General features: G+C 66.9%; 109 protein-coding genes, 1 tRNA gene and 3 rRNA genes (2 of these 113 running past the window's edge). 26 read left to right on the top strand and 87 right to left on the bottom strand.

Annotated elements, in window-relative coordinates; genetic code table 11:
- Positions 1–907, bottom strand: partial view of an HAD-IB family hydrolase gene (locus YM304_RS10645; protein WP_015441688.1) — the 5' portion only. The gene continues 524 nt to the left of window position 1, outside the view; 907 of the gene's 1,431 nt are visible here — the first part of the coding sequence; it begins with the start codon at positions 905–907; its stop codon lies off the left edge, out of view.
- Between the two features lie 510 nt (positions 908–1,417).
- Between YM304_RS10645 and YM304_RS10640 the strand changes: the two genes are divergently transcribed.
- Both YM304_RS10640 and YM304_RS10635 read left to right on the top strand, forming a co-directional pair.
- Positions 1,418–2,353 (top strand): LysR family transcriptional regulator, encoded by a 936-nt coding sequence (locus YM304_RS10640; protein WP_015441687.1) that lies wholly within the window; start codon positions 1,418–1,420, stop codon positions 2,351–2,353.
- A 63-nt stretch (positions 2,354–2,416) separates the two neighbouring features.
- Positions 2,417–3,799, top strand: coding sequence for an acyl-CoA carboxylase subunit beta (locus YM304_RS10635; protein WP_015441686.1), 1,383 nt, complete (start codon positions 2,417–2,419; stop codon positions 3,797–3,799).
- Positions 3,800–3,859: 60 nt separating this feature from the next.
- On the opposite strand, the gene YM304_RS22405 is transcribed toward YM304_RS10635, so the two are convergent.
- Positions 3,860–4,963, bottom strand: a complete 1,104-nt coding sequence (locus YM304_RS22405) for a hypothetical protein (RefSeq protein WP_015441685.1) — start codon at positions 4,961–4,963, stop codon at positions 3,860–3,862.
- A gap of 213 nt (positions 4,964–5,176) precedes the next feature.
- Between YM304_RS22405 and YM304_RS10625 the strand changes: the two genes are divergently transcribed.
- Both YM304_RS10625 and YM304_RS25050 read left to right on the top strand, forming a co-directional pair.
- Entirely contained in the window at positions 5,177–6,442 is a 1,266-nt protein-coding gene (locus tag YM304_RS10625; RefSeq protein ID WP_015441684.1) for a citrate synthase, read from the top strand.
- Positions 6,443–6,504: 62 nt separating this feature from the next.
- Entirely contained in the window at positions 6,505–7,218 is a 714-nt protein-coding gene (locus YM304_RS25050) for an LPXTG cell wall anchor domain-containing protein (RefSeq protein ID WP_041298190.1), read from the top strand.
- A 105-nt stretch (positions 7,219–7,323) separates the two neighbouring features.
- Here YM304_RS25050 and YM304_RS10615 read toward each other — a convergent pair whose 3' ends face one another.
- On the bottom strand, positions 7,324–9,546 hold the full coding sequence (locus YM304_RS10615) for an NADP-dependent isocitrate dehydrogenase (protein WP_015441682.1): 2,223 nt from the start codon (positions 9,544–9,546) through the stop codon (positions 7,324–7,326).
- Between the two features lie 158 nt (positions 9,547–9,704).
- Here YM304_RS10615 and YM304_RS10610 point away from each other — a divergent pair, with 158 nt between their 5' ends.
- The 3 genes from YM304_RS10610 to YM304_RS10600 all read left to right on the top strand — a co-directional run bounded on the left by YM304_RS10610 (position 9,705) and on the right by YM304_RS10600 (position 13,499).
- Positions 9,705–10,811, top strand: a complete 1,107-nt coding sequence (locus YM304_RS10610; protein ID WP_015441681.1) for an acyl-CoA dehydrogenase family protein — start codon at positions 9,705–9,707, stop codon at positions 10,809–10,811.
- Between the two features lie 61 nt (positions 10,812–10,872).
- On the top strand, positions 10,873–12,588 hold the full coding sequence (locus YM304_RS10605) for a hypothetical protein (protein WP_015441680.1): 1,716 nt from the start codon (positions 10,873–10,875) through the stop codon (positions 12,586–12,588).
- A 32-nt stretch (positions 12,589–12,620) separates the two neighbouring features.
- Complete coding sequence (locus tag YM304_RS10600) at positions 12,621–13,499, top strand: alpha/beta hydrolase (RefSeq protein WP_015441679.1); 879 nt, start codon at positions 12,621–12,623, stop codon at positions 13,497–13,499.
- 3 nt (positions 13,500–13,502) lie between these two features.
- Here the strand turns inward: YM304_RS10600 and YM304_RS10595 are convergent, their stop codons facing one another.
- From YM304_RS10595 to YM304_RS10555, 9 genes are all read right to left on the bottom strand, one after another.
- A complete protein-coding gene (locus YM304_RS10595) occupies positions 13,503–14,219 on the bottom strand; it encodes an anti-sigma factor (RefSeq protein WP_015441678.1) in 717 nt (238 codons plus the stop codon).
- Between the two features lie 78 nt (positions 14,220–14,297).
- Positions 14,298–14,903 carry an RNA polymerase sigma factor gene (locus YM304_RS10590; RefSeq protein WP_041299545.1) on the bottom strand — a complete coding sequence of 202 codons (606 nt, stop codon included), beginning with the start codon at positions 14,901–14,903 and terminating at the stop codon, positions 14,298–14,300.
- Positions 14,904–14,996: 93 nt separating this feature from the next.
- Positions 14,997–15,070: transfer RNA gene (locus YM304_RS10585), tRNA-Val, on the bottom strand.
- 62 nt (positions 15,071–15,132) lie between these two features.
- Entirely contained in the window at positions 15,133–16,212 is a 1,080-nt protein-coding gene (gene hemW, locus YM304_RS10580) for a radical SAM family heme chaperone HemW (protein WP_015441676.1), read from the bottom strand.
- Positions 16,213–16,259: 47 nt separating this feature from the next.
- Positions 16,260–16,763 carry a transcriptional regulator gene (locus YM304_RS10575; protein ID WP_015441675.1) on the bottom strand — a complete coding sequence of 168 codons (504 nt, stop codon included), beginning with the start codon at positions 16,761–16,763 and terminating at the stop codon, positions 16,260–16,262.
- A 118-nt stretch (positions 16,764–16,881) separates the two neighbouring features.
- Positions 16,882–17,580: an RsmE family RNA methyltransferase gene (locus tag YM304_RS10570; protein ID WP_015441674.1), complete on the bottom strand. Its 699-nt coding sequence runs from the start codon at positions 17,578–17,580 to the stop codon at positions 16,882–16,884.
- Between the two features lie 15 nt (positions 17,581–17,595).
- Positions 17,596–18,735, bottom strand: a complete 1,140-nt coding sequence (gene dnaJ / locus YM304_RS10565; RefSeq protein ID WP_015441673.1) for a molecular chaperone DnaJ — start codon at positions 18,733–18,735, stop codon at positions 17,596–17,598.
- Positions 18,736–18,925: 190 nt separating this feature from the next.
- Positions 18,926–19,930 carry a heat-inducible transcriptional repressor HrcA gene (gene hrcA / locus YM304_RS10560; RefSeq protein WP_015441672.1) on the bottom strand — a complete coding sequence of 335 codons (1,005 nt, stop codon included), beginning with the start codon at positions 19,928–19,930 and terminating at the stop codon, positions 18,926–18,928.
- A gap of 69 nt (positions 19,931–19,999) precedes the next feature.
- Complete coding sequence (locus YM304_RS10555; RefSeq protein ID WP_015441671.1) at positions 20,000–21,349, bottom strand: cryptochrome/photolyase family protein; 1,350 nt, start codon at positions 21,347–21,349, stop codon at positions 20,000–20,002.
- 208 nt (positions 21,350–21,557) lie between these two features.
- On the opposite strand from YM304_RS10555, the gene YM304_RS10550 reads away from it, so the two are divergent.
- Entirely contained in the window at positions 21,558–22,142 is a 585-nt protein-coding gene (locus tag YM304_RS10550; RefSeq protein WP_015441670.1) for an adenylate/guanylate cyclase domain-containing protein, read from the top strand.
- A gap of 14 nt (positions 22,143–22,156) precedes the next feature.
- Here YM304_RS10550 and YM304_RS10545 read toward each other — a convergent pair whose 3' ends face one another.
- Complete coding sequence (locus YM304_RS10545; RefSeq protein ID WP_070105349.1) at positions 22,157–23,173, bottom strand: hypothetical protein; 1,017 nt, start codon at positions 23,171–23,173, stop codon at positions 22,157–22,159.
- Positions 23,174–23,230: 57 nt separating this feature from the next.
- Between YM304_RS10545 and YM304_RS22400 the strand changes: the two genes are divergently transcribed.
- Entirely contained in the window at positions 23,231–24,019 is a 789-nt protein-coding gene (locus tag YM304_RS22400) for a GNAT family N-acetyltransferase (RefSeq protein WP_015441668.1), read from the top strand.
- Between the two features lie 37 nt (positions 24,020–24,056).
- Here YM304_RS22400 and lepA read toward each other — a convergent pair whose 3' ends face one another.
- A complete protein-coding gene (gene lepA, locus YM304_RS10535) occupies positions 24,057–25,841 on the bottom strand; it encodes a translation elongation factor 4 (RefSeq protein WP_015441667.1) in 1,785 nt (594 codons plus the stop codon).
- Positions 25,842–26,163: 322 nt separating this feature from the next.
- On the opposite strand from lepA, the gene rpsT reads away from it, so the two are divergent.
- Positions 26,164–26,409 carry a 30S ribosomal protein S20 gene (rpsT, locus tag YM304_RS10530; RefSeq protein ID WP_015441665.1) on the top strand — a complete coding sequence of 82 codons (246 nt, stop codon included), beginning with the start codon at positions 26,164–26,166 and terminating at the stop codon, positions 26,407–26,409.
- 102 nt (positions 26,410–26,511) lie between these two features.
- Here the strand turns inward: rpsT and holA are convergent, their stop codons facing one another.
- Both holA and YM304_RS10520 read right to left on the bottom strand, forming a co-directional pair.
- Positions 26,512–27,471, bottom strand: a complete 960-nt coding sequence (gene holA, locus YM304_RS10525; protein ID WP_015441664.1) for a DNA polymerase III subunit delta — start codon at positions 27,469–27,471, stop codon at positions 26,512–26,514.
- Between the two features lie 4 nt (positions 27,472–27,475).
- On the bottom strand, positions 27,476–28,990 hold the full coding sequence (locus YM304_RS10520; RefSeq protein ID WP_162142057.1) for a ComEC/Rec2 family competence protein: 1,515 nt from the start codon (positions 28,988–28,990) through the stop codon (positions 27,476–27,478).
- 55 nt (positions 28,991–29,045) lie between these two features.
- Here YM304_RS10520 and YM304_RS10515 point away from each other — a divergent pair, with 55 nt between their 5' ends.
- A complete protein-coding gene (locus YM304_RS10515) occupies positions 29,046–29,399 on the top strand; it encodes a hypothetical protein (RefSeq protein ID WP_154723403.1) in 354 nt (117 codons plus the stop codon).
- A 48-nt stretch (positions 29,400–29,447) separates the two neighbouring features.
- On the opposite strand, the gene YM304_RS22395 is transcribed toward YM304_RS10515, so the two are convergent.
- Together YM304_RS22395 and YM304_RS10505 are read right to left on the bottom strand one after the other, a co-directional pair.
- Positions 29,448–30,146: a helix-hairpin-helix domain-containing protein gene (locus tag YM304_RS22395; RefSeq protein ID WP_015441661.1), complete on the bottom strand. Its 699-nt coding sequence runs from the start codon at positions 30,144–30,146 to the stop codon at positions 29,448–29,450.
- Positions 30,147–30,285: 139 nt separating this feature from the next.
- Positions 30,286–30,993: a tetratricopeptide repeat protein gene (locus YM304_RS10505; protein WP_015441660.1), complete on the bottom strand. Its 708-nt coding sequence runs from the start codon at positions 30,991–30,993 to the stop codon at positions 30,286–30,288.
- Positions 30,994–31,036: 43 nt separating this feature from the next.
- Between YM304_RS10505 and YM304_RS10500 the strand changes: the two genes are divergently transcribed.
- Positions 31,037–32,005 (top strand): proteasome assembly chaperone family protein, encoded by a 969-nt coding sequence (locus tag YM304_RS10500; RefSeq protein ID WP_015441659.1) that lies wholly within the window; start codon positions 31,037–31,039, stop codon positions 32,003–32,005.
- Positions 32,006–32,116: 111 nt separating this feature from the next.
- Positions 32,117–33,136 (top strand): LLM class F420-dependent oxidoreductase, encoded by a 1,020-nt coding sequence (locus tag YM304_RS10495; protein WP_015441658.1) that lies wholly within the window; start codon positions 32,117–32,119, stop codon positions 33,134–33,136.
- Between the two features lie 464 nt (positions 33,137–33,600).
- On the opposite strand, the gene YM304_RS10490 is transcribed toward YM304_RS10495, so the two are convergent.
- The 5 genes from YM304_RS10490 to YM304_RS10470 all read right to left on the bottom strand — a co-directional run bounded on the left by YM304_RS10490 (position 33,601) and on the right by YM304_RS10470 (position 37,632).
- Positions 33,601–34,437, bottom strand: coding sequence for a PhzF family phenazine biosynthesis protein (locus YM304_RS10490; protein WP_015441657.1), 837 nt, complete (start codon positions 34,435–34,437; stop codon positions 33,601–33,603).
- 68 nt (positions 34,438–34,505) lie between these two features.
- A complete protein-coding gene (locus YM304_RS10485) occupies positions 34,506–34,961 on the bottom strand; it encodes a Fur family transcriptional regulator (protein WP_015441656.1) in 456 nt (151 codons plus the stop codon).
- A 21-nt stretch (positions 34,962–34,982) separates the two neighbouring features.
- Positions 34,983–35,831 carry a metal ABC transporter permease gene (locus tag YM304_RS10480; protein ID WP_015441655.1) on the bottom strand — a complete coding sequence of 283 codons (849 nt, stop codon included), beginning with the start codon at positions 35,829–35,831 and terminating at the stop codon, positions 34,983–34,985.
- The gene (locus YM304_RS10475; protein WP_015441654.1) at positions 35,828–36,613 is read right to left on the bottom strand and encodes a metal ABC transporter ATP-binding protein; all 786 of its coding nucleotides are present in this window, start codon (positions 36,611–36,613) and stop codon (positions 35,828–35,830) included. The genes YM304_RS10480 and YM304_RS10475 overlap by 4 nt, the downstream gene beginning before the upstream one ends.
- The gene (locus YM304_RS10470) at positions 36,610–37,632 is read right to left on the bottom strand and encodes a metal ABC transporter substrate-binding protein (RefSeq protein ID WP_015441653.1); all 1,023 of its coding nucleotides are present in this window, start codon (positions 37,630–37,632) and stop codon (positions 36,610–36,612) included. The genes YM304_RS10475 and YM304_RS10470 overlap by 4 nt, the downstream gene beginning before the upstream one ends.
- 199 nt (positions 37,633–37,831) lie before the next feature.
- On the opposite strand from YM304_RS10470, the gene YM304_RS10465 reads away from it, so the two are divergent.
- Positions 37,832–39,604 (top strand): hypothetical protein, encoded by a 1,773-nt coding sequence (locus YM304_RS10465; RefSeq protein WP_154723402.1) that lies wholly within the window; start codon positions 37,832–37,834, stop codon positions 39,602–39,604.
- Between the two features lie 155 nt (positions 39,605–39,759).
- On the opposite strand, the gene rrf is transcribed toward YM304_RS10465, so the two are convergent.
- From rrf to tyrS, 4 genes are all read right to left on the bottom strand, one after another.
- Positions 39,760–39,876, bottom strand: a 5S ribosomal RNA gene (gene rrf, locus YM304_RS10460).
- 95 nt (positions 39,877–39,971) lie between these two features.
- Positions 39,972–43,036 (bottom strand): 23S ribosomal RNA (locus YM304_RS10455).
- Positions 43,037–43,438: 402 nt separating this feature from the next.
- A 16S ribosomal RNA gene (locus YM304_RS10450) occupies positions 43,439–44,959 on the bottom strand.
- The 16S, 23S and 5S rRNA genes sit together here, the layout of an rRNA operon.
- A gap of 425 nt (positions 44,960–45,384) precedes the next feature.
- Positions 45,385–46,677 (bottom strand): tyrosine--tRNA ligase, encoded by a 1,293-nt coding sequence (gene tyrS, locus YM304_RS10445; protein ID WP_051071395.1) that lies wholly within the window; start codon positions 46,675–46,677, stop codon positions 45,385–45,387.
- Between the two features lie 17 nt (positions 46,678–46,694).
- Here tyrS and YM304_RS10440 point away from each other — a divergent pair, with 17 nt between their 5' ends.
- Together YM304_RS10440 and YM304_RS10435 are read left to right on the top strand one after the other, a co-directional pair.
- Positions 46,695–47,777, top strand: coding sequence for a DUF2332 domain-containing protein (locus YM304_RS10440; protein ID WP_051071394.1), 1,083 nt, complete (start codon positions 46,695–46,697; stop codon positions 47,775–47,777).
- Between the two features lie 83 nt (positions 47,778–47,860).
- Positions 47,861–49,660 (top strand): flavin-containing monooxygenase, encoded by a 1,800-nt coding sequence (locus YM304_RS10435; protein ID WP_015441649.1) that lies wholly within the window; start codon positions 47,861–47,863, stop codon positions 49,658–49,660.
- A 20-nt stretch (positions 49,661–49,680) separates the two neighbouring features.
- Here YM304_RS10435 and YM304_RS10430 read toward each other — a convergent pair whose 3' ends face one another.
- The 10 genes from YM304_RS10430 to YM304_RS10385 form a co-directional block, all read right to left on the bottom strand.
- Entirely contained in the window at positions 49,681–50,589 is a 909-nt protein-coding gene (locus YM304_RS10430; RefSeq protein ID WP_015441648.1) for an SDR family NAD(P)-dependent oxidoreductase, read from the bottom strand.
- 54 nt (positions 50,590–50,643) lie between these two features.
- The gene (locus YM304_RS10425; protein WP_015441647.1) at positions 50,644–51,459 is read right to left on the bottom strand and encodes a hypothetical protein; all 816 of its coding nucleotides are present in this window, start codon (positions 51,457–51,459) and stop codon (positions 50,644–50,646) included.
- Positions 51,456–52,028 carry a DNA-3-methyladenine glycosylase gene (locus YM304_RS10420; protein ID WP_015441646.1) on the bottom strand — a complete coding sequence of 191 codons (573 nt, stop codon included), beginning with the start codon at positions 52,026–52,028 and terminating at the stop codon, positions 51,456–51,458. The genes YM304_RS10425 and YM304_RS10420 overlap by 4 nt, the downstream gene beginning before the upstream one ends.
- 7 nt (positions 52,029–52,035) lie before the next feature.
- Positions 52,036–53,487 carry an argininosuccinate lyase gene (argH, locus tag YM304_RS10415; RefSeq protein WP_015441645.1) on the bottom strand — a complete coding sequence of 484 codons (1,452 nt, stop codon included), beginning with the start codon at positions 53,485–53,487 and terminating at the stop codon, positions 52,036–52,038.
- Positions 53,488–53,548: 61 nt separating this feature from the next.
- Positions 53,549–54,013 (bottom strand): arginine repressor, encoded by a 465-nt coding sequence (gene argR / locus YM304_RS10410; RefSeq protein WP_015441644.1) that lies wholly within the window; start codon positions 54,011–54,013, stop codon positions 53,549–53,551.
- Positions 54,010–54,942, bottom strand: coding sequence for an ornithine carbamoyltransferase (locus YM304_RS10405; protein WP_015441643.1), 933 nt, complete (start codon positions 54,940–54,942; stop codon positions 54,010–54,012). Before YM304_RS10405 ends, argR begins: the two co-directional genes overlap by 4 nt.
- On the bottom strand, positions 54,939–56,162 hold the full coding sequence (locus YM304_RS10400; protein ID WP_015441642.1) for an aspartate aminotransferase family protein: 1,224 nt from the start codon (positions 56,160–56,162) through the stop codon (positions 54,939–54,941). Before YM304_RS10400 ends, YM304_RS10405 begins: the two co-directional genes overlap by 4 nt.
- A gap of 42 nt (positions 56,163–56,204) precedes the next feature.
- Entirely contained in the window at positions 56,205–57,152 is a 948-nt protein-coding gene (gene argB, locus YM304_RS10395; protein ID WP_015441641.1) for an acetylglutamate kinase, read from the bottom strand.
- Entirely contained in the window at positions 57,149–58,177 is a 1,029-nt protein-coding gene (gene argC / locus YM304_RS10390; protein ID WP_015441640.1) for an N-acetyl-gamma-glutamyl-phosphate reductase, read from the bottom strand. The genes argB and argC overlap by 4 nt, the downstream gene beginning before the upstream one ends.
- An 89-nt stretch (positions 58,178–58,266) precedes the next feature.
- Positions 58,267–58,923: a DUF4230 domain-containing protein gene (locus YM304_RS10385; RefSeq protein ID WP_015441639.1), complete on the bottom strand. Its 657-nt coding sequence runs from the start codon at positions 58,921–58,923 to the stop codon at positions 58,267–58,269.
- 193 nt (positions 58,924–59,116) lie between these two features.
- Between YM304_RS10385 and YM304_RS10380 the strand changes: the two genes are divergently transcribed.
- Positions 59,117–59,686, top strand: a complete 570-nt coding sequence (locus YM304_RS10380) for a YqgE/AlgH family protein (protein ID WP_015441638.1) — start codon at positions 59,117–59,119, stop codon at positions 59,684–59,686.
- Here YM304_RS10380 and YM304_RS10375 read toward each other — a convergent pair.
- The 12 genes from YM304_RS10375 to infC all read right to left on the bottom strand — a co-directional run bounded on the left by YM304_RS10375 (position 59,673) and on the right by infC (position 69,719).
- Entirely contained in the window at positions 59,673–60,503 is an 831-nt protein-coding gene (locus YM304_RS10375; RefSeq protein WP_015441637.1) for a hypothetical protein, read from the bottom strand. The genes YM304_RS10380 and YM304_RS10375 overlap by 14 nt on opposite strands.
- On the bottom strand, positions 60,500–61,156 hold the full coding sequence (locus YM304_RS10370) for a potassium channel family protein (RefSeq protein WP_015441636.1): 657 nt from the start codon (positions 61,154–61,156) through the stop codon (positions 60,500–60,502). The genes YM304_RS10375 and YM304_RS10370 overlap by 4 nt, the downstream gene beginning before the upstream one ends.
- Positions 61,156–62,544 (bottom strand): TrkH family potassium uptake protein, encoded by a 1,389-nt coding sequence (locus YM304_RS10365; RefSeq protein ID WP_015441635.1) that lies wholly within the window; start codon positions 62,542–62,544, stop codon positions 61,156–61,158. Before YM304_RS10365 ends, YM304_RS10370 begins: the two co-directional genes overlap by 1 nt.
- Complete coding sequence (locus tag YM304_RS10360; RefSeq protein WP_015441634.1) at positions 62,541–62,939, bottom strand: ACT domain-containing protein; 399 nt, start codon at positions 62,937–62,939, stop codon at positions 62,541–62,543. The genes YM304_RS10365 and YM304_RS10360 overlap by 4 nt, the downstream gene beginning before the upstream one ends.
- Positions 62,940–62,946: 7 nt before the next feature.
- The gene (pheT, locus tag YM304_RS10355) at positions 62,947–65,316 is read right to left on the bottom strand and encodes a phenylalanine--tRNA ligase subunit beta (protein WP_015441633.1); all 2,370 of its coding nucleotides are present in this window, start codon (positions 65,314–65,316) and stop codon (positions 62,947–62,949) included.
- Between the two features lie 50 nt (positions 65,317–65,366).
- Positions 65,367–66,392: a phenylalanine--tRNA ligase subunit alpha gene (gene pheS, locus YM304_RS10350; RefSeq protein ID WP_015441632.1), complete on the bottom strand. Its 1,026-nt coding sequence runs from the start codon at positions 66,390–66,392 to the stop codon at positions 65,367–65,369.
- Positions 66,393–66,594: 202 nt separating this feature from the next.
- Positions 66,595–66,933 (bottom strand): glyoxalase superfamily protein, encoded by a 339-nt coding sequence (locus tag YM304_RS10345; protein ID WP_015441631.1) that lies wholly within the window; start codon positions 66,931–66,933, stop codon positions 66,595–66,597.
- Positions 66,934–66,935: 2 nt separating this feature from the next.
- Positions 66,936–67,427, bottom strand: coding sequence for a YbaK/EbsC family protein (locus YM304_RS10340; RefSeq protein ID WP_015441630.1), 492 nt, complete (start codon positions 67,425–67,427; stop codon positions 66,936–66,938).
- 64 nt (positions 67,428–67,491) lie between these two features.
- Positions 67,492–68,250, bottom strand: a complete 759-nt coding sequence (locus tag YM304_RS10335) for a TrmH family RNA methyltransferase (protein WP_162142056.1) — start codon at positions 68,248–68,250, stop codon at positions 67,492–67,494.
- 181 nt (positions 68,251–68,431) lie between these two features.
- On the bottom strand, positions 68,432–68,785 hold the full coding sequence (rplT, locus tag YM304_RS10330; protein ID WP_015441628.1) for a 50S ribosomal protein L20: 354 nt from the start codon (positions 68,783–68,785) through the stop codon (positions 68,432–68,434).
- 37 nt (positions 68,786–68,822) lie between these two features.
- The gene (rpmI, locus tag YM304_RS10325; RefSeq protein WP_015441627.1) at positions 68,823–69,020 is read right to left on the bottom strand and encodes a 50S ribosomal protein L35; all 198 of its coding nucleotides are present in this window, start codon (positions 69,018–69,020) and stop codon (positions 68,823–68,825) included.
- Between the two features lie 57 nt (positions 69,021–69,077).
- Positions 69,078–69,719 carry a translation initiation factor IF-3 gene (gene infC, locus YM304_RS10320; protein ID WP_015441626.1) on the bottom strand — a complete coding sequence of 214 codons (642 nt, stop codon included), beginning with the start codon at positions 69,717–69,719 and terminating at the stop codon, positions 69,078–69,080.
- Between the two features lie 436 nt (positions 69,720–70,155).
- On the opposite strand from infC, the gene YM304_RS22390 reads away from it, so the two are divergent.
- Positions 70,156–71,154 carry a class I SAM-dependent methyltransferase gene (locus YM304_RS22390; protein WP_162142055.1) on the top strand — a complete coding sequence of 333 codons (999 nt, stop codon included), beginning with the start codon at positions 70,156–70,158 and terminating at the stop codon, positions 71,152–71,154.
- Positions 71,155–71,247: 93 nt separating this feature from the next.
- Positions 71,248–71,667: a hypothetical protein gene (locus YM304_RS10310; protein ID WP_015441624.1), complete on the top strand. Its 420-nt coding sequence runs from the start codon at positions 71,248–71,250 to the stop codon at positions 71,665–71,667.
- A 44-nt stretch (positions 71,668–71,711) separates the two neighbouring features.
- Here the strand turns inward: YM304_RS10310 and YM304_RS10305 are convergent, their stop codons facing one another.
- From YM304_RS10305 to def, 7 genes are all read right to left on the bottom strand, one after another.
- Positions 71,712–72,056 carry an MGMT family protein gene (locus YM304_RS10305; RefSeq protein ID WP_015441623.1) on the bottom strand — a complete coding sequence of 115 codons (345 nt, stop codon included), beginning with the start codon at positions 72,054–72,056 and terminating at the stop codon, positions 71,712–71,714.
- The gene (locus tag YM304_RS10300) at positions 72,053–72,271 is read right to left on the bottom strand and encodes a S1 domain-containing protein (protein WP_015441622.1); all 219 of its coding nucleotides are present in this window, start codon (positions 72,269–72,271) and stop codon (positions 72,053–72,055) included. Before YM304_RS10300 ends, YM304_RS10305 begins: the two co-directional genes overlap by 4 nt.
- The gene (hisG, locus tag YM304_RS10295) at positions 72,268–73,140 is read right to left on the bottom strand and encodes an ATP phosphoribosyltransferase (protein ID WP_015441621.1); all 873 of its coding nucleotides are present in this window, start codon (positions 73,138–73,140) and stop codon (positions 72,268–72,270) included. The genes YM304_RS10300 and hisG overlap by 4 nt, the downstream gene beginning before the upstream one ends.
- 120 nt (positions 73,141–73,260) lie before the next feature.
- Positions 73,261–73,743, bottom strand: coding sequence for a MogA/MoaB family molybdenum cofactor biosynthesis protein (locus YM304_RS10290; RefSeq protein ID WP_015441620.1), 483 nt, complete (start codon positions 73,741–73,743; stop codon positions 73,261–73,263).
- Positions 73,740–75,002, bottom strand: coding sequence for a transcription antitermination factor NusB (locus YM304_RS10285; protein ID WP_015441619.1), 1,263 nt, complete (start codon positions 75,000–75,002; stop codon positions 73,740–73,742). The genes YM304_RS10290 and YM304_RS10285 overlap by 4 nt, the downstream gene beginning before the upstream one ends.
- A complete protein-coding gene (locus YM304_RS10280) occupies positions 74,999–75,832 on the bottom strand; it encodes a methionyl-tRNA formyltransferase (RefSeq protein ID WP_015441618.1) in 834 nt (277 codons plus the stop codon). The genes YM304_RS10285 and YM304_RS10280 overlap by 4 nt, the downstream gene beginning before the upstream one ends.
- A 10-nt stretch (positions 75,833–75,842) precedes the next feature.
- Positions 75,843–76,388: a peptide deformylase gene (gene def, locus YM304_RS10275; protein ID WP_015441617.1), complete on the bottom strand. Its 546-nt coding sequence runs from the start codon at positions 76,386–76,388 to the stop codon at positions 75,843–75,845.
- Between def and YM304_RS10270 the strand changes: the two genes are divergently transcribed.
- Positions 76,378–77,064: a class I SAM-dependent methyltransferase gene (locus YM304_RS10270; protein ID WP_197536955.1), complete on the top strand. Its 687-nt coding sequence runs from the start codon at positions 76,378–76,380 to the stop codon at positions 77,062–77,064. The genes def and YM304_RS10270 overlap by 11 nt on opposite strands.
- 43 nt (positions 77,065–77,107) lie before the next feature.
- Here the strand turns inward: YM304_RS10270 and YM304_RS10265 are convergent, their stop codons facing one another.
- From YM304_RS10265 to pyrR, 13 genes are all read right to left on the bottom strand, one after another.
- Entirely contained in the window at positions 77,108–79,072 is a 1,965-nt protein-coding gene (locus YM304_RS10265) for a HelD family protein (protein WP_015441615.1), read from the bottom strand.
- Positions 79,073–79,142: 70 nt separating this feature from the next.
- Positions 79,143–80,894, bottom strand: coding sequence for a primosomal protein N' family DNA-binding protein (locus tag YM304_RS10260; RefSeq protein ID WP_015441614.1), 1,752 nt, complete (start codon positions 80,892–80,894; stop codon positions 79,143–79,145).
- 33 nt (positions 80,895–80,927) lie between these two features.
- Positions 80,928–82,118 (bottom strand): methionine adenosyltransferase, encoded by a 1,191-nt coding sequence (metK, locus tag YM304_RS10255; protein ID WP_015441613.1) that lies wholly within the window; start codon positions 82,116–82,118, stop codon positions 80,928–80,930.
- Between the two features lie 40 nt (positions 82,119–82,158).
- Positions 82,159–83,361: a bifunctional phosphopantothenoylcysteine decarboxylase/phosphopantothenate--cysteine ligase CoaBC gene (coaBC, locus tag YM304_RS10250; protein ID WP_015441612.1), complete on the bottom strand. Its 1,203-nt coding sequence runs from the start codon at positions 83,359–83,361 to the stop codon at positions 82,159–82,161.
- A 40-nt stretch (positions 83,362–83,401) separates the two neighbouring features.
- Positions 83,402–83,734 (bottom strand): DNA-directed RNA polymerase subunit omega, encoded by a 333-nt coding sequence (gene rpoZ, locus YM304_RS10245; protein WP_015441611.1) that lies wholly within the window; start codon positions 83,732–83,734, stop codon positions 83,402–83,404.
- 72 nt (positions 83,735–83,806) lie between these two features.
- Positions 83,807–84,331, bottom strand: coding sequence for a guanylate kinase (locus YM304_RS10240; RefSeq protein WP_197536953.1), 525 nt, complete (start codon positions 84,329–84,331; stop codon positions 83,807–83,809).
- A gap of 44 nt (positions 84,332–84,375) precedes the next feature.
- Positions 84,376–84,684 (bottom strand): integration host factor, actinobacterial type, encoded by a 309-nt coding sequence (gene mihF / locus YM304_RS10235; RefSeq protein WP_015441609.1) that lies wholly within the window; start codon positions 84,682–84,684, stop codon positions 84,376–84,378.
- 4 nt (positions 84,685–84,688) lie between these two features.
- Positions 84,689–85,600 carry a dihydroorotate dehydrogenase gene (locus tag YM304_RS10230; protein WP_015441608.1) on the bottom strand — a complete coding sequence of 304 codons (912 nt, stop codon included), beginning with the start codon at positions 85,598–85,600 and terminating at the stop codon, positions 84,689–84,691.
- A gap of 25 nt (positions 85,601–85,625) precedes the next feature.
- Positions 85,626–88,958 (bottom strand): carbamoyl-phosphate synthase large subunit, encoded by a 3,333-nt coding sequence (gene carB / locus YM304_RS10225; RefSeq protein WP_015441607.1) that lies wholly within the window; start codon positions 88,956–88,958, stop codon positions 85,626–85,628.
- Between the two features lies 1 nt (position 88,959).
- Complete coding sequence (gene carA, locus YM304_RS10220; protein WP_015441606.1) at positions 88,960–90,087, bottom strand: glutamine-hydrolyzing carbamoyl-phosphate synthase small subunit; 1,128 nt, start codon at positions 90,085–90,087, stop codon at positions 88,960–88,962.
- A gap of 76 nt (positions 90,088–90,163) precedes the next feature.
- Positions 90,164–91,459: a dihydroorotase gene (locus tag YM304_RS10215; protein WP_015441605.1), complete on the bottom strand. Its 1,296-nt coding sequence runs from the start codon at positions 91,457–91,459 to the stop codon at positions 90,164–90,166.
- The gene (locus YM304_RS10210) at positions 91,456–92,418 is read right to left on the bottom strand and encodes an aspartate carbamoyltransferase catalytic subunit (protein WP_015441604.1); all 963 of its coding nucleotides are present in this window, start codon (positions 92,416–92,418) and stop codon (positions 91,456–91,458) included. The genes YM304_RS10215 and YM304_RS10210 overlap by 4 nt, the downstream gene beginning before the upstream one ends.
- 49 nt (positions 92,419–92,467) lie before the next feature.
- Positions 92,468–92,923 (bottom strand): bifunctional pyr operon transcriptional regulator/uracil phosphoribosyltransferase PyrR, encoded by a 456-nt coding sequence (pyrR, locus tag YM304_RS10205; protein ID WP_231897642.1) that lies wholly within the window; start codon positions 92,921–92,923, stop codon positions 92,468–92,470.
- Between the two features lie 183 nt (positions 92,924–93,106).
- On the opposite strand from pyrR, the gene YM304_RS10200 reads away from it, so the two are divergent.
- The gene (locus tag YM304_RS10200) at positions 93,107–94,819 is read left to right on the top strand and encodes an N-acyl-D-amino-acid deacylase family protein (protein ID WP_015441602.1); all 1,713 of its coding nucleotides are present in this window, start codon (positions 93,107–93,109) and stop codon (positions 94,817–94,819) included.
- Between the two features lie 37 nt (positions 94,820–94,856).
- Here the strand turns inward: YM304_RS10200 and YM304_RS10195 are convergent, their stop codons facing one another.
- The 8 genes from YM304_RS10195 to YM304_RS10160 form a co-directional block, all read right to left on the bottom strand.
- Complete coding sequence (locus YM304_RS10195; RefSeq protein WP_015441601.1) at positions 94,857–96,560, bottom strand: DUF2079 domain-containing protein; 1,704 nt, start codon at positions 96,558–96,560, stop codon at positions 94,857–94,859.
- A 101-nt stretch (positions 96,561–96,661) separates the two neighbouring features.
- Positions 96,662–97,069: a transcription antitermination factor NusB gene (gene nusB / locus YM304_RS10190; protein ID WP_015441600.1), complete on the bottom strand. Its 408-nt coding sequence runs from the start codon at positions 97,067–97,069 to the stop codon at positions 96,662–96,664.
- 54 nt (positions 97,070–97,123) lie between these two features.
- A complete protein-coding gene (gene efp, locus YM304_RS10185; RefSeq protein WP_015441599.1) occupies positions 97,124–97,687 on the bottom strand; it encodes an elongation factor P in 564 nt (187 codons plus the stop codon).
- A gap of 19 nt (positions 97,688–97,706) precedes the next feature.
- Positions 97,707–98,813 (bottom strand): M24 family metallopeptidase, encoded by a 1,107-nt coding sequence (locus YM304_RS10180; RefSeq protein WP_015441598.1) that lies wholly within the window; start codon positions 98,811–98,813, stop codon positions 97,707–97,709.
- The gene (locus YM304_RS10175) at positions 98,810–99,838 is read right to left on the bottom strand and encodes a 3-dehydroquinate synthase family protein (RefSeq protein WP_041299508.1); all 1,029 of its coding nucleotides are present in this window, start codon (positions 99,836–99,838) and stop codon (positions 98,810–98,812) included. The genes YM304_RS10180 and YM304_RS10175 overlap by 4 nt, the downstream gene beginning before the upstream one ends.
- Positions 99,835–100,365 carry a shikimate kinase gene (locus YM304_RS10170; RefSeq protein ID WP_015441596.1) on the bottom strand — a complete coding sequence of 177 codons (531 nt, stop codon included), beginning with the start codon at positions 100,363–100,365 and terminating at the stop codon, positions 99,835–99,837. Before YM304_RS10170 ends, YM304_RS10175 begins: the two co-directional genes overlap by 4 nt.
- A gap of 10 nt (positions 100,366–100,375) precedes the next feature.
- Positions 100,376–101,539: a chorismate synthase gene (aroC, locus tag YM304_RS10165; RefSeq protein WP_015441595.1), complete on the bottom strand. Its 1,164-nt coding sequence runs from the start codon at positions 101,537–101,539 to the stop codon at positions 100,376–100,378.
- Between the two features lie 77 nt (positions 101,540–101,616).
- Positions 101,617–102,561: a LysR substrate-binding domain-containing protein gene (locus YM304_RS10160; RefSeq protein ID WP_015441594.1), complete on the bottom strand. Its 945-nt coding sequence runs from the start codon at positions 102,559–102,561 to the stop codon at positions 101,617–101,619.
- A gap of 141 nt (positions 102,562–102,702) precedes the next feature.
- On the opposite strand from YM304_RS10160, the gene YM304_RS24715 reads away from it, so the two are divergent.
- On the top strand, positions 102,703–102,858 hold the full coding sequence (locus tag YM304_RS24715) for a hypothetical protein (RefSeq protein ID WP_154723398.1): 156 nt from the start codon (positions 102,703–102,705) through the stop codon (positions 102,856–102,858).
- A gap of 34 nt (positions 102,859–102,892) precedes the next feature.
- On the opposite strand, the gene aroE is transcribed toward YM304_RS24715, so the two are convergent.
- From aroE to alaS, 4 genes are read right to left on the bottom strand one after another with little or no spacing between them, the layout of a single operon-like run.
- Entirely contained in the window at positions 102,893–103,750 is an 858-nt protein-coding gene (aroE, locus tag YM304_RS10155; RefSeq protein ID WP_015441593.1) for a shikimate dehydrogenase, read from the bottom strand.
- Positions 103,747–105,000, bottom strand: coding sequence for an endolytic transglycosylase MltG (gene mltG, locus YM304_RS22385; protein ID WP_015441592.1), 1,254 nt, complete (start codon positions 104,998–105,000; stop codon positions 103,747–103,749). The genes aroE and mltG overlap by 4 nt, the downstream gene beginning before the upstream one ends.
- Positions 104,997–105,482, bottom strand: coding sequence for a Holliday junction resolvase RuvX (gene ruvX, locus YM304_RS10145; RefSeq protein WP_015441591.1), 486 nt, complete (start codon positions 105,480–105,482; stop codon positions 104,997–104,999). The genes mltG and ruvX overlap by 4 nt, the downstream gene beginning before the upstream one ends.
- Before the next feature lie 3 nt (positions 105,483–105,485).
- Positions 105,486–108,158, bottom strand: coding sequence for an alanine--tRNA ligase (gene alaS, locus YM304_RS10140; protein ID WP_197536952.1), 2,673 nt, complete (start codon positions 108,156–108,158; stop codon positions 105,486–105,488).
- Positions 108,159–108,213: 55 nt separating this feature from the next.
- On the opposite strand from alaS, the gene YM304_RS10135 reads away from it, so the two are divergent.
- The gene (locus YM304_RS10135; protein ID WP_015441589.1) at positions 108,214–109,011 is read left to right on the top strand and encodes a hypothetical protein; all 798 of its coding nucleotides are present in this window, start codon (positions 108,214–108,216) and stop codon (positions 109,009–109,011) included.
- Positions 109,012–109,427: 416 nt separating this feature from the next.
- On the opposite strand, the gene YM304_RS10130 is transcribed toward YM304_RS10135, so the two are convergent.
- Positions 109,428–109,628 (bottom strand): hypothetical protein, encoded by a 201-nt coding sequence (locus YM304_RS10130; protein ID WP_015441588.1) that lies wholly within the window; start codon positions 109,626–109,628, stop codon positions 109,428–109,430.
- 242 nt (positions 109,629–109,870) lie between these two features.
- Here YM304_RS10130 and YM304_RS10125 point away from each other — a divergent pair, with 242 nt between their 5' ends.
- Positions 109,871–110,653: a ParA family protein gene (locus tag YM304_RS10125; RefSeq protein WP_015441587.1), complete on the top strand. Its 783-nt coding sequence runs from the start codon at positions 109,871–109,873 to the stop codon at positions 110,651–110,653.
- Positions 110,654–110,698: 45 nt separating this feature from the next.
- Here YM304_RS10125 and YM304_RS10120 read toward each other — a convergent pair whose 3' ends face one another.
- Genes YM304_RS10120 through YM304_RS10105 form a run of 4 tightly spaced genes read right to left on the bottom strand, consistent with a single transcriptional unit; the run spans position 110,699 to position 113,259 of the window.
- On the bottom strand, positions 110,699–111,880 hold the full coding sequence (locus tag YM304_RS10120) for a ribonuclease D (RefSeq protein WP_015441586.1): 1,182 nt from the start codon (positions 111,878–111,880) through the stop codon (positions 110,699–110,701).
- Positions 111,873–112,187, bottom strand: coding sequence for a rhodanese-like domain-containing protein (locus tag YM304_RS10115; protein ID WP_197536951.1), 315 nt, complete (start codon positions 112,185–112,187; stop codon positions 111,873–111,875). The genes YM304_RS10120 and YM304_RS10115 overlap by 8 nt, the downstream gene beginning before the upstream one ends.
- A 53-nt stretch (positions 112,188–112,240) precedes the next feature.
- The gene (gene mobA / locus YM304_RS22380) at positions 112,241–112,804 is read right to left on the bottom strand and encodes a molybdenum cofactor guanylyltransferase (protein WP_269448374.1); all 564 of its coding nucleotides are present in this window, start codon (positions 112,802–112,804) and stop codon (positions 112,241–112,243) included.
- 23 nt (positions 112,805–112,827) lie between these two features.
- The gene (locus YM304_RS10105; protein WP_015441583.1) at positions 112,828–113,259 is read right to left on the bottom strand and encodes a DUF3151 family protein; all 432 of its coding nucleotides are present in this window, start codon (positions 113,257–113,259) and stop codon (positions 112,828–112,830) included.
- 241 nt (positions 113,260–113,500) lie between these two features.
- Here YM304_RS10105 and YM304_RS10100 point away from each other — a divergent pair, with 241 nt between their 5' ends.
- Both YM304_RS10100 and YM304_RS10095 read left to right on the top strand, forming a co-directional pair.
- Complete coding sequence (locus YM304_RS10100) at positions 113,501–113,821, top strand: hypothetical protein (protein ID WP_154723397.1); 321 nt, start codon at positions 113,501–113,503, stop codon at positions 113,819–113,821.
- Positions 113,818–115,017 (top strand): MFS transporter, encoded by a 1,200-nt coding sequence (locus YM304_RS10095; protein WP_015441581.1) that lies wholly within the window; start codon positions 113,818–113,820, stop codon positions 115,015–115,017. The genes YM304_RS10100 and YM304_RS10095 overlap by 4 nt, the downstream gene beginning before the upstream one ends.
- Here the strand turns inward: YM304_RS10095 and pyk are convergent.
- Positions 115,004–115,343: the end of a pyruvate kinase gene (pyk, locus tag YM304_RS10090; protein ID WP_015441580.1), read on the bottom strand. Its footprint extends 1,121 nt past the window's final position; 340 of the gene's 1,461 nt are visible here — the last part of the coding sequence; the start codon falls outside the window, past its right edge; its stop codon occupies positions 115,004–115,006. The two genes, YM304_RS10095 and pyk, sit on opposite strands and share 14 nt — an antisense overlap.

Here is a 115,343-nt window from a genome sequence, read left to right as displayed (position 1 = left end):
CGAACACTTCCTTCTTGCCGAGGAACCGCGCCGGTCGACCGCTCTTGGCGATCACGAGCGACATCGCAGCGACGTCGAAGTAGCTCCGGTGGTTGGCCACGAGGATGGCCGGCCCGGTGGCGGGGATGCGATCGACGTGCGCGAACTCGAATCGCGCGTACGGGTAGGCGGCAGGCTTGGCGAAGCGCATGGCGAGCTCTTGCACTTCGAGGCCGACGACGGGGATCTTGACGACGCCGGGCGACACGTCGAGGCTGAGCGTGGGCCATCGGCGAGCTGCTGCCATGAGCACCATGCGGGGGTCGGGATTGACCACGACGGGGTTGCCGACCGCGTCGAGCATCGGGGCGTCGTAGTAGCTGTCGGAGTATGCCCAGCTCTCGTCGAGTGCCACGTCGTGGGCGTCGGCCCAGGCGCGGATGCCGTCGAGTTTCCCGGCCGACCAGACGAATGGCCCGTCGAGCGTTCCGTCGTAGTTGCCGTCGCCGTCGGTGGAGTACCGGGTGGCGACGACGTCGTCGAGGCCGAGGGCGTCGGCGAACGGCTTGACCATGTCGTACGGCGTGGTGGTGGCCAGCACGATCGGCCGCCCGGCGTCGCGGTGCGACCGAAAAGCCTGCTCGGCGAATGGCTGCACGAGCGCGAGCAGCTCGGGGACGGCCGACTCCGCCGCCTCGTGCACGACGCGTTGGGAGCGGCCCTTGGCGAGGTTGACCGCCTGGCGAGCGAGTGCCATCGACGGCAGCGTCTCGCCGATCGTGTTGAACAGCCCGAACAGCAGCTTCTCGCCGGGGAACGGCCCCGAGGACAGGCCGGCCCGATGCATGACCCGGGAGAACACCTCGCCCGACGCCCCCGCCAACAACGTCCGATCCAGATCAAAGAAAGCAGCACCCCGAGTAGTCACCAGGCCAACCTAGACGAGCCACCCACGTCCCAGACAGACCCCGATTCCCTTGACCAGGTCCGAGAGAAACCACCGAGACCCGCAGCAGCAGCCCGTTCCGCCGACGTCACGTCGAGCGCAGCGAGCCCAAGCGACAGGGAGCGAAGCGACCGACTCGGAGCGCCCCAGACATGACGTCGGAACAGAGATCACCCGCGCGACACCCGAGTGATGCCGGACCTCGCGCCATCATCGACCCGCGGGAGCGACAGGGAGCGAAGCGACCGACTCGGAGCGTCCCACACGTGACGAAAACGGGAAAGGCCCCGATCCGAAGATCAGGGCCTCTCGACCTGAGGACATCCTCCGATGGGGGATCGGAATGTGGATGCCTCTCGAGTGCAACATGGGGGGTGTTGTCACTGCGATATGTGGAGTTAGTGATCGGAATCACAAGCTCATGGACAAGTATGCACTGCCCGAAGGCATCTGACAAGCAGAACTTGAAGATACTTGCTATCGTTTTTAGAGATGGATGTCCGCCAGTTGTCTGCGATCGTCGCAATCGCCGATCACGGTACGTTCTCGGCGGCTGCCCGAGCCCTCTACACCGTGCAGTCCAACGTCTCGGCGCACGTGTCGAGGCTCGAGAAGGAACTGGGCGTGAGCCTCGTCGACCGAGTGCACGGCGGCCTCACCGAAGACGGCGCCAGAGTCGTCGAACGAGCCCGCCGGGTCCTCAACGAAATCGACGACATCGCCGCCGACATGACCAGTCGGCACGCCAACGTGTCGGGTCAGGCCCGTGTCGGCGTCATCGGCACCACCGCCCGTTGGCTGATGCCGGCGCTGCTCAATCAGTTGTCGCACGACCACCCGAACGTCCGCACGATCGTCCAGGAGGGCTCCACCTCGTCGCTGGTGCCGAACGTGGTGTCGGGCGAGCTCAACGCGGCGATCGTGCACCTCCCGATCGACGATCCCGAGCTCGTGGTCGAGCCGCTCTTCGCCGAAGATCTCATCCTGCTCGTCGCCGACACGCATCTACTCGCCGACCGCGACACCGTCGAGATCACCGAACTCGACGACATGTCGCTCCTGCTGCCCCCGACGGGCTCCGCGCTGCGTCGCGTGCTCGAACGATCGGCCGCAGCGAACCGCATCCATCTGCGTCCGCAGGCCGAGATCGACGGCGCCCGCCTGATGGCATCGCTGGCGATCGACGGATTCGGCGCGGCGATCGTCCCCGCAACGGCGATCCCGACCTGGCTGACCGGATCGTTCCGCCGCATCAACGTGCCTGGCTTGCCCCGACGCGTCGTCGCCTCGGTGCGTCGCCGTCGTCCGAGCGCCAGCGCGCCGACGCTCGCAACGCTCAACACGCTCCGCTCGGTGATCGAAGCCGAAGGCGAGCTCCAGCCCGGCGTCCACCTCGAGACGGCCGCTCCCCTGTCGACGAGAGCCTGACCCGACGCGCTTCGGCGCCGGGCACGCTGGCGCGTGGCCGAACAGGCACTACGGTTGCCGTCGATGTCCCTCGTCGAACCGCAAGAAGCATTCGGACTCAACCGATTCGTCCCGAGTCGGGCGCAGAGCGAAGTCCGCTCCCTCGAGAGCGACTCCGATCTCGGCGAGCGAACCGTGATCTGGGTCGAGTTCGAAGACAACGATGATTCCAACATCTCGATGTCGTCGGGCACCTCGACGCAACTCGAGCGCGGTATCCGAGCGGCGCTCGATCAGCGGGTGCCGTTGGTCGTCGTCATGGCGTCGAGCGGCGCCGACATCGTCGAAGGCGTTCCGGCGCTGCACGGCTGGGGTCGCGTCGCCGCGGCGTTGACCGCCTGTTCCGGCATCATCCCGACGATCATGGTCGTCGACGGACCGGCGGTGTCGGGCTCGGCGCTCCTGCTCGGCATCGCCGACTTCACGATCATGACCGAGCGCAGCGCGGCGTTCGTGCAGGGCCCGACGATGGTCGAACAGTTCACCGGCGTCGCCATCACCAGCGACGAACTCGGCGGCGCCTCGAACCACGCCCGCTACACCGGCGTCGCCACGTCGGTCGTGCCCGACCGCGAAGCGGCCATCGCCGCGGCCGAAGAACTGCTCACGTACCTGCCGAACAACGTCGACGAGGAACCCCCTCGCTGGCCGCTGTTCGACCCGGCCGATCGGCCGTGCCCCGAAGCCGGAGCGCAGATCCCCGAGTCGTCCACCGGCAGCTACGACGTCCGCAAGGTCGCCGCCGAGATCGTCGACGAGGATTCCCTGCTCGAGCTGCGTGATCGCTGGGCGGCCAACGTCGTCACCGCGTTCGCGACCATCGACGGTCGACCGGTCGGCATCGTCGCCAACCAACCGATGTCGCTCGCCGGCACACTCGACATCCCGGCGTCGCAGAAGTCGGCTCGTTTCGTCGCGTTCTGCGATGCGTTCAACCTGCCGATCATCACGCTGGTCGACACGCCGGGCTTCTACCCCGGCAAAGACCTCGAGTGGCGCGGCATGATTCGCCACGGTGCGCAGTTGGTGTACGCCTACGCCCGAGCGACCGTGCCGCGTATCTGCATCATCCTGCGCAAGAGCTACGGCGGTGCGTACATCGTCATGGACTCCAAGACGATGGGTAACGACCTGTGTCTTGCTTGGCCGTGGGCGGAGATCGCGGTCATGGGCGCCGGGCAAGCGGCGGCCATCCTGGCTCGACGGGCGACCCCCGAGGAGAAGGCGGCGTTCGAGGCCGACTACACCGAGCGCCTGCTCAACCCCTATGTCGCTGCCGAGCGGGGTTTCATCGACGCGGTGATCGACCCTGCCGAGACCCGGGCGTCGATCGCATCGGCGCTCGACATCCTGGCCGACAAGCGCGAGCAGCTCGTCGAACGCAAGCACGGCAACAGCCCGTTCTGACGCTCGCCCAGCGCCATCGCCGGGGCCGGCGCCGCGCTGGTCAGTGAGCCGACGATCGGTTCAGACGCCGCAACCGCCGCCGCCGATCTCCGACAGCACGCCGTCGGAGAACTCCCAGATCGTGATGCCCGCCGACTCCCAGAACTGGTTGCGAGTCGCGACTTCCATGACGCCGTCGCCGTTCAGGTCGGCCACCGCGGCGATCGTGAACCGCCCCACCGTCGGGAAGTCGACGGGGTCGCCGAGCACGTACTCGACGACCAGGCGATCGGTGACCGAGCCGTCGGCCGATGGCGTGCGCAGGTAGATGGCCGAGAAGTCGTTCTCGGCCCCGAAGTTGGTCTCGGTGAGGTATTCGTAGGTGACGAGCACTTCCTCCACACCGTTGCCGTCGAGATCGGCTCGCACCACCTGGCTCACCAGACCCGCAGCGGCGGTGGGAGCGTCGACCAGACCGGCACCGACGGCCTGGTACTCGGGGTTCTCGACGCCGACCTGGGTGACCGGGCGAGGTTGCAACGGCCAGTCGGCCGTGACGGCGAGCGCGTCGTAGCCGAGGCTCACGGGCGTGTCGGGAATGGTGGTGCCGAGGTCGATCAACGGGCCCGTCTCGTCACCGACGCAGTAGTAGTCGTCGGCGCCGAGCGCCAGGCCGGTGAGCACCTGGCCAGGCCCGTCGGGCAGGTCGAGGCTGGTCGCGGCGACCGACGAGATCGTGGGGGCCGGCACCGGGATGATCGAGCCGTCTTCGGCGTAGCCGGCCGGGTTCCACGCCGAGCCGTCCCACCAGCCGAGCGGCGCCCACGGAATCCCGTCGGTGCCACCGCCGTAGACCACCGCCGTCTCGGAGGTGGGGGCAACGCTGACAGGCGGCGCTGGAGCGGCCGTGGTGTCGGGCGCCGGCACGTCGGTGGCCGGAGGGAGCGATTCGGTGACCGGCGCGGTGGTGACCGGCGGCTCGGACACCGGAACGGCGGAGTCGGTCGTCGGCACGTCGTCGGTCGTCGGCGCCGTGTCGACCACCGTGGTGTCGCTCGCCGGCAACGTGGTGTCGGACGGCTCGGTCAGGTCGACTCCCGGCGTGGTGCCGTCGTTGCTCGTCGTGCTCGAACCGCAACCGGCGGCGAGCAGCGCGATGGTCAGGATCGGTGCGGTCCTCTTCATCTCCTCACCCTGCCACGATCCGGGCGTCAACGCCGGTCAATTCCACCAGATCCGGGGTGTGACCAGCCCGAATCCTGCCGGGGCAACGTTGATCACTCAATGTTGATCGTCTCACTGGGGTCGCAACGGTGCCGAGCCGTTAACGTGGCGCCCGTCGAGAGATGGATCCTCTCGCCAAACACGTCCATATCAGGAGCCACGAGAGGAAGCCACGTGCCCGAAACGATCACGATCACCGACGACCGCACCGGAAAGACCGTCACGGTCCCCATCGAAGGTGGAGTGTTCCCGTCGTCCGCACTACGCGAACTCGACCCCAATCTCTACATGTTCGACCCGGCGTACCTGTCGACCGCCGCCACCAAGTCCGAGATCACGTATCTCGACGGCGCCAACGGCATCCTGCGCTACCGCGGCTACCCGATCGAGCAGCTCGCCGAGAAGTCGACCTACCTCGAAGTCGCCTACCTCCTCATCTTCGGGGAGCTCCCCACGACCGAGCAGCTCGCCAACTGGCGCCACGACGTCACGAACCACACGTTCATCCACGAGAACATGCGCAAGCGGTTCGTCGACGGTTTCCACTACGACGCTCACCCGATGGGCATGTTCACCTCCGCCCTCGCAGCCCTCGGCACGTTCTACGACGACGCCAAGCTCATCGAAGACCCCGAGGCCCGCAACCACCAGATCCTGCGCCTGATCGCCAAGAGCCCGACCATCGCGGCCATGTGCTACCGCTTCTCGGTCGGCCTGCCGTTCAACGTGCCCGAGAACGAACTGTCGTACCCGGCCAACTTCCTCAACATGATGTGGAAGGTGGGCGACTACGAAGTCGACCCGAAGCTCGAGCGGGCGATGGACATCTTGTTCATCCTCCACGCCGATCACGAGCAGAACTGTGGCACCACGGCGATGCGCGTCATCGGTTCGAGCCACGCCGACCCGTACTCGTCGGCGGCCGGCGCTGCCGCAGCGCTCTACGGCCCCCGTCACGGCGGTGCCAACGAGGCCGTCATCCACATGCTCAACGACATCGGCTCGATCGACAACGTTCCGGCGTTCGTCGAGTCGGTCAAGCGCGGCGAAGGCCGCCTCATGGGCTTCGGTCACCGGGTCTACAAGAACTACGACCCCCGGGCGAAGATCATCAAGGAAGCCGCCTACGACGTGTTCGAGACCACGGGCAAGAGCCCGCTGCTCGACATCGCGCTCAAGCTCGAAGAAGTGGCCCTCGAAGACCCGTACTTCGTCGACCGCAAGCTGTACCCGAACGTCGACTTCTACTCGGGTCTGATCTACCAGGCGCTCAACTTCCCGGTCGAAATGTTCACCGTGCTGTTCGCCATCCCGCGCATGTCGGGTTGGTTGGCGCACTGGCAGGAACTGCTCGAGCAGGATCAGAAGATCAGCCGTCCGCGCCAGTGGTACGCCGGCGCCGACACGCGCGACTACGTCGACATCGAATCGCGGGGCTGACCCGCCCGGGCGGCGACGCCCGATCTGAGTGAGTCTTGAGTCGCATCGTGGACCATGTCCCGATGCGACTCAACTCAGCAGTGAACATCCGCTCCCCTCGCCCGTTCGCGGCGACAGTCGCCGCGGCGGCACTGATCGCGCTCGGGGCGGGCTCCACGGCCTCCGCCCAGAGCGACGAGGCCGTCATCGTCGTCGACGTGATGGTGGTGAACGACGACGGCGGCACGCTCGACGGCACCACGGTCACGTTCGAGCACCCCGCTCTCGGCGGTGGCACCACGGGTGGCAGCGACGGCGACGTCGACAACAAGTGCCTCACGACCGACGGCGGCACGTGCTACATCAACGCCATTCCGACCGGGCCGGGCGAGCTCACGTCACCTGCGGTCGACGGCTACACGACCACCATCACCTGCACGTCGGACGACGGCTCGTCGACGACCGATGGCGCCACCTGGAACACCGTGCCGTTCGGCGAGATCTTCTGTGTCGTGATGCTCGACGACGACGCGCCGACGGCACCGTCGACCACGCTGGCGCCGACGACCACGGTGGCCCCCACGACGACCGTCCCGCCGACGACCGCGGCACCCACCACGGCAGCACCGACCACGGCGGCGCCCACCACGGCGGCGCCCACCACGGCAGCACCGACGACGATGGCACCGGTGATGGAGTTGCCCGAGACCGGTGGTGCCGACAGTACGACGCTCGCGCTGGCGGCCATTGCCCTGCTGACCGTGGGCGTCGGGTCGATGCGGATCGCCCGCCGCTGATTCCGGTCGTCACGTCCCGACCGCCGCGTCCGTGACGCGGCAGCAGGTCCCGCCAGGGGTCGACCGCACCGCGTGGGTGCGGTCGACCAGCGGCGGGCGACACGCTCAGAGCGTGTCGAGAACTCGGTTGAGCGTGGCGCTCGGGCGCATGACGGCGTCGGCCTTGACGTCGTCGGGCTGGTAGTAGCCGCCGATGTCGGCCGGTTGACCCTGCACGCCGAGGAGTTCGGCGTTGATGGTGTCTTCGTTGTCGGTGAGCGCCGCGGCCAGCGGGGCGAAGCGGGCGGCCACGTCGGGGTTCTCGCTCTGCGAGGCGAGCGCCTGTGCCCAGTAGAGCGCGATGTAGAAGTGGCTGCCCCGGTTGTCGATCTGACCCAGCCGGCGGGCCGGCGACTTGCCGTTCTCGAGCAGTTGTCCGGTGGCGACGTCGAGTGCGTCGCCCAGCATCTTGGCCGCCTCGTTGCCGGTCACCTCGGCGAGGTGCTCGAACGACACGGCGATGGCGAGGAACTCACCGAGCGAATCCCAACGCAGGTAGTTCTCCTTGACGAGCTGTTGCACGTGCTTCGGAGCAGAGCCTCCGGCGCCGGTCTCGAAGAGGCCACCACCGTTGAGCAGCGGTACGACCGAGAGCATCTTGGCCGAGGTGCCGAGTTCGAGGATCGGGAACAGGTCGGTGTTGTAGTCGCGCAGCACGTTGCCGGTGACCGAGATGGTGTCGTCGCCGCGGCGGATGCGTTCGAGGGAGAACTTGGTCGCCTCGGTCGGCGCCATGATCTCGATCTGCAGACCGTCGGTGTCGTGATCGGCGAGGTAGGTGTTGACCTTCTCGATGAGCTGGGCGTCGTGCGCACGACCGGCGTCGAGCCAGAACACGGCCGGGCTGCCGGTTGCACGGGCTCGGCTCACGGCGAGGCGGACCCAGTCGCGAATCGGCTCGTCTTTGGTCTGGCAGGCGCGGAAGATGTCGCCGGCATCGACGCTGTGCGACATGAGCACGTCACCGTCGCCCGAGACGACGCGCATGGTGCCGGCTGACGGGGCCTCGAAGGTCTTGTCGTGGCTGCCGTACTCTTCGGCCTTCTGCGCCATGAGCCCGACGTTGGGCACGCTGCCCATGGTGGTCGGGTCGAAGGCGCCGTTGGCGATGCAGTCGTCGATCGTCGCCTGGTAGACACCGGCGTACGACGAGTCGGGGATGACGGCCTTGGCGTCCTGGCGCTCGCCGTCCTTGTTCCACATCTTTCCGGAGTCACGGATCATCGCCGGCATCGAGGCGTCGATGATCACGTCGGACGGAACGTGGAGGTTGGTGATGCCGTTGTCGGAGTCGACCATGGCGAGGTCGGGGCCGGCGGCCGATGCGGCGTCGAACGCCGCCTCGATCTCGGCACGCTGGTCGGCCGGCACCGAGTCGAGCGCCGACAGCACACCGCCGAGGCCGTTGCGCGGGTTGGCGCCGGCAGCTTCGAGCACGTCGCCGTACTTCTCGAAGACGTCGGCGTAGAAGACTTCGACGGCGTGCCCGAAGATGATCGGGTCGGACACCTTCATCATGGTCGCCTTCATGTGGAGCGAGAAGAGCACGCCGCTGGCCTTGGCCCCGGCGACCTGGTCGGCGAGGAAGGAACGAAGCGCTGCCACGCTCATGACCGTCGAGTCGACGACCTCACCGGCGAGCACCGGGAAGTCGGGCTTGAGCACCGTGACCGCACCGTCGGCGTCGACGTGTTCGATGCGCACGGTTCCGGCGTCACCGATGGTGACCGACTGCTCGTTGGAGGCGAAGTCGTCGCCGCTCATCGTGGCGACGTGGGTCTTGGAGTCGGACGACCAGGCCCCCATCGAATGCGGGTTCTTGCGGGCGTATTCCTTGACGGCCTTGGGCGCACGACGGTCGGAGTTGCCCTGACGCAGCACCGGGTTGACCGCCGAGCCCAGCGCGACCGAGTACTTGGCGCGAATGGCCCGCTCGTCGTCGGTCTCGGGATCGTCGGGGAAGTCGGGGAGGTCGTAGCCGAGCCCCTGGAGTTCGGCGATGGCTGCCTTGAGCTGCGGGATCGAGGCCGAGATGTTGGGCAGCTTGATGATGTTGGCGCCCGGCGTGAGTGCGATCTCCCCCAGCTCGGTCAGCGCGTCGGGGGTCTGCTGCTCGGGCGTCAGACGCTCGGGGAACTGGGCCAGCACTCGGGCTGCCAGCGAGATGTCGCGGGTCTCGACCTCGACGCCTGCGGCGCCGGCGAAGGCCTTCACGATCGGCAGGAGCGAGTAGGTCGCCATCGCGGGCGCTTCGTCGGTGATGGTGTAGATGATCGTCGATTCGGTCATGTCGTCACTTTCGCAGGATTCTGAGGGGGTCGAGCTCGGCCGGACCGGACACTCACTTGTCTTCAACTTGTCTACCACCATAGCGGGTGAGGACACCCGGCGACCAGCGAATCGCTCGATCTGCATCAGATCGAGCGGCCCGCCTACGCTGCACTGCAATGGACTTCTCCTGGACCCCCGAGCAGCAAGCCCTCCGAGCCCAGGCCGCGCAGGTCTCCGCCGACGCCGTGGCCAGATACGGGCGTCACAACGACTCGTGGATCAACGGTTTCTCGAAGGACTTCGCGCTCGAGATGGGCTCGCTCGGCTGGATCGGCATGACCTGGCCCACCGAGTACGGCGGTGGCGGGCGCCCACCGATCGATCGCCTCATCGTGGGCGAAGAACTCATCGCTGCCGGCGCACCGATCGCCGCCATGTGGTTCGCCGACCGCCAGATGGGTCCGACGCTCATCAAGTTCGGCACACCCGACCAGCAGGCCGAGTTCCTTCCCGGGATCCTGTCGGGTGAGACCACCTGGTGCATCGGCATGTCGGAGCCGAACTCCGGCTCCGACCTGGCGTCGCTCGTCACGAGCGCCGAGCGCGACGGCGACGACTTCGTCATCAACGGCCAGAAGATCTGGACCAGCTTCGGTGCCGAGGCCGACTACTGCTATCTCATCTGCCGCACCGACACGACGGGCAAGCCACATCAGGGCATCAGCGAGATCATCATCCCGATGGACACGCCGGGCATCGAGGTCCGGCCGATCACCGACATGACCACGAACCGCCACTTCTGCGAGGTGTTCTTCACCGACGTGCGCGTGCCTGCGGTGAACCTGGTCGGCGTCGAAGGCAACGCGTTCAAGCAGACGATGGCGCAACTCGAACACGAACGCGGTGGTATCGACCGACTCGTGTCGAACCAGGCGCTGTACGCGATGGCCAAGGCCCGCGCCGACACGTCCGACCCACGTGTTCGCCAGACGATCGCCCGTCTCGAGACCAACTACACGCTCGGCCGCATCCTCGTCACGCGCGAGACCCTGCGCCAGGCCCCGGCCGGGTTCTCGGCGGCCACGAAGTGCTTCTGCACCGAGCACGAGATCGCCGTCGCGGAGTTCGTGGCGAGCACGCTGGGCGCCGAAGCAACGCTGTGGGACGACGTGTCGCGAGGCCTCGTCTACGCCCCCGGCTACACGATCATGGGCGGCACGTCGAACATCATGCGCAACATCCTCGGCGAACGCGTGCTCGGACTCCCCCGCGAGCCTCGCTGACCCGCGAATTAGGTGATTCCACCGATGCGACGATGCGGTCGTTCGGTGCACGTTGGGAGGCATGCCTGCTCTCCCGTTCCCCCGCCGTCGCTCGTCGCCTCCGAAGCGCCACCTCGGCCTCGTCCTCGCGCTGATCGCCGGCGGCGCGATCGTCGGGCTCACGACCGAGCAGTTCGCCGGCGCCGACGTCACCACCGGTGACCGGCCGGTGTTCGTGCCGATCGACCCGTGCCGGCTCGCGGACACCAGGCCGGCGCCCAACAACGTCGGCCCTCGCGACACCCCGATCGGCACGGCGGAGACCGTGACCTTCACCGCGCACGGCACGAACGGGGACTGCACGGTTCCGGCCGATGCGGTGGGGTTGTCGCTCAACGTCACCGCACTCGGTGCCACCGAGCAGACCTTCCTCACCATCTGGCCGTCGGGCACGCGTCCGCTCGCAGCAAGCCTCAACCCCTCCCCCGGCGAACCGCCCACGCCCAACGCGGTCAACGCTCCGTTGTCGGGCACGGGCACGTTCGAGGTCTACAACGACCGTGGGTCGGTGCACGTCGTCGTCGACGTGAACGGCTACTACGCACACCACGATCACGACGATCGCTACTACACCCGATCGCAGGTCGACTCGTTGCTCTCGTCGGCGCCCACGACGACCGACGACGCTCAGCCGCATCCCGCACTCGTCCACGGTCGCCCGATCCGATCCGATGCGCTGATCGACTCCTCGGGCAACGCCAGCCTCTTCACCGAACTCGAGGTCGACCCGAGAGGCCGGCCGATCGTCGCCTGGATCGACCAGACCGCCGGTGCCGCCATGGTCAGCCGCTGCGCCGAGCCATCGTGCTCGACTGTGGCGACGACGGCGGCCACGCAGGCGAACAGCGCGACCCAACTCATCGACATGGAGCTCGACAGCGCTGGCGACCCGGTGCTGCTCACCAGCGGGCCGGGGAACATCGTCAGCGTGCACACGTGCGTGAGTTTCTGCGTCGGCGGCAGCACCACCGACTTCGCAGGGGCCGCACGCAGCGGTGGTCTCGTGATGACCCGCGACGACCTGCCGATCCTGGTCTACGAGAACGACACGTCCGACGAGATCGAGATCACCTCGTGTCTCGACCCGCAGTGCATCTCCAGTACGACCAGTGCGCTCGCCCCCACCGGCAATCTCGCTGACGTCGACGTGATGATGGGTCCCGACGGTTTCCCGATCGTCGCGTACTCGAACGATTCCGAAGGCGACGTCGTCGTGATCGCCTGTCGGACCGTCGACTGCGTCGGCTCGCCGGCGCCGGTGAGCACCGTCGTCGACAGCGCCGGATTCGTCGGTAATGGCCTCTCGATGACCATGGACGCCGACGGCAACCCGGCGATCGCCTATCGGGACCGTACGAACAAGGTGACGAAGGTCGCCAGGTGCAACAACCCGACGTGCTCGGGCCCCGACCCGGCGAGCCTCTCGACGTTGCCGTCCGGCGACGAAGGCCTGGCGATGGACATCGCCATCGCCTCGGCGACCGGCCTGCCGATCGTCGCGAGCTGGATCCCGACGGGAGTCGCACCGTCGCGCCTCCAGGCCGAGATCTGCCTCGACCTCACCTGCTCGAGCAGCGACACGTGGACGCTTGCCGACCCTGGCGGGGTGACGTCGCGCCCATCGCTCGCCATCAGCGCCTTCGGGGTCCCGATGGCAGCATGGATCGACCCCGTCGACGATCACGTCGTCCTGTCGTATCTCGGCGGAGCGTCCTCGACACCGAACGGTTGGGACTGAGCAGCGGTCGCCGGGTCGCTACAGTTCCGACCGTGGCGAGACGACCCGAGTTCACGTCGTTCGGAGGGGCCGACGGTCCGCTCGGCGCGCTCCGATGGGAGGGCATCACCGGAGCGCCGACCGTCGTGGCACTCCACGGCATCACCGGCAACGCGTGGGACTTCGATCCGCTCGTACACCGGCTCGGCGGTGCCGCTCACCTCGTGGCACTCGATCTGCGTGGGCGAGGCCGCAGCTACGACCACCCCGGCCCGTTCGGCGTTCGTGAGCACGCCGCCGACCTGATCGCCGTGATCGGCCAGATCGGCGGGCCCGTCGTGGTGGTCGCCCACTCCATGGGGTGCTACGTCGCGCTGCTGGCCGCCCGACGCGCTCCCGAACTGATCGCCGAGCTGATTCTCGTCGACGGCGGTCCGGCGCTCCCGGTTCCCGACGGCGTCGACCTCGACGACGTCGTCGAGAACACCCTCGGCCCGGCGATCAAGCGTCTCAAGCACGTCTGGCCCGACCGAGTGTCGTACAACACCATGTGGGCGCAGCATCCGGCGTTCCGCGGCCGCCTGTCGATCGATCTCGAGCGGAACCTCCTCGCCGATCTGATCGAGGTCGACGGTGGATTCCGCGCCGCGGTCAACCCGGCTGCGGTTCGCATCGACGGGCGCGAGTTGCTCGCCGACCGAGAAGTGCGCTCGCTGCTCGCCGAGCGGCACGAGCCGGCCGTGATCGTGCGAGCCGCTCACGGCCTCGACGGCGCTCCACCGCCGCTGATCAGCCGCTCCCTCGCCGAGCGGTACCCACAGCACCGTTGGGTCGAGGCCCCGGACGACAACCACTACACGGTGCTCCTCGGATCGACGGGAGCCGAATTGGTCGCCGGGCTCGTCCGCGAGGCGCTCACGGCGACCCGCTGAACGTCACCCCTCGGGGAAATCGAACTTCAGCACGACCCGGCCCGACGACGCCTGCTCAGGGCTGTCGGCGGCGACGGCCTCTTCGAGCGTGATCGTCATGCCGACCACCGCATCGAGTTCGATCCCGGCCCACAGCGTCACACCGTCGCCTTCGTGGAAGGTGCCGATCGGTACGAGGCGTCCGTCGTCGAGGCGAAGCCATCCTTCGTAGAACTCGCCGTTGGCGCGTCGCGGCAACGACGGTGCATCGACGACGATCTCGAGACCCGAGTCGAACGACGTCACCTCGACCGTGCCGCCGACGTCGGGGAGTAGCCCGGTCGGCACGAAGTCGCCGGCGACGTCTTCGGGTTGCGGGTTGCCGCTGAGTGCGCTCAGCGCGACGATGCCCCCGAACACCAGCAGCATGGCCGCGGCCGCCCCCAGCAGCGCGGGCCTCACCTGGGCGAACCGCGACGACCTGACCACCGAACCGGATGAGCCCTCCGACACCGTCGGGCCGGTCGGCATCGGGTCGACGTGGGCCTCGGACGAGACCGCGGCAACGATGCGATCGCCGAGATCTGCGCTCGGCACCTCCCACATGGCCGGATCTGCGAGCAGGTCGGCGACGTCGCCACCGACCTCGTCGCCGAACAGCGACCCGACGCGTCCCGCCTCGTCGGCGTACGGATCGATGTCGATCTCGGGAGGATCGGAGGGCGCGGATCGGTCAGTCATGGCAGCGTTCACTCATCTGTACGTCGTCGGGGCCGAATCGGTTCGCGGTGGGGCTGAACGTGTGCGCGGTCGACGTGGTCACGATGCGCCTCCTGCCGACTCGGTGCTCTCGCCGTCGCCGCGCAGGTAGGCGAGCCGTGTCGAGAGCCGACGGTGCGCTCGGAACGAACGCGACTTGACGGTGCCGACGGCGACACCGAGTCGTTCGGCGATCTCGGTGTGCGTGTACCCCTCGACGTGCTGCAGTCTCACCACGTCACGCTCGTCGGGGTCGAGGTGTTCGATCGCTCGCCGCACGACCCAGGTCGTCTCGATCTGGGCCGCATCGGGCGGGAGGGAGATCAACGCAGCGTCTCCGGCGTCGGCCTGTTCGAGCGAACCCGCCGGCCGACGACGCTCACGACGTTGGATGTCGATGGCGGTGCGCCGGGCGATGGTCGCCAACCACGGGGCGAAGTCTCGACCGGCTTCGAAGCGGTCGCTGTTGCGCCACGCCTGCAAGAACGTCTGCTGCGTCGCTTCGTCGGCATGACCACGATCGCCGAGGATCCGCAGGGCGACCGTGAACACGAGCCCACCGAATCGGTCGTAGAGCTCGCGCACGGCGGTCTCGTCGCCCGACCGCAGTGCGAGCGCCAGTTCGGTGTCGGCTTCCACGGCACCTGCAGGTCGAAATTCCTCCACGAGCCCGCCAGCGTAGGCGGCACAGTCGCTCGGCGCGACCACCCTCGAAAAAGATGAAACCCCGCTCGGTCAACGACCGGAGCGGGGATTCGGTGGGCACAGAGGGATTCGAACCCCCGACCCCTTGCGTGTCATGCAAGTACTCTAACCAACTGAGCTATGCGCCCTCAGCGAGACGCAACGCTACCAGCTCGACGTCGCTGCCCAACACGCCGAGCAGCTTTCCCGCTCAAGTCAGCCGCATCGAGATCTCGTTCGCCATCAGACGCCCCGATCGGGTCAGCACGACCCGGTGCGGATCGTCGTCGTGCGGGCGAAGATGGCCGTCGAGGACGGCCAGGGTCTCCGGCGAGAAGCTGTCGGCGGGAATCCCGTCTCGCGTCCGCAGGAGCAGCTGGAGACCTTCGAACCGGCGGGTGTCGGCGTCGAGCGTCTCCGACGAGGCCTCGACGTCTCCCCCCGCTGCGACCAGGTCGATGTAGCGGTCGGGGGTGCGGACGTTCCACCAGCGACGGCCGGAGCGGTGCGAATGCGCGGCGCAACCGAACCCGCGGTAGTCCTGTTGCCGCCAGTAGAGGAAGTTGTGGCGCGACTCGTGGCCCGGACGGGCCCAGTTCGACACCTCGTAGTTCGCAAGACCGGCAGCGACGAGCGCATCGTCGACGAGCTCGTACTTGTCGGCCTGATCGTCGTCGTCGGGATGACGATCGGGATCGGACGCGAGCGGGGTCCCCGCCTCGACGGTCAGCCCGTAGGCGGAGACGTGAGGCGGTCGCAGCGCCAGCGCGGCGCTGACCGTGTCTCGCCAGTCGTCGACCGTCTCACCGCTGGCCCCGTAGATGATGTCGAGGTTGAACGACGGCATGCCGACCTCGTTGATCGCTGCCACCGACCGCTCGACGTTGGCGATGTCGTGCGTGCGCCCGAGCGCCGACAGCACGTGCGCCGACATCGACTGCACGCCGAGGCTCACACGGTTGACACCGCCCGCTCGGTAGTCGGCCAGCAGGTCGACGGTGACGTCGTCGGGGTTGCACTCGACGGTGACTTCGGCCCCGGGCTGCACAGGGATCGAACGAATCACGTCGGCGAGTGCCGCCGACGGAGCGAGCGTGGGGGTGCCGCCGCCGACGAACACGGTGCTCGCCGGTGCCATACCGGCGGCCACGGCTCGACCGATGTCGGTCGTCAGGGCGTCGAGATAGGCGTCGACGAGGTGTTCGCGGTCGGTCCAGGTCGCGAACGCGCAGTAATCACATTTCGATGCGCAGAACGGGATGTGGACGTAGACCCCGAAGTCGAGCGACATGCGGGCAACCTACCGAGGGTCGGGAGCGACCGCTCGGCCGCCGGCGCTCAGATGAAGAGGAGGTCGAGCGCGGCGAGTCGATCGCCGACCTGATCGACCGGCACGTCGAGCATCGCCGCGATGGCGCGCGTGTCGTCGCCGCGAACCGTGATGACCCGGCCGTTGAAGTCTTGGCGCTGGACTTGGATCAGCCGGAGGTACCGGGCGAGCATCTCGAACGGTGAGCCGCTCAGCTGCATCAGCTTCGACACGTCGATCGCGAGCTTCTTGTTGATCGGAGATTCGATGGCCGCAGCTTCCGACCCGGTGATCTCACGCGGCAACAGCTGCTCGATCGGCACGTTGTAGAACTCCGCGAGACGATCGAGGCGGGGCACGGAGAGTGCGCGCTCGCCACGTTCGTAGGCTCCGAGCACCGATGCTTTGAACTCCTGCGCGGACTGGGCTTCGACCTCCTGCAGCGAGAAGCGCTTCTGCTTGCGAATCACACGCAAGCGCTCCCCGACCTGCCGGCTGTACGCCGAGGGGGCATCGTCGTCGAAAGTCACCATGGAAGTCTCCGCCTGAAGTCGTGGTTGGATTGCATCGCTCGTTGCATGCACAAACGAAAAGGGTAGTGCATGGTGACTCTAGGTAGGCGTATGGTCGGTTCGCGGCCCCTCCGACCACTTATTGTGACAAAATTGTCGCCGAAATCGCCGCTGTCTCAGTCCGTAGGATGCCCGTTCCGAGCGAGATCTCGTCCGACGCCGCCGCCAACTCGTCGGCCGACCATCCGCCTTCGGGGCCGATCGCGATCGTCGAGTCCGCCGCGGTGAGTGGTCGGCCACCCGGCTCCGCGACGACCGCATCGGGAAGGATGTCGACCGCGTCGACCGGTCCGTCGACCGCCACCCGCCAGACGCGACGACTCTGCCGCAGCGCCTCGTCGGCGATGCGCTGCAGCCGGTCGAGTTGTTTCGCCGCGCGCGCCGGCTTCCAGCGGACCACCGAGCGTTCGGCGTGGAGCAGGACGATGCGATCAGCACCGAGTTCGGTGCACTTCTGCACCAACCAGTCGACTCGATCGCCCTTCGGGATCGCCGTGGCGATCGTGAGCCGACGCTGGCCACGTTCGACCTGATGCCGTTCCGATGCCGGTTCGAGCAGCACCGAACCGTGGTCGACGACTGCGGTGTACTCGCGCCATCCGCCGACGCCATCGGTCGCCGTGACCGACTCGCCCGACGTCAGACGGAGCACTCGGACGAGATGGTGCTCGACGTCGGGTTCGAGAACGAGGCCACCGGTGTCGAGGTCGGCCGGATCGGCGACGAGCACATGCGTCGACGACCGGCGCAGTTCGTCAGGGAGCTCGGTCGCCGGCATCGGCCACGTGCTCGATCAGGAGAACGCCGACTTGATGCGGGAGAAGATGCCCTCTTTGCCGTTGCCGACTTCTTCTCCCCGACCGGCGGCGTACTGCGTGAGCAGGTCGACTTCCTCGTCGGACAGTTTGGTCGGGACGTCGACGCGTACGCGGGCGATCAGATCGCCGCGGCCTCGTCCCTGCAGCCGGTGGACGCCCCGCTGCCGCAGCACGAACTCGCGACCGGGTTGCGTGCCGGCCGGCACGACGAGGTCTTCGGTGCCGTCGAGGGTCTCGAGTTTGAGCGACGTGCCGAGCGACGCCTGCGCGATCGAGATGGGAACCTCGGTGATGAGGTCGTCGCCTTCCCGCACGTAGTTCTCGTCGGGCCGAACCCGCAGATGCACGTACAGGTCTCCGGCACGTCCGCCGCGAGGACCGGACGCACCCCGCCCGGTGAGGCGCAGCGTGGAGCCGGTGTCGACACCGGCCGGCACGTCGACCTGATACGAGGTGTCGGACGTGACACGGCCTTCGCCTCGACACGTGTCGCACGGCGTGGCGATCGTCTGGCCGAGTCCACCGCATCGGGTGCAGGGCGTGGCGGTGACCATCTGGCCGAGCAGGCTCTGGCGAACGCGCTGGACCTGACCCTGGCCGTTGCACTCGCTGCAGGTGACCGGCTTGGTGCCGCCGCCTGCGCCGGTTGCCTCGCACGCGTCGCACGGCACCGGGAGCTTGAGTTCGACGGTGATCTCGTCACCGAACACCGCTTGGGCGAAGTCGATGTCGGCGATGACCTCGACGTCTTGCCCGCGCGGCGGACCTGCCGGCCCGCGCTGGCGACCTCCGCCGCCCCCGAACGGGCTGCCCTGACCGCCGAAGAACGCGTCGAAGATGTCGCCGATGCCGCCACCGAAGAGGTCGTCGGCCGATCCGCCGCCGCCGCCCGCACCGCCGACGCCGGCTTCACCGAACTGGTCGTAGCGGGCTCGTTGACCGTCGTCGGAGAGCACCTGGTACGCACGCGACAGTTCTTTGAATTGCTCGGCCTTGGCGTCGTCGCCGGGGTTCGCGTCGGGATGGAGCTCGCGGGCGCGTTTGCGGTAGGCCTTCTTGATCTCGTCAGCAGATGCCGAACGAGACACACCGAGTAGATCGTAGAAATCAGCCATGACGGGTCACAGGATGCCGTGATTCTTCCCGATTTCGACCATCGCCGTCACACCGGACGCCACGGATCTTCGCGCGGCCACCTCAACACGGGTGAGCCGATCGGGCTCAAGTCCCACAGCCTGCCCACCGTGCAGCCCACAGCTGCCGACCGACGGGTGGGTGGGACCGGCAGGCCAGGCCGGCGCCGGGTCAGCCTTCTTCGATGCGGTGACCGAGTTCGCTGCTCACGACGTCGACGGTCGCGAGCGCTTGCGGATAGTTCATCCGCGTCGGCCCCAGCACACCCACCGAGCCGAGGTGTTCGCCGTCGACCACGACCGGCGACACGACCACCGAGCACGCCGACAGCGGTTCGACGCCGTGCTCGACTCCGATGGCCACCGACATGCCACGGTTGACGATGTCGGACACGAGCGACACCACGACGAACTGTTGCTCGAGCGTGTGCAGCACCGAGCGCACCACGTCGACGGCGTCGAACGCCTTGGCGACCTCGGAGACGCCACCGGTGTACACGTGGTCGGTCGCTGCGACCGTCTGGATCTGTGCGAGCGCTGCGGCCGAGAGCCGGTCGACCTCGGGGTCACCGCTCGAGGCCAGCTCGCTGATCTCGCCGAGCAGCGTGCCGTCGAGCTGCGACGACAGGTGTGCGCTCACCGCGTTCTGCCGCGCTTCGTCGTCGCCGGGTTCGAGTTCGAGGCTGACGTTCTCGACCGACCCGTTGGCGAACACGACCACGACGGTGGCCAGCGACTCCGACAATCCGACCAACGTGACGCGCCGCACTGCGACGGCTTCGGCGCGAGGTCCGACCACCACCGCGGCGCTGTGTGTCAGTTCGGCCAGCAGGTTCGAGGTCTGGTGCAGCATCTCTTCGATGCGCCCGTGCGCCGCGGAGAAGAACTCGCCGACCTGCTTCTGCACGGGTTCGGCGAGTCGGCCCGGCTTCGTGAGGTTGTCGACGAAGTAGCGGTATCCCCGATCGGTGGGGATGCGCCCGGCCGACGTGTGGGGCTGCACGAGGTAGCCCTCGGCTTCGAGCACGGCGAGTTCGCTGCGCACGGTCGCCGACGACACGTTGACGACTTCGGAGCGGACGATGCTGCCCGAGCCGACCGGCTGCGCGGTGGCGATGTACTCCTGCACCACGGCAGCGAGAATGGCCGTCTTGCGATCGTCGAGCATGGTCTTCATGAGGATAGTGATCGTTGCGACCGCGGCGACCACGGGCCGGTCAGATGTCGACCGGGCCGACCGACGGCGTCACTTCCCGGTCGCTACCGCGAGCCGGCGAAGCGCTTCCTCTCGCTCGGCTTTGTGATCGAGCATGGGCTCGGTCGGCTCCGGTACCCATCGCTCGACGTAGCTGCCGTCGCGGTCGTAGCGCTCCCGTTGGGTGGTGGGGTTGAACACTCGGAAGTACGGCGCCGCATCGGTGCCGGTGCCGGCGGCCCACTGCCAACCGTGATTGTTCGACGCGAGATCGCCGTCGACGAGATGCTGCATGAACCAGCGTGCACCCCACTGCCACGGCAGGTGGAGGTCTTTGACCAGGAAGCTCGCGACGATCATGCGGACGCGGTTGTGCATCCATCCGGTCGCCGAGAGTTGCCGCATGCCGGCGTCGACGATGCCGAATCCCGTCTCGCCCCGGCTCCACAGGTCGAACTTCGCGCGGGCCGACGCGTCGGTGTCGACCTCGATCGAGTCGAGCTTCGGGTTGAGGTTGTTCCACGCCGACTCGGGTCGCTGGAACAGGACGTCGCTGTAGAAGTCGCGCCAGGCCAGTTCGCTGGAGAACACCGTGTGTCCACGGCTGCCCTCGCCCGAGGCGTCGAGATCGGCGAGCAACGTGCGCGGGTGGATGGTGCCCCACTTCAGGTCGGGCGACAGTTGGCTCGTTCCCGTCAGCGCAGGGCGATCGCGTAGCTCGTCGTACGCGTCGACCCGGGATCGGTCGGTGCCGTCGGCGGCTCCGCCGGGTTGCACGAACCGCTGCCATCGGTCGAGCGCTGCCCGCTCCCCCGCTGCCGGGAGTTCGATCCCGGGATCCGGCCGATCGAACATGGGCTCGCTGTCGACGCCCGTCGACCCCGACCAGCGCAAGTCGTCCGGCATCGCGAACGGTCGCTCCCACCCGGTGCGACGCCACACCTTCGAGAACGGGGTGAACACCGCGTACGGCGTGCCGTCGTCCTTGAGGACGTTGCCGGGCGGCACGGCGTAGGGCGAGCCGACGCCGCGCAGCGTTCGCCCCGAGCCGTCGAGCGCTTCGGCCACCACCGCATCACGCTCGCGCCCATAGGGCGAGTAGTCACGGCTGACGAACACCGCCGATGCATCGAGTTCTTCGGCGAGCGCGGGAATCACTGCGGTCGGGTCGCCGTGACGCAACACGAGCCCGGTTCCGGCGATCGAGCGGATCGACTCGTCGAGCGCGGTCAACACGTCGTGGAGGTAGGCGAGGCGGACATCGCCGGACGCCTCGAACGTCGGGTCGATCACGAACACCGGGACCACCTCGGCGCCGTCGGCTCCGGCGGCCAGCAGCGCGGGGTTGTCGGCGAGTCGGAGATCTCGACGGAACCACATGATCGTTCGCTTGCCGGCCATCGCGTCGTTGTATCCGCTGGCCGTACGCCGTGCCTCACTCAGCTGGCAAACAGGTCGTCCGGCACCGCACGTCCGTCCCCCATCCCGGCCCCCGTCGTCGGGGGAATGCCCCGATTCGCGGAGCCGGCGGCGTCCGTACGTTGATGTCTGTACCCGCCGCCGGGACGACAAGCCGACCCGAACACCCGCCGAGAAAGGAGGACCCGAGATGAGCGCTATCGCCACCACTGCCACCGCCACAACCGCCGCCGCCACACTCGAGTCCACCTCCGGCACCGGGGCTCCACGGCCACTGCGCACCCAGGATCGAGTGGTCGTGTTCAACGATCTGGTCGACTCCACCCCGCTGCTCGTCGAACTCGGCGACGAAGCGTTCGCCGATCTCCTCGACGTGCTCGATGTCGAGCGCCTTCGACTCGTCACGCTGCACGGTGGCCGTCTGGTGAATCTCGCCGGCGACGGGGCGCTCATGGCCTTCGACACGACCGACGACGCCGTGGCCTTCGCCATCGACTTCAACGAGACCTGCAAGCTGCTCGGCATCCGGTCTCGGACGGGCATTCACCGAGGCGACGTGATGGTGCGCTCGAACGGCGACCTCGCCGGACTCGCCGTCAACACGGCCGCACGTATCGAATCCGCTGCACCGGCCGGCGGCATCGTGGCCTCGGCGTCGGCAGTTGCCACGACGAGTGCACCGTTCGAACCGATGGGCCCCGCCCGGCTCAAAGGCATCGACGGGACGACCGAACTCTTCTCGCTCGTCGCCGACGACCTCGCCCTCGCTGCGTGACGCCGAACCCGGCTCTACTCGTAGTGCTCGATCACGCCGCCGCCGCTGCGCATCTCGTCGATCGCCGTCCGCACGTCGTCGATCGCGAACTCCAACTGCGTCGCCACCGATTCCACGTCGCCGTCGAAACCGGCCGAGGCGACGATCGCATCGAGTCGATCTCGTGATCGCCACGCGACCGCTCTGGCCCACTCGCTGTACAGCGTCTGCGGGTCGTCGACCCCGATGAGATCGCGGTTGCGGCTCTGCGCATCGAGCGACGCGTCGGCCGACACGAACGCGTTGACCATCGTGATGCGCTCCGCCAACTCGGTCAGTGGCCCACCTCGGTGGACGACCATGTCGCCGTGCAGCGCGATCACCGATCCCGGGCCCGGGCCCGGGAACTCCGGAGCCACGATGCGCTCCGCAGGCGGCGTCTCGCCACGCGCTCGCATCGCTGCCGCCTCGGCTTTCGTGCCGAGGAAGTACTCGAACCGACCGCCGGGCGTGACCGCCGGGTCGGTCACCATCATCACGTAGTCGAGCGGAATCGTGTCGTGGTGCCACTTGTCGACCGCGGCCTCGATGCGGCTCGGCTCGTAGTTGATGTGGCCGAGGTGCACCGGCATCGGGTGCGGAGCGATCGAGGTGCCGTAGATGTCGGCGAAGTGTTGCGTCACCTCCGGACTGATGCAGAGGTCGCGGAGCCACTTCGACCGATAGCAACCACCTCGGACCGTGCGCTCGATCCGGTCACCCGCCGGCCGGCAGAACGCCCGCAGACGCCGAGCGACCGCCAGCATCACCTCCGCGCCCTCGTCGCTCAACACACGAAACGGACTCGACGCCGCGATGGTCGTCGCCTTGCCGGCGATGTCGTCGGGGCCGTAGCCGAGATCGGCCAACGTGGTGATCTCAGCGGGTTGCTCCAACCGCAGGTGACGCTCGGGATCGAAGACGGGTTCGTCGTCGAACCAGGCGTACCCCGGCGGCAGTTCGCTCGGAAACGGCACGGCGACCTGCGCCGTCGGCTTCGTGGTGGCGCTCATCACCCACGACACTACGTTCGCCGGGCGATGACCGGCCAGGTGTGTCAGGGTTGACCCGTGACCAGGGCTGACGACGACGGCGACATCGCGCTGCTCGCTCGGTCCGAAGCGCTGCAGCTTCGACGAGTCGCGGCGCAACTCGCGGCGAACGGATCCGCCGACCCGGCGATCGCCGACATCGACGCCGGCGTTCTGATCGCACTCGGGCCAGAGCGCTTCGTAAACCGATTGTTCGCCGCTCGCAGCCATCTCAGCAGCGACGACGTCGATCGTGTGGTCGCGTTCTTCGAGGCGTCGTCGGTACCCCCGTCGGTGCAGATCGCCAATCCGACCGAGGCCACCGTCCAGCGGCTCCGACATGCCGGATTCGGCCTCGACTGGGAGCGAGCGCTGTGCACGACTCGGCCGGCGCCCGTCTCCGCAGCGTCGCCGTTCGAGTTCGAGCGCGTCGACGAGTCGAGTCTCGACACCTGGCTCGACGTGCTCGCTCGGGGCAACGAGATCACCCAGGCCGAATCGAGGGCGATCAGCGACGACTTCGCACGAGCAGCGCATTCGGCCAACGACTCGGCGGAGTGGCTCGCACTCTCCGGCGACACGCCTGTCGGCTGCGGATCGCTGCTCTCGGTCGACGGAGTCGCCTGGCTCGGCGGTGCAGCGACGCTCCCCGACTGGCGAGGACGCGGCGTGCAGTCAGCGCTGCTCGCCCATCGGCTCGACCGAGCAGCGGCGCAGGGTTTCGAACTCGTTGCGGCCACCGCCGTCGCAGCGAGCGGTTCGGCTCGCAACCTCGTGCGCTGCGGCTTCGACATCGTCGCGATTCAACACGTCTACACACGACGCTGACGCGCCGACCGCGGACCGGGCCCGACGACTCCGTGAATCAGTCGTCGAGTTTGAGGGCGCTGATGAAGACGTCGCCGGGCACTTCGACCCGACCGATCGACTTCATCTTCTTCTTGCCCTCTTTCTGCTTCTCGAGCAGCTTGCGCTTACGCGTGATGTCGCCGCCGTAGCACTTGGCCGTGACGTCCTTGCGCTTCGCCTTGACCGTTTCACGGGCGATGATCTTGCCGCCGATGGCCGCCTGGATCGGCACGTCGAACATCTGACGCGGGATGAGCTCCTTGAGCTTCTCGCACATGCGGTTGCCGTAGGCGTACGCCTTGTCCTTGTGGACGATCGTCGAGAACGCGTCGGCCGGAATCGCGTTGAGCAGCAGGTCGACCTTGACCAGGTTGGATCGGCGATAACCGGCGAGCTCGTAGTCGAGGCTCGCGTAGCCCTTCGTGCGCGACTTCATCTGGTCGAAGAAGTCGACCACCACCTCGGCGAGCGGCACCTCGTAGACCAACTCCACACGCTCGGGCGAGAGGTAGTCCATCTTCTTCATCTCGCCACGACGTGTCTGGCACAGGTCCATCAGCGGCCCGGTGTAATCGGTCGGCGTGATGATCGACAGCTTGAAGTACGGCTCCTCGACGTGGTCGATCTTCTGCGCCTCGGGCAGATCGGCCGGGTTGTCGACCTTGATCGTCTCGCCCGCGGTCGTGGTGACGAGGTACTCGACGCTCGGCGCAGTGGCGATCAGCGCCAGACCGAACTCGCGCTCGAGACGCTCCTTCACGATCTCCATGTGCAGCAACCCGAGGAAACCACAGCGGAACCCGAAGCCCAGCGCGCCTGACGACTCGGGCGTGTAGGTGATGGAGGCGTCGTTGAGCTTGAGTTTGCCGAGCGCATCACGCAGGTTCTCGAAGTCGTCGCCGTCGATCGGGAACAACCCCGAGAACACCATCGGCAACGGCTCGCGATAGCCGGGCAGCGGCTCGGTCGACCCGTGCTGCGCGGTGGTGACGGTTTCGCCCGACTTGGCGTCACCGACGTCTTTGATGCCCGCGATGAGGTAGCCGACCTCGCCCGGCCCCATCTCGGCGAGCGGCGTCATCACCGGCTGGCGAGCGCCGATCTCGAGCGCTTCGTGCTGAGCCGCAGCGTTGATGAACTCGAGCTTCTCGTTGGCACGGAGCTTGCCGTTCATGATGCGGATGCTCGACACCACACCGCGATACTGGTCGAACTGCGAGTCGAAGATCAGCCCTTGCAGCGGCGCGTCGGCGTCGCCGGTCGGTGCGGGGATGCGTTCGATGATCGCATCGAGCAGCTCGGGCACGCCCAGGCCGGTCTTGGCCGACATCGGCAGGATCTCCTCACGCGGAATGCCGAGGACCTGCTCGATCTCTCCGGCGTATCGATCGACGTCGGCCGCCGGCAGGTCGATCTTGTTGAGCACCGCCACGATCTCGAGATCGTTCTCGAGCGCCAGGTAGCAGTTGGCGAGCGTCTGGGCTTCGATGCCTTGCGCAGCATCGACGACGAGCACGACGCCCTCGCACGCGGCGAGCGAGCGGCTCACCTCGTAGCCGAAGTCGACGTGACCCGGCGTGTCGATGAGGTGGAAGGTGTGATCTTTCCACGGCACGCGCACGTTCTGCGCCTTGATGGTGATGCCGCGCTCGCGCTCGAGGTCCATCGAGTCGAGGTACTGCGCCTTCATGTCACGGGTCTGGACGGCGCCGGTGATCTCGAGAATGCGATCGGACAGCGTCGACTTCCCGTGATCGATGTGCGCAATGATCGAGAAGTTGCGGATCCGGTCGAGCTGCATAGGCGGTGTCAGTATGCCGTGATGTCGACCGTTGGCATGCACCACACCGGCGACACCACCCGTGATGTCGGCCGTTGGCATGCACCACACCCCCGACACCACACATCACCGGCACGTCGACCGTTGGCATGCACCACACCCCCGACACCACACATCACCGGCACGTCGACCGTTGGCACGCACCACACCCCCGACACCACACTTCACCTCGTAGTTGTGGGCCGACGTGGTGGTTGGACGCTTTGCACCCGTCCGGTAGAGTTTCACGGCTGTTCGAGCCATCTGCTCGCAACGATTCGACGAAAGAGCTTGTAGAAGAACCATGGCAAACATCAAGAGCCAGAAAAAGCGCATCCGCACCAACGCCAAGTCGCAGGAGCGCAACAAGATGGTGCGCGCCGAGATGCGTACCCGCGTCAAGGCTGCGCTGGCCGACGGCGACGCAACGGGCGAGGCCGCTCGTGCCGCCATCAAGCGCATCGACTCGGCTGCCGCCAAGGGCGTCATCCACAAGAACACGGCCGCTCGCAAGAAGAGCCGCCTGATGAAGCAGCTTCACGCCAGCTGAGCCTGCCGAATCCCGACTCGAGCGCCGCATTCGTGCGGCGCTTTTGTCGTTTTCAGACGCCGCTGCCGATCGGACCGGTCGACTCGACGGGCCGGCGGCCGGTCAGCGAAGTTTGCTGAGGCGGGCGACCAGGACTTCCATCACCAGTTCCGCGTCGAGGTCTTTGGCGCCGCGCAGGTCGAGGTCGGCCTGCGCGAGCAACTCGATGGCTCGCTTGGTGCTGGCACCGCCGAGCTTGCGGTAGTTCTGCATCGCCTTCTTGGCCGGGAACGGCGACTTGATGCCCGTTGCCGCCATCGCATCCTGCTCGGTCCGAGCGTTGGCACCGTCGAGCTTCGCGATGGAGCTGTAGTGGCTGTGCAGCGTCGACATGATCTGCAGCGGGTGGCGCTTGCCCCCGTGGATCATCCGACCGAGCAGCAACAGCGCCTTGGCCGTCTGCCCGCTGCTGATCGCATCGGTGAAGTCCCAGGGTGGCACGCCACCGGCCTCGCCGAGGAACGGTTCGATGTCGTCGAGCGACAGCTTCCCGCCGTCGCCGAAGGCACCCCGGAGCGTCCCGAGCACACCGTCGAGCCGCGCCGGTTCTTCCCCGAGCCAGTCGACGAGACGAGCCACCGCCTGCGGTTCGATCTGCAGACCGGCGTCGCTGATCTGCTCACGGATCCAGGTCTGCCGGTCGCCCGCCTTCTTCGGCGGCGCCGTGGCGATGATGGTTCCGGATGCCTTGACCGCATCGGTGATCTTCTTCGACATGCGGCCGTCGCCGCCTTCGGCGAGGATGAGGTCGGACGTGTCGAGCGGGTTCGCGAGGTAGGCGAGGAGCGCGGGCAGGTCGTCGGCGTTGAAGCGACTGACGCTGCGGCCCACCACGACGCGCTTGTCGGTCAGGAACGGCGGGGTCTGCGCCGAGTCGACCACCACACGGAGTTCGTAGTCGTCGCCGTCGAACTCGTCGACCATCATCGACCGATCGCCGTCTCCGACCAGCTCGTTGACCAGGTTGGCCACTGCGGTCCGGACGAGCGATTCGTCGTCTCCGGTCACGAGGTAGTTCGCCATGCGCTCAAGAGTCTGCCGCGGAATCGGCGCATCGGCCCAACGCGTCTCGCCGCGAGGCGACGTACAGCAACACGCCGACCGCCACGGCCACGAGTATCCAACCCACGATCTGCCCGCTGGGACCCGGTTCGATGCGCGCTCCGACGGAGGCGACGGTGTCGACCCAGCGAGTGCCGAGCCGCGCCGGGAACATCAGCACCGGCGCGAGCGGCGGACACCAGCCCGCGATCAACCCGGCCGGCATGCCGTAGAGCATCACCGCGCCCGCCACCGGCACGGCGAGCAGATTGGCCGGGATGCTCACGAGCGGCAGACGGCCGAACACCAGCACGCTCGGAACGACCACCCCCAACTGCGCGCCGAGGGTGACCCCGATCGGGAGCGCGAACAGCCTGGTCGGGTCGAGCGACTCGATGCGTCGGGCGATCCACGGGCCGGCGCTGCTCACCCCGAGCGTGGCGCCCACCGACAACCAGAATCCGATCGACCACACCAGCAGCGGATCGATCAGCACCAGGCCGATCACGGCGACCGCGAGGATGCGGACCGGGGCGCGCTCGCGCCCGAGCACGAACGCCGTCGCCGACAGACCAGCCATCACGCCGGCACGAACGATCGATGGTTCGAAACGCGTGAGCGCGACGAACCACGCGATCAACCCCACCGTCGCCGCCCATCGTGCCCACGGTCGGAGGCGGCGCAGCAACGGCCCGCTCGCCGCGAGAACGAACGACACGTTCTGCCCCGACACGGCCGTGAGATGCGAGAGGCCACTCGCCCGGAACCGTTCGATCATCGCTCGCGGTTGCTCTCGATCGTCGCCGACGACCAGACCGCGGAACAGCGGACCATCGGCACCCGGGAGCGCATCACCCGCGCGTTCGATCGCCTCGCGGACGCGGTTGGAGGCCCGGGCCACCGCTCCCCCGGCCCAGACGTCGCTCGCCCAGTCGAGTCGGAGCTCACCGACGACGTGTTGCCATGCGACCCGACCGCTGCGTTCGGCATCGAGCGCCACGCGGCGTCCCGAGACACGAACCCACTCTCCGCCCCGCCACTCCCCGATCCGCAGTTGCTGCGCCCGGCCGCGAGACCACAGCTCGAAACGTTCGCCGTCGACCTCGACGATCACCCGAGTGCTCGACGGATACGGCTGCGGGTCGTCGACGAGACGTACCCAGCCCTCGAACGGCCCGAGCCGATCTGGTGCGAGCCCGAGCCACGACCGTTCGCTCCGCAGCGCACCGAACACCGCGAGCACGACCGCCAGCGCGATCAACGCTCGACGTCGACACAGCACCCCCACCACCAGCCCGACGGCGGCCGCGACCACGACGTCTCGAGTCCAGACCCCGACCACCGTCGACGACGCGATGACCACCATGTGGCGCGTGGCGACGTGGAGGTGCCCACGTTCGGCAGCGTCGATCGCGTAGCGTGTGCCACGCGTGTCGATGCCTGCCCCCACCTCCGAACGTGTGTCGCCGTCGAGCGCGACCAATGCCGAATACAGGCTCATCGACGGACCCAGGTGGTACCGCTCGCGGATCCGCATGTGGGGTCCGTGGCTGGGCGTGGTGATTCCTGGAGTGGTGGGTGCGATCGGTTACTTCGCCCTGCAACTCTCGGATGCATCGTGGAGCGGACCGGTCGGCCTGATCGGCGGCTACTTCGGGGCCCCCACGCTGCTCGCCGTCGGTGCGCCGTTCGGTGACCGGAGCATCTATCCCCTCGCCATCGCCGCAGCCGGCGTGATGTGGCTGCTGATCGGTGTGCTGGCGTCACGACGGGCCACCCGCAATCCGGTGGCGACGTGGGCCGACTACTGGCGGCACTACTTCTGGATGCTCGGCGGCATCTGGCTCGGGGTCGCCGTCGGCCTCGTCGTGGCCACCGTGAAGATCGGCAGCGGCATCGTCGACTGGTGACCCGGCCGACGCCGTCGTGACCGATCTCGCGGCCACCGCCATGACCGGTCACGTCACCACCTGATCGGCGAACCCGGCGAGCTTGGCCGGCCCGATCCCCGGTACCCGTTCGAGGTCGTCGACCGACACGAACGGTCCGTTGCGCTCGCGTTCGGTGATGATCGCCGCCGCCGTCGCCGGACCGACCCCGGGCAGCGTCTCGAGTTGCGCTGCCGTGGCTCGGTTGACATCGATCGGGCCCACCGCCGCCTCCTCACCCGAGAGCGCCTCGGCGCCCACCGATACCGCGACCGGTGGCACCTCGCCAGGCTCGGGCACGTAGATCTGCGTCCCGTCGATCACCACAGCAGCGAGGTTGAGCGCGCCGAGATCGGCCTCGGGCGACGCGCCGCCCGCTGCCGCGATCGCCGCCTCGACTCGACTCCCGGCGTCGAGTTCGTAGACACCCGGACGTTCGACCGCTCCTGCGACGTGGACGACCACCGCCACCGGGGACGTCGACTCGGCCACTGCTACCTCGGCGGTCGGCGGCGGAAGGGTGTCGGCCACCGAACGGGCACTGGTGGCCGCGGGAAGCGAGGATTCGGTCGGCGGCGTGGGCGTTCGTACCAGCCACCAGCCGCCCGCGCACACGATCAGCGTGGCGATCGCCGACGTGACCAGCCGGGCCACGCCGAACCAGTTCAGCCAATCACGGGCTCGCTCGACGAGCGACGGCGCCGCAATCGGTCGTGGAACATCCTCCACGTGAGTTCTCCATCACACGAGCGGGCAGTCGCCCACGCCAGGTCAGGAGGGAGTCGGTGGCGACAACGTACCCAGAATCAGCCGCACGACAACTCGCTCGCGCACGCGCCGCCGAGCCGGCCGACCGATCAGCGACCGATCAGTAGAGACGGAGTGTGAGCTGGCGGCGGTAATCGGCAGTGCGCGGGTCCTCGGGACCCATCAGCTCGAGGATGTCGACGAACTTCTGGCGAGCCTCGTCGTCGGTCTTCACCGAGTCGAGCAGCGCCGTCAGCGTTGCATCGTGGTCGTCGTCGGGCACCTCGCCGATACGAGCCGACGCTGCCACGTGGCGCGTCCGTTCCGACTCGGGGATACGGCTCAGCAGTTCGAGTGCCTCGTCGTTCTGGCCGTTGGCCACGAGCAGTTCGCCGAGGGCCACGATCACGTCTTCGTTCGCAGGCTCCATCGACAATGCCAGACGCAGGCTGCCCTCGTCGCCGGCGGCCAGCAGCTCACTCACGGCGACCTCCTCCTGCGACGGCAGCAGCTTGTCGACGAACTCCTGCACGGCACTCTCGGGGTAGGCGCCCATGAACCCGTCGACCACGGCGCCGTTCTTCATCGCGTACACGGCGGGGATCGACTGCACCTTGAACGCCTGGTTGAGCGCCGGGTTGGCGTCGACGTCGATCTTGGCGAGCACGACCTTGCCGTCGGTGGCGTCGATCACCTTCTCGAGGATCGGACCGAGCGTCTTGCACGGCCCACACCACTCAGCCCAGAGGTCGACCACGACGGGCACCTCGTTCGACTTCTCGAGCACATCGGTTTCGAAGGTTGCGTCGGTCACGTCGATTGCGGTCATGGAATCAACGCTACCTCCGCCTCATCGGTACCCTCAGAACCTGATGACTGGTTCTGACGACGCGAATCACAGCGACGAGCCGACCTTCGACGGCGGCTCCCCCCAGCGCGGCGACGAGACCGACCGCGACCTCGGCATCGAACGCCTCGTGTCCGAACCCATGCTCCACGAACCGGTGCTCGTCGTCATGTTGCAAGGCTGGATCGACGCCGCCGGATCCGCCGCCGTCGCTGCCGACGCGCTCGGCACCGCCTGCGACGTGTCGCCGATCATCCGCTTCGACGACGACATGTACGTCGACTTCCGCGCCCGCCGCCCCATCATGGAACTGCGCGACGGCATCAACACCGACCTCACCTGGTCGTCGATCGAACTCCGGGCCGGTCGCTCCGAGAGCGGCCGCGACGTCCTCCTCCTCACCGGCCCCGAACCCGACATGGCCTGGCGGCGGTTCAGTCGCGCGATGTCGGCGCTCGCCACCGAGTTCGGCGTCACCCAGATGGTCTCCTTCGGGTCGTATCCCTTCGCCGCACCGCACACCCGCAGCCCGCGGCTCTCCGTGTCGTCACCGTCGACCGAGGTGCTCGCCAAGGTCAGCTTCGCCCGCAGCTCCGTCGACGTGCCCGCCGGGATGGCAGCCATGCTCGAACATGCCATGCATGCCGAGAAGATCCCGGCGCTCGGCATCTGGGTCCAGGTCCCGCACTACATCTCGGCGATGGAGTACCCCGCCGCGTCGGTCGCGCTGCTCGAGGGATTCGCCGAGGTCACGGGCATCGAGATCGACGACACCGATCTCCGCAACGATGTCGCTGACCAGCGCAAACGTCTCGATCGAATGGTCGGTGACAACCCCGAACACGAGAGCATGCTCACTCAACTCGAGCAGATCTTCGACACCGCCGTCGAACAGGAACGCGAGGCGGCAGCCAACGGCGACACCGATCTCGAACCGGTGTCGGGCGACGAACTCGCCGCCGAGATCCAAGCCTTCCTCCGCGACCAGAAGTAGCTCCACCCAACCCGAGTCATCCGGTGTCAGACACCATTTGACGCAGACGATTCGGTGCGGCGGTGGCGTCGGAGTGGGAGCTGCTTGCAGTCACCAACTATCGTTCCGGCGATGAAGGTTGACGGCAACATCGGTCTGGATCTCAACAAGGTGGCGGAGTCCGCACAGGAGGTCGAAGCCGCCGGCTACACCGGCGCCTGGACCGCCGAGACGGCGCACGACCCGTTCCTCCCACTCCTGCTCGCCGCCGAGCACACCACCACGCTCGAACTCGGCACGTCGATCGCCGTGGCCTTCGCCCGCTCGCCGATGACGCTCGCCAACACCGCCTGGGACCTGCAGGCCTACTCCAAGGGTCGCTTCAACCTCGGGCTCGGCAGCCAGATCAAGCCGCACATCGAGAAGCGCTTCTCGATGGAATGGTCGAAGCCCGCTGCTCGCATGCGCGAGTTCGTCCTCGCCATGCGCGCCATCTGGAACACCTGGGAGACCGGCGAGAAGCTCGACTTCCGCGGCGAGTTCTACAAGCACACGCTGATGACCCCGTTCTTCACGCCCGACAAGAACGAACTCGAAGGCTTCGGCCCGCCCAAGGTGTTCCTGGCCGGCGTCGGCCCCCTGATGACCGAAGTCGCCGGCGAAGTCTGCGACGGCTTTCTCTGCCACGGCTTCACCACCGAGAAGTTCCTGCGCGAAGTCACCATCCCCGCCCTCGCTCGCGGCCGCGAGAAGGCCGGCAAGACCATGGAGGGCTTCGAGATCATGGGCCCGTCATTCGTCGTCACCGGCACCACCGACGAAGAGATGGAGAAGGCGGCCGCCGGCACTCGCCAGCAGATCGCGTTCTACGGCTCGACGCCCGCCTACAAGGGCGTGCTCGAACTCCACGGCTGGGGCGGCCTGCAGGAAGAACTCAACGCCCTGTCCAAGCAAGGCGAATGGGTCAAGATGGGCACGCTCATCGACGACGAGATCCTCAACACGTTCGCCGTGGTCGGCGAACCCGAGCAGATCGCACCCGAACTGTCGCGACGCTACGGCGACGTCATCCAGCGGATCAGCTTCTACGCCCCCTACGCCAGCGATCCCGAGCGCTGGGGTGCGGTCATGTCCGCCCTCCAATCCGCCTGAGGCTGGCCGGATCGCCCGATACCTGCGTTCCGCAGGCTCCTCATTGCCCAGGGGCAATCACGTCGCTGCGCGCCTTGGTCTCGAACGATCCGCCTGCGCCTCAGCAAGCTGACTCCGGAATCACTGACCGCAGACCCTCGCGACGGATCCACGTCGCTGCGCGCCTTGCCGACGACGAACCATGATCCCGTGTCAGCAAGCTGACTACCGGAATCACTGACCGCCAAGCTCTCGCGGCGGATCCACGTCGCTGCGCGCCTTGGTCTCGAACGATCCGCCTTCGCCTCAGCAAGCTGACTCCGGAATCACTGACCGCAGACCCTCGCGGCGGATCCACGTTGCTGCGCGCCTTGGATCCGCCGGCGCCTCGGCAAGCTGACTCCGGAATCACTGACCGCAAGCACCCGCGGCGGGCCCACGTCGCTGCGCGCCGCGAGCGGTGTTTCCCTCGGGCCCGGCACGAGTCAGATGGTGATGGTGCCTTGGATCTTGATTATGGACTGGCCGCCGATCCAGATGTCGCCGTCGTGTTCGACATGGATGCGGCCGCGGCGACCGATGGCCGTGCCTTGTGCAGCAACGTACGGCGCCTCGATGCGGCCCGACCCGATCAGCCACTGTGCGGCCGACGCATTGAGGCTGCCGGTGACCGGGTCTTCGCGAACGCTGCCCGACGCGTCGGCGAACAGGCCTCGAACCTCCAGGGCACATTCGGCGCCCGCCGGGTGCGGGCCGATCAGCCCCACGTCGAATCCGGGGACCGTCGTCGCCGGAAGCTGCACGGCGAGCACGTCAACGGCTGAACCGAGCAAGATGCCCATCCAGCCGGGGCCGTTGTCGATCCATGCGGCATCGACGACGTCAGCTTCGGTGAGACCGAGTTGGTCGAGACGCTCGGCGAGCAGATCGGCATCGATCGGACCGGTTCGGGTCATCGGCGGCGCGGCGAATGCGAGCGAGCCGTCGTCGGTGCGGATCGGCACCAGCCCGGCGCCGCACTCCTGCACGATTCGGCCCGACCTCTTCGGGACGCCACCGGCGGCGAGCCAGGCAGCGCACGTACCGAGCGTCGGGTGCCCGGCGAACGGCAACTCCCGGCCCGGGCAGAAGATCCGAACTCGGTAGTCGGCCTCGTCGTGTTCGGGAGGAAGCAGGAACGTCGCCTCCGACAGATTCGTCCACGCCGTGATGCGCAGCATCTCGTCGGTCGTGATGCCGTCAGCGTCGTGGATCACCGCCAACGGGTTGCCCGAGAACCCGTCGGACGCGAAGACATCCACCTGGCTGAAGCCGTGCTGCATCCGATCGTTCTACACCACCGAACTCGCCGCGAACTGAGCGGTTTCTCCGCTCCCCGTTGGTTCCGCGGTCACGCGGCGCATGCCGCGCAGACCCCCTCCAGCGCGAAGTGCCCCGGCTCGAGCACGAACCCGTTGGCCTTCGCCGTCGACGCGATGAGCGTGTCGACCGCTTCGGGCGGCACCGGTTCGATCGCACCGCAGTCACGACACACCGCAACCACCCCGTCATCACCGGCGAGCCGGAACAGCGCAGGGCCGTGTCCGGCGTGAACGTGCGTGGCGATGCCGACTTCGGTCAGCACGTTCACGGTGCGGTAGACGGTGGCTTCGTGGATTCCGGGTTGATGCGCTTGGGCTCGCTCGGCGAGCATCGGAGCGTCGACCGTGCCTCCTGATTCGAGCAGCGCTCGCAGCACGGCCACGCGTGGTTGGGTCACCCGGCAGCCATGTGCTCGCAGGGCGTCCTCGGCCTGCTCGGGTGTCCACGCAGTTGCATCGAACCCCTTCGGTTCCTCCGGCTTCATACTTCGAAACTAGTTGGGACCTCAGTGAACGTGGGCGACGGACCCGGCCCGAGCGCGGAACCGGCCGCCGCCCACGAAGGCCAGCAGGAAGAACGCGGTCCCGACGAGCACGATCGTCGAGCCCGACGGCAGATCGTGGTGATAGCTCAAGTTCATGCCGGCGAAGCCGCTGAATGCGCCGATCGCCGTGGCGAGAGCAAGCATCCTCGGAAAGCTGTCGGTGAGCATCCGAGCCACCACCGCCGGCACCACGAGCGTTGCCGCGATGAGCGTCACGCCCATCACCGCCATGGTGGCCAGCACCGTGGCGGCGAGCACCACCATCAACAACACGTCGATCAGCGTCGTGTTGACCCCGGTCGCCTTCGCCACCTCCTCGTCGAAGGTCGTGAACAGCAGCGGCCGGTAAGCGAATCCTACGAAGGCGAGGGTGACGAGACAGACGGCGGCGACCAGCCAGACGTCGCTCGACTCGACGCCGAGGATGTTGCCGAACAGCAGCGCGTCGGCATTGCGCCCAGGCGAGCCGTACCGCTCGACGAGCGCGATCCCGAGCGCGAACGATGCGGTGGTGACCACGCCGATCGCCGCGTCGGACCCGATCGGGCGGCGCCGAACGATGCCACCGATGGCGAGCGCTGTCACCACGCCCCACACACCTGCGCCGAGGAAGAGGTTCACCCCGATCAGTCCGGCGACGGCGTACCCGCCGAAGATGGCGTGCGACAGGCCGTGGCCGATGTAGCTCATGTTGCGGAGCACGACGTAACACCCGACGAGCCCGCACAGCGCCCCGGCGAGCGTTGCGACGTACACGCCGTTGCGGAAGAACTCGTACCCGTACGGCGCGGTGAGGTCGGTCCAGTTCATCGGCCGGCGGCGGATCGGAACGGAAGCACACTCGCCTCGGGGCCGGTCTCGACCACCACCCGCATGCCTCCGTGCTCGAGCACCTGCATCGGCGACCCGTAGGTGCGTTCGAGCACGTCGGGCGTCAGCACCGAGTCGGGGTCACCGGCGCCGATGACCGACTTGTTCAGGCACACGATGATCGGCAGGTGCGTCGCTATGCCATTGAGGTCGTGGGTGGACAGCACGATCGTGAAGCCGTCGGCGTTGAGGTCACGAAGCAGGTGGAGCACCTCGTGGCGCGTCGTCACGTCGAGACCTGACGTGGGCTCGTCGAGGAACAGCACCTTCGCCCCGGAGAAGACGGCCCGGGCGATGAACACGCGCTGCTGTTGCCCACCCGACAGGTCGCGTATGTGGCGATCGCCGAGACCGTGCAGACCCAGTCGGTCGAGCACGGCGGCGATCTCTCCCCGCTCGGCCTTCGTGATCCACGGTGTACGCAGGCCGCGAGCGCGGGCCATGCCGATGCACTCCGACACGGTCACCGGGAAGTTCCAGTCGATCCGCTCGACCTGGGGAACGAGCCCGACGTGCACGTCGGGTCGACGGGTCACGGTGCCGCTGGTCGGCTCCAGATCACCAAGCAACGCCTTGAGCAGCGTCGACTTCCCCGATCCCGACGGGCCGACGATGCCGATCAGGTCGCCCGGCGCGATCGTGACGCTCACGTCGTCGAGCACGACGCCGGCGCCATACGAGACGGTCAGTCCGTCGGCGGTGATCAGGGGCGTGTCGGTCACTGGGGATAGGTCGCTTCGTCGGGTGCGACATCACGCACCTCGAAGGTGGCGAGGTCGGTGGCGTCGCCGCCCAGCGCTTCAGTCATGGTGACGAAGTTGAACTTCATCAGGCCGAGCCACGAGTGGTCGACCTCGCCAGGGGCGCCCGGCAGGTCGTCGTCACGCAGGTCGTCGATGTAGCTGGCACCCGTCTCGTTGGCGACCTGCTCGAGCACGGCCGACGGGAACACCTCGGATCCGAAGATGGCGGGCACCGACTCCGCTTCGATCTGCTCGATCAACGCAACGACTTCCGACGGGGTGGGCTCGCCGAAGTCGGAGGGCTGAATCGCTCCGACGACCGTCCAGCCGTAGGTGTCGGCGAAGTAGGCGTAGGCGTCGTGATACGTGACGAGCTTGCGATTGCCGACCGGGACGGTGTCGAGCGCTGCCGTCACCGCCTCGTCGAACTCGTCGACGAGTGCGGCGAACGCCTCGTAGTTCTCGTCGTAGTGGTCGGATCCCGACGGGTCGACGTCGGTCATCGTGTCTCGGATGATGTCCGCGTAGACCTTGACGAGCGTCGGGTCGGTCCAGAGGTGCGGGTTGGGCTTTCCTTCGCTCTCGGGAAAGGAGAAGTCGTAGCGGTACTCGTCCGGCTCGATGGTGAGATCGCCCAACTCGACGAGAGGGACGTCGTCGCCCCGTGCCGCGAGTGCCAGACGCTTCGTCGGCTCCTCGAGTTGCAGGCCGTTGATGAAGATGGCGTCGCCCTCGCTCAGCACCTCGGCGGCCGATGGCGATGGTTCGAAGGTGTGGGAGTTCGTCCCCTCGGGCACGAGCCCCACGATGTCGGCGCGGTCGCCGATGATGTTCGCAGCGATCGACGTGATCGGGGCGACGGTGGTGACCACCGTGAGCCGGTCCGATTCGTCGGCGTCGCTCGCCGATTCCGACGAGCCACATGCCGCCATCAACAGCGTCACGCTCGACAAGATCGCAACGATTCGGACACGGGACGTGAGGTTGCTCGCGAACACGCCACGACTCTATCTGCGAATAACTCGCAAGTAGTTGGCGCGCAGCACGCTGCACCAGCCACGACGGTCCACTACTGTCCTCGCCGTGGGCCGTTCCCGTGAGCTCTTTCGTCGGGTTCGAGAGCGACTGCGACCGTCCCCACCAGCCAAACCTGCACCCGACGCACCGCCATCAGCGCCGAGCGAGCAGGTGCAACTCGTGGAGTTGCTGGTGTATCGAGCGAGCGCGGGCTCGGTGTCGCTACTCTCGAGCAGCCCGACCGAGCCAGCCGCCTCCCTCGTGTCCGCCGTACCGCCGGGGGTCGACCCGGTCCGACACGCGCGCTCGGCGTGCGAGGCATCGCTCGGCACCCCGTCCTTTCTCCACTCGACCTCCTGGCGCTACGAGCATGGAGCGACGTACTTGACCTTCGCTGCCGTTCTCGATGGCGAGCCGACTGCTCAGCTGTACCCCAGCGTCGTCGACGCGTACTCGCCGGGAGGGAGCAGCGTCGCCGACGTGTCGTCGCACGCAGTTCGACACCTCGCACACCTCAACAAGTCCGGCGAGTTTCTGCTCGAGCCGGAGTGGACCGCCGCACTCAGGGCCCATGATCCGATTCTCGCCGGCGAAGTCGAACACGGCTTCTCTGCCCGGGTCGTCGCACGGGTCACCTGCGTCTATGCGTCCAGCGGCGAGTCGTCAGCGGCCTGGACGGCAGCGAAGCTGCACTCCCCGCACGCAGAGGACTTTCCGCCCGTGGAGGTCCTCCGCGAGGTCGACGCTCCGACCGCGACGTTCTCTCGCCTGTCTGCCGACTACGTCAGACACGACCATCGCGTCGCCGACTACGACGTGGAACGCGCCGTCATCACCGAGGTCGCGTTCAACCATCTCCCGCCGTGCACGGCGGTGACGCTCGAGATCGGGGCCGACAGCCCCGACGGAATCATCCAGGCGGCGAAGGACCTGTACGACCCGGAGACCACCATCCTGTTCGACGGACGAGAACTCGATCAGGATCTTCCTCCCGCTCGCGGGTTCACCGGTAATCATCGTGGCATCGTCGTGCACGTGTTGGAGGGCGTCCCCTCCATGCGGCGAGGAGCCGTACGATCGACCATCCAGCAACTCCTCGCCAAGGAACTCGCTGTCGACTATGCGCCGATCGGCGGATCAGCGATCGCCCCGGACGACTTGAACTCGCCGGAAGGTGCGGAGATCGTCACGTGGGCCGAATCGACCGTGGTCTGGCGCCTACCGCCCCGTCTACACGGTTGGGTGGATGGCTTGATCCGGAACACGGCGCTCGTGGTCTCCCTTCGCCAACTCTGCGACAACGTGTCGAGCGAGATCAGACGTGAGCAGGTCGACAGCGACGAGGAGCGCGCCGCCCAGATCCTCAACCTGAGCACGCTGCGCTCGCGGTTCAGTCGTGCGACCGCAGGTGATGTGGACGGACACCTGGTCCGGGCCGGAATCCAGCAGCGTCAGCACGTCCTCGCGGTGCTCGATCACTCCGGTTCGGCGCTCGCGCGAGATCGCACCGAGAAGATGCTGAACCAACACCTCGAGACGCTGCAGGTCGAACACACCGTCAGCGCTCAGGCCGGCTCACGCGATCTCGTCAACGTGGTGCGCGTCTTCGCAGTCGTCACCGTGCTCCTCAGTGCGCTCTCGGTGGGACAGGCTGCGTCCGAACCCGCTGCAGCCGGCACGTTCGGCACCGCCGTCGCCGCGGCCATGGCGGTGCTGTCGATCTCTGTGGCGCTCGCGGCGGGCATGGCGTTCACGTCGACCCGAACCCCGCCGGCTCGACACCGGCTGCTCCTGGCCGTCGGCCTGCTCTTGCTCACATCAGCGGTCGCCCTCTTCATCATTCGTGGACACGACTCACTGCGGGCGCTCGGCGCGATCACCCCGATCGGTCTGTGCGTCGCCGGCGTCGGAGCCATCCTCGTCGCGTGGAGTACACGGCTCGGCCGACACTGACGTCTTCCTGACGAGGAGAGACGACATCGTCGCGCCTCACGACGGGGCGCTGGCCGGTCAGCCGGCCTGTGGGCTCGAGCGACCAGGACGATTGGGGGGTGAAAACGTGGAGAGCCCCAACACACGGTGTCGTGTGTTGGGGCTCTCACTGCGTAATCGGGCGGCGTCCTACTCTCCCAGGGGGTCTACCCCCAAGTACCATCGGCGCTGACAGGCTTAACTTCCGTGTTCGGGATGGGAACGGGTGTGACCCTGTCGCTATGGCCACCCAAATCAATTGTCAAATCCGGTCACGCCCCACCGTTGGGGGCAGAAACCAGAACTTCAGGGGACTCCTGAAGGACTCCAGAGCAAGCACGAGCGGTTTAAAACTAAGCCCTCGGCCGATTAGTACCGGTCGGCTGAACGTGTTACCACGCTTACACCTCCGGCCTATCAACGTGATGGTCTCGTCACGGGCCTTACTACGTTTACCGTATGGGAACACTCATCTTCACCCGGGTTTCCCACTTAGATGCTTTCAGCGGTTATCCCTTCCGTAGGTGGCAAATCTGCAATGCCTCTGGCGAGACAACAGACACACTAGAGCTACGTCCGTCCCGGTCCTCTCGTACTAAGGACAGCCGGTGTCAATGTTCCTTCGGTTGCGGAGGATAGGGACCGAACTGTCTCACGACGTTCTGAACCCAGCTCGCGTACCGCTTTAATGGGCGAACAGCCCAACCCTTGGGACCTGCTTCAGCCCCAGGATGCGATGAGCCGACATCGAGGTGCCAAACCTTTCCGTCGATATGGACTCTTGGGAAAGATTAGCCTGTTATCCCCGGAGTACCTTTTATCCGTTGAGCGACCACACTTCCACACGTGATGGCCGGGTCACTATGCCCTACTTTCGTACCTGCTCGACTTGTAGGTCTCGCAGTCAAGCTCCCTTGTGCCATTGCACTCGACGACTGATTGCCAACCAGTCTGAGGGAACCTTTGGGCGCCTCCGTTACTCTTTAGGAGGCGACCGCCCCAGTCAAACTACCCGCCTGGAACTGTCCCTGATCCCGATAAGGGACCGAGGTTAGAGATCCAACATACACAGGGTGGTATTTCAACAATGACTCCACACTAGCTAGCGCTAATGCTTCCAAGTCTCCCACCTATCCTACACAATGCAGGTCAAATCTCAATACCAAGTTATAGTAAAGGTTCACGGGGTCTTTCCGTCCTTCCGCAACTAACGAGCATCTTTACTCGTACTTCAATTTCGCCGGGTCTGTGGTTGAGACAGTGGGGAAGTCGTTACGCCATTCGTGCAGGTCGGAACTTACCCGACAAGGAATTTCGCTACCTTAGGACCGTTATAGTTACGGCCGCCATTCACTTGGGCTTAGGTTCACAGCTTCGCTCCAAAGAGCTAACCGTTCCCCGTGACCTTCAAGCATTGGGCAGGCGTCACAGGGTATACATCGCCTTACGGCTTCGCACCCTGCTGTGTTTTTGGTAAACAGTCGCTACCCCCTGGTCTGTGCCACCCTCTCCAGCTCGAGACGTAAAGTCCGTCACCAAAAAGGGTCCTCCTTCTTCCGAAGTTACGGAGGCAATTTGCCGAGTTCCTTAACCACAGTTCTCCCGCTCGCCTTAGTATTCTCTACCCGCCCACCTGTGTCGGTATGGGGTACGGGCACCGTGACAGCTCACTGCTGGGCTTTTCTTGGCAGCATGGAATCAGTGACTTCGCGGTATGTCGCTCGGCATCGCGTCTCAGAGTATGTGAACCGAACTCTCATAAGGTTCCTCCTACACGCTTACCCCAGGATAACCATCACCTGGGCTCACTTATCCTCCTGCGTCCCCCGTCAGCTATCCGCCAGCAGCTCAGTAAGTTCGCTCACCAAAAAGGTGAACAGCCCCAACGTTGCCACTCTTGGACCTGGCGCGGTCACGGTGGTACTGGAATATCAACCAGTTGTGCATCGACTACGCCTCTCGGCCTCGCCTTAGCTCCCGACTCACCCTGGGGGGATTAGCCTTCCCCAGGAACCCTTGGGCTTTCGGCGGAGGGGTTTCTCACCCCTCTCTCGCTACTCATGCCTGCATTCTCACTCGATACCGCTCCACGTACCCTCACGGATCCGCTTCTCAGCCGCATCGACGCTCCTCTACCGCTCCCAACAAAGTTGGAAGCCCATAGCTTCGGCTCTGTACTTGAGCCCCGTTACATTGTCCGCGCAGGATCACTCGACCAGTGAGCTATTACGCACTCTTTCAAGGATGGCTGCTTCTAAGCCAACCTCCTGGCTGTCTATGCAATCCCACATCGTTTTCCACTTAGTACAGAATTAGGGGCCTTAGCTGATGATCTGGGCTGTTTCCCTTTCGACCAACGAAGCTCATCCCCCGTGGTCTCACTGCTGCGCTCTGGAGTATCGGCATTCGGAGTTTGACTGGATTCGGTAAGCTTGTGGGCCCCCTAGTCCAATCAGTGCTCTACCTCCGACACTGAACACGCAACGCTGCACCTAAATGCATTTCGAGGAGAACCAGCTATTGCCAAGTTTGATTAGCCTTTCACCCCTATCCACAGCTCATCCCCGCAATTTTTAACTTACGTGGGTTCGGTCCTCCACGGGGTCTTACCCCCGCTTCAACCTGGCCATGGATAGATCACTTGGCTTCGGGTCTACAGCATGCGACTCCACGCCCTATTCAGACTCGCTTTCGCTCCGGCTTCCCATCTCTGGTTAACCTTGCCACACACCGTAACTCGCAGGCTCATTCTTCAAAAGGCACGCCATCGCGGCCACACCAAAGTGTGACGACGCTCTGACTGTTTGTAAACCAACGGTTTCAGGTACTATTTCACTCCCCTCCCGGGGTACTTTTCACCTTTCCCTCACGGTACTGGTTCACTATCGGTCACCAAGGAATACTTAGACTTATGGGGTGGTCCCCACAGATTCACGCCGGCTTTCACGGTTCCGGCGTTACTTGGGATGACAGGCGGATAGTACATACATTTCGGATACGGGACTGTTACCCACTACGGTCGAACCTTTCCTGATTCGTTCTCCTATGCAGCACTTGTAATCCGTGACAGTTCTGAAGCACTGTCTCCTGGTCCCACGACCCCGCACCTGCAACGCCTTCAGGCTTGACACAGGCACGGTTTAGTCTCAACCCATTTCGCTCGCCGCTACTCAGGGTGTCGCGGTTGCTTTCCTTTCCTCGGGGTACTGAGATGTTTCAATTCCCCCGGTTCCCTCCAACCGCCCTATGTGTTCAGGCGGCGGTACCACTCCATAACGAGTGGTGGGTTTCCCCATTCGGACATCTGCGCATCACAGGCTAGTCGACGCCTCCACGCAGCTTTTCGCAGTCACTCACGTCCTTCATCGGTTCTTGGTGCCAAGGCATCCACCGTTGGCTCTTTGTAGCTTAGAAATAAACTAACTCGGACACACGGGCGAACCCGCGTGCATTCGATATTTGATTACGCATGAGGCGAACCTCACACGTAAAGATGCTCGTGCTTGCTCTGCAGTTCTCAAGGAGCCATAAACCGACCACCACCCCAACCAAACGGAAGAAGCAGAAACCAACCCGCACTCACACCACCCAACAAAAAGGGGCAACGGAGTTCGAGGGCCGGCAGGCCGTCTACGAGAAGGAACGAATCCTTCAAAACGGAAGAGAAGACGGTACCCGACACATCACATCACAACAGGAGGGACCGAATCCCTCAACCATCGATCAGATGACATGACAGATGCACCAATGCACCAACAGGTGTGTGTCGTACTGGGTAGAACAAATGTCTACCTTCAGCAGACAGGCACTCCTTAGAAAGGAGGTGATCCAGCCGCACCTTCCGGTACGGCTACCTTGTTACGACTTCACCCCAATCACCGACCCCACCTTCGACGGCTCCCTCCCAAAAGGGTTGGGCCACCGGCTTCGGGTGTTGCCGACTTTCGTGGTGTGACGGGCGGTGTGTACAAGGCCCGGGAACGTATTCACCCTGGCGTGCTGATCCAGGATTACTAGCAACTCCGGCTTCATGGAGTCGAGTTGCAGACTCCAATCCGAACTGAGAACGGCTTTGATGGGATTCGCTCACCCTCACGGGATCGCAGCCCTTTGTACCGTCCATTGTAGCGTGTTTGCAGCCCTGGGCATAAGGGGCATGATGACTTGACGTCATCCCCACCTTCCTCCGAGTTGACCCCGGCAGTCTCCTGCGAGTCCCCAACATAACTTGCTGGCAACACAGGATAAGGGTTGCGCTCGTTGCGGGACTTAACCCAACATCTCACGACACGAGCTGACGACAGCCATGCACCACCTGTGTAAAGCCCCGAAGGACACCCTATCTCTAGAGCTTTTCTCTACATGTCAAACCCAGGTAAGGTTCTTCGCGTTGCATCGAATTAAGCAACACGCTCCGCTGCTTGTGCGGGCCCCCGTCAATTCCTTTGAGTTTTAGTCTTGCGACCGTACTCCCCAGGCGGGGCACTTAATGCGTTAGCGACGGCGCGGATCTCGTTGGTTGAGACCCACACCTAGTGCCCAACGTTTACGGCATGGACTACCAGGGTATCTAATCCTGTTTGCTACCCATGCTTTCGCTCCTCAGCGTCAGTTACGGCCCAGAGCGGCGCCTTCGCCACTGGTGTTCCTCCTGATATCTGCGCATTTCACCGCTACACCAGGAATTCCCCGCTCCCCTACCGCACTCTAGTCACAGTAGTATCGAGTGGCCTCTTGAGGTTAAGCCTCAAGTTTTCACACCCGACTGGCTGAACCGCCTACGAGCTCTTTACGCCCAATAAATCCGGATAACGCTCGGTGCCTACGTGTCACCGCGGCTGCTGGCACGTAGTTGGCCGCACCTTCTTCTGTAGGTACCGTCATTTTCTTCCCTACTGAAAGCGGTTTACAACCCTAAGGCCTTCTTCCCGCACGCGGCATCGCTGCATCAGGCTTGCGCCCATTGTGCAAGATTCCCCACTGCTGCCTCCCGTAGGAGTCTGGACCGTGTCTCAGTTCCAGTGTGGCTGATCATCCTCTCAGACCAGCTATCCGTCGAAGCCTTGGTGAGCCATTACCTCTCCAACAAGCTGATAGACCGCGAGACCCTCCCGGACCGGCGGACCTTTCATCAAACCCCCATGCGAGGAAATGATGACATTCGGTATTAGCAGTCGTTTCCAACTGTTATCCCAAAGTCCGGGGCAGGTTTCTCACGTGTTACGCACCCGTTCGCCACTAAGTCTTCCGGAGCAAGCTCCATGGACTTCGTTCGACTTGCATGTGTTAAGCGTGCCGCCAGCGTTCATCCTGAGCCAGGATCAAACTCTCCAACAAAAACGTGTACCAATCATCTCATCACCAAAGCGACTCGAGACCAGCAACGACATGTCAGCGAGCGCCACAACCAGACGGAAAAAGTCTGTGATGTTGCAGCGTCCAGCTGGATTCGGCCATCCATCATCAACACCGGCAAAACCGACGCATCAAACGAACAGCCATTGTATTCGTGTTGCCGCCGACAGGGATGTCGACGGCAGAATTGACAAGACAGCCTCTCGCGACAACCCCACAAAGTGAGACCATCGACCGGACTGCCCGCATTGGCGTTCTGTCTTCTCTTCCGTTTTCAAGGATCCGAAGGAAAGTGCCGTGACCAGCCTGTTCGGCCCGATCTCGCAGTGTTTCCCGGTGCTTTTCCGGCGGCAGATGCCCCCGTGAAGCGGAGAGCTAAGCTAACCGACCCAGAGCGGCGCCACAACCTACGCCGGCAAGATTAGTTCGACGAGGTGGTGCGACTTCTTGCCCTTGCGCAGCAGGAGGTACTTCCCGTGCAGCCGTTTCTGGTCGCTGAGCTGGTCATTCGCGGTGAACGAGACCCCATTGACGTAGTACGCGCCCTGGTCCATGGTGCGACGCGCGTCACCGTTGGATTTCGCCAGGTCGGTGGCCACGAAGACGTTGATCGGATCGTCGAGCTCATCGACGTGGAGTCGGGTGTGCGGGATCTCGGCGGCGAGTGTCTCGAACGCCTGCTCCGACGCTCCGGTCGGGTCGCTCGCGAACAGCAGATCGGCCGCCTCCTCGGCCGCGGCGGCCGCCTCGGGGCTGTGCACCAGCGACACGACATCGGTCGCGAGCGTGCGCTGACCGAGCCGCTTGTGTGGCGCCTCGGCATGGGCCGCGGCGATCTCCTCGATCTCGGCGACGTCACGCAGCGAGAAGGTGAGCAACTGGGCACGCACATCGGCGTCCGCGGTCTGCATCATGTGTTGCCGCAACGTGTAGGGGCTCGTCTTCGCCGGGTCGAGCCAGACGCGGGCGCCGGCGGTCTTGCCGATCTTCGAGCCGTCGGACGCGGTGAGCAACGGCCAGGAGAACGCGTGGACGGCGGTCTGTCGTTTGCGGCGGATGAGGTCGACGCCCGAGATGATGTTGCCCCACTGATCGGAACCACCGATCTGGATCATGCAGCCGTACTCGTCGAACAGGTGCAGGTAGTCGTTCGCCTGGAGCAGCATGTAGCTGAACTCGGTGAAGCTGATGCCGTGCTCGGAGTTGATCCGGACCTTGATGCTCTCGCGCGCCAGCATCTGATTGACCGTGACGTGACGCCCGACGTCGCGCAAGAACTCGAGGATCGAGATCGGTTGCGTCCACTCACGGTTGTCGACGAGCACCCCGCGCTGCGGGTCGTCGAGATCGACGATGCGACCCAACTGCTCTTTGATGCATGCCACGTTGTGGTTGAGCGTGTCGTCGTCGAGCAGATTGCGCTCCTCGGACTTTCCGCTCGGGTCGCCGATCATGCCCGTCGCTCCCCCGGCCAACGCGATCGCCTTGTGGCCGGCGTCTTGGAAGCGGCGCAGCATCACCAGGCCGATGAGGTTGCCGACGTGAAGACTGTCGGCCGTCGGATCGCATCCGTAGTAGATGCCGATCGGACCCTCGGCCACCTGGGCACGCAGGTGCTCGCGGTCGGTCGAGTCGTGGATGAGTCCACGAGCTTCGAGGTCGGCAATGAGATCGTCGTTCACGAGGGGCATATCGCCCATCAGAGTACTGTTCGGCGGTGCCCGACCACATGAACGATTCCGAGCTCGCCCGCCGGTTTCGTGACTCGGCGATCCAGTCGGCGCCTCGGGCACCCCTCAACGCGGCGCTGGCCGACGCCATCGCACGCCGCCCGAACCTGTGGAGCCTGTTGGGCGAGGCGCCGACCGAACAACAGCTCCCGGTCCTGCTGCTCGCTGCGATCCATCACCTGGTACTCGCCGACCCCGATCATCGGCTCGCACGGTGGTACCCGAACATCACCGAGTCGCCGTTTCCAGCCGACGATCCTCGCCTCGCGGCGACGCTGGAGACGTTCGTCATGGAGCGGGCCGACGAGGTCCGGTCGCTGGTTCGAACCCGCCGGGTGCAGACCAACGAGGTCGGACGCTGCGCCGTGCTGCTCCCGGCATTCGGCATGATCGGCGACGAGGTCGGACCGGTCACGCACCTCGACGTCGGAACGAGCGCCGGGCTCAACCTCCTGCTGCCGAGGTTCGCCTACCGATACGACGACCGACCGCTGATCGGTGACCACACGTCGAGCGTCGAGCTCGAGTGCTCGACTCGCGGCACCGCCCCGACGCCACTCACCGACCTGGAGATGCCGAATGTTCGCCGAGGTTGTGGGGTCGACCTGCGGCCGATCGACATCAGCGACGCCGACGACGCACGCTGGCTCGAAGCGTGTTGTTGGCCCGACCAGGCCGACCGCTTCCACCGGTTGCGGGCGGCGATCGAGCTCGCTCGCGCGACTCCTCCCGATGTCGTACAGGGCGATGCCGTCGACTCCTTGAGCCAGTCGATCGAACGGCTGTCGACCGACGGCCACCCGGTCGTCACGACCACGTGGGCGCTCAACTACCTTCCTCCCGACCGGCGCACCGCGTTCGTCGACGAACTCGACCGTCTCGCGGAGCACACCGATCTCTCGTGGATCTCGGCCGAGGCCCCGGCGCTCACTCCGGAGCTGCCCCACGCCGTCGATCCCGTCGATCCACATCGCACCGAACTCACGCTCGTCACCTGGCGAGCGGGTCGGCGGGAGGTCCGCCATCTCGCCGAGACGCATCCGCACGGGTACTGGATCCACTGGCGCTGACGGGCCCTTCCCCGTCCGTCACCCGGGCGGCGTCGCACCGCACGCTTCGGCCTCGAACCACGGGTATCGGTACGTTGGACGGGGTGACCGCCACCGACTTGCCGTTCGATCCCGACGCTCTGCGAGCGAAGTACCGCGCCGAGCGTGACAAGCGGGTCCGCCTCGACGGCAACGAGCAGTACCTCGAGGTGGCGGGTGACTACTCCGACTTCGTCGACGATCCGTACATCGAGTCGGTGCTCGAGCGCTCCCCGCTCGACGACGACACCGAGGTGATCGTGATCGGTGGCGGGTTCGGCGGGTTGCTCGCCGGCGCCCGTCTGCGCGATGCGGGCATCTCCGACATTCGGCTCATCGAGAAGGGCGGCGACTTCGGTGGCACCTGGTACTGGAATCGGTACCCCGGAGCGATGTGCGACGTCGAGTCGTACGTGTATCTCCCGCTCCTGGAAGAACTCGACTACGTCCCCACCGAGAAGTACGTCCACGCCGCGGAGATTCTCGAGCACAGCCGGGCGATCGGGGCGCACTACGACCTGTACGACAATGCGTGCTTCCAGACCGAGGTGACCGGTATGCGGTGGGACGACGACGAAGCGCGCTGGATCGTCTCGACCAATCGCGGCGACGAGATGCGCGCCAAGTTCGTCGTCATGGCGAACGGCCCGCTCCACCGGCCGAAGCTCCCCGGCATCGACGGCATCACCGATTACACGGGGCACACGTTCCACACGAGCCGTTGGGACTACCACTACACCGGCGGCGGCCCGCACGGCGACCTCACCGGTCTGCGGGGCAAGCGTGTCGGCATCATCGGCACGGGCGCCACCGCAGTCCAGTGCGTGCCCCACCTCGGTGAGTCGGCCGACGAGTTGTACGTGTTCCAGCGCACGCCGTCGTCGATCGACGTCCGAAACAACCGGCCGACCGATCCCGACTGGGCGGCGTCGCTCGAACCCGGCTGGCAGACCGAGCGGATGCAGAACTTCAACGCCCTGGTGTCGGGGCAACCGCAGCCGGTCGACCTCGTCGACGACGGCTGGACCGACATCATCGGGAAGCTGCTCGTGCGCATCCAGCGCGAGGGTGCCGACGCCGACCTGTCGCCCGAGGGCATCGCTGCGTCGATGGAGCTCGCCGACTTCGAGAAGATGGAGGAGATTCGCCGACGGGCGCAGGAGATCGTCGACGACCCCGACACGGCCGAAGCCCTCAAGCCGTGGTATCGCCAGTTCTGCAAGCGCCCGTGTTTCCACGACGACTACCTCGACACCTTCAATCGGCCCAGCGTCTCCCTCGTCGACACCGATGGTCGTGGCATCGACCGCATCACGGCCGGCGGTGTGGTCGCCAACGGGGTCGAGTACGAGGTCGACTGCATCGTGTTCGCCACCGGTTTTGAAGTCGGCACCGACTACTCCCGGCGGGCCGGCTACGAGGTGACGGGGCGGCTCGGTCGCACGCTCACCGAGAAGTGGGCCGATGGCATGGAGACGCTCCACGGGATCGTGAGCCACGAGTTCCCCAACCTGTTCATCATGAGCCCCGGGCAGGCCGGGTTCACCGTGAGCTTCCCCCATCTGCTCGGCGAGCAGGCCACGCACATCGCGTACATCATCGATCACGCGCTCGCGAACGACGTCGACAGCGTCGAAGTCGAGCCCGACGCCGAGGCGGCCTGGGTGCAGCAGGTGATCGACAAGTCTCGTGTGTCGTTGCCGTTCCTCGAATCGTGCACGCCCGGCTACTACAACAACGAGGGACAGCCCGAGAAGCGAGCGGCGCAGAACTCCACGTACGGCGGCGGCTCGATCGAGTACTTCCAGATCCTGGCCGACTGGCGCGCCGACGGCTCGCTCCCAGGCCTGCAACTCACCCGCTGACCCGCTGAGCCGGCGGCCCGTCAGCCGTCGTCGGCGACGAGCCCCTCGGTCGCAGAGCGGAGTTCGGCGAACAGCATCTCTCCGAACCCCGGGTCGTAGGCCCGTTCGGGGTCGGCGCGCACCGCTGCGTCGAGTGCGTGAGCGTCGTCACCCACGAGGATGCGCCACCGGTCGGCGCGCACGCCGTCGAGAATCACCGTCGCTGCTTCGGCGGCCGTCATCGGCGCCATGTCGTGGAACATCTGGTCGGCAACCGCCATCAGTTCGCGTTCTTCGTCGGTGAGCGCACGCGCTCCGAACTTCATCGAGTTCTGCACGATCGAGGTGCCGATGTGGCCGGGCATCACGACCGAGGCCTTGACGTGTGGGGCGTTGACTCGCAGGTCTCCGATGAGCGCCTCGGTGAACCCCTTCACGGCGAACTTCGCCGCCGAGTACGCAGTGTGTGGCCGATCTTCGCCGATCGACGCCCAGAACCCGTTGACGCTCGATGTGTTGACGATGTGGCCCTCGTCGGCCTTGGTGAGCGCGTCGAGGAAGGCGAGCGTGCCCCATCGCACGCCGTGGAAGCACACGTTGAAGCAGCGGTCCCACGAGTCGCGGGTGTCGGTGAAGATCGAGCCGCCACCGCTGAGCCCTGCGTTGTTGAACAGCAGGTTCACGTGGTCGCTGTCGTGGGCCGCGAGCACTTCGTCGCGGAACACCAGCATCGCGGCCTCGTCGCTCACGTCGCACGTGTGGGTCGAGATCCGCACGTCGGACGCCGGTGCCGCGGCCCGGGCGAGGGCGGCCGCCTCGGCCATGTTCTCCTCGGAGAGATCGCACATCGACACGTGCGCTCCGGCAGCGGCGAGCTGTACGGCGAGCTCGCGGCCCATGCCGGTGCCTCCACCGGTGACGACGGCGATTTTTCCGGAGAAGTCCTGCATGCCACCAACGTATGCGATCGCGCCACGGCAGCCGTACACGGCGCGATGTGACGGTCAGGCCGTGAGTTCGGCGAACAGTTCGTCGAGGAGGGGTGCCGCGAACGTCGGTCGCTGCCCGTAGCCGCTGACGACCGTGACCGCCGAACCGGCATGTGTTCCGCCGCCGACGCGCAGCACCGTGCCGGGCTCAGGCCCTTCGCGATCGACCACGGAGACCGACACCGACGACTGGATCAGACCACCGTGGAGCCAGTCGTGACGCGTCCGACTGAACTCGCAGTCCCACCCACCGATCTGCACGACTCGGGTGGTCTCGACCTCCTCCGACGCCGGCCCCTTCTCTCGCCACTCGGGTGAGGCATACTGCTCGACGGTTCGGCGGACCTCGGCGGCGTCTCGGTCCACGGCGACCCCGGTCGCAGCAGCGCCGGCGTCGACGACGTCGTCGAAGAAGCGTCGGAGGCGTTCGGTGAGCGCGTCGACCGTCATCGGGGCGATCTCGACCTGGCGATAGTCGTCGGGCAGCCATGAGCGCAGGGAGCCGGATGGTTCAGCGTTCGGACGCTGCATGGGTGTCGGATCGGCGTCCGACACGGTCGCACTGGTCTCGGGCTCGGGTTGCGGCTCGGGCTCGGGTTGCGGGCGGAGCGCGGCGAGCGCCTCGCGAAGCGTCGTGGTGGCGGCCAGCGCCGATGCGTCGGGAGCGTGATCAGGACAGAACCAGCCGGTGTCGGGAGGATGACCGACACGACCGTCGGCCGCTGCTGCCTCGCGCCATGCGATCGAGCGTTCGTCGCCGACGAACGTCAGCAGCAGACCGTCGGCCGGGTCGAATCGCTCGTCACACAGTTCGCAGATCGGAGGCTTCACGTGGTCGGCCCTTCCGCCGGCACACGGAACCGCCACGGCGTGTCGACGCCCTTCGAGATCCCGATGCGCGGTCCGACGAGCGGGTGTGGCGGCGGTGCGACGCCGTCGTCGAGTAACCGGACTGGACCGCCCGCGAGCAGGTCGGCGCCGTCGTGCGGCAGGCCGACACCGAAGGCCTGGCAGAGCTTGCCGGGCCCGTTCGACAGCTCCCGTCTCGGCCGGTCGCCCCGGCGCGCCGCGGCATCGTCGAGTCCGGATTCGATCGCGACCGAGCGGATCAGCACCGCCTCGCCCGACCCCTCCGGCCCGGTGACGACGTTCGCACAGAAGTGGATGCCGTAGCTGAGGTAGACGTACAGGTGCCCGGCTCGTCCGAACATCACCTCGTTGCGCGCCGTACGACCGCCGAACGTGTGGCTCGCCGGATCGTCCTGTTCGTAGGCCTCGACCTCGGCGATGCGCCCCGCCACCGTACGGCCGTCGACCGTCGACACGAGCAGCTTGTTGAGCAGCCAGGGGGCGACGACCGACGCCGAACGGGCGAGATCGGTGCGCCGGATGGCCGCCATCTCGTACTCAGCCAGCGCTCGCCAGTTCGCGAATCGAGCGCAGCTCGTCGGCGAGCATCGCCCGGTACGACTCGACCTGCACGTCTCGTGCCTCCGGGCCTGCGGCACCCCGACTCGAGCGCATGGTGACCCCGACGCCGGGGCGCACCAGCAGTGCGGCCTCGTCGCCGAGCAGCGGGTCGGCAGCGACCAGTTCCGACAGTGTTCCTTCACCCGCGAGGCATTTCTGGACGTGTGCACCGACCACGGCATGAGCTTCGCGGAAGGGCATGCCGCCACGCACGAGAAACTCGGCGAGATCGGTGGCGGCCATCGTCTCTTCGTCGGCGGCTGACTGCATCGCGTCAGCGTTGAAGGTCGCGGTGGCGATCATGCCGGTGAGCGCGGCGACCGCGAGCGTGACCTGCTCGACCGAGTCGAACAGCGGCTCCTTGTCTTCCTGGAGGTCTCGGTTGTACGCCATCGGCAGCCCCTTCAGCGTGGCGAGCAGCCCGGTGAGGTTGCCGATCAGGCGACCGCTCTTGCCACGAGCGAGTTCGGCGATGTCGGGGTTCTTCTTCTGCGGCAGCATCGAGGAGCCGGTCGAGTAGCCGTCGTCGAGTCGGGCGAACCCGAACTCTCCCGAGGTCCACAGCACCCATTCCTCGCCGATGCGCGACAGGTGGATCCCGATGAGCGCGAGGTCGAACACCGCTTCGGCCACGAAGTCACGGTCGCTCACCGCGTCGAGGCTGTTGTCGAACGGCTTGGCGAAGCCGAGGTCGTCGGCGTTGCCGACGGGGTCGATCGGCAACGACGAACCAGCGAGCGCTCCGGCGCCGAGCGGCGACACGTCGAGCCGGTCGATCGTGTCGAGCAGTCGGCTGACGTCGCGGCCGAGCGCCCAGCCGTGAGCCATCAGGTGGTGGCTCAACAGCACCGGCTGTGCACGCTGCAGGTGGGTGTAGCCGGGCAGATACGTGTCGCCGGCTTCGAGTGCCTGTTCGAGCAGCGCCTCCTGCATCTCGACGAGGCGCAGAGCCACGTCGCGGAGTTCACGCTTGCACCACAGGCGGAGGTCGGTGGCGACCTGGTCGTTGCGGCTCCGAGCGGTGTGCAGCTTGCCGCCGGCGGGGCCGGCGATCTCGGTGACGCGGCGTTCGATCGCGGTGTGGATGTCTTCGTCGCTGTCGGTGAACGCGAACGAGCCGGTCTCCATCTCGACCCCGACCTGGTCGAGTGCTGCGAGCACGGTGTCTCGTTCGTCGTCGGTGAGCAGCCCCACCCGGGCCAGGCCACGCACGTGCGCCTTCGACCCGATGATGTCGTCGCGCCACATGCGCTGGTCGTAGGGGAGGCTGACCGTGTACGCCAGCAGCGATTCGGAGGGACCGCCGGTGAAGCGCCCGTGCCACAGCGTCTTGGCTTGCGCCGGCAGTTCGCCGTCACGCGCGAATTCGTGTTCGTCGTCGAGATCCATCGTGGTGCTCCAGTGCGTTCGGTGTCAGGGGGGTGACGGGGAAGGAAGGGGGTGACGGTGCTCAGTCGAGCCCGGCGAGTTGTTTCAGGCGGTTGGCGAGCGCGGTGCCGTCGGGGTCGGCCGAGACGCACAGCATCGTGTCGTCGCCGGCGACCGTGCCGAGCATGCCCTCGATGCGACTGCGATCGAGGGCCGAGGCCACGACGTGCGCACAGCCGGGCGGGGTGCGAAGGATGACGATGTTGGCCGACTGGGCGACTTCACCGACCCACTCCCCCATCACCCGACGCAACTGGTCGAGCGGGGCCACGCGGTCGGGGGCCATCTCCGGAATCGCGTAGACGGTGTTGCCGCTCGGCACACGCACCTTGATCGCTCCGATGTCTTCGAGATCGCGTGACACCGTGGCCTGGGTCGCCTCGATTCCCTCGGTGGCGAGGAGTTCGATCAACTCGGGTTGGCTCGTGACCTCGTGTTCGCCGATCAGGCGGGTGATCGACGTCTGGCGTTGCACCTTGGTGGTCATGCTCGCTCTCCGTTGCGACGGGCGAATGCGAGCACCGCCCGGGCGGCGTGCATCCGGTTGTGGCCCTGTTGGAAGACGACCGATTGCGGGCCGTCGATGACGTCGGCGGTCACTTCGAAGCCGCGGTAGGCCGGGAGGCAGTGCATGAACACGGCATCGTCGGCGGCAAGCGACATCATCGCGGCGTCGACCGCGAACCCTTCGAACATCCGACGACGGACTTCCTTCTCCGCCTCCTGCCCCATCGACACCCACGTGTCGGTGTGCACGGCGTGAGCGCCGGCCACGGCATCGTGCGGGCGAGCCGTCTGCAGCACGTCGCCCGATCCGATCAGCGAGAGCCGTTCGAGCTCGGCTTCGTCGGCGGCGAAGGCCGGCGGACACGAGATGCGGACCTTCATACCGAGCAGCAGCGAGATCTCGGCCAGCGACCGAGCGACGTTGTTGTAGTCGCCGATGTACGCAACGGTCTTCGACTCGAGTTCGCCCAGTCGTTGGCGCATGGTGAGTGCGTCGGCGAAGGCCTGTAGCGGGTGCGACCGATCGGAGAGCATGTTGACGACGATCGTGCTCGCACCGTCGAGCGAGTCGACGGCGGCGACCAGCCGATCGAGGGTCGCGTGGTCGAACACGCGAGCCGCGATCACCTGGTGGTAGCCCGCCATGATCTTGCCGATGTCTTCGACCGGTTCACGGGTGTCGAAGCCGACCTCCTCCCCTCGCGTGTAGACGGGGTGGCCGCCGAGCTGTGCGACCGCCATCTCCATCGAGTGGCGGGTCCGGTTCGACGGCTTCTCGAAGATCAGCGCGGCACCGGCGCCGTCGAGCGGGCGGCCGAGCGACTCGATCGGTCGTTCGGCGAGGTCGAGGATCGAGACGATCTCGCTCGCGGTGAAGTCGGTGACGTCGAGGACGTGACGGCGCGTCATGCTTCGGCGCTCGCGTCGATCTGCGCCGTGAGTGCCTCGGCGATCATCGCGACCGCTTCGTCGATCTCGGCGTCGCTCACCGTGATCGGCGGAAGCAGCCGGATCGTGGTCGGGTTGACTGCGTTGACGATCAGCCCGGCGTCGAGCAGGTGGAGATAGGCCGCTTTCGCGTCGAGTCCGTCGGCGAGCTGCACGCCGAGCATCAGGCCGCTGCCGCGCACGTCGGCGACCCCGGCCACCCCACGCAACGCTTCGACGATCCGGCGCCCCTGAGCCACCGACCGTGCCGGGGCGTCGATGCGTTGCATCTCGTCGATGGTCGCGTTGACCGCTGAGCAGGCGATGGCGGTTCCGGAGTAGGTGCTGCCGTGGTCGCCGGGCTGGAACACGGCGGCGACGTCGGTGCGTGCCCAGCAGGCGCCGACGGGCATGCCGTTGCCCATCGCCTTCGCCATGGTGACCACGTCGGGTTTGACACCGGCGTGCTCGAAGGCGAACCACCGTCCGGTGCGGGCGAAGCCGGTCTGGATCTCGTCGACCATCATGAGTGCGCCGGTCTCGTCGCAGATCTCACGAACGGCCTGCAGATAGTCGCTCGACGCCGGGTTGACGCCGCCTTCGCCCTGGATCGGTTCGATGAGCACGGCGGCGACCGAGCCGTCGACGGCGGAACGGAGCGCGTCGATGTCGTTCCAGGCGACGTGCCGGAAGCCTTCGGGCATCGGCTGGAACGGCTCGTGCTTCTCGGGCTGTCCGGTGGCGGCGAGGCTGGCCAGAGTGCGGCCGTGAAAGCTGCCGAGCGCGCTGACCACGGTGTGGCGGCCTCGCCCGCCGTGTTTGCGCGCGAGCTTGATCGCGCACTCGACCGACTCGGCGCCGGAGTTGGTGAAGAACACCTGTCCGCTGTGTCCGGTCGCAGATTCGAGGAGCCCGTTCACCTTGACGGCCGCTTCGGTCGCGACCGGGTTGGCGAAGAAGTTCGAGACGTGCATGAGGCGTTCGGCCTGGTCGGCGACGGCCTCGGCGACGATGGGGTTGGAGTGGCCGATCGACACGACGGCGAGACCGGTGAGGAAGTCGAGGTAGCGCTTGCCGGTCGAGTCCCACAGCTCGGTGCCGCGGCCTCGGTCGAACATCACCGCCGGTGGGCCGAAGACCGGCATGAACGGGCATGCGGCCATCGGTGCGTGTTCGAATTGGTGGCTCGGGGTGGTGGTCATGCAGGTGAGGCGCTTTCGTTCGATGGTGTCACGTTCTGGGCGTCACGTGCTGGGCGTGACGGTCTCGGCGAGGTGGGCGTCGAGTTGGGCTTGGTCGGCCATGACCATCGTGCCGATGCCGTCGTCGGTGAAGAGTTCGAGCAGCAGTACGTGCGGGATCCGGCCGTCGAGGATGTGTGCTCGGCCGACCCCGTTGCGGACGGCTTGCAGGCAGCTCGACACCTTGGGGATCATGCCGCCGGCGATGGTGCCGTCGGCGATCATTCCCTCGATCACGTCGGCGGTGGTCTGGCGGACGAGGCTGTTCGGGTCGTCGAGGTCGGTCCGGAGACCTTCGATGTCGGTCATGTAGACGAGCTTCTCGGCGCCCATCGCTTCGGCGATCGCTCCGGCGACGGTGTCGGCGTTGATGTTGTAGGCCTGCCCGGTCTCGTCGCAGCCGATGGTCGCGATGACGGGGATGAACTCGTCGTCGAGGAGCCCGTTGAGCACCTCGGGGTTGATCGACGTGACATCGCCCACGAAGCCGAGTTCGGGGTTGCGCTGCGTGGCTCGGATGAGTCCACCGTCGACGCCCGACACGCCGACGGCGTAGTTGCCGTGCACGTTGATCGCCGCCACGAGTTGTGGGTTGACCTGCCCCTTCAAGACCATGCGTGCGATGTCGACGGTCTCCTTGTCGGTGACGCGCAGGCCGTTGACGAACTCGCTCTCCTTGCCGAGCCGTTTCATCAGCTCGGAGATCTGCGGGCCGCCTCCGTGCACGACGATCGGACGCATGCCGACGAGGCGCATCAGCACGATGTCTTCGGCGAAGAGCTCGAGTGCGTCGTGGTTGGAGGTGCCGGCGAGTGCGTTGCCGCCGTACTTGACCACCACGGTCTTGCCGGCGAAGCGGCGGATGTAGGGCAGCGCTTCGACCAGGGTCGAGGCCTTGACGGCCGGGTCGGTCCTGGTTTCAGGGGCGTTGGATGCGGGCGGGTTGGTCACGGGGCGACTCCGACCATGGTGAGGCCTGCGGTCTCGTCGAGACCGAGTGCCACGTTCGCCGCCTGGAGTGCTCCGCCGGAGGCACCCTTGGTGAGGTTGTCGATCGAGCACATCGTGATGACGCGGCCGGTGCGTTCGTCGAGCGTCGCCCAGACGTGTGCGGCGTTGGAGCCGAGCACCGACTTGGTGGCGGGCGGCCCGTCGAGCACCGACACGAACGGTTCGCCGTCGTAGAACGTGCGCATCGCGCCGACGAGTCGCTCGGCCGAGCAGTCTGCGGCCGGCGTGGCGTAACAGGTGGCGAGGATGCCGCGACTCATCGGCACGAGGTGTGGTGTGAAGAGCACCTGAGCGCCCACTTCCTGCTCGATCTCGGGCGTGTGACGGTGGTGCAGCAGACCGTAGGCGACGACGTTGGAGTCGATGTTGGTGAACACGTTGGTCTCGGTCGGCGTGCGTCCCGCTCCGGTGATGCCCGTGACGTTGTTGACGATGACGCCGGTGTTCTCGACGAGGCCGGCCTCGACGAGCGGGCGCAGGGCGAGCGTGGCGGCGGTGACGTGGCAGCCAGGCGTCGCGACGAGGCGAGCGCCTGTCAACAGGTCGCGATGGAGTTCGGGGAGCCCGAACACCGCCTCGGCGAGCAGTTCGGGCTGGGTGTGCTCGAAGCCGTAGAAGGTCGGGTAGTGCGATGCGTCGCTGAGTCGGTAGGCGGCCGAGAGGTCGACCACACAGCCGACCTCACCGACGATCTGCGGGGCCAACTCCATCGATGCCGCGTGCGGCAGGCCGAGAAAGACGAGGTCGAGGCCGCTCAATGCGTCGGCGTCGAACTCGGTGAACACCAGGTCGGGGTAGGCGGTGTGCAGCGAGGGGTACAGGTCGCCGACGCGTCGCCCCGCCATCGAGTCGCCGGTGGCGGCGACGAGTTCGATGTTCGGGTGGTTCGCGACGAGCCGCAACAGCTCGGCGCCGGTGTATCCGGACGCGCCCACGATGGCGGTCCGGATGGTCTGTTCACGCATCTGCATGATCATACAGATGCGTGAATGTTCATGCAACGACCGTGCGGATCCCTGTCATGTCATGTCATGTCACGTCACGTCACGTCACGTTAGACGCCCGACGGCATCTCGAACACGACCTCGACGTCGTCGACGCCGACTCCGCCCAGCAACGTGGTGAGCATCTTCTCGGTGTTCTCGCGTGCTCGTTCGAGCAGGTCGCTCTCGCCGACCCCGGCGATCATCTTGTTCTGGGCTTCGACGATCAACGACTCCTCGGCCGTCGGATTGTCGCTGAACACGCCGCCGAGCCGGTCGAGGACGCCGCGGTCGCGATTCATCACGCCGCTGTTCTCGAAGTCGATCACCGGTTCGCCGATCGACGGCGCCGGCAAGATGATCGTCGCCTGGTCGTTGTCCTCGTCGAAGATGATCGAGTCGTCGGTGAGCCCGGCGAAGTCGACCGTGGCGTCGACGCTGCCGACCGCCACGTACTGGACCCGGTCGCCGGCGATGAACCCGGGCACCCACTTGACGTCGTTCTCTCGATCGACGATGACCTCGAAGTCAGCCTCGGCGGCACGGAACTCGGCGAGATCTCGGAGTTCGGTCAACACGACCGGTGGCGAATGATCCTTGCTCTCGGACGTGAACGGGAACGAGATGTCGAACAGCCCCGGCCCGATGACGCCGAAGGCGAGCATCCCGACCACGGCGATGGCTCCGAGCCCCAACAGGCCGGGTCCTCTGCGATCTCTGCGTGACATGATTTCCTTTCTGGATGCGCGGGCGGCGCGAGCCGATCGCGCATCGGGGCGAACACCGAGGGACGCTCGGCACCGTCGGAAAGTCGCGAGGAAACGCCGTGTTGCTCCCGTCACATCACCGGACACCGGAGGCGCCACGGGCTTCTCCGGCGACCGGGTGCTCGGGAGCGTCGGAAGACGGCAGACTGGAGCCATGTTCGGGACATCGGTGCAGACGAAGGGTCGCTTGCTCGTCGCCACGCCTCCGCTCGAAGACCCTCACTTCGACCGCACCGTGGTGTACGTGCTCGAACACCACGAGGACGGTGCGATCGGCGTCGTGCTCAATCGTCCGACCATCGAGAGCCTCGACGAGCCGCTCGACCGGTGGATCGACCTGCAGTCGGTGCCGTCGTCGGTGTTCGGTGGTGGTCCGGTCGAGACCACCGCGTTGATCGCGCTCGCCACGACGAAGGAACCACTGAGCGACGACCACGAGCACCTCTCCCCCATCTCGGGTGAGATCGTGTCGGCCGATCTGTCCGCCGATCCGGCGATCGTCGCCGCGTCGGTCGACGCCGTGCGGATCTTCCGCGGGTACGCCGGTTGGGGCGCCGGTCAACTCGACGGCGAGATCGCCGCCGGCGCCTGGCTGGTGCTCGACGCCGAAGCGGGTGACGTGTTCTCCGACGACCCCGAAGACCTGTGGCACGCGGTGCTGCGACGTCAGCCCGGCCGCCTGTCGTGGCTGGCCCTGGCTCCCGACGACCTCAGTCTGAACTGAGTCCGCGGAGCCGCTCGAACTCGGCGGCCCGGGCACAGAGCGGCTCGATGGCCATGATCGCCTCGCCGAGCAACTGCGACGCCCTGGTGCGGTCGGGACGTGACACCACGACGATCAACTCGACGTCGTCGAACACAGCGAGACGTCCGACCCCGGTGAGCCCGCGTTCGGTCCGCACCATGATGACCGGCACCGTGGTGACCGGGAGCGCATCGACGGCCCACGTGGCCAGCTTGCCGGGCTCGGCGACCGAGGTGAACTCGGGTGCCGACCATCGCGGCTCGACGAACCGATCGCCGTCGAGTCCGGTGAACACGACCGCATCGGCATGGAGCAACTCACGGAGCCCGACGGTCGCCCGCCGGAGGATCTCGTCGCGGGTCAAGGGTCCGCTCAGATCGGTGATGACGTGACGCAGCGCTCGCTCGCGCTCGCCGTCCTCCTCGTGGAACTCGAGATCGTGGACGTCTTGGCGTGAACGCTCGAACAGCAACGTCATCGAGCCGACCAGCAGGAACGACAGCCCGACCAGGACGCGGTTGGCAACGGTGAACCCGCTGGTCTCCCCGACGTCGATGGCATTGGCATACCCCGCTGCGGCGTTGGCCGCGAGCGACAGCACGATCGTCCAGACCGTGAGGGTGCGGGTGAGCAACACCGCCGACACGACGATCGGGATGTTGTAGATGATCGACACGACCAGCGCCTGGTCGCTGTTGAGATCGACGACGAGGCCGACGAACAGCAACGCCATGCTCCCGTACGTCGCCACCACCGGACGTGTGGCGAAGCGAGCGATCGACGAGATCCACTTCATCGCGGCAGGTGCTCTCTGAGCGTGTCGAGATCGCTGTTCTTCCCGATCACCACGATTCGGTCACCCGAGGCGAGCGCGAACGACGCACCCGGCGACACGATCACGTCGCGACCGCGGTGCACCGCAAGCACCTGCACACCGAACCTGGCCGGCAAGCGGAGCGTTTCGAGTGTCCCGACGAGGAGGTCGCGGACATCGAGTTCGACGATGCTGTTGTCGGGGCCGAGTTCGAGCGACGCCACCTCACTGGGCGACGCCAACTGCATCGCGAGACGAGCGCCCATGTCGTGTTCGGGCCGCACGATCTCGTCGGCGCCGACGGTGGCGAGGATCCGGGCCATCGATCGATCGTTGGCCTTGGCGATCACGTATCGCGCTCCCCCGGCCTTCGAGCCGACGGTGGCGAGAATGCTCGCTTCGAGGTCGTCGCCGATCGCCACGATCACCACTTCGAAGTGAGCCAGACCGAGCCGGTCGAGCGCTCGTTCGTCGGTGGCGTCGAGCACCGCTGCGTGCGTGACGTGCCCCATCACCGCCTGCAGTTCGGCTTCGTCGCGGTCGACGGCCACCACCTCGTGACCGAGGTCGTAGAGGGTGCGCGCGACTGCGGATCCGAAGCGTCCGACGCCGATGACGAGGTACTGCCCGATCATCAGCCGACCACCACGTCTTCGACCGGATGACGCATCGTGGTCGGCCGCTCGCGACTCACCAGCGCCAGTGCGAACGTGAGCAGTCCGATGCGGCCGACGAACATCAACATGATGACGATCAGTCTGGCGGAATCTCCGAGTTCTGCTGTGATTCCGACCGACAAACCCACGGTGCCGAGCGCCGAGATCGTCTCGAACAACAACGACTGCAGCGCGATGTCGGGTTCGAGCATGGCCAGCATCGTGACGGCGGCCCCGCCGACAATCGCCGCACCACCGGCGATGGCAGCCGCACGTGCGACGGTCTCCTGGGCGATTCGCCGGTGGAACACCGTGGTGTCGGCCCGTCCTCGCAGGGTGCTCCAGATGCTCAGCACGACGACGTAGAACGTGATGGTCTTGATGCCACCTGCGGTCGAGCCCGGGTTGCCACCGATGAACATGAGCAGCATCGTGACCAGCAGTCCGGCAGTGGTGAGATCGCCGTAGTCGACGGTGTTGAACCCGGCGGTGCGCGGCGTGACCGACTGGAAGATCCCGGCCAGCACGCGACCGGGTGCCCCGAGCGCACCGAGCGTGTCGTCGTTGTTCCACTCGGTGATCAGGATGAGGCTCGCCCCCGCCGCGGTCAGGAACGCCGTCATCGACACCACCATGCGGGTGTGCAGGGTGAGCCGTACTCGCGGCGACGACCGCTGCGACCATCGGTACAGGTTGGTGATCACCATGAAACCGAGACCGCCGACGACGATGAGGAGCATCACGGTGACGTTGACGATCGGGTCGTCGACGTAGCCCATCAGGCTGTCGCTGTTGAGCGAGAATCCGGCGTTGTTGAACGCCGACACGCTGTGGAACACCGCGTGCCAGGCTCCGGTTCCGATGCCTTCGGTCGAGGCGAAACGGCTGTAGAGCAGCAGCGCCCCGGTGATCTCGGCGAGCGCAACGACGACGGCGATCGATCGCACCAGTGCGACGATGCCGCCGGCATCCGACCCGGTCACCTGCTCCTGCACCTTCAGACGATCGCCGACACCGAGCCGGCGTCCCGTGGCGAGCGCGAGCAGCGTGCCGATCGTGAGCAGGCCGAGGCCACCCAACTGGAAGAGGAGCAGGATCACGAACTGCCCGAACCCACTGAAAGCGGTCCCGGTGTCGACCACGGCCAAGCCGGTGACGCACACGGCACTCGTGGCGGTGAACAGCGCATCGAGCACGCCGATGCGACGGTCGCCGTGCGACACCGGGAGGGCCAGCAGCAGCGTGCCGAGTGCGATGGCGCCGGCGAACGAAAGTGTGATCAGGCGGGTCGGCGTGGCGAGCGATCGTGAGCGACGCGCCACGACCCGGCGGACGCCCGATCGCTCACCGCCGCGCCGATCGATCACCGCAGACCGATCAACGCCTCGATCGCGTCGTCGGCGCGGTCGCTCGGTACGAGGAGGTGATCGTGGCGGAACCCGGCGAGCACGTTGCACGAGATCCCCTGCTCGCCCAACGCCACGCTGAACGCTGCGGTCAGCCCGACCGCTTCGAGGCTCGACTGCACGGTGAGCGAGAGCCACGCCATGTCGACCACCACCGGGAGGCCGAGGCGGCGGGCCTCGGCGACGTCGAGCACGAGCGTCGTCGACTCGTCTTCGACGATCATCGCGTGGGCGACGGCGAGCTGCTCCGCAGTCGCCTCATCGACCTCGACGAACGTGAACGATCCCGGGCGACGTTCGACGTCGAGCGACGACAACATCTTCCGCAGGTCGGTTTCGCCCGGAGCGCCGCTCATCGAAGACTCAGCTCCGCAGCTCGGCGCCGAGTTTGATCGCCGCGGCTTCGACGCCACGGCGGACGTCGGCGATGTCAGCATCGGTGAGGCTCCGGTCGGGAGCCTGCAGCCGCAGGCGGAACGCCAGCGAACGTGCGTCGGCACCGACGGAGACGCCGCGGAAGTTGTCGAACAGGTCGAGGTCGACGAGCAGCTTCCCAGCGCCCTGGCGGATGGCCTTGTCGAGCTTCTCGGCAGCGATCGAGTCGGGCAGCTTGAACGCGAGGTCGAGATCGCTCGACGGTTGCCGGCTGGTGGCCTTCCATTGCACCGGCTTCGGCTCGCGCGCGAGGAACTGATCGAGGTCGATCTCGAGGATCGCGACCCGTTCGGTCACGTCGAATGCAGCGAGCACGTCGGGAGCGACCTCGCCCACGGCCCCGAGCGGCTGCTTGCCCGCCTGCAGCGTGGCGGAGCGGGTGGCGTGCAGTCCGGGTGGCACCTTGCTCTGATCGATGCGGGCTCCGCCGCCGAGTGTTGCGGTGAGCTCCCGCCAGACCTGGAGCGCGGCGGGCGCTGCTTCGCCGGCCAGCACCACCGTGAGGGCTTCGTACTCGGCGGGGAGTTCCCCGTCGCTCGGCGGGTACACGTGGCCGATCTCGAAGAACCGGGCGCCGGTACGACGGTGCGACTCGTTGTACGCGATGGCCCGGAGCAGGCCGGGTCGAAGCGAGGTGCGCAGCACCGACTCCTCGGTCACGAGCGGGTTGGTGATCGAGATCGCCTCGCTCGGCAGACCGGCCTTCGCGAGCGTGTCGGGTGCCAGGAACGGGTTGGGCATGGCCTCGGAGACGCCGAGACCGAGCAGCACGCTGCGGACGAGGCGGCGGCGCTGCTGGCGTGCGGTCAGCCCACCGGGCTCGATCGACTTGGGGACGCTCGCGCCGAGCCGGTCGTAGCCGTAGTGGCGGGCGATCTCCTCGATCACGTCGATCTCGGCGGTCGAATCGAGGCGCCAGGTCGGCAGGACGACCGTCCGGGTGTCGCCGGTGCCCGACACCGTGTAGCCGATCGGGTCGAGGATCGCCGGCAGGTCGTCGGCGGTCAGCGACGTGCCGAGGATCCGGTTGACGTTCGCGATGCGCACCTCGGTGTACCGCTCGGCGGGCGGGAGGTGCTCGTCGTCGCGTTCGTCGATCGCGCCGTCGTGCACGGTGAGACCAGGGCACGTCTCGCCGAGCAGTTCGACGAATCGAGCGATGGCCGTCGGCATGCCGTGCGGGTCGACACCGCGCTCGAAACGCTGCGAGGCCTCCGAGCGGAGACCGGTGCGGGTGACCGTCTTGCCGATCGGCGACAGGTCGAACCACGCCATCTCGAGCGCGACCGTGGTCGTGGAGTCGGAGATCTCGGAGTCGAGGCCGCCCATCACACCACCGAGTCCGATCGGCGTGTCATTGGCGTCGCAGATGAGGAGGTCGTCGGTGCCGAAGGTGCGGTCTTCGCCGTCGAGGGTGACGAGGTGCTCGCCGTCGGCGGCTCGGCGCACGCGGAACCCACCTCCGCCGAGCGTGTCGAGGTCGTACGCGTGGTTGGGTTGGTTCAACTCGAGCATCACGTAGTTGCTCACGTCGACGACGTTGTTGATCGGGCGCATTCCGGCCGCGGTGAGGCGGCTCGCCATCCAGTCTGCCGACGGCTTGACCTCGACGCCCGAGATCACGGTGGAGGTGAATCGGGGGCAGCGAGCGGGGTCGAGCAGTTCGACCGGCGCCGATCGAGGTGCGCCGGTCACGTGGAGGGTCGGTGTGGGCGGGCGGAATTCGACGCCGAGCTTGGCGGCGAGGTCGCGGGCGATGCCGACGTAGCCCCAGCAGTCGGGCCGGTTGCGGGTGACGTTCGCGTCGATGAGCACGTCGGGCTGGATGTTCAGTGCCTCGCCGTACGGCACGCCGAGCGGGGTCCCGGACGGGAGCAGTCGGATGCCGCTGTGGTCCTCGCCGAGGCCCAGTTCCTGGGCCGAGCAGAGCATGCCTTCCGAATCGATGCCGAGGATGCCGCGGCGCTCGATCGTCATCCCGTTCGGCATCGCGGTACCGAGCGTGGCCAGGGGAACGATGTCGTCGACCGAGATGTTGTCGGCGCCACACCACACGTGCAGTTCGGTGCCGTCGCCGGCGTCGACGTACACACGCTGCACCTTCGCAGCATCGGGGTGCGATTCGAGCCGCAGGATCCGTGCGGTCACGACGCCATCGACGGTGTCGCCGACGCGATCGATCGATTCGACTTCGAGACCGAGCGACGTGAGGGCCGCAGCGACGCGCTCGACGGCGGCGGCGTCGGTCGGGTCGCCGAAGTCGCCGTACTCGTTCAGCCAGGACAAGAGAATTTTCATGGTTCAACTCCAGGTTGAAGACCCGAGACGACGTCTCGGGCAGCGAGCGGTCAGAATTGCGAGGTGAAGCGGAGGTCGTCCGCGTACATGGCACGGAGATCGTCGACGCCGTGGCGCATCAGGGCCATGCGGTCGATGCCGAAACCGAAGGCGAATCCGCTCCACTCCTCGGGGTCGATGCCGCCGGCACGGAGAACGTTGGGATGCACCATGCCGCAGCCGCCCAGCTCGATCCACGAGCCGTCGGGGCGTTGGATGTCGAACTCGGCCGACGGTTCGGTGAACGGGAAGTAGTCGGGCCGCAGCCGCGAGTTCCAGTCCTTGCCGAAGAACGCGGTGGTGAACGCCTGGATCGTGCCGGCGAGGTCGGCCATCGAGATGTTGCGGTCGATGACCAGCCCCTCGATCTGATGAAACACCGGCATGTGGGTGGCGTCGGGCGTGTCGCGTCGGAACACGCGCCCCGGAGCGACGATGTAGATCGGCGGCTCCTTCTCGAGCATCGTGCGGATCTGCACCGGTGACGTGTGGGTGCGCAGCACGGTGCTGCCGGGCGCTCCGCCTGGCGGTACGTGGTCGACGAACAGCGTGTCGAACTCACCGCGAGCCGGGTGCCCCTCCCCCATGTTGAGCGCTTCGAAGTTGTGCCAGTCGGTCTCGACCTCGGGGCCTTCGGCTACCTGGAAGCCGAGGCCGACGAAGACGTCTTCGAGCCGTTCCCACGCTTGGGTCACCAGGTGTGCCTTGCCGCGGGTCGGCTTGCCGACGTATTCGGTCAGGTCGAGTCGTTCGTTCTCGACCTGGGCGGCGAGGGCGGCGGCGTTGAGCGCCGATCGCTGTTCGTCGAGGGCGGCGTCGACGGCGGCCATCGCCTCGTTGATCGCTGCCCCGGCGGCCTTCTTCTCGTCGATCGAGTCGAGCGACCCCAGCCGCTTCTTGAGACCGGCGAGCTCCCCCTTCTTGCCGGCGAAGCGCGTCGTCATCGATGCGACCGCGTCAGGGGTCGAGGCCGAGGCAATCTCGGCGAGAGCGGCGTCACGAGCCGAGGTGATTTCCGTGAGGATGTCCGGGTTCAAGGGGTGTCCTTTCGACAGAGTTGGAGCGTACGGGTGCTGCGTCGTGCAGTCGTTGATGGTCCCCGGACGAACTCAGGACGTGGCGCAGGAGCGAGTGGCCATTCCCCGGTTCAGCCGGGGCACGAAAATCGCTGCAACTGTGTCGTCACGGCCGAAAGCGTAGCGGCGGTGGGACGGGGCGAACGTGACCGTTTCGCGACGATCACTCCGGGTTGCGGGCCTCGGCGAGGCGGATGCGGTTGCCATCGGGGTCGGTCACCTCGATGTCGCGTCCCCACGGCATGTCGTCGGGAGTCGTACCGAAGTGCGCCGCGAGCGGGTCGATCTGCTCGACCCACACGTAGATCAGGCCCGGACCCGGCGCATCGCCGGTGTGTTCGGAGAGGTGGATCACCGCATCGTCTCGCTGGATGCCGACGTAGGCCGGCATGCCGTCGGCGAAGCGGTGCTCGAAGATCTGCTCGAACCCGAGTTGGGCGTACCACTCGACCGATCGAGCGGCATCGGCGACCCGGAGGATGGGGCAGATCTGCGTCGACATGGTCAGTCGGCCGCCGGGGGTGGGATCTTGGCCAGGTCGTCGACGACGTCGGCGCCGAGCGCGCTGAGGATCGCCGGCGGGCCGTACACCTTGCGGTCCCGTGATCCGCCACCCAGGATGATGCGGTCACGCTCCATCACCCGAGCGTCGACCCAGATCGGCAAGTCGGTCGGCAGGCCGATCGGCGTGACGCCACCGATCTGCATGCCCGTGATGGCGACGGTGTCGTCGCCGCTCGCGAACGACGCCTTCTTCACACCGAAGCGCTTCCGCACGGCCTTGTTCACGTCGAGCCGAGTGGTGGCCAACACGACGCACGCGGCGTACACGGGCGGATCGGACTTGCCGACCACGACGATGGTGTTGGCCGAATCTTCGGGCGAATAGCCGTAGGCCTCGCAGAACTGCGCGGTGTCGGCCAGGTCGGGGTCGCAGGCCACGATCTCGTACTCCACGCCCGTCGAGTCGAGCGCGTCGGTCAGCGGGTCGGCCATGCGCCGAGCCTACAAACGCTCATTCGTCGTGAGCGGGCACGTTCGAGCCGGGCCGATGCCCGAGTCACGTACGTTGGCGGGCGACTTCGAACACGAGCACCGTCGTGGCCATCGCGACGTTGAGCGACTCGGTGCGTCCACGATGCGGGATCGTCAGCCAGAGTCCGATGGGGCCGACCTCGTCGTTCCACTCGTCGGGGAGCCCTGCGGCCTCGTTTCCCATCACGATCGCGACACGCCCGGTCAGATCCGCAGCGGTGTGCGCCACGACCGAGCGACCCGGAAACGCGTGGCTGGTGGTGCCTGCCAGCGTGAGCCCGGCATCGGCGACCTGTTCGAGCGTGGCGGTCACGACCGGCACGTGGAAGATCGCGCTCGCGGAGGCGCGGACGACCTTGGGGTTGTACACGTCGACCGAGCCGGGCGTGAGCACGACGGCGTCGGCGCCGGCAGCTTCCGCCGAACGGAGAATGGTGCCGAGGTTGCCGGGGTCGTTGAGTTGGTCGAGGACGACGACGAACGAGGCATCGCGCAGCACGTCAGCCGACGACGCCGTCGGCATCTCGCAGACCGTCAACGGTGCCTGCGGGTTCTTCGTCGAACCGACGCGTTCGAACACGCCGTCGGCCAACTCCTGGACCGGCCCTGCCCCCTCGATGCGCACGCCGGACCCCTCCGGCACGAACTGCATCAGACAGTTCCACCCAGCGGCCACGGCCTCGGCGGTCGACACCGGCCCCTCGATCACGAAGCGGCCGTCGTCGTGGCGGGCGCTGCGTTGCGCCAGCAGCTTGCGCAGCGCCTGCACGGTGGAGTTGTTCATGCTCAGCGGGGTCATCATCAGCCTTTCGCCGCCGCACGGTACCGAAACACCCAGAGACCGAAACACCGAGCGACGGAAACACCCAGAGATCGAAACACCGAGGGCCCGAAACGGCGAGAGGCCGTGCCCGGTGGGCACGGCCTCTCGTTCGAAACACCCGGTGACGGGTATCGGGATCAGCTCAGAGAGCGGCCTTGGCCTTCTCGACGAGCGTCGCGAACGCTGCTGCATCGGTGACGGCGAGATCGGCGAGGATCTTGCGGTCGACTTCGATGCCGGCGGCGTTCATGCCCGCGATGAAGCGGCTGTAGCTCATGTCGTTGAGACGACACGCTGCGTTGATCCGCTGGATCCAGAGGCGACGCATCTCGCCCTTGCGAGCACGACGGTCACGGAAGGCATAGTTGCCCGACCGCATGACCTGCTCGTTGGCGGCGCGGAACGAACGGCTCTTGTTGCCGTAGTAACCCTTCGCCTGATCCAGGACCTTCTTGTGGCGGTTCGTCTTGGTGACGCCACGCTTTACTCTTGCCATTGTTCTTGTCTCCTCGAGAGTTCAGGGGGTGTGTGACTCAGCGCTCGGCGAGGAGACGCTTGATCTTCTTCGCATCACCAGGATGCACGTCGACGTCGGCCTCGAGGCGACGCTTGCGGCGCGACGACTTCTTCTCGAAGAGGTGCTGGTTGTTGGCCTGCTCGCGACGGAGCTTGCCCGTCCCGGTCTTCTTGAACCGCTTCGCGGCGGTCTTCGATGTCTTCATCTTTGGCATCTTGATGCTCCTTGTCGTACGAGCCGAACTGCGGTGCGCCGCAGACGGCGTGACGCCTCAGTCGGCGTCGGTCGCAGCTGACGAATCGTCCGCTTCGGACGACGTGTCAGTCGAATCTGCGACGTCTTGTTCGGCTGCCTTCTCGGCTTCCTCGCGCTCGATGCGCTGGGCTTCCTCGAGTTCAGCCTTCTTGATGGCCTCTTGGGCCTGCTTGTCCGGTGACAGCACCATCGACATCGCACGACCCTCGAGTCGTGAACGGCTGTCGAGTTTCGCTGCCGGTCCCACCGCTTCGATGACCTGATCGAGAATCTTCGCCCCGAGTTCGGGGTGCGCCATCTCGCGGCCGCGGAACTGCAAGGTCACTTTGACCTTGTGTCCCTCGTCGATGAACCGAACGACGTTGCGTGTCTTGGTGTCGAAGTCACCCTTGCCGATCTTCGGCCGGTACTTGACTTCTTTCACCGACACGTTGGTCGACTTCTTGCGGGCCTCTTTGGCCTTCTGGTCCTCTTCGTACTTGAACTTCCCGTAGTCCATGATTCGACATACGGGCGGGTTCGCGCCGGGGGCGACCTCGACGAGGTCGAGATCGAGTCCTCGGGCCATACGCAGCGCCTCGGGAACGGGTTTGATTCCGAGTTGGTCCCCGCTGGGTCCGATCAGACGGACTTCACGGGATCGGATACGGTCGTTCACGCGGTGCTGTTCTCCACGCGGTTCTGGTCGTCGCGGTGCTATGACTGCCTACTCCTGTGCAATGGGCCTCCCCATGTGATGAATACTGGTGCTCGACGCGATGTCCCGCGGAGCGACCAGTCATCGAACCGGCGCCCCACCGTGATCACTCACCGTGTTGCTGCCGTGCCGCTGAACAGTCTCAGCCTCAGAACCTGGGCGCACGATTGATGCGGATCGCTCCGGATCGGTTGTGGCCAGGTGGGGGATGAACCCCACTTCGCCTCAGTTGTAACTCCGCCAGACTAGCGGTCGCGGCCGTCGAAACCTCGCACCCCCATTCGGTCGCCCCGATCCGGGTGGACGCGCTCTACATTGACGCAACATCATCGGTGGCCGCTTCGGCGCCCCGACCGCCCTTCGCACCCTCCGCCATTCCGGCCGAATGGAGACCCACATGAACGACCACCCCGATGCAGCGACTCGTGGCGCACGCATCTCTGCTCGTGCCAAGGGCGGCGTGAGTTCGCTCGCCCAGCGGGTCGTCGAGTCCGAGCGCATCCGGGCACGCCTCCTCCGGTCGTCGCAGTTCGTCGACTGGCTCACCACCGACCCCGACGTTCGCCACACGCTCTCGGCCGCGGAGTCGTTCCGAGCGCCGTTCCACGCCGAGACCCGTCTCGGTCCGTCCGACCCGACGATGGAGGTCGACGTCGAGGTCGGCGCGGAGCAGCTCGATGCGGCGTTCGAACGAGTGCGAGCCACCTGGGAGACGGTCGGGGTCGACGAGCCGTTCTGGTCGGTGTTGAGCGCCGACCAGTACAAACGCGACCAACTCGCCGACACTGCCGAGTTCTACGCGTCGGGAGAATTCCACGTCGATCATCTCGACGCCCTCCTCCGACGCAACGGTGTCGACGTCGCTGCGGTCGAATCGTGCATGGAGTTCGGGTGTGGAGTCGGCCGCATGACCGTGTGGCTGGCACGCCGCTTCGCACAGGTGACCGGCTGCGACATCTCTCGACCCCACCTCGACCTCGCTCGCGCCGAGATCGACCGCCGAGGGCTCGACAACATCGAGCTGCTCCACGTCGCCGACAAGGACGGGCTCGGCGCGCTCCCCCAGGTCGACCTCGTGTACTCGGTCATCGTCCTGCAGCACAATCCGCCGCCGATCATGGCGTTCATCCTCGGTCGACTCCTCGCCTCGGTACGGCCGGGCGGGCACGCGGTGATCCAGTTGCCGACCTACGACCGCCGCTACCACTTCAGCATCGACGAGTACCTCGCCCCCGAGTCGGTCGACGGCATCCTCATGCACGTCCTGCCACAACCGGACGTCTTTGCGATCATCCGAGACGCCGGGTGCGAACTGCTCGAGGTGTACGCCGATCACCTCGCGGGGATGGAACCCAAGACGATGTCGAACACGTTCGTCGTCCGGCGCCCGGCCTGACCGCGACCCCGAGACGGCGACGCCCGAAACCGCGACGCCCGAGACCTCGACGGTGCGGCGAGACCTCGACGGCGTCGTCGGTATCGTGACAGCGTGAGCGATTCCGACTTCGACGATCTCAACGCCAACCTCTCGGGCTTCGGCTCGGCCGACGACGACGACGGAGGCGAGGCCACAGACGGCCCCGCTGGCCCCGGCGAGTTCGACCTGAGCGACCTCGACCCGGAGCAGCGCAGCCAGATCGAAGAGGCGCAGCAGGCCATGGAAGAGGCGCGAGCCCGACTCGCCGACGTGCCGGCCGAAGTCGTCGTGACCAACCACGTCATGGGGCTGTACGAGCTCGCTGCGATCCACCTGTCGGCCGAAGAACCCGACCTCGTCCAGGCGGCGCTCGCCATCGACGCGGTCGCCTGTCTCGTCGACGGACTCGGCGACCGGCTCGGCCCCGATGCACCGACCATGGTCGAGGCGCTCAACAACATCCGTCTCGCGTTCGTCCAGATCAAGGGCTGACCACCACCGCGACGCCCCCGGCCCGCGGCAGCCCAGCGGGCGGGTCAGGCCTCGGGGTCGTGGAAGCGGCCGACCGGTGCGTGGACGATCTTGCCGTTTCGCACCACGACGTCTTCCTCGGCGAGCAGGCGAGCCTGGAGTCTCGGGTCGCCCGCCCGCAACACTCCCGCCGCGTTGACGACGCGCCACCACGGCACCTCGACGTCGGTCACTCGCAGGATCCGCCCGACGAGACGTGACTGCTTCGGATAGCCGGCCACCTCGGCGACGTCGCCGTAGGTGGTGACCTCGCCCTCTCGCAGCGACATCAGCACGTCGACGATGCGACGTGCTCGCTCGACGCGCTCCTGCCGTTTACGTTCGGCATCGGAGACGCGCTGGTCGGTCACCGGCGGATGTTCGCCGCTTCGTAGCGGCCGAGCTTCGCGAGGAGATCGAAGCTGACTTCGGTCGACACCGGGATGTCGCGACTGCCGTCGGCGATCTCGATGCAGTGGAACTCGTAGCGCTCGCCGTCGGCCGACTCGACCGATCCGAGGCCGACGGCGGCGTCGAACTCGGTGACCACGCCGGTCAGCCCTCGTCCTCGGGCGAGTTCGGTCACGGGACGATCTTGGAGATCGGCATCTCGACGAGGTCGGTGGCTCCGGCCTCGCGGAGCGCCGGAATCACCAGGTTGATCTGCTTCTTCTCGACGACCGACTCGACAGCGAACCCGCCGTCGGACAGTGGAGACACCGTCGGCGACTTCATCGACGGCAACACGGCGAGCACCGCGTCACGCGCTGCCTCGTTGACGTTCAGCTTCAGCATCACGCGGCCGCGAGCGTCGAGCACGCCGTTGAGGAGTGTCATGATCTGCTCCATCGCCTTGGCCTTCTCGGGGTCGGCGGCCGACACGGGGTTGGCGATGACCTCGGTGTAGCTGGTGAGGATCGTGTCGATCACCTTGAGTCCGGCGGCACGCAGGGCACGGCCGGTCTCGGTGATCTCGACCACGACATCGGCGATGTCGGGGATCTTGGCTTCGGTGGCCCCGTACGACAGACGCACGTTGGCGTCGACGCCGTTGTCGGCGAAGAACCGCTTGGTCAGTTCGGGGTACTCCGACTGCACGCGCACGCCGTTGGGCAGGTCTTTGACCGACTCGGCCGGGTTGTCGCCGGCCACGGCCACGACCAGACGGATCGGCTTGCTCGTCGCCTTCGAGTACTTGAGTTCGCCGAGGCTGACGACGGTGCTGTTGGTCTCCTCCACCCAGTCACGACCGGTGATGCCGATGTCGAAGAGTCCCTCCTCGATGTACATCGGGATCTCCTGTGGGCGCAGGATGCGGACCGATTCGATTCGAGGATCGTCGATGTTCGCCTGGTAGTCGACCGAGGACGAACGCTGAACCGGGAGGTCAGCTGCCTCGAAGAGTTCGAGCGTCGCTCGTTCCAGCGAACCTTTGGGCAAGACCATACGGAGCACGTCGGCGAGGCTATCGCCAGCAGGGTCCGCGCCTCCCAGACGTTTGCGTCACGCCATCGGGCCGGTGTCCGGCACGGCCCGCCACCCCGGGCGCGGTCGGATCAGGTGCGTCGGCGACGTTCAGTGATCGTTGTCGGTGTCGGCCATGAGCCGCAGAGCGTGCGGGAGCACGTCGATGATCGCTTCCAACTGCTCGACACACCCCTTGGTGCTCCCCGGGGTGTTCACGATGATCGCGTCGCCACGGGTGCCGGCGATGCCACGCGACAGTCGACCCAGCGGGTTGCACAGCCGCATCTTCTCCGCGAGGCCAGGAGCTTCACGTTCGAGGACGTACCGGGTCGCCTCCGGCGTCTGATCTCGGGGAGCGAAACCGGTACCGCCGGTCGACACCACCAGGCCGGCGAACTCGTCGGTCATCTCGATGAGCGCGGTCGACACGTTCTCGGTGCCATCGGCGGTGACCCTGCGGTCGACGACATCGAAGCCGTTCGCGGTGAGGAAGTCGGCGAGCGCCTGACCGCTCTTGTCTTCACGAGTTCCGTGGACGACGCCATCGGAACACGTGAGCACCTTGGCCTGGGGTTTCGGCGCGTCGCTCATGAGACCCGACGGTATCGAATCATGACCATGCCGTCGGTGTCGGCATCGTGCGGCAGTACGCGCCAGCCCTGCTGGTGACGGCGCCAGCGACCCGACGGCGGCTCGGTGTCGTCGACGACGAAGCCCTCGGGCGTGGTGTGATCGACCGACTCGGCGTCGATCAGCGTGCAGACCGAATAGATCAGACGGCCGCCGTCGCCGACCAGTGCCGCGGCCGACGTGAGGAGTTGGGCTTGCAGGCGTGCGAGCTCACGCACGTCGTTCGGTTCGATCCGCCAACGGGCATCGGCACGCCGACGAAGCGAGCCAAGGCCCGAGCACGGCGCATCGAGCAGGACCGCATCGAACGTTTCCGGCCTGAACGGCGGCCGGGTGCCGTCGGCGACCAGGACGGGCAGGTCGAGTTCGAGACGTTGGACGTTCTCGGCAACGAGCGCGGCGCGATGCTCTTGGCGGTCGGCGGCGACGACGCTCGCCCCGGTGTGCGCCATGGCCGTCGCCTTGCCACCCGGTGCCGAGCACATGTCGAGGATCCGCTCCCCCGCTCTGGCTTCCACGGCGTAGGCGACCCACTGCGACGAGATGTCTTGGACGTAGCCGTCGTCTCGGGCGCTGACCGTCGGCGGCTCGTTCATCTTCTCGAGCGCGGCGATCGACTCGTCGCCGAGGTCGGCCGCCAGCGCGTCGGCGATCCACTCGGGATAGCTCAGGCGAGCAGCATCCGACGGCCACACCATGTCGGCCACGTCGAAGTCAGCGACGCGCCGCAGCACGGCGTTGATGAAGCCGCGGGTCTTCGTCGGCGACAGATCGACGGTCGCGCTGACGGCGGCGTGGGCCGGCACCCCGGCGAAGACGAGTTGATAGACGCCGAGTCGGAGGATCGAGCGGGTCTGGTCGTCGGGCGGCTGATTGGCGAAACGGTCGATGATCGCGTCGCACGCTCGGCGCATGCGGGTCGAGCCGTAGACCAGTTCGGTGGCGAACTTGCGGTCCTGCTCCGACAGATCCGACGCCGCGAGCATCGGGCCGAGCACGAGGTTGGCGTAGGCCCCGTCGTTCTCGATACGGCGAAGCACGTCGAGGGCGACGCCTCGGGCCATGCCGCGCGCTGCCGTTCGCGAGGTCGGCTTCGGCGTCGTCGTTCCGACCTCCGTCTTGCGGCCGGTCTGCAACGCAGCTCTGCGCTGCTTGCGGTTGAGCGGCTTGCCCGTCGGCGGGGCGAAGGCCGTCTGGTCGGCGTCCGGCTGGTCGCTCACAGGCCGCCGAACCGTTCGTCGGCCGTGGGTTGTGCGCCGTTGCGCCATGCGTCGAATGCCATCGGGCCCTTGCCTTCGGGTTGCACCACGGTCGGGAGGATGCTGCCGTCGACGAGGTCGGCGGCGTGGATCTTGAGCCGCTTGCCCCGGAACGTCGTCCAGGCGCCGCCCACGCGGATCCGGCGGTGCACGTCGATCATCGACTGCGACCAGTCGATCTCGAACTCGTCCTTGGTCAGCTTGGACGCGTAGAGCGGCTCACCGCGCTGCGGCGTCGGATCGTCGATCCAGTCGGTCACCGGTGTCGCCAGTTGCTCGACGAGCAGATCGGCGCCGACGTCGACGAGCGTGCGGCGCAACTCGTCGGCCGTCGTGTCGTCGCCGATCGGCACCCGACGTTCGGCGTAGATGCCACCCGTGTCGAGGCCTTCCTCCACCCGCATCACGTCGACACCGGTCTCGGCGTCGCCGGCGAGCAGCGCCCGCTCGACGGGTGCGGCGCCACGCCACCGCGGCAACAGCGAGAAGTGCAGGTTGACCATCGGCAGCACGTCGAGCAGGTGTGGCTTGATGATGCGTCCGTAGGCCACGACCACGCCGAGTTCGGCGCCATCGTCGGTGACGGCAGCGAGCACGTCGTCGGGGTCGTGCGAGACGGTGAGCCCGAGTTCGAGCGCAGCGGCCTTCACCGGGCTCGGCGAGAGAGCGCCGCCCCGGCCCCGCTTCTTGTCGATGCGGGTGATGACGCGAACGACATCGTGACCAGCGTCCACCAGTGCGCGGAGCGGCGGAACCGCCATCTCCGGGGTGCCGAGGTAGACGAGCTTCACTCGCCCAGCCTCAACTCGACCGCAGCCGGCGCAACGGGTTGCGGCGAGCGGCGGCCGCCTCGGCGGCGGTCTGCTCTTCGATGCGGCGGTACTCGGCGAGCGCTTCGGCCCGCTGGTCGCCTTCGAGACGATCGAACATCAGCACGCCGTTGAGGTGATCGATCTCGTGCTGGAACATGCGCGCTTCGAGTTCGTCGGACTCGATCTCGATGATCTCGCCCTGCAGGTCGACACCGCGGACGAGCACGGTCTTGGGTCGGATCATCTCGACGTACAAGCCCGGGATCGACAGGCAGCCCTCGTCGTACGCCCACTCGCCGTCGGACTCGACGACCTCGGGGTTGATGATCGCCATCGGGTTGTCACCGAGGTCCCACACGACGACCTGCTTCTGCACACCGATCTGCGGCGCGGCGAGCGCGATGCCATTGCCCGACTCGACGAGCGTGTCGAACATGTCGTCGACGAGCCGGATGATCTTCCCGTCGACGTCCGCGACCTTCAGTGCCTTGCTCTTGAGCACCGGATCGCCGTATGTCCTGATCTTGTACGACATTGCTGCCAGGCTAGGGCCCGTGGCCCCCCAACCCGACGAACATGACGATCATCACGCTGCGACGGGCCGGTCCGAAACCGCCGACGCGCACTACTTCGACGACGATCCGACGGTCCCGTCAGACCCCGTCACGATCGATGTGACACTGCCCGACACCGCGTTCACGCTCGAGACCGACCGTGGCGTGTTCAGCCGTGGTCACGTCGACAACGGCACGAGCTTGCTCATCCGTTCCGACGCCGCACTGGCCTCGTCGGGGCACCTGCTCGACCTCGGCTGCGGCGCCGGACCGATCGCTCTGACCATGGCTCGCCGCTCCCCCGGTTCGACGGTGTGGGCGGTCGACGTCAACTCGCGAGCCCGTGAACTGTGCGCCCGCAACGCCAAGCGCAACGGGATCACCAACGTGCGCGTCGCCGCGCCAGGCGATGTTCCCGACGACGTGCGTTTTGCGACGATCTGGTCGAATCCGCCGATCCGAATCGGCAAACCGGCGCTGCGCGAATTGCTGACCGACTGGCTCGGCCGCCTCACCGACGACGGCACCGCAACCCTCGTAGTGCAGAAGCACCTCGGCGCCGACTCGCTGCAGAAGTGGCTGATCGGCCAGGGCTACGCCACCTCCCGCGTGGCCAGCAAAGCCGGCTTCCGCCTGCTCGCCCTCACCTCGGACTGACCAACCTGGTCATTTCCATCCGGGAAGGAAATCACCAGGTTGGTCAGTTGGCGATGACGGCGGGTGGCGTGGAGTCGGTGACGAGGACCAGTCGCTGGACGGCGCGAGTCATCGCGACGTAGAGCAATCGGGCGCCGCGAGGTGTGTGCTCGACATCCAACCGGCCCTCGGCGAGCACCTCGTGCGGGTTGACGACGAGCACGCCGTCGAACTCGAGTCCCTTCACGGCGTGTGCCTCGAACACCGGCACCTCGGTCGGCCCCAGGTCGTGCACGTGCGCCACCCCGGTCAGACCTTCGATTTCGAGCGACGCGCCGATCGCATCGTGCAGTCGAGCCGGCGCCACGATGCCCATGACCTTGTGCTTCTTCTTCAGCGCCGCAGCTTCGGTGGCGACGCGACCAGGCAACTCGTCGCTGCCGCACGATTCCCACACGGGCGCATCGCCGGCGAGTCGCACGCTGCGACTCTCGGTCGCGTCGACATCGGTGAGCGGGAGCAAGCGGTTCGCGACGCTCAGCACGGGCTCGGGCACGCGGTAGCCGATCGTGAGATCGGCGACGATTCCCGACGAGCCGTCGGGTCCGAGATGCGCGAACACGTCGTTCCAACGCTCCTGGCCCGCCGGCGTGGTGGACTGAGCGACGTCGCCGACGAGCGTCATCGACGACGCCGGACTGCGGCGACCGATCACACGGAGCGCGACCGCCGAATGGTCTTGTGCTTCGTCGACCACGACGTGCCCATAGGTGAACGGCGATCCGTCGAGCAGCGAATTCGCTTCGTCGACAAGCAACTGGTCGGCCGGCGTCCATGCCCGCTTCTTGCCCTTCGGGCCACCGAGCTGCGCTGCGAGCAACCGGTCGACGAGCTTGATCGGCTTCTGGGTCGGCCACGCCTTGGTGATCGCCGACTTCAACGGACCGGCGCTCGCCCACGCATCGTCCTTGCCGCTACGCCGCAAGAGTTCACGTTTGGCGATCGCCGTGAGACGAGCCCGGCGCTCGTTGATCGGCGTGTTGCCCGCCTTCGCCGTCGCCACCCATCCGGCGAACTCGGCAGCGCTGATGACGTGATTGCGCACGCCGATCGGCACGACGATGTCGTCGTCGGGGGCGCTGATCGCTCCGAGCGCCGCTGCTTCGAGGTCGGCGAGCCGATCGGCTGCCCCCTTCCAGCGAGCGGCCTCGGCGTCGTCGACACCCGTGACCTCGACACGCGGGATGCACAGCTCCTGTGCGGTCGCCTGGCGCACGCTGCGCTCACCCAGCGACGGCAGGACGTTGCCGATGTAGTCGAGGAACGCCTGGTTGGGGCCGACGATCAGCACGCCGTCGCGGGCCAAGCGAGCTCGATGTTCGAACAGGAGGTACGCCGCTCGGTGGAGCGCGACCGCGGTCTTGCCGGTGCCAGGTCCGCCTTGAACGATCAGCACCTGGTCGATGTCGGAGCGGATCACGACGTCTTGCTCGCCCTGGATCGTCGCGACGATCTCGCGCATCTCACCACTGCGCTCGGCGCCGATCTCGGCGAGCACCGGGTCGGGGATTCCGGCCGCTGCTCCCCCGGCGTCCGGGTCGTCGAGATGCTCGTCGAGGTAGGCGGTCAACGCTCCGTCGTCGAGGGTGAAGCGACGGCGGAACGCCACGCCGAGCGGGTCGATCGCCGTCGCTCGGTAAAACGGCGCGGCGATCGGCGCCCGCCAGTCGACCACCACCGGGTCGTGAGCGTCGTCTTCGATGTGACGCCGGCCGATGTACCACTCCTCGCGATCGCTCCCGTCGAGATCGTCGCAGTCGATCCGTCCGAAGAACTCGCCGGCCCCCGGGCTGCGCAACGATTCCAGCGCATCGCCCACCGTCATCTCGACGAACTCCTGGGTGATCTCGTCGGCGGACGCCGAGGGATCGAGCGCTTCGAACCGTTCGATCATCCGGTCGCGAGCGGCCCCAGCCGCGCGAAATCGGGCCTGCTCGTCGGTGAGGTCGGGGAACAGGTCAGCAGTCATGAGGGCGTTCGACCGTATCGGATCACGACCGGTTGTTTCCCTTGGACCGGGACGAAAAGAAACAAGCGGGTCAGATGCGGGCGGGGTCGACCTCGACTCGGATGCGCGCTCCGGGCGGGCGTTCGGCGGCGTTGAGCGCCTCGCCGAGCACGGTCCACGATTCGGCACGAACGAGATGGTGATCGTCGTCGATGTGCCCGACCTGCACGACGTCTCGGTCGAGTTGCTCGATCACCTCGTCGCTGAACCCGCCGGAGATCGATGCCAACGCGCCGTACGGCGGCAGGTGCAGCATCTCGCGTCGGGAGCGTTCGGCATCGAGCACGAGGTCGGGATCGGCGCGGAACGCCGCCTGCACGACCTCGTGGTCAGGGTTGAACGTCTGGATCATCACCTCCGGCGCCAATCGGCCGGCTCGAATGATCAACGCGAGCGCCTGCTCCGAGGCCCGGAACCGTGGCGCCAGCATCTCGGAGTCGAACTCCAGGAACGCGACGACGTCGGCTCTGTCGATCCGGTGCAGCACCGCTTCGGTCCCCACGTAGATGTCGGCCCGCTTCGGCGGCTCGTCGTCGGCACCGGTCACGGCGACGACGGGTCGGTTCGCGGCCGCCTCCAGTTCTTCGCGAAGGCGCGTCACGCCGGGTCGCAGATTGGCGAACTTCGACGCACCGCACGCCTGACACACCGCGGGCCGCTCGGTTCCACATCGCCGACACGACAACCGGTTGTCGTCGGTCAGGCCGACCGCCGCATCACACGTCTCGCAGCGGATCAGCTCCCGGCACGTACGGCACGCCAACACCCGGGCGCGACCGGTGATGTTGCTCACGCACACGACGTGCTGCAGCGGATCACGGAGCCGTTCGATGAGCGCCGAGGTGATCAACGAGCGCTTCCACGGGTCCTCGTCGGTCCGGTCGACCACCTCGACTCGCGGCCAGTGCAAGCGCTCGCGATCTCGCGGCGGATGAACGACACCTCCGGGGCCAGCCAGTTCTTCGACCGCGACGAGCGTCGGCGCGGGCGACACGAACACGGCCGGCACCCCGGCCCGGCGGCACCGTTCGGCGACCACGTCGCGTGCATGCCAGGTGGGCGAGCGTTCGTCTTGCAACGCCTCGTCGTGCTCGTCGACCACGATCGCTGCGGCCAGGCCGGCGCACGGCATCCAGGCGGCGCTGCGCGAACCGATCACCACGTCGACACCACCGGCCGCCGCAGCCCAGTCGTCGGGCACGTAGGCCACCGTCGCGCCGGTGCGCCGCAGGCGTGACGCCAGCAGCGCTGCGTCGTGGTTGGTGGGCACGACCACCAGAGTCGGGCCGAGGCCGATCGCCGACAGCACCGAGGGCAGCACGTCGCTGCGCGGTGGCAGCCGGAGCACACCGCCACCCGATTCGAGCAGCTTCGTCGTGGCCGGCGAACTCGGGGCCGGCGCAGTCGCCCGCCGGTGCGGGGGCGGCAACGTCCGGACCGCGTTGCGCGGTGAGGCGGTGACGAGGAACGGGCGGATGCGACGGGCCGCCCATCTGACCGAGGCCCAGTGAGCGAGTTCGATCAGCTCGGGCGCGGGCCCATGACCGCGCACCTTCGCAATGGGCTTGAGTTCGTCGGCCGGGACCGCCGGCTCGTCGGGGAGCTCGATGACCCAGCCACCGATACGGCGGCCGTGCAGCTCGACACGCACCATCGTGCCGACCTCGACCTGATCGACGAGGTCGTCAGGAATCGAGTAGTCGAACGGTTTCGCCAGCCCGGTGACGTCGGGCAACACGCGAGCGCATCGAACCGTGTGACCGAACAGCAACCCGTCGGTCACGGCCGGTCACACAATTCGATGCGTGCGGTCAGGTCAGGCGCCGAGCGCGGACTTGAAGTCGTCGAGGCGGTCGAGCTGCTCCCACGGGAACTCTTCGCGACCGAAGTGACCGTAGGCAGCCGACTTCTTGTAGATCGGACGCTTGAGGTCGAGGTCGCGCACGATCGCGCCGGGACGCAGGTCGAACGTCGAGCGAACGGCGGCTTCGATCTTCGCCGGATCTTCGGCAGCGGTACCGAACGTCTCGACGAGGATGCTCATCGGCTGCGCCATGCCGATGGCGTAGGCGAGCTGGATCTCACAGCGATCGGCGGCGCCGGAAGCGACGACGTGCTTGGCGACCCAACGGCCGGCGTAGGCAGCCGAGCGGTCGACCTTGGATGGGTCCTTGCCCGAGAAGGCGCCGCCGCCGTGGCGGCCCATGCCACCGTAGGTGTCGACGATGATCTTGCGGCCGGTGAGGCCACAGTCGCCGACCGGGCCACCGATGACGAACTTGCCGGTCGGGTTGATGTAGATCTCGTAGTCGTCGTCGGCGAACTGCTCGGGGATGACGGGGCGGATGACCTGGTCGATGAGATCGGGACGGATGACGGTGTCGCGGTCGATCCCGTCCTGGTGCTGCGTCGAGATGAGCACGGCCTTGAGTGCGACCGGCTTGCCGTTCTCGTCGTACTCGAAGGTGACCTGGGTCTTGCCGTCGGGGCGCAGGTACGGAACCTGACCCGACTTGCGCACGTCGGCGAGACGCTCCGACAGGCGATGTGCCGTGTTGATCGGCAGCGGCATGAGCACGTCGGTCTCGTTGCAGGCGTAGCCGAACATCATGCCCTGGTCGCCCGCGCCCTGCAGGTTGAGCTGATCTTCACCGGCGGTGCCGCCACGGAACTCTTCGCTCGTGTCGACGCCCTGCGCGATGTCGGGGCTCTGCTCGTCGAGGGTGACCATGACGCCACACGTGTTGCCGTCGAAACCGAACAGCGCGTTGTCGTAGCCGATGCCGTTGATGGTCTCGCGAGCGATCTTCGGAATCTCGACGTAGGCGGTCGTGCTGACTTCGCCGGCGACGACGCACAGGCCGGTCGTGACCAGCGTTTCGCATGCGACTCGAGCGTCGGGATCCTCGGTGAGGATGGCGTCGAGCACGGCGTCGGAGATCTGGTCCGCCATCTTGTCGGGATGCCCCTCGGTGACGGATTCGGAGGTGAACGAGTAATTGGCCATGTGATGTCCTGTCTACTGTGATCTGGTCATCGTCGACGGATCAGCGCGTGCGTCTGATGTCGACGATCGTGTCGATGACGGCCCGGGCAACATCTCGCTTGGCAGCAAGGTCGATCTCGACAGGCTTCGCGTCGGGCCTGAGCAGCGTAACCGCATTGGTGTCGTGAGCGAACCCGACTTCGGGAGCGCCGACGTCGTTGGCGACGATGAGATCGAGACGCTTCTTCTCGAGCTTGGACGTCGCGTTCGCGATGAGATCGTCGGTTTCTGCGGCGAATCCGACGAGCACCTGACCGGCCCGTTTGTTCTCTCCGAGTCCGGCGAGAATGTCAGGAGTCGGCTCGAGCACGATCTCGGGAACGCCATCGCGCTTCTTGATCTTGCCGGTCGCCGCTGACGCCGGACGGAAGTCGGCGACCGCTGCCGCCATGACCACGACGTCGTGGTCGTCTGCCGCAGCGTTCATCGCCGCATGCATCTCGGCGGCGGTCTCGACGGGCACGACCACCGCCCCGGGCGGCGTCGGGAGTGAGACGGTCGACACGATCGTGACCGATGCGCCGCGAGCGAGCGCTTCGGCGGCCACGGCGTACCCCTGCTTGCCCGAGGAACGGTTGGCGATGACTCTGACGGAGTCGATCGGCTCGCGAGTGCCACCGGCCGACACCACGAGGCGGACGCCGTCGAGGTCGTTCGGGCCGAGCACTCGCTCGACTTCGGCGACGATGCGCTCCGGCTCGGCGAGGCGGCCGGCGCCGACGTCGCCACCGGCGAGACGCCCTGAATCGGGTTCGACGATGTGCACGCCGCGTTCACGCAGCACGGCGACGTTGTCGACGACGCTCGGGTGCTCCCACATCTCGGTGTGCATCGCCGGGCACACCACGACGGGGGCGCGAGTGGCGATGAGCGTGTTGAGCAGCAGATCGTGGCTGTAGCCGATGCGGTAGGCCGCCAGCAGTTTGGCGGTGGCCGGGGCCACGAGGATCAAGTCGGCACCCTGCCCCGCCTTGGTGTGCGGGATCGGGGTTTCGGGATCGTGCCAGAGTTCGGTCTTGACGGGCTCCGACGCCAGCGCGCTGAGCGTGGTCGTGCCGACGAAGTGCTGCGCCGCCTCGGTCATGATCGGCACCACGTGGGCACCGGCGTCGACCAGGCGTCGGGCGATCTCAATCGCCTTGTACGCGGCGATACCGCCGGTCACACCGAGCACGATGCGCTTGCCGGCGAGTGATCCGGTCACGTCGCTCACTCGATTCGCCCCGCTGCTCGCGGCAGCCGACTCAGGCGTCGGACTCGGCGGCGTCGGCGGCAGCCTGTGCCTCGGCTTCGGGATCTTCCTCGATCTCGGGCAGCTCGGGCTCTTCGGGTGCTTCGGTCCAGACGATCTTGTCGTCGGCCAGTTCCTGGAAGGCGATCGAGAGCGGCTTGCGAGCCGTCGACGACACCTGCGGCGGAATCATGTGGCCGAGGCCGTCACCGAGCTGGTTGAAGTAAGAGTTGATGTTGCGCGCACGACGGGCAGCAAGCGTCACCAGCGTGAACTTGTTGAGGTTCTCCTTCTCGAGGAGCGTCTCGATCGAAGGGGTGATCAAGGTGTCGTTGTCAAGCGCCATAGTGGTCCGAGCCTACCGGAATTCACGGGCAACCCGTGGGTTGCCGTCGGGCGGCGAGTCGACGACGGCAGCTCAGGCCGAACGAGCCGCGTCGATGATCTCGAGCATCTGGTTGATGGTGGCTTCGAGGTCGTCGTTGACGACGGCGTGATCCGCGAGCTGGCGACCGATGGGCTCTTCCTCTTCGGCCTTCTTGAGCCGGGCGAGGACCTTGTGGTCGAGGTCGCCGCGGCCGCGGAGACGTCGCTCCTGTTCCTCTCGCGAGGGAGGCAACACGAAGATCAGCAGCGCGTCGGGGTGGATCCGCTTCACCTGTTGAGCGCCGTCGACCTCGATCTCGAGGACGAGATCACGGTCGTCGCCGGGCTCCGGAATCGGCGAGCCGTAGTAGTTGCCGAGGAACTCGGTCCACTCGAGGAACCCCCCGGCCTCGATGCGTTGCTCGAACTCTTCGGATGTGACGAACACGTACGCGTCGTCGGATTCGGATGGTCGCTGCTCGCGTGTGGTCCACGAGCGGCTGAGGAACAGCCGATCGTCCCGCTCGACGAGCGCGTCGACGATGGTCCCCTTACCGACCCCTCCCGGGCCGGACACGACGACGATCACAGGGCGTCTCGACGCCTCAGGCCGCGTTCGTTTCAATGGAGTTCGTCGAGCAGAGCTTTGCGCTGCTGATTCCCGAGTCCCTGAACACGACGGTTGTCGGCGATGCCGATCTCTTCCATGAGCCGGCGGGCCTTGACTTTGCCGACGCCCGGAAGCGATTCGAGCATCGACACGACCTTCAATTTGCCGACGTTTCCGTCGTCGGAGTCGAGCGCTTCCTTGAGCGACATCGACCCCATCTTGAGGCGTGCCTTGATCTCGGCGCGAGCGGCCCGCGCTTCAGCCGCTTTGACGAGTGCAGCTGCCCGCTGCTCCGGAGTCAACGGTGGTGGTGTTGCCATGAACTCACGGTAGCGCGCTGACATCGACCGTGCGTGCAACTCCGCGGTCGGACGCCCACGCAACCAACTCGTCGTGGACGCGGCGAGGCGCGCGCGGATCGGCGAAGGTGGCCGTTCCGACCTGCACCGCGGTCGCTCCGGCGATCATCATCTCGGCCGCGTCCCAGCCCGACGCGATGCCGCCGACGCCGATGATCGGCAACTCCGGCAGCGCTGCGTGGACGTCGTACACGGCGCGTACGGCCACCGGATGCATGGCCCGACCGGAGTAGCCCCCGCCGCCGGCGCCGAGGGTGGGTTGCAACGTGACGGGGTCGTAGGCCAGTCCCAGCAAGGTGTTGACGCACGTGACCGCCTCGGCACCCGCGTCGGCGACGCTGGCTGCGACGTCGATGATCCGATCGGTGTTGGCGCTGAGCTTCGCCCAGCGCGGCCGACCGCACACCTCGGTCGCAGCGACCACCGCGGCGGAGAGGTCGGCATCGTGGGCGAAGATCGAACCGCGCCCTTCGAGGTTCGGACACGACAGGTTCACCTCGACCGCGACCACACCGTCGGGCGCTGCCGACAACTGCTCGGCTGCCTGTCGATAGTCGTCGAGCGAACGCCCCCAGATGCTCGCCACGACGGTGGCACCGGTGTCGAGCAGTGCCGGCAACACGTTCGCGAGCCAGTACTCGACACCCGGACCCTGGAGCCCGACGGCGTTCATCATCCCGTCGCGAGTCGGGTGCACCCGGGGAGCCGGGTTGCCGGCCCACTCGAACGGTGCGAGTGACTTGGTGACGATCGCACCGATCGACGCGAGGTCGAAGTACGGCGCCAGCTCGGTGCCGTAGCCCGCGGTGCCCGACGCCGCCATCACCGGCGACGACAGCGTGATCGAGCCGACGGTCGTGGTGGTGTCGACGCTCATGACCCGGCGACTCGTGCGGTCACGTTCACCGCTCCTGGCCGGTCGCGGTGCCCGCAGCGTGATACTCCTGCAGGCTGCGCACGCCGAGGGCTTCACCATGTCGTTCGGCTAGGCCCTGCGCGGCAGCGAGCGCTGCGTCGACCGTGGTGACGCAGCTCACTCGATGGAGGCTCGCCGCCTTGCGGATCGTCGCCCCGTCGGTGCGACCGATGCGGCCACGCGGGGTGTTGACCACGAAGCTGACCTTGCCGTCGGCGATGAGGTCGGGAGCGGTGGGCAGGTCGGGGTCGTCGTCGCTGCGCTGACCGTCGTTGTGCACCTTGGCCACGATCTGATCGACCTCGTGGCCGAAGCGAGCGAGGTAGTCGGCGGTGCCGCGCGTCGCCGCGATGCCCAGCCCGAGCTCTCGCAGACACTGGGCCACGATGAGACCCGCCGGCTTGTCTTGATCGGCGAGCGACAAGAACACCATGCCGTCGTCGGCGTTGGTCGGCAGCACGGTGCCCGCCGCGAGCTCGGCCTTGTAGAAGGCCCGACCGAACGTCGAGTCGATGCCCATGACCTCGCCGGTCGAACGCATCTCGGGTCCGAGCGCCGGGTCGACCTCGGGGAACCGGTTGAACGGCATGACGGCCTCCTTGACCGCCACGTGCCCACCGATCGCCGGCTGCAGGAGCCCCTCGTCGCGTAGTTCGGCGAGCGAGGCGCCGAGCATCACACGCGTGGCCACCTTGGCGAGCGGCACGCCGGTCGCCTTGGCGACGAACGGCACGGTACGGCTCGCCCGTGGGTTGGCTTCGATCACGTAGACCGTGGTGCCGGCGACGGCGAACTGCACGTTGATCAGCCCGCGGACGTCGAGTCGCTTGGCGATCGCCTTCGTGTACGCCTTGATCACCTCGACGACCCACCCCGGCAGCGTCTGCGGCGGGATCGCGCACGCCGAGTCACCGGAGTGGACGCCGGCCTCTTCGACGTGCTCGAGCACGCCGCCGATCATGACCTCGCCGGTGTGGTCGCGGACGGCGTCGACGTCGACCTCGGTCGCGTCGGCGAGGAAGCGGTCGATCAGCACCGGCCGCTCGGCCGACAGGCCGCCTTCCTTGCCGAGCGAGCCGAACCCGGCGAGTTCTTCCATCGCCGAGGCGAGGTGCTCGGCGTCGTGGACGATCTGCATCGCTCGCCCACCGAGCACGTAGCTCGGGCGCACCAACACCGGGAAGCCGATCTTCGAGGTGATCTCGAGCGCTTCGTCGAGGTCGACGGCGGTGCCGCCGGGAGGTTGCGGGATCTGCAACTCGTCGCACATGACGTTCCAGCGCTCGCGGTCCTCGGCGGCGTCGATCGAGTCGGGAGACGTACCGGCGACGAGTTCGATCGGGATCTCCCCCGCCAGCTTCAGCGGCGTCTGGCCGCCCAGCGACACGACGATCTTGCTCGGCTGCTCGGCGTCGATGACGTTGAGCACGTCTTCCTTGGTGAGCGGCTCGAAGTAGAGCCGGTCGGACGTGTCGTAGTCGGTCGAAACCGTCTCGGGGTTGCAGTTGACCATGATCGTCTCGTACCCCGCGTCGCGGAGCGCGAACGAGGCGTGGACGCAGCAGTAGTCGAACTCGATGCCCTGCCCGATCCGGTTCGGCCCCGACCCGAGGATCATGACCTTCTCGCGATCGGACGGACGTACTTCGCTCTCGTCTTCGTACGTCGAGTAGTGATACGGCGTCTCGGCATCGAACTCGGCGGCGCACGTGTCGACCGTCTTGTAAGTCGGCACGACGCCCGCCTCGATGCGCGCGGCACGCACGTCGGCCTCGTGACGGCCCCACAGGTAGCCGAGCTGCGCGTCGGAGAAGCCGATCTGCTTGGCCCGCTTCCACGACCGCTTGGTCATGGCGTCGATGCCGCGCTCGGCGAGGGCTGCACGCTCCTCGGTGATGATCGACATCTGATCGAGGAACCACACGTCGATGCGGGTGGCCTCGTGGATCTCGTCGACGGTCATGCCGCGGTGCAGCAGTTCGCCGACCTGGAGGATGCGGTCGGGCGTGGCGATGCACGCCTGAGCCAGCAGTTCGGCGTCGGGGATCGAGGCGTACTGCTCTTCGCCGGGGTCACAGTTGAGTCCGAGTCGCCCCTGTTCGAGCGAGCGGAGCGCTTTCTGCAGGCTCTCGGGGAAGGTGCGGCCGATCGCCATGACCTCGCCCACCGATTGCATCTGCGTGCCGAGCACACCGCTGGCACCGGGAAGCTTCTCGAACGCCCAACGCGGGATCTTGGTGACGACGTAGTCGATGACCGGTTCGAACGCCGCCGGGGTGGCCGACGTGGCCGTCGACGTGATGTCGTTGTCGATCTCGTCGAGCGTGTAGCCGATGGCGAGCTTGGCGGCGATCTTGGCGATCGGGAAGCCGGTGGCCTTCGAGGCGAGCGCCGACGAACGCGACACGCGCGGGTTCATCTCGATGACGACCTGACGGCCGTCGGAGGGGTCGACGGCGAACTGCACGTTGGAACCGCCGGTCTCGACGCCGACTCGGCGGATGCAGGCGATCGCCGCGTCACGCATCTGCTGGTACTCGACGTCGGTGAGCGTCTGGATGGGAGCGACGGTGATCGAGTCGCCGGTGTGCACACCCATCGGATCGACGTTCTCGATACCGCAGATGATGACGCAGTTGTCGTTCTTGTCGCGGATGACCTCGAGCTCGTACTCCTTCCAGCCGACGATCGACTCCTCGATGAGGATCTCGTTGATCGGGCTCGCTGCGATGCCGTTGGCGGCGACGACCTCGAACTCCTCCAGCGTGGTGGCGATACCGGTGCCGCGTCCACCGAGGATGTAGGCCGGACGGATGATGATCGGCAAGCCGATCTCCTCGAGGGCCTCGCGGGCCTCTTCCATGGTGTGGGCGGTGCGCGAGCGGCACGATTCGAGGCCGATCTCGGTCATCGCGACCTTGAAGTTCTCGCGGTCCTCGGCCGTGGCGATGGCCTCGGCGTTGGCGCCGATCATCTCGGGCTTGCCGGGCACGCCGATGAGGTTGCGTTCGAACAACTCCATCGCGATGTTGAGTCCGGTCTGGCCGCCGAGGGTCGGCAGCACGGCATCGGGCTGTTCCTTCTCGATGATCGAGTTGACCACTTCCCAGGTGAGGGGCTCGACGTAGGTGGCGTCGGCGAAGTCTGGGTCGGTCATGATCGTGGCCGGGTTCGAGTTGGCGAGGATGACGCGGTATCCCTCCTCCTTGAGCACGCGGCAGGCCTGCGTACCCGAGTAGTCGAACTCACACGCCTGGCCGATGACGATGGGGCCCGAACCGATGATGAGGATCGACTGGATGTCGGTGCGCTTCGGCATGTCAGGCACCGGCCTTTCCGGTCGACGCCGACGCATCCATCAGGTCGGCGAACTGGTCGAACAGGTAGTTGGCGTCGTGAGGTCCGGGGTTGGCCTCGGGGTGGTGCTGCACGCTGAACGCTCGCTCGCTCTCGACACGGATGCCTTCGCACACGTCGTCGTTGAGGTTGATGTGGGTCATCTCCGCGTTCGACGGGAGCGTGCTCGCGTCGACGGCGAAGTTGTGGTTCTGGCTCGTGATCTCGATCCGCTGGTCGAGCAGGTTCTTCACCGGGTGGTTGCCGCCGTGGTGGCCGAACGGCAGCTTCACGGTGTCGGCACCGATGGCCCGGCTGAGCAACTGGTGTCCGAGGCAGATGCCGAAGATCGGCAACTCGCCGAGCAGGCCCTGAATGGTGTCGACGGCGTACGGCGACATCGCCGGGTCACCCGGCCCGTTGGAGAGGAACACGCCGCTCGGGTCCATCGCCAGGATGTCGCCGGCGCTCGTGGTGGCGGGGACGACTTCGACACGACCGAAGCGAGCCAGGTTGTTGGCGATGTTGCGCTTCATGCCGAAGTCGATGGCCACGATCGTGCGTCGGCTGGCGGGATCGGTGGCCTGGACGGTGTAGCCGACCGGCGTGGTGACCGTCTTGACCAGGTCGACGCCATCGGTGCCGGGTTCGGCCTGTGCGGCCGCGAGCAGTTCGCTCTCGGACGCGGAGCCGAACGCACCGGGGACGGCGCCGTGGTCACGGATCAGCCGGGTGAGCCGACGGGTGTCGATGCCGGCGATGCCGGGCACGCCCTGCTGGAACAGCATCGAGCCGAGGTCGGACTGCGCTCGGAAGTTGCTGTGCCGACGAGCGAGATCGCGGACGATCACCCCACGACAGAACGTGCCGACCGACTCGAAGTCGGTGGCGTTGATTCCGTAGTTGCCGATGTGCGGGTACGTGAAGGTGATGATCTGGCCGGCGTAGCTCGGGTCGGAGATGACCTCCTGATAGCCGCTCAGCACGGTGTTGAACACCACCTCGCCGGTCGAGACGGGGACGTGCGCTCCGATGAGCTCGCCTTCGAAGACCGAACCGTCGGCCAGGACGAGCGCTCCTTCCGTGACCGCGTTGCCCGTCTTCCCCGTCATGACGACGCCTTTCGAGTGGACTGCATGTTCATGCATCGTAGCGAATGTTCATTCATTGTGGTGCGTCGGTTCCGTCTCATCGTGTGGGAGTTCCGTTCTCGACCGTCAACGTGCCGTCGAGGATCGTGTGTGTCGTGCGCCCGCGGAGCGGGACGCCGACGAAGGGGGTGTTGCGTGACTTGCTGGCCAACTCGGCGGGGACGACCTCCCAGCTCACGTCGGCATCGAAGAGTGTGAGGTTGGCTGGCTCGCCGACGGCCACGGGGCGGCCGTGCACGTCGTCGATGCCGGCGATGGCCGCCGGCTTCCACGAAAGCGCCGCGACGATGTCGACGAGCGGCATGTCGAGGTGCGCAATGCACACGCCGAGCGCCGTTTCGAGACCGAGCATGCCGGGCGGTGCCTGATCGAGCGGCTGCTCCTTGCTCTCGGGCACATGCGGGGCATGGTCGGTGGCGACCGCGTCGATGGTGCCGTCGCGCAGCCCCTCGCGCACGGCGGTCACGTCGTCCATCGTGCGCAGCGGCGGGTTCACCTTGTAGATCGCGCTGTACGAACGGAGCAGTTCGTCGGTCAGGCTGATGTGGTGCGGTGTGGCCTCGGCGGTCACCGGCAGCCCGTCGGCCTTGGCGGCCCGCACCAACTCGACGCTCTTCATCGTCGACAGGTGGAGGAAGTGCGCCGGTGCGCCGGTCAGACGAACGAGTTCGATGTCGCGGTGGACCATCAATTCCTCGGCGAGCGACGGCCAGCCGGGGAGGCCGAGATGGCTGCAGCAGTCGCCTTCGTGCATCACCGCTCCCCCGGTCAGTTGCTCGACTTCGCAGTGCTGCGCCATCGTGACGCCGAGCCCCTTGGCGTACTCGAACGCTCGCCGCATGAGCAGCGCGTCCTGCACGCCGTTGCCGTCGTCGGTGAACAGCTTCACGCCGGCTTCGGAGAGTTCGCCGAACGGGGTCAGCTGCGTGCCCTGCCGACCGACGGTGATGGATCCCGACGGGTACACATCGCACAGACCGGCGAGCTGGCCCTGTCGGCGAACGAAGTCGACGACGCTCACCGAGTCCTGCGTCGGGTCGGTGTTGGGCATCGCCACCACGGCGGTGTACCCGCCCTTGGCGGCCGCACGGGAACCCGTCTCGATCGTCTCGGCCTCCTCCTTTCCCGGCTCACGGAGGTGGGTGTGGAGGTCGACGAAGCCTGGTGTGAGCGTGAGCCCTGCGGCATCGATGTGGTGTTCGCCGTCGGCGGCGGTCAGGCCGGTGGCGACGTCGGTGATCGTGCCGTCGGCGATGCGCACGTCGGCGAGTCGTTCACCGGTGGCATCGATGACGTTCGCACCGGTGATGAGGAGGGACGTGGAGTCGGTCATGCGAAGTCCGGTCGTTCGAGGTCGGAGGTGGGGTCGGCGTCGGCCGACAGCAGGTCGAAGAGCACGGCCATGCGGACGGCGATGCCGTTCGTGACCTGCTGGGTGATGACGGCGCCCGGTAGTTCGGCGGGATCGACGGCGATCTCGACGCCGCGGTTGATCGGCCCCGGGTGCATGATCAGCGTGTGTGGCGCCAGGCGGGCGGCCCGGGCTGGGGTGAGCCCGAAGCGGCTCGTGTACTCGCGCAGGTTCGGCACGAGTGCTTCGGTCATCCGCTCGTTCTGCATGCGCAGCATGTAGAGCACGTCGACGCCGCTGCCGTCGGGACCGATCACGTCGTCGAGCGATTCGGTGTGGTGTTCGTGGAACACCGGAGGAAGGAGCGTGCGGGGTGCGACCCACGTGACGTCGGCGCCCATCGCGTGGAACGCCGCCGAGGTCGAGCGGGCGACTCGACTGTGCTTGATGTCGCCGACGATCGCCACGCGCAGGCCGTCGAAGCCGCCGGTGCGTCCGAGTGCGGTTCGCACCGTGTACATGTCGAGCAGCGCCTGCGTCGGGTGGGCGTGCCAGCCGTCGCCGGCGTTGACGACCGACGCCGACGTCCAGTTGTCGACCAGCCACGGGGCGCCGGTGGAGCCGTGGCGGATGACGAACGCGTCGACGCCCATCGCGGCGATCGTCTCGATCGTGTCTTTCAGGCTCTCGCCTTTGCTCAAGCTCGACTGTGACACGGCGAAGGTCATCGTGTCGGCGGAGAGCCGCTTGGCCGCCGTCTCGAAGCTGAGCCGGGTGCGGGTCGAGTCCTCGAAGAACACGCTGCACACCGTCTTGCCGCGCAACGCGGGCACCTTCGGGTTGGGGCGTCGGTTGACCTCGGCCATGGTGTCGGCCAGTTCGAGGATGCGGTGTACACCGTCGGCCCCGAGTTCCTCGATCGACAACAGCGAGCGACTCATCGCGCCACTCCCCCGCCAATCGGTGTCTGACACGGAATGACGGGGGCGATCACGAGATGACCACCCCGTCGGCGGTGACCGCGACGTTCTCGTCGCTGCTGGTGGGCAGGTTCTTGCCGACGTAGTCGGGTCGGATCGGCAGTTCGCGGTGACCGCGGTCGACGACCACAGCGAGCTGGACCGCTCGAGGTCGGCCGTAGTCGGCGAGCGCGTCGAGCGCCGCTCGGACGGTGCGCCCGGTGAAGAGCACGTCGTCGACGAGGACGATGGTGATGCCGTCGATGTCGAAGTCAATGTCGCTCACCGCGGCGGGTGACACGGGCCGGAGGCCGATGTCGTCGCGGTAGAGCGATGCGTCGATCGAGCCGACGGGAACCGCCGAGTCGGGGTCGATACGGGCGATCTCGCCGCCCAGTGCGTCGGCGACCCAGACGCCACCGGTCTGGATGCCGATCAGGGCCACGCCATCGAGGCCCTGGTTTCGTTCGATGATCTCGTGTGCCATCCGAGTCGTCGCTCGGCGCACATCGTCAGAGCCCAAGACCGACTTGGGCTCCCGTGGTTCACGGGATTCGTTCATTTTTCCTTTCCGTATGAGCCTCTCGGGACTCACTTGACGGGCAGAACGGCAAGGTAGCACGGGCTACGGTGAACGACATCCTTCTCGACGGACTGGACGGAGAAATTCATGCATGAACTGGTGATTCGCGGAGCCTCGCTGGTCGACGGATCCGGAGCCGAGCAACGACTCGCCGATGTCGCCGTCGACGCCGGCACGATCGCTGCGGTCGATGCGCCGGGCAGATCAGGTCGAGCGAAGCGAACGATCGACGCCGACGGGCTCCTCCTCACCCCCGGCTGGGTCGACGTGCACACGCACTACGACGCACAGGCATCGTGGGACCCGTACCTCACGCCGTCGTCGTGGCACGGCGTCACGTCGGTGGTGATGGGGAACTGCGGCGTCGGGTTCGCTCCCGCCGCTCCCGACCGCCACGAGTGGCTGATCGAGCTCATGGAGGGCGTGGAAGACATCCCCGGCTCGGCGATGACCGAAGGCATGCAGTGGAGCTGGGAGAGCTTCGAGGAGTTCCTCGACTCGCTCGACGCTCGCAACTACGCGATCGACCTCGGCGCCCAGATCGCCCACGGCCCGGTGCGCGGGTACGTCATGGGCGACCGCGGTGCCGACAACGAGGCCGCGACCCCCGACGACATCGCCGCGATGGCGGCCATCGTCGAATCCGGGTTGCGAGCGGGAGCGCTCGGCTTCTCGACGTCGCGCACCCCCTTGCACAAGTCGCTGTCGGGTGAGCTCGTTCCGGGCACGCACGCCGCCGCCGACGAACTGCTCGGCATCGCCGATGCGCTCGCTCGCGCCGGGCACGGCGTGTTCCAGTTCGCCCCCGAGCACGTCGACGTGCCCACCGCCGAGTGGCCGTGGATGCGAGCGATCGCCGAGCGGACCGGCCGTACCGTGAGCGTCAATCTCAACCAGCCCAACAGCGCCCCCGATCTCTGGCGTGACGTGCTGCGTCTGCTCGACGAGGCCCGAGCCGACGGTGTGCCGATCGTTGCCCAGGTGGCCGGCCGAGTCGTCGGCCTCCTCATGTGCCTCGAAGGCAGTTTCAATCCCCTCGACTTCCACCCGGCCTACGCCTCGATTCGCGACCTGCCGCTCGACGAGCGTGTGGCCGCGCTGTCGGGCAGCGAACTGCGGGCGGCGCTGCGCGTCGAGCCCGACGACGGCGGACTGTTCCGCAAGGTCGTCCTCGACGCGATCGGCAGCTGGTGGGCGGTCGACGACGGCGACATCGACTACGAACCCGAAGCGTCCGATTCGATCGAGGCGGTCGCGGCTCGCACCGGCACGCACCCGATCGACCTCATCGTCGACCAGCTCTGCGCTCACGGCGGCCACGGGATGATCCTCACCCCGTTCTTCAACTACGCCTACGGCGACCTCTCGTTCCAGTACGAAGCGCACCAGCACCCGTCGACCCGGATGGGTCTCGCCGACGCCGGCGCGCACTGTCGGGTCATCTGCGACGGCGGAACACCCACGTTCATGCTCACGCACTGGACCCGCGACCGCCGCCGCGGTCCCACGCTGCCGCTCGAACTGGTCGTGCATCGCCAGACCCGTCAGACCGCCGAGCTCTACGGCCTCGGCGATCGCGGCCTGGTCGCTCCGGGGATGCGAGCCGACCTCAACCTGATCGACTACGACCGGCTCACGTTCGGCCCACCGCGCATGGCCTACGACCTGCCCGGTGGCGCCCGGCGACTGGTGCAGAAGGCCGACGGCTACGTGGCAACGTTCGTCAACGGCGTGCAGACCGTCGACCACGACGAGTTCACCGGCGAACTCCCTGGCCGCCTCATCCGCGGCCCCCGTTGACCGGCACGTCGACGACCTCGCTCCGGGAGCGACGCCGTCAACTCCCGCGTTCGGGCGGGAGCGGGATGTCGAAATCGCGCTCGTAGAGGATCCAGTGGTCGTTGGCGTCGACGAGGTCGAACGCCTCCTGGATCAGCAGCCAGTCGTCGTGGGGATACGCGTCGGTGGTCACCGGGAGCAGCACGTACTCGACCCGCTCGGCCCGGTCGGGAATCCGTGGCCCGTCGACGTTGCCGTTCGGGCCGTAGAGCACCGATCGGAACGGCGTGGGGAACTGGTAGATCTCGGTCCGGTGCGCCGTGTGGGGCGTGATGCGATAGTGCGCCGACAACACGGCGTCGCCGGGCACCAGTTCGATCAGGTCGCGAGCGGCGTTCGCCCAGTCGTTGTCGGGCTGTCCGTAGAACAGCTCGGTCCGCCCCCACGGCACGGGTGACCAGAGGTACGAGCCGACCAGCGACGACGCTGCGAGCACGGCGATGGCGATGGCTCGCACCGGCACCGTGACCGACCGAGGCGCCGCGACGGCAACCGGGCCAGCGCCCTCGGCATCTCCGGCTTCGGCACCAACGCCAACGCTGCGGTCGGTCGCTGAGCCGTCGGGGTGTTCGACCGGGTCTTCGAGCAGCACCTCGCGCCGCTCGCGCATCGCGCCGATCGCGTGGATCGTCCCGAGACTCAACGCGGGCACGGCAACGAGCGCGTAGTGGTACTCGATCTGGTACTGGTACCAGAACGTGCTGAGGATGTTGGTGAACAGGACGAGACCGCTGATCGCTGCCACGGTCGGCAGGCGGAGGAACAGCCAGGCGAACGGCGCGGTCATCTGCCAGAGGTACCACGGTCGTCCGTCGCTGCGCAGATGGTCGACCAGGTCGGTCGGGTTGGTGACCGCGGTGTCGACGATGCGCAGACCCGCTCGCAGCGTGCCGTCGCCCTCACGGCTGAACGGCAACCGCCAGGTGTTGCGGGTCGGCACGCCGATCAGACCACGCATCACCACGAACATCGCCACGGCCATGAACGCCACGCTGCCCAGCACGGTGGCCAGCCCGATCTTCCAGCTTCGCTTGACGCCGACCCAGACCCCGAGCGGCACGAGCACCAGCGAGGCGTCCTCCTTCACCGACAGCGCGAGGACGACGAACACCAGGTACATCCGCCACTTGTGTTCGAGCGCGGCGTAGATCGCGAACCCGACGAACACGCCGAGGAAGGCGTCGGGATGGAAGTTCTCGAGATTCGTCCAGCCGATGGCCGGGTGCACGAGATACCCGGCGGCGGCCAACAGCGCCAGCCATTCGCTGCCGAGGCGCCGACGGCCGTACAGGAACACCGGAATCGCACCGGCCCCGATGGCCGCCGACTGTGCGAAGAACAGCACGCCGGCCGCCGGCCAGATCCAGTAGAAGGGCACGAGCAGGAGCAGCACGAACGACGTGTGGTCGCCGAACAGGTTGCGCCCCATGAGCGTGACGAACGGTGCCTCGCCGCGCGACAGCAACCACACGCCCTGGTCGTAGAGCGCCGAGTCGTAGCTCGCCGTGCCGAGCGCGTGGTGGATGTCGAGCGAGCGCTGCGTGAAGTACCACACGTACAACACGACGATCGACGCCAGCACCGCCTGCGCCGCGGTGACGCCGAACACCCATGCCTCGACGCGTTGGCGAAGCGTCGGCGACACGGCGGGTTCGACGTCGTCGCCGTGCGCGGGCGCGTCGGTGTCGAGCAGGTCGGTCACGGCCGACAGTCTGACAAGATTTGCCGCCCGGTTGGCGTCATGGTTGGCGTCATGGATGGCGCGACCGCCGGAGTGACCGTCGGCCGCCCCGACGTCACCGCTCAGGAACGCAGGTCGCTGACCAGCGCGGCGAGCACACCGTTGACGAAACGGCCGCTGTCGTCGGTCGAGAACTGCTTCGCCAACTCGACGGCCTCGTCGAGCACCACGGCGGTGGGCACGTCGACGCGCTCGGCCAGTTCGAATGCGCCGATACGCAACACGTTGAGGTCGATCACCGGCATCCGGGCGAGCGTCCAACCAGTGGCGCGCCGGTCGATGGCGGCATCGAGACGTTCGCCGTGCTCGGCCACGCCGCGCACGATCAGTTGCGTGAGTTCGTCGGGTTCGATCACCTGGAGTTCGATCGCTTCGATCGGGGTGATGCCCTTCGACTGCGCTTCGTACAGGAGGTAGAGCGCACGCTCTCGCGCGTCGGAGCGCTCGTCGGGGCGCGGGATGGAAGCCATGTCGTGTCTACCGGTGCAGTCTGTGGGTCGGGATGGGTCGGTGAGCGGCCGCGATCAGACGCGGGTCATGTACTCGCCGGTTCGCGTGTCGACACGAACCTTGTCACCGATTTCGATGAAGAGCGGCACCTTGATCTCTTTGCCGGTCACCAGCGTGGCCGGCTTGGTGCCGCCACTCGAACGATCGCCCTGCAGACCGGGCTCGGTGGCGCCGATCTCGAGTTCGACCGACGCAGCGATCTCGACGCCGATGATCTCGCCCTGGTAGAACGCGATCTGCGCCATCATCTGCTCACTCAGGTAGTCGACGACGTCGGCCAACGCGACCGGCGGGACCGACACCTGGTCGTACGTGGTGGTGTTCATGAAGATGTAGTCGGTGCCGTCGTTGTACAGGTACTGCATGTCTTGGCGGTCGACGATCGCCTGCTCGACCTTGATGCCGGCGTTGAACGTCTTGTCGATCACGGCGCCGGTCCGCACGTTGCGGATCTTGCTGCGCACGAACGCCCCGCCCTTGCCGGGCTTGACGTGCTGGAACTCGACGACCTGATAGAGCGTGTTGTCGAGTTCGAGCGTGATGCCGTTCTTCAAGTCGTTGACGGAGATCTGGGGCATGGCGACTTCTTTCGAGAGTTCAGTTCAGCGGCCGCTGGGGTGAGTTCGTGAGAACCTGATGGCCAGTCTCGGTGACAACGACCAGATCTTCGATCCGGAATCCACCGAAGCCGTCACGATAGAGGCCAGGCTCCACGGTCACCACCATTCCGGCCGAGACCGTGTCGTCGCTCGTCTGCGAATGGAACGGCGATTCGTGGATCTCGAGGCCGACGCCGTGGCCGGTTCCGTGCAGGTACCAGTCGAGTCGACCGGCCTCGTCGAACACCTGGCGGCACGCATCGTCGATGGAGCGGGCGGTCACGCCATGACGCGTCGCGTCGAGGCCCGCCCGCTGCGCCACGGCGACGAGTTCGAGGAGTTCGCGCTGTTCGGCGGTGGCGTCGCCGATCACCCACGAGCGGGTCATGTCGGAGTGGTAGCCGTCGACGAGGGCGCCGACGTCGATGATCACCGTGTCGCCCTCGACGATCGTGCGGCGACTGGCCTCGTGATGTGGTCGCGCCGCGTGCGATGGTCCGCTCGCCACGATGGTGTCGTACGACCGGTCGTCGGCGCCGTGACGACGCATGCGGTACTCGAGTTCGCTTCGGATCTCGGCTTCGGTCACGGGCGAGTCGGCGGTGCCGAGCAACAACGGTTCGACCTCGGCGAGCGCGGCGTCGGTGGCTGCAGCCGCCGCTTCGATACGCGCGATCTCGGCATCGTCCTTGATCTGGCGCAGGAGCTGGACGCACGACGGGCGGGCGGCGACTGCGATCTCGGCGGCCAATGCGGTCCATGCCGCGTGCGAGGTGCGACCGGCGTCGAGCCCGACCCGATCGGCGCCTCGCAGCACCTCGCACAGTTGCTGATGCAGGTCGGCCGCTCGTTGTCGCGCCACGATCGTGGCGCCGGCATCGCTCGTCTCCGCGGCGGCCCGCTCCCGATAGCGCAGATCGGTGCCGAGGACGAGTTCGTCGCCACGCACCACCGCCCACCCGTTGGAGCCGGTGAACCCGGTGAGCCAACGGACGTCGGTGAGGTCGTCGAACAGCCACGCGTCGCAGCCGTGCTCATCGGATGCGAGCGCATCGACCACCGCCTGCCGACGTCGAGCGAAGTCGATCGGCGGCAGCGCGTTCACGACGCCAGGAACCGTTCGAGTGCGGCGCGGACCGGCGCCTCGTCGACCCCGGTGACGACCTCGACCCCATCGGGCCCGTCGAGCGCGAAGGTGAGGCCGGTGAGCGCCTTCTTGTCTCGATGCATCAGCGCCACGAGATCGTCGACGGCCAGCCCGTCGGGTGGTCGAGTCGACAGGTCGTACTCCCCCGCCACGACGGCCCGGTGTTCGGCGACCCGCGCCTCGTCGATGCGTCCGAGTTCGAGCCCGAGTTCGGCGGCGTAGATCAGACCGATGGCCACGGCTTCACCATGCGCGAGGCGATGATCGGTGGCGATCTCGAGTGCGTGCGCGAGCGTGTGCCCGTAGTTGAGCAACGCTCGGCGACCGCCCTCGCGTTCGTCGGACGCGACGACCTCGGCCTTGATCTCGATGCATCGAGCGATGCGTTCTTCGAGCTCCATCGCGAGCAGGTCGTCGCCGGTGAGGAAGTGATACTTCGCCATCTCGCCGAGCCCGCAGCGCATCTCTCGCGGCGGCAGGGTCGCGAGCGCATCGAGATCGCAGATCACACCGGACGGCTGCCAGAACGCTCCGACGAGGTTCTTGCCTTCCGGGAGGTTGACGCCGGTCTTCCCGCCGATCGCGGCATCGACCATGCCCAGCAGCGAGGTGGACACGTGCACGACCGGGATCCCTCGATGCCACGACGCCGCAGCGAAACCGGCCACGTCGGTGACCATGCCCCCGCCGGCACCGATGACCACGTCGTTGCGGTTGAGGCCCATGCGTGCGAACGAGCGCATCAACTGCTCGATCGTGGCGAGGGTCTTCGCGCCCTCCCCGACGCCGATCTCGAACACCTCGACCGCGCAGTCGGGGACGTAGGCGGCGAGCTCGTTGAACTGTGCGGGGATGCCGGGTTGGGTGACGACGGCGATGCGCTCGGCCGACGACGGGATCACGTCGGCCAGCTCGGCGAGTGCGCCGCTGCCGACGATCACGTCGTACGAGTGGCCCTGGATCGGCACGCTGACGTGCCTCATGCGCAGCACCTCAGCACGGCGCCGGCGACGTCGTTGACCGTCCGGTTGTCGACCGACACGATCGCATCGGCGACCTCCTTGTACAGCGACTCACGGGTCTCGAACATCGCACGCAACGTGCCCTCGGGGTCGTCGTCGAGCAGCGGCCGGTGCATGCCGTTCTTGACGCGATCGAGCAGCAACTCGACGTCGGCGAGGAGCCACACGACGTGCGCCCCGCTGGCGGCGAGCACGGCCCGGTTGGCCTCGCTCAGCACCACGCCGCCGGCCGCAGCGATGACCGACGGCTCGTCGGCCGCCACGGCTTCGGCGAGCACCGTGGTCTCGATCTCGCGGAATGCCGGTTCGCCTTCGGCGTTCCAGATCTCACGGACGGTCTGCCCGGTGCGTTCCTCGATCATCTCGTCGGAGTCGAGCAGCCTGCGGCCGAGGCGCTGCGCGAGGACACGACCGACCGACGACTTGCCGGCGCCCATCATCCCGACGAGGACGATGTGCTGCTTGGAACAGTCCCAGGTGGAGCCCATGCCGACCGCGTTACAGCGTCGCCGCGAACGCTTCGGCGTTGCGCACGAATTCGTCGACCGAGTCGCCGCCGAACTTGCGTTGCGCTTCACCGGCGAGCACGAGCGCCACCATGGTCTCGGCGACCACGCCCATCGCCGGCACGGCGGTGACGTCGGTGCGCTCCTTGAACGACACGCCCGCTTCCTTGGTGGCCGTGTCGACCGTGGCGAGTGTCGGCTTGTTGAGCGTGGCGAGGGGCTTCATTGCCGCCCGCACGACGAGGAGTTCACCCGTCGACATGCCGCCTTCGGTGCCACCTGCGAGCGTGCTCTCGCGGCGGTACTTCTGTGCATCGGAGTCCCACGAGATGGGGTCGTGCGCCTGGCTCCCACGACGACCGGCGACGTCGAAACCGTCGCCGATCTCGACGCCCTTGACCGCCTGGATGCTCATGACGGCCTGCGCGAGCATGCCGTCGAGTTTGCGGTCCCAGTGCACGTGGCTGCCGAGTCCGACCGGCAGCCCGAAGCCGAGCACTTCGACGACGCCGCCGAGCGAGTCGCCCTCTTTGGCGCACGCCTTGATCTCGGCGATCATGTCGTCGGTGGCTTCGAGGTCGAAGCAGCGCACCTGGCTCTCGTCGACCCGGTCGATCTGTTCGGGCGTGGGGCGTGGCGCCCCGTCGGGGACCCGCACACTGCCCATCTGGATGACGTGCGAGAGGATCTCGACGCCGAGCGGCCGGAGCAGCGCCTTGGCGACCGTACCCGCGGCGACGCGAGCGGCTGTTTCGCGAGCGCTCGCTCGTTCGAGCACGTCACGGGCGTCGGTGAACCCGTACTTCTGCATGCCGGCGAGGTCGGCGTGACCGGGCCGCACCTGGGTGAGCGGCGCCTTCGTCTCGCCCGGGGCCGGATCCATCTCCTCGTGCCACTTGTCGCTGCGGAACCACTCGGTGTTCTTGATCTCGATGGCGAGCGGCGAGCCGAGGGTGCGACCGTGCCGCACTCCACCGATCAGCGTGAGCTCGTCGACTTCGAACCGCTGGCGCGGCCCACGGCCGAAACCGAGTCGGCGGCGACCCATCTCGGCCTGGATCTGCTCGACGGTGATCTCGAGACCGGCCGGAAGGCCTTCGATCACGACCACCAAGCCCTGACCGTGTGACTCCCCCGCTGTGAGATACCTGAGCATCAGCGCAGCCTACCGCCGGACCAAATCTGGCGACCGGCTTCGTTGCCCGGCAGCTCGCCGGTCGGATCGACGCGCCGTCAGTTCGACGGCAGCAGGTCGGAGGTGCTCGCTTCGTCGTCGGCGAGCACCTGCTTCAGCAGCGCGACGAACTCGGCGGCGTGCGGGTTCTGCGCCGTCCGCTTCGGGAAGTACGCGTTGATGCGCCCGGCGTGCGGAATGGTGATGTCGGGAACGCGAACCAGCGTCCCCGCGTCGAGTCGTGACCGCACCGAGCGTTCCCAGCCCAGCGCGATGCCACCGTCGCGTTCGGCCACGTCAAGACACACCTGATACGAGGTGAAGACCACCGACTTCACCCGACCCACCTCGCCGACGAGGCTGGTGGCCAACACGTCCTGCCACGTGGTCCAACCCGGATCGACGTAGTCGACGTGCAACAGCGGCAAGACGGCGAGGTCGTCGGGCGTGATCGGCGACGGGAGCCGTGCCGCGAACGTGGGCGAGCACACGGGGAACACCGCCTCCTCGGCGATGAACTCGACCGTGAACTGCGGCGACTCGTTGGGGCCGTAGCCCAGTGCGAGATCGAAGTCCTCGTCGGTCGACGCCACGAGGTCGTCGGACGCGAGCACGCGGATGTTGACGTCGGGATGGGTGCGCTGGAACTCCCCCAGCACCGGAGCGACCGTGGCCGTGGCCAACGACAGGCTCGTGAGGAGCGTGATCGAGTCGTTGCCCAGCGCCCGTCGGCGAATCAGGTCGGCGGTGGCCGAGAGTTCGCTGAGCGACAACCGCACCGACGCCGCCAGCAACTCCCCGTCGGCGGTCGGGCTCACGTCGTAGCGCTGCCGCTTGAACAGCTCGACGCCCAGGTTCTGCTCGAGCTCGCGCACCCGCCGGCTGACCGTGGCCTGCGACTGGTGCAGCTCGCGCGCCGCCCGGGTGAAGCTGCCGAGCCGATACGCGGCCTCGAACGGCACGAGCGTGGCCAGCGGCGGCAACAGTTGCTCGAACTCAGCCATCCGGATTCCGAATGTCTGATGTCAGAGAATGCGTACCTCGCTGCACGTCGTCCACTCTACGCTTCTCGGCAGACAAGCAACTCGGCAAGCAACTCGCACACAACTCGCGAGCAACTGACGATCACCGACACGAATGGGAGCATGACAATGGGAATCACCTCACCGGCCAAAGAACGCAACCGGTCCGCACGTCGTGTCGGACACCTCTGGTCGCGACATCGCCAGGGCTACTCGAACACGCCGAGCCAGCAGGCGATCGAGTGCAACAGCCGCGACGCCTACTTCTGGCGCCGCTGACCGCACAGCGCTGACGGGCGGCTGACGCTCGGCCTCACCGAGACGCGAGCGAGCGTTCGGCCGCAGCGCGCATCGCCACCGTGTCGATCACGGCGCCGGCGCCGAGCCAGATGCGCTGTTGCAGCGCGGCCTGGTGCACCAGCATCCCCAACCCGTCGACGGTGCGCGCACCACGATCGGCCGCACGCGCCATCCATGCGGTTTCGAGTGGGTGATACACGAGATCGGCGACGACCTGCCCGTCGTGGAGCAGCGTCGGGTCGCACGGCAGGTCGCCATCGGTGGCAGCGCTGGGTTCGACGCCCATCCCGACGCTCGTCGCGTTGACGACGATGTCGGCTCGCGTGATGTCGCTCACGATGCCCACCGATGCTGCCGACGCGAGCGCCGCCGCGGCTTCGGCCCGATCGGCCGAACGGTTGAGCACCGTGATGTCGGGCGAGCCCGCTCGGGCCAGCGCGTCGATCACCGAACGTGCCGCACCGCCGGCACCGATGATCGCGACGCGTGCACCGTCGACGGCCACGCCGGCGTCGGCCAACGAGGCGACGAAACCGGCACCGTCGGTACTGGAACCGACGAGCCGGCCGTCGTCCCAGCTCACGGTGTTGACCGATCCGAGCGCCTGCGCGGCCGGGTCGAGTCGGTCGACGAGGCGAGCGATCGCCTCCTTGTGCGGCATCGTGACCGACAACCCGGCGATACCCAGCAGTCGCATCGCCGCGATCGCCTCATCGGCACGACCCTCGGCGACGTCGAACGCCACGTACGACCAGTCGACCCCAGCGGCCTCGAACGCGGCGCGATGGATGGCGGGCGACAGGCTGTGGGCCACCGGCGAGCCGATGACCGCCGCGAGCTTGCCGGCCTCGGGCCGAACGTCGGAGCTCACTCGAGCAGACCGTCGGCAGCAGCCTGCGCGACGTTGGCGTTGTGCTGCTCACCCGTGACGGCGAACGCATGGTTGCCGTCTTCGTCGGCGAGCACGTAGTAGAAGTAGAAGCAGTTGTCGGCCCGCTGGTCTTCGGGCAGCACTTCACAGATCGGGTCACCCGGCGGCGGGTTCGGGGCCGGGTTGAGCGCGGCCCGGATCGAGGCACGACCCGGGCTGGCGATCGGAGTGGCCGGCAAGCCGGGGAGCAGGTAGGTGTTCCACGGCGACTCGATCTGGCGCAGCTCCCGGAACGGCATGTCGGTGTCGAGACCGAGTTGCGTCCGGCCGTACAGCACCGCCGCATCGATCGCGAGCGGGAACGGGTTGTCGGGGTTGTTCGCGGTGACGGCCAGACGGTTGTGGATGACCCTCGAGATCTTGGGGCGGTCGCCCTCGGTCTTGGCTTCCTTCTCGATCATCGACGCGATGATCAGGATCTCGTACGGGGTCCGGCCGAGCGCCGCGCCCTTGGAGACGATCTCCTCCTGGTTGCCGACGCGCTCCATCAGGCCGATCATCCGCTCGATGACCTGCGCTTCCGACTCGGCGTTCGACACCTGATACGTGTCGGGGAACAGCAAGCCTTCGAGCGAGGTGTTGCCCGGCGGACTCCAGATCGACGTGAGCGTCGGGTCGCTCGCAGCCTCCATGAAGTCGTCGGCGGTGAGTCGCTCGACGGACGATTCGAGACGCAGGGCGATGCGATCGACCGTGAAGCCTTCGGGGAAGGTCACCCGGGAGTAGGTCTGACCCGGTGGCGTGCTGAACACACCCATCACGTTGCCCATGTGGTCGTTGGGTCGGATCTGGTAGTAGCCGGGCGTCAGCTCGATGCCGCCGTTGCGGTCGACGTACCACTCGAACACACCGGCGTCCGACACCAGGCCCTCGTCTTCGAGACGCTGCGCGATCGATTCGAGATCGTCGGTCTCGTTGACGGTGAAGCTGATCTGCTCACCGGGAGCGCCTTCGGGGTTGATCTTCTGGACGTACCACCAACCCACCGCGCCGGCGATCAGGATGGCCACGATCGTGAGACACATCATCGTGTACACGATCCACTTGACCGACCGGGTCTGACGGCGGAGGCGTTCGACCGTGCCGGTGCGATCGGCGTCGTCCCACGGATCGGTGGGCCAGTCGAGCGCCGGGCGCGCGTCGGGGTCGACCTCGGCCTCGGGCAACAGCGGATCGAGCTTGGTGGTCACAGCGGTACCACCCGTTGCGATGCGTCGCCGGGCCACGTGTTGCGCCGATGCTCGAGCCACGCCTGCAACATCACCGCAGCCGCCACCTTGTCGACCACCTTGCGGCGCTGCTTCGCGTCGAGTCCGGCTTCCATCATCCCGCGTTCGGCGGTGACGGTGGTGAAGCGTTCGTCATACATCTCGACCGGCACCCCGACGACGCTAGCCAACTGGCGTGCCTCCTTGGTGGCAGCCTTCGCCGCGTGGCTGTGCGACCCGTCGAGCGACAGCGGAAGTCCCACGACGACGACCTCGCACTCTTCGTCGCGGACGAGCTTGGCGATCTCGGCGTGATCGTGCCGACGCGATCTCGAGCGATGGACGGTGGTGAGCGCCGAGCCGATGGTGCCCGACAGGTCGGACACGGCGATGCCGATGCGTTTCGAGCCGAGGTCGACGCCGAGCGCACGCACACCGGGCACACGCGTCGGGTCAGCCCCCATGGCTCACTCTCCGAGGAACGCCGGGATGGCCGCAGCGGCCAGACCGAGCGCTTCGGTGATGCCGTCGGGATTCTTGCCGCCGGCCGTGGCGATGTCGCCCTTGCCGCCGCCACCGCCGCCGACCGCCTTCGCGGCGTCTTTGAGCAGGGCCGAGGCCGGCTTGTCGCTGTTCGGCGGCACCGCGGCGACCAGCGTCACGCCACCGGTCGAGGTCTCGCCGATGAGGACCACCAGGTCGACGTTGGGCTGTTGCCGCACGGCGATCGCGAGCTCACGGAGGTCACCGGGTGCGAGTCCGTCGACGCGCGTCACCACGACGCCGTCGTTGGCGATCGCAGCGATCTCGGTGGCCCGGCCCATCGCGATCTGGCTGCGCAACGACTTGATCTCGTCGTTGAGCGACTTGATCTCGTCGAGCTTGCGCTGCACGCCGCCCAACACGTCGTCGGCACCGGTGCCGACGAGGCCGGCGACGTCGGCGATGAGCGCCTCGTCGTGCTGCAGCAGTGCCACGCTCGCCTCGCCCGTGACCGCTTCGATACGGCGCAGGTTCGAGCCGATCGACGACTCGCTGACGACCTTCACCGTGCCGATGTCGCCCGTCGCCTTGACGTGCGTACCGCCACACAACTCGACGGTCGAGCCCGCTTCGAGCACGCGCACGATGTCGCCGTACTTGTCGCCGAAGAACGCGATGGCGCCCAGCGCCTCGGCTTCGTCCTTCGTGGTCTCGAACGCCCGCGTCGGCTCGTTGGTGAGCGTCTCGGTGTTCGCGATCTTCTCGATCTCGGCGATCTGTTCGGGGGTGACCGCGTCGTAGTGCGAGAAGTCGAACCGCAGCCGGTCGGGCCCGACGTGCGAGCCGGCCTGCTTGACGTGGTCGCCGAGCACCACACGCAACGCATGGTGCAACAGGTGGGTGCCCGTGTGGTTGCGACGGATCTGATTGCGCCGGTCGATGTCGATCGTGGCCGTCGCCGTCTGCCCGGCAGTGACCGTGCCCTCGACCACGCGAGCGGTGTGACGACGCAACTGCGGGAGCGCGAACGTCGTGTCGAGCACCTCGGCCCGCCCGGTCTCGGTCACGATGGTGCCGGTGTCGCCCACTTGACCACCCGACTCGGCATAGAACGGCGTGCGATCGAGGAAGATCTCGACCGTCGCCGACCCGTCGTCGGCATCGGGGCCGTCGATCACCGCGAGCACGCGGCTCTCGGACTCGTCGTCGGTGTAGCCGACGAAATCGGTCACGCCGAACTGCTCGACGATCTCGCGGTAGCCACCGAGGGTGGCATCGTCGACCGCGCCCTTCGCCGAAGCCTTCGCCCGTTCACGCTGCGCCGTCATCTCCGAACGGAAACCCTCGAGGTCGACCTCGACCGAGCGCTCGCTTGCGATCTCCTGCGTGAGCTCCAGCGGGAAGCCGTAGGTGTCGTGCAGCAAGAACGCCGTCGACCCCGACAGCTCCTTCTTGTCACCGCCGTCGCCGTCGGAGAGCTCCCCGTCGAGGATCGACAAGCCGTTCTTCAACGTGTGACGGAACCGCTCCTCCTCGTTCGCGATCACGTTGACGATGAAGTCCTGGTTCTTGCGAAGATCGGGGTAGGCGTTGGCCATCACACCGATCGCCGTCTCGGTCAACGTCGGCATCACCAGCTTGTCGGTGCCGAGCAGATACGCGAACCGCACCGCCCGACGGATGATGCGACGAAGCACGTAGCCACGCGCCTCGTTCGACGGGAACACCCCGTCGTTCACCAACATCGCCCCCGAACGGGCGTGCTCGGCCAGCACACGCAAGCCGAAGCTGTCACGGTCGTCGTAGTCGCCGACGAGATACCGCTTGCCCGTGAGCGACTGAGCGACGTCGATCATCGGCTGCATCAAGTCGGTCTCCCAAACCGAATCGACACCCTGCTTCAACGTCAGAATGCGTTCGAGGCCCGCACCCGTGTCGATCGACGGTGTCGGCAGCGGAGTCCGCGTCCCGTCACTCGCCTGGTTGAACTGCATGAAGACCAGGTTCCAGATCTCCATGAACCGATCGCCGGCCGGATCGTTGAGCGGCCCACCATCGGGACCGAACGCCGCACCGCGGTCGATGTGGATCTCGCTACACGGACCACACGGCCCCGTGTCGCCCATCTGCCAGTAGTTGTCCTTGTCGCCCAAGCGCTGGATGCGCTCCATCGGCACACCGACCTGCTCGTGCCAGATCTGCTCGGCCTCGTCATCGGTCTCGTGCACCGTGACCCACAACTGATCGCCGTCGAAACCCCAGCCGCCCTGGCTCGGATCGGAGGTCATCAACTCCCACGACCACGGGATCGCGTCGGTCTTGAAGTAGTCACCAAAGCTGAAGTTGCCGAGCATCTCGAAGAACACCAGATGCCGCTTCGTACGCCCCACATCGTCGAGGTCGTTGTGCTTGCCACCCGCACGCGCACACTTCTGCGAGCTCACCGCACGGTCGTACGGGGCCTGCTCGTCACCCACGAAATACGACTTGAACGGCACCATGCCCGCCACGTTGAACATCACCGTCGGGTCGTGCGGAATGAGGCTCGCCGACGGCACCACCGTGTGGCCGCGCTCGGCGAAGAAACCGGTGAACGAATCACGGAGTTGATCCGCGGTCATCGACCCGGAGGTGCTGGCATTCGTCCCACTCGTCATACGGCTTGGGAGCCTACCGACGCCGGTCGCCCGCTGAGCGCTAGGTTGCCGCATCGTGAGCGCCCCACCACCCCCCGACGATCTGCACGAGTGGATCTCGTTCGAGGACCCCGACGAGCACCGCACCTGGGTGTTCGACGCCACCTACCTCCGCTCGAACTACATGTGCATCTACGGATGCGGCTGCAAAGGCATCCTCGACGAACCGGCACCCGAACTCCAACAGGGTTGCTGCAGCTACGGCGCACACTTCGTCGACGCCGACGACCTCAAGAACGTCGAGGCCCACGCCGAGCGGGTTCGCCCCGAACACATGCAGTTCTTCTCGAAGATGGCGAAGAAGGGGTTCACCAAACAAGGTGACCTCGACAGCGACGGCGAACCGACCATCGCGACCCGCCTCGTCGACGACGCCTGCATCTTCCTCAACCGCCCCGGATTCGACGGCGGCGTCGGCTGCGCGCTCCACATCGCCGCCGTCGACGCCGGCGAACGGCCCCTCGACTGGAAACCCCAGGTCTGCTGGCAAGTACCGCTGCGGCTCGAACACTCCGAAGACGAATCCGGCCACGTCACCTCACGCCTCCGCGAATGGAAACGACGCGACTGGGGCGAAGGCGGCGACGACTTCGGCTGGTGGTGCACCGAAGAACCCGACGCCTTCATCGGCAAGGAACCGCTCTACATCAGCGCCAAAGACGACATCATCGAACTCGTCGGCGCCGGCATCTACGCCACCATGGCCGCCCAACTCGCCCGCACCGAATGGGTCCCACTCCCCCACCCGGCTGTGAAATCGACTGTTGGTAGATCGCACGTCGCGGACGCCGAAGGCACCCGACGCGCGACCTGAGTCGCGGTGCCATCCCAACGGCACCCGGCGCGCGACCGAAACGTCGACTGTTGGTAGATCCCACGTCGCGGACGCAGAAGGCACCTGACGCGCGACCTGAGTCGCGGTGACATCCCAACGGCACCCGGCGCGCGACCGAAACGTCGGCTGTTCGTAGATCCCACGTCGCGGACGCCGAAGGCACCGAGCGCGCGACCTGAGTCGCGGTGACATCCCAACGGCACCTGACGCTCGGCGTGAGTCGCAGCTACATCGCAGACGGATCTGACGCGCTACTGCCTGCTTGCTCCTTGGGCGACCTGGTTATTTCCATCCGGGATGGGAATAACCAGGTGCAGCACAAAGCAGCGGTTCACGTGCAGTGATGATGGCTTTCACGTCGGCGACGGGAGATCTGCCGACCGTCGATGTATCGGTCAGTCGACGAGTTCGTCTTCTTCGTCGTCGTCGAACGTGACGCCGTACTTCTCCGCCAGTGCGGCGTACTCGTCGTCGCCGTCATCGTCGTCGTCATCGGACGCGTATTCGCGATCGCCAAACCCGAGATCAAAGGCTCCCGGGCCGGATTGCTTGAGTTTTCTCGCCTCTTCGAAACGGCGATGCCGACCCTTCTTCACGACAGGGCTCCCATGACTCTAGAAAAGCTTACATTGAGCTACATCGTAGCGCTTCAAGCTGGTACTTCGCGGTCCGCGCCCGAACAATGATCCGAAAAACCATCGGAGCATCAACACGTCACCACATCGCTGTTCACCTCGACCGCCGGGTGTGTCACGATGAGTGCAACCGAGCGCATCAGCCCTGACAACAGGGCCGATCCGGTGCGCTCCCGACCACGCCCGAGGGAAGAAACCACGCCATGACCGACCGCACAGTTGCCGTCCTGAACCAGAAGGGCGGCGTCGGCAAGACAACGGTCACACTCGGTCTGGCGTCAGCGGCGATGTCCGCAGGACGCCGTGTCCTCGTCATCGATCTCGACCCGCAGGGCTCGAGCAGTTGGGTCCTCGGCGTCGATCCCGAGACCGCAGTCGTCTCCGTCGGCGATGTGCTCGCCGCCAAACCCAAATCGGGCGCACTCCTCGACGCCATCGTCGTGTCGGAATGGAGTGACCTGATCGACGTCGTCCCGGCGCGGCCCGATCAACAACAACTCGAAGACGGCACCGCGACCCGCTTGGCCAAGGTCCTGGCCAAGTCGGCCGCAGCGCTCGACGAGTACGAAGCGATCCTCATCGACTGCCCTCCATCACTCGGCAACCTCACGACCAATGCGCTCGCCGCCGCCCGCCATGCGCTGATCGTGGTCGAACCGTCGGCACTCGGCTTGCGAGGCATCGGCGGCGTCGCCGACGTCATCGACTCGGTCTGGGACCTCCACAACCCCGACCTCGAGCTGTCGGGAGTCGTGCTCAACCGAGTCCCGGCGGTGTCGAACGAAGCCGAACGGCGGATCGACGAACTCGGCCGCATCGTCGGCAAATCAGCGATCTGGCAACCGCCGATCCCACAGCGGGTCGTGTTCAACCAGGCCGTCGGCGAACGACGCCCGATCCACTCGTACGGACGTCGAGCGAGCGATGCGACCGAGGTGTTCGACCGGCTCTGGGCCACCATGCGGCGAACCCTCCGGAGCCGCTGACGCTGACGCTGCCGCTTCCCGCGTCCGCTGCGCCGAGTGGCCGGGTCAGACCGGCATCAGCTTGAGTCGGCCCTCCGGGTCGAACGTCAACCCGGCCTTGCCGCTCACCAGTTGCTTGATGCCGTCGCCGAGCATCTCGGCGCGCCAGCCGGACGCGAGGCGCGCATCGTCGTCGTCACGCAGCAGCGCCACGATGTCGGCACGCGTGGCGAGCAGAACGTTGTCGATCTTCTCGTCGCGAGCGAGCTGGCCGACCCACGCAGAGATGAGCGTGATCGCCGGACGGAGATTGCGATCGAGATCGTCGGATGACCGAGGCGCCTCGGGTGGCTCGGCCTCACGGCCGGCCTTGACCGCTTCGAGGATCTCGTCGGCGATGCCACCGCGAGTGTGTCGATCGTCGACACCGCGCGCCTGCTTCAGCTCCTTGAGCGACGACGGCGCACGCTGCGAGATGCCGAGGATCGCCAAGTCGGGCAGCACCTGCCGCACCGGAATGTCGGTTCGCATCGCGCGTCGTTCGCGCCACGCGGCGACGGCCTGAGCGACCGCACGGCCCTTGGGCCGCATCGACCGCGAGTCCTTGAGCTTCAGCCAGGCGTCTTCGGGAGCTGCACCGCTGACCGGTTTGGTTCGGAGCTCCTCGCACGCCGCCTCGGCCCACGTGACGCGGCCGCGCTCCTCGAGCTTGGCCAGCAGCAGATCGTGCACTTCGAGCAGGTACTCGACGTCGGCCGCGGCGTACTGCTTCTGCGCTTCGGTCAACGGGCGACGGAGCCAGTCGGTCAATCGGTCGCCCTTGGCCGGCGTGATGCCGATCTCGCCCTGCAGCAGCGACACCAGCGACGGTGTGCCGTAGCCGACGAACCCGCCGGCCAGCTGTGTGTCGAACATCCGAGCGGGAACCGAGCCCACCGCGTGGGTCAACACGTCGAGGTCTTGCTGCGCCGCATGGATCACACACAACGCCTCGGTCGAGAACAACCGGGCGAACCCGGCGACATCGACCGCGAGCGGGTCGATCAGCACCGACTCCTGGCCCGAACCGTCGGCGCGCTGCCAGGCGACCTGTACGAGCGCGAGCTTCGGGTAGTACGTGCGCTCACGGTGGAACTCGGTGTCGAGGGCGTAGCGAGGCACCTCGACGAGCTCGTCGATGATCGCCTCGAACTCGTCCTGGTCGTCGATCCAGCGATAGTCGATCTCGTGCGGGGCCTGTTCACCCATGGACGTCGCTCACGATCTCGAAGCCGGCGTCGTGCCAGGCGAGCATCCCGCCGGCCACGTTGACGACCTCGTGACCGTTGGCTGCGGCGAACTCGCACGCACGGTGACTGCGGCCACCTGCCTTGCAGATGACGTACGTGGGTGAGCCGTCGAACTGGTCGAGGTGATCGGGGACGGTGCCCAGCGCCACGTGCGACGCATACGGCACCCTGGCCTCGGCCCACTCATGGTCCTCTCGGACGTCGATCAGTCGGACCGACGGACCGAGTGCTTTGAGGTCCGCCACGGAGATTTCTTCGATTGCCACGGCGGCCGACACTACTGGCAGGTCACGCGTCCGGCACGATGCGGTCATCGACGTCAGTCGAGGTCGCTGGGCGCGTTGACGTTGCGCAACGCGCCGGGGGCCACGTCGACGACCACGACGTGCAGGTCGTCGAGCAGACGGTGCGCGGCGCGGGTACCGGCATCGAACGCACTGGCGACCTGGGCGCCGACACCGATGGGCCAGTAGGCACACAATGGTTCGATGCGTTCGGTTCGGGCGACCGCCACGGCACCCGGCTGTCGCTGCGCAGCATCGATCAGCGCTCGCACGACCGTGTCGTCGAGGTCGGGCAGATCGCATGCCACCACCACGGCTCCGTCGACCGGCGTCTCGTCGTGTGCTCGCTGGGCGTCGCGCTCGGAGATCAGGCCGAGCAGACCGGCAACGGCACCGACCGGCCCCTCGCCGGGATGACGATCGGGTTCGACACGCACGCCGAGCGGCGCGAGCTCGTCGGCGTCTCCGCCGTACGCGAACACCGGATCACAGCCGGTCGAGCGCAGCGCATCGAGGACGCGACGACCCATCGGTCGCCCGTCGATCTCGACGAGCGCTTTCGTGCGCCCCATGCGCGAACTCTTGCCGCCTGCGAGCATCACCCCGGCGACGCGCACCGTCGTCAGCTCGGGATGCCGGACGGGTCGAGCTGCATCAGGAACTGGGCGCATCGCTCGGCTTCGTCGGTCTCGCCGATGACCGCAGCCATCTCGCCGAGACCCCGCAGCGAGCGGAGGAAGCCGTGATTGGTCGGCTCGGCCCAGCGGACGTAACCGGAGCCGCGCCAACCGCTGGCCCGGAGGGTGTCGAGGCCGCGGTGATAGCCGACTCGATACGCGGCGTAGCGCTCGATCGTGTCTCGCCCCAGGTCACCGAGCTCGGCCCACGCTGCGAGAAAACGTGGCGAGGCCGCCACCACCTCGGCGACGGCAGCACGCCGCTCGGACTCGGGTCGGGCGAGTGCGGCCTCCAACCGGGCGGCGTCGTCGGCATCGGGCGCCGGGATCACCGTCGTCGGGATTCCGCTGGAGAACTGGATCGGCTGGTCGCTCACCGCGCCGATCGTACTGCCGCGACCCGACGCACCCCCGCCGAGGTCCGCACCACCACCCCGTTTTGCCCCCGCAATCCGTCACGGATGACCGATCTGCGGGGCAGAACCTGGCGCGGCCGGCTTTGCCCCGCCAATCCGTCACGAATGACGGATCTGCGGGGCAAAACACTGCGTGCTGCGGTGTGGGGTGCGTCGGGGATGATCGCTGGTGCGGCGCGGCCGTCCCTCTACGATGCAGCGTGTGCTCGCTCTGACGCTCGACGCTGCCAAGAACCTCGCGATCGCCGTGGCGGTCGTGTTCGCGATCGGCTCGGTACTCGCCGCCTGGATCATGAAGACGATCATCCAGAAGGTCGCCACCGCGCTGGTGCTCGCCGTGCTGGCATTCGCCGTGTGGAGCCAGCGAGCGTCGCTGCAGGACTGCGCCGACAAGGTCAAGGACGCCTACGAGCGTGAAGGCACCAGCGTCACGTTCATCGACACCGACTGCTCGTTCTTCGGGGCGACGATCACCATCAGCGACCCGCGCTCCGACGATTCCCCCGCTGACGACGCCGGGTGACCGCCACCGCTGACGAGAGCGCTGCGCTCGCTGCCGCCGCACTGCCGAAGCTGACCCTCGGCAAGTGGATCGCCAACACGGCGCTGCGCTGGGTCCCTCCGTTTCTCCCCACCCTCGAGAAGGCCTTCGGGGCCTCGACGACCCAGTTGACGACGATTCTCGGCGCCAGCGAGATCGCCGGACTCTCGACGGTCGCCGTCGGCCGACACCTCGACCGCGGTCGCGAGCGCATCGTCCTGCTCGCCGGCCTGGTCGCTGTGATCGTGGCGTCGCTGGTCGCGCTCGTCGGCACCACGTTCACGTTCGCGATCGGATCGGTGCTGGTGATCATGGGCGTGGCCAACATCACCGTCGCCGGACACTCGTTCATCAGCAGCCGGGTCCCGTACGAGCGACGCGCCCGCACGATCGGCGTCTACGAGACCTCGTGGGCGCTCGCGCTGCTGATCGGGGCACCGATCATCGCCGTGCTGATCTCGATCTTCGGGTGGCGAGGCCCCTACGTCACGATCGCCGTGGTCGCTGCGATCGTCACGATCGTGGTCGCCCGCTCGGCGGCGATCACGCGGCCGCCACGGCCTGACGCCGGCGCCGACGAGGCACCGTCGATCGTGCCGCCACCCGGCAAGATCAGCGCGGTCACCGGACGCGCCTGGCTCACGATCGCCGGCGCCGCATTCGTGGCGATGGCCGGACTGTCGGTCTTCGCCATCTCCGGCAGTTGGCTCGACGATGCGTTCGGCGTGCCCACCGGAGGGCTCGGCGCGGTCGCCATGGGTTTCGGCGCCGTCGAACTCCTGTCGAGCCTGTCGTCGGCCGCGTTCGCCGACCGGATCGGCAAACTCCGCGGCACGGTGTCAGCGCTCATGCTGCTGATCGTCGGCGCCGTCGTGATGCTGTTGGCCGACTCGACCCTGTGGATCGGCGTGGTGGGCATCCTGCTGTTCCTGTGCGGGTTCGAGTTCGCGATCGTCACGTCGTTCTCGCTCGTCAGCGAAGCGATGCCGTCGGCGCGAGGCACCACGCTCGCCCTGTCGAACGGCATCGGCACCGTCGCACGCGGCACCGCCACCATCGTCGGTGGATGGCTCTACGGGATCCACGGCGTGAGCGGAACACTCACCCTGTCGATCGGTGCAGCGACGCTCTCGGCGATCGCCTTCACCGCCAGCCGCAGCCGGTTCAGTCGACCTTGACCAACCGCAACACGTCGGTCGCCGCCGACGTCGATCGGCTCAGCTCCCGATCTCCGTTGGCCGCACCGGCGAGCACGAGCACGGTGTCGCCGTGGTCGATCAGCTTGCGGAACAACGCCTTCTCGACGGCGAACCAGACCATCTCGTCGGTCGACTCGTAGGTCTCGACCTCGACGGGCTCGATCCCCCAGGTGAGCGACATCGTGCGCACCATCTTCGGGTCGGGTGACAGACCCACCATCAACGCGTCGGGGCGGAAGCGGGCCATGGCCCGCGCCGTGCGGCCGCTCTGCGTGCAGCACAGGATGGCCGCCGCGTCGCAGTCC

The organism is Ilumatobacter coccineus YM16-304, assembly GCF_000348785.1.
In the GTDB taxonomy this organism is placed as follows: Bacteria; Actinomycetota; Acidimicrobiia; order Acidimicrobiales; family Ilumatobacteraceae; genus Ilumatobacter_A; species Ilumatobacter_A coccineus.
This window is presented reverse-complemented; position numbering and strand designations above follow the sequence as displayed.

What these genes read in the sequence shown, in the direction of transcription:
- YM304_RS22390 (WP_162142055.1), top strand. Translation starts at nt 70,156, where the DNA reads ATGAACGACCACCCCGATGCAGCGACTCGTGGCGCACGCATCTCTGCT.
- YM304_RS10635 (WP_015441686.1), top strand. Translation starts at nt 2,417, where the DNA reads ATGTCCCTCGTCGAACCGCAAGAAGCATTCGGACTCAACCGATTCGTC.
- rpmI (WP_015441627.1), bottom strand. Translation starts at nt 69,020, where the DNA reads ATGCCAAAGATGAAGACATCGAAGACCGCCGCGAAGCGGTTCAAGAAG.
- YM304_RS10545 (WP_070105349.1), bottom strand. Translation starts at nt 23,173, where the DNA reads ATGAGCGCCACCACGAAGCCGACGGCGCAGGTCGCCGTGCCGTTTCCG.
- YM304_RS10170 (WP_015441596.1), bottom strand. Translation starts at nt 100,365, where the DNA reads ATGGGCTCCACCTGGGACTGTTCCAAGCAGCACATCGTCCTCGTCGGG.
- hemW (WP_015441676.1), bottom strand. Translation starts at nt 16,212, where the DNA reads ATGTCGCTCGACTTCGGGGTCTACGTCCACATCCCGTTCTGCGCATCG.
- mihF (WP_015441609.1), bottom strand. Translation starts at nt 84,684, where the DNA reads ATGGCAACACCACCACCGTTGACTCCGGAGCAGCGGGCAGCTGCACTC.
- YM304_RS10360 (WP_015441634.1), bottom strand. Translation starts at nt 62,939, where the DNA reads ATGAGCGGCGCTCCGGGCGAAACCGACCTGCGGAAGATGTTGTCGTCG.
- YM304_RS10230 (WP_015441608.1), bottom strand. Translation starts at nt 85,600, where the DNA reads ATGAGCGTCGACACCACCACGACCGTCGGCTCGATCACGCTGTCGTCG.
- carA (WP_015441606.1), bottom strand. Translation starts at nt 90,087, where the DNA reads ATGACGGGGAAGACGGGCAACGCGGTCACGGAAGGAGCGCTCGTCCTG.
- rplT (WP_015441628.1), bottom strand. Translation starts at nt 68,785, where the DNA reads ATGGCAAGAGTAAAGCGTGGCGTCACCAAGACGAACCGCCACAAGAAG.
- YM304_RS10215 (WP_015441605.1), bottom strand. Translation starts at nt 91,459, where the DNA reads ATGACCGACTCCACGTCCCTCCTCATCACCGGTGCGAACGTCATCGAT.
- YM304_RS10160 (WP_015441594.1), bottom strand. Translation starts at nt 102,561, where the DNA reads ATGGCTGAGTTCGAGCAACTGTTGCCGCCGCTGGCCACGCTCGTGCCG.
- nusB (WP_015441600.1), bottom strand. Translation starts at nt 97,069, where the DNA reads ATGGCTTCCATCCCGCGCCCCGACGAGCGCTCCGACGCGCGAGAGCGT.
- alaS (WP_197536952.1), bottom strand. Translation starts at nt 108,158, where the DNA reads ATGACGAGTGGGACGAATGCCAGCACCTCCGGGTCGATGACCGCGGAT.
- YM304_RS10335 (WP_162142056.1), bottom strand. Translation starts at nt 68,250, where the DNA reads ATGAACAACTCCACCGTGCAGGCGCTGCGCAAGCTGCTGGCGCAACGC.
- carB (WP_015441607.1), bottom strand. Translation starts at nt 88,958, where the DNA reads ATGCCGAAGCGCACCGACATCCAGTCGATCCTCATCATCGGTTCGGGC.
- YM304_RS10175 (WP_041299508.1), bottom strand. Translation starts at nt 99,838, where the DNA reads ATGAGGCACGTCAGCGTGCCGATCCAGGGCCACTCGTACGACGTGATC.
- YM304_RS10605 (WP_015441680.1), top strand. Translation starts at nt 10,873, where the DNA reads ATGCCTGCTCTCCCGTTCCCCCGCCGTCGCTCGTCGCCTCCGAAGCGC.
- ruvX (WP_015441591.1), bottom strand. Translation starts at nt 105,482, where the DNA reads ATGGGGGCTGACCCGACGCGTGTGCCCGGTGTGCGTGCGCTCGGCGTC.
- YM304_RS22405 (WP_015441685.1), bottom strand. Translation starts at nt 4,963, where the DNA reads ATGAAGAGGACCGCACCGATCCTGACCATCGCGCTGCTCGCCGCCGGT.
- YM304_RS10265 (WP_015441615.1), bottom strand. Translation starts at nt 79,072, where the DNA reads ATGACTGCTGACCTGTTCCCCGACCTCACCGACGAGCAGGCCCGATTT.
- metK (WP_015441613.1), bottom strand. Translation starts at nt 82,118, where the DNA reads ATGGCCAATTACTCGTTCACCTCCGAATCCGTCACCGAGGGGCATCCC.
- YM304_RS10405 (WP_015441643.1), bottom strand. Translation starts at nt 54,942, where the DNA reads ATGACGCGCCGTCACGTCCTCGACGTCACCGACTTCACCGCGAGCGAG.
- YM304_RS10550 (WP_015441670.1), top strand. Translation starts at nt 21,558, where the DNA reads ATGAGCGCTATCGCCACCACTGCCACCGCCACAACCGCCGCCGCCACA.
- def (WP_015441617.1), bottom strand. Translation starts at nt 76,388, where the DNA reads ATGTCGTACAAGATCAGGACATACGGCGATCCGGTGCTCAAGAGCAAG.
- YM304_RS10555 (WP_015441671.1), bottom strand. Translation starts at nt 21,349, where the DNA reads ATGGCCGGCAAGCGAACGATCATGTGGTTCCGTCGAGATCTCCGACTC.
- pyrR (WP_231897642.1), bottom strand. Translation starts at nt 92,923, where the DNA reads ATGGCACACGAGATCATCGAACGAAACCAGGGCCTCGATGGCGTGGCC.
- YM304_RS10480 (WP_015441655.1), bottom strand. Translation starts at nt 35,831, where the DNA reads ATGAACTGGACCGACCTCACCGCGCCGTACGGGTACGAGTTCTTCCGC.
- rpsT (WP_015441665.1), top strand. Translation starts at nt 26,164, where the DNA reads ATGGCAAACATCAAGAGCCAGAAAAAGCGCATCCGCACCAACGCCAAG.
- YM304_RS10610 (WP_015441681.1), top strand. Translation starts at nt 9,705, where the DNA reads ATGGACTTCTCCTGGACCCCCGAGCAGCAAGCCCTCCGAGCCCAGGCC.
- hrcA (WP_015441672.1), bottom strand. Translation starts at nt 19,930, where the DNA reads ATGAAGACCATGCTCGACGATCGCAAGACGGCCATTCTCGCTGCCGTG.
- argH (WP_015441645.1), bottom strand. Translation starts at nt 53,487, where the DNA reads ATGGATCTCGACGACGAACACGAATTCGCGCGTGACGGCGAACTGCCG.
- mobA (WP_269448374.1), bottom strand. Translation starts at nt 112,804, where the DNA reads ATGCTCGCAGGCGGCAAGAGTTCGCGCATGGGGCGCACGAAAGCGCTC.
- YM304_RS10485 (WP_015441656.1), bottom strand. Translation starts at nt 34,961, where the DNA reads ATGAAGCCGGAGGAACCGAAGGGGTTCGATGCAACTGCGTGGACACCC.
- YM304_RS10520 (WP_162142057.1), bottom strand. Translation starts at nt 28,990, where the DNA reads ATGAGCCTGTATTCGGCATTGGTCGCGCTCGACGGCGACACACGTTCG.
- efp (WP_015441599.1), bottom strand. Translation starts at nt 97,687, where the DNA reads ATGCCCCAGATCTCCGTCAACGACTTGAAGAACGGCATCACGCTCGAA.
- YM304_RS10385 (WP_015441639.1), bottom strand. Translation starts at nt 58,923, where the DNA reads ATGTCACGCAGAGATCGCAGAGGACCCGGCCTGTTGGGGCTCGGAGCC.
- YM304_RS10290 (WP_015441620.1), bottom strand. Translation starts at nt 73,743, where the DNA reads ATGAGCGACGCGCCGAAACCCCAGGCCAAGGTGCTCACGTGTTCCGAT.
- YM304_RS10640 (WP_015441687.1), top strand. Translation starts at nt 1,418, where the DNA reads ATGGATGTCCGCCAGTTGTCTGCGATCGTCGCAATCGCCGATCACGGT.
- argC (WP_015441640.1), bottom strand. Translation starts at nt 58,177, where the DNA reads ATGCGTGAACAGACCATCCGGACCGCCATCGTGGGCGCGTCCGGATAC.
- dnaJ (WP_015441673.1), bottom strand. Translation starts at nt 18,735, where the DNA reads ATGGCTGATTTCTACGATCTACTCGGTGTGTCTCGTTCGGCATCTGCT.
- YM304_RS24715 (WP_154723398.1), top strand. Translation starts at nt 102,703, where the DNA reads ATGACAATGGGAATCACCTCACCGGCCAAAGAACGCAACCGGTCCGCA.
- YM304_RS10430 (WP_015441648.1), bottom strand. Translation starts at nt 50,589, where the DNA reads ATGCAGGACTTCTCCGGAAAAATCGCCGTCGTCACCGGTGGAGGCACC.
- YM304_RS10595 (WP_015441678.1), bottom strand. Translation starts at nt 14,219, where the DNA reads ATGACTGACCGATCCGCGCCCTCCGATCCTCCCGAGATCGACATCGAT.
- YM304_RS10575 (WP_015441675.1), bottom strand. Translation starts at nt 16,763, where the DNA reads ATGGTGACTTTCGACGACGATGCCCCCTCGGCGTACAGCCGGCAGGTC.
- YM304_RS10400 (WP_015441642.1), bottom strand. Translation starts at nt 56,162, where the DNA reads ATGACCACCACCCCGAGCCACCAATTCGAACACGCACCGATGGCCGCA.
- YM304_RS10200 (WP_015441602.1), top strand. Translation starts at nt 93,107, where the DNA reads ATGCATGAACTGGTGATTCGCGGAGCCTCGCTGGTCGACGGATCCGGA.
- YM304_RS10420 (WP_015441646.1), bottom strand. Translation starts at nt 52,028, where the DNA reads ATGGCGGCCATCCGGCGCACCGATCTCGCCCGTTCGGCGTCGGTCGTC.
- YM304_RS10210 (WP_015441604.1), bottom strand. Translation starts at nt 92,418, where the DNA reads ATGAGTCGCTCGCTGTTGTCGATCGAGGAACTCGGGGCCGACGGTGTA.
- YM304_RS10120 (WP_015441586.1), bottom strand. Translation starts at nt 111,880, where the DNA reads ATGGGTGAACAGGCCCCGCACGAGATCGACTATCGCTGGATCGACGAC.
- YM304_RS10375 (WP_015441637.1), bottom strand. Translation starts at nt 60,503, where the DNA reads ATGAAGTGGATCTCGTCGATCGCTCGCTTCGCCACACGTCCGGTGGTG.
- YM304_RS10380 (WP_015441638.1), top strand. Translation starts at nt 59,117, where the DNA reads ATGTTCGGGACATCGGTGCAGACGAAGGGTCGCTTGCTCGTCGCCACG.
- YM304_RS10125 (WP_015441587.1), top strand. Translation starts at nt 109,871, where the DNA reads ATGACCGACCGCACAGTTGCCGTCCTGAACCAGAAGGGCGGCGTCGGC.
- YM304_RS10495 (WP_015441658.1), top strand. Translation starts at nt 32,117, where the DNA reads ATGAAGGTTGACGGCAACATCGGTCTGGATCTCAACAAGGTGGCGGAG.
- YM304_RS10615 (WP_015441682.1), bottom strand. Translation starts at nt 9,546, where the DNA reads ATGACCGAATCGACGATCATCTACACCATCACCGACGAAGCGCCCGCG.
- YM304_RS25050 (WP_041298190.1), top strand. Translation starts at nt 6,505, where the DNA reads ATGCGACTCAACTCAGCAGTGAACATCCGCTCCCCTCGCCCGTTCGCG.
- YM304_RS10490 (WP_015441657.1), bottom strand. Translation starts at nt 34,437, where the DNA reads ATGCAGCACGGCTTCAGCCAGGTGGATGTCTTCGCGTCCGACGGGTTC.
- YM304_RS10345 (WP_015441631.1), bottom strand. Translation starts at nt 66,933, where the DNA reads ATGTCGACGCAGATCTGCCCCATCCTCCGGGTCGCCGATGCCGCTCGA.
- YM304_RS10370 (WP_015441636.1), bottom strand. Translation starts at nt 61,156, where the DNA reads ATGATCGGGCAGTACCTCGTCATCGGCGTCGGACGCTTCGGATCCGCA.
- argR (WP_015441644.1), bottom strand. Translation starts at nt 54,013, where the DNA reads ATGACCACCAAGGTGCAACGCCAGACGTCGATCACCCGCCTGATCGGC.
- YM304_RS10340 (WP_015441630.1), bottom strand. Translation starts at nt 67,427, where the DNA reads ATGGCCGACCCGCTGACCGACGCGCTCGACTCGACGGGCGTGGAGTAC.
- lepA (WP_015441667.1), bottom strand. Translation starts at nt 25,841, where the DNA reads ATGCAGCTCGACCGGATCCGCAACTTCTCGATCATTGCGCACATCGAT.
- YM304_RS10505 (WP_015441660.1), bottom strand. Translation starts at nt 30,993, where the DNA reads ATGACCGCAATCGACGTGACCGACGCAACCTTCGAAACCGATGTGCTC.
- pheT (WP_015441633.1), bottom strand. Translation starts at nt 65,316, where the DNA reads ATGAAAATTCTCTTGTCCTGGCTGAACGAGTACGGCGACTTCGGCGAC.
- rpoZ (WP_015441611.1), bottom strand. Translation starts at nt 83,734, where the DNA reads ATGGCGCTTGACAACGACACCTTGATCACCCCTTCGATCGAGACGCTC.
- aroC (WP_015441595.1), bottom strand. Translation starts at nt 101,539, where the DNA reads ATGCTCAGGTATCTCACAGCGGGGGAGTCACACGGTCAGGGCTTGGTG.
- YM304_RS10500 (WP_015441659.1), top strand. Translation starts at nt 31,037, where the DNA reads ATGACTGGTTCTGACGACGCGAATCACAGCGACGAGCCGACCTTCGAC.
- holA (WP_015441664.1), bottom strand. Translation starts at nt 27,471, where the DNA reads ATGGCGAACTACCTCGTGACCGGAGACGACGAATCGCTCGTCCGGACC.
- tyrS (WP_051071395.1), bottom strand. Translation starts at nt 46,677, where the DNA reads ATGGGCGATATGCCCCTCGTGAACGACGATCTCATTGCCGACCTCGAA.
- YM304_RS10570 (WP_015441674.1), bottom strand. Translation starts at nt 17,580, where the DNA reads ATGCCGGCGACCGAGCTCCCTGACGAACTGCGCCGGTCGTCGACGCAT.